Consider the following 115,343-nt stretch of genomic DNA (forward strand, 5'->3'; position numbering starts at 1 on the left):
TTTCTTGAAGAAAGTAAACAAGGTCTGCGATATCCTCTATCCTTACTCCTCGCTTGACTAACCAATCTCTAGCTGTTTTTTCCACAATATCCATTTTTTCATTACTTTTCATCATGATCACCCAATTCTTTTATTTTGCATGGTGTATTCATTCATTGTATGATGCTATGCTCGGATATATGCATGCAAACTTTTAAACAATGATCTTTTACCATTCTTAACGAAATCAAGGATTGATAATCGAATATGTTAAAAAATGATAACCTCCCCTTATCTAATAATTCTCTATAAAATTACAACTTCCCTTCTACAATTAATCATAAACTTCACTAAAAATTATTACGATAGAATAGGGAATGAGATGCTGGGGGGGAATAAGGTGAAAAAAACGATACAAGATGAATATGGTATTAAAGTAACAGAGTTTGAGAATGTTGGACGATATAATTCATTCCGTCTACATCAAACACAATTTATTATTGTACCTGTTTCACACCTTGAAGAAGAGGAATTATTTGAAATCTATCAATTAAGCCAATTCATGATTGAAAAAAGAGAACCGTATGTCGCAAGTATTGTATTAACAAAAAAAAATCATTTGTTTTTTGAAGAAAATCAAGTAAGGTATGTCATATTGAAATGCTCTGCTTATACAGAAGGCCGCTCCGCACAACAAGGAAGAGATTTGGCTCGTTTTCATGCAAAGGCAAGGGTCTATCCTTATCAAGTCACTAAAACTCAGCGTATCGGGCAGTGGAAGGTACTATGGGAGAAACGATTAGATCAATTAGAAATGTTTTGGAGAGGAAAAGTTCAGACACAACCACTTACTCAATTTGAAAAGATGTTCGTGGAATCATTTCCTTATTATCTTGGTTTAGCGGAAAATGCTATTCAGTATTTAGTAGACACAGAACTGGATGAGGAGCCGCATCCAATTGATTCAGGTACCATATGCCATCAAAGGTTCCATTCAACAACATGGAACCCAACCTTAATGATAAAATCACCAATTGATTGGGTGTTTGACCATGCTAGTCGAGATTTGGCAGAATATATGAGACATCTTTATTTTGAAAAGCAGGAACAGTTAAAGCTGGAAGGGTTCCGTTTTCTTGATGAGTATGACCGAACAACCCCTTTATCTCCCTTTTCCTGGAGATTAATTTATAGCCGGCTATTGTTTCCGATTCATTATTTTGAATGTATTGAAGAATATTATTTATCACCTGAAGATCTCAAACCTTCTTATGAAGAAAAATTAAATCAAATCCTCAGAAGTTCCGGACAGTATGAAGCTTTTTTGCGTGCTTATGCGAGCATGTTATCTATGAAGACAAAGAGAATTATGCTTCCGGATATAGAATGGCTAACAACAACCTCATAACCTGTATATAGAGAATCCAGCCGGGGGTTTTTAAGGTTGGATTCTTTTTTATCTTTTGGATGTTTTCTTAAAGATTGTGGCTTTTAATACCCCATTGAAACTTCATAGTGGAATGGAGCGGAAGGCACTCGACTCCTGTGGGAAGTGAGGAAAGGCTGAGACCCCGCAGGCAAAGCCGAGGAGGCTCAGGTTCCTCCCCGCGGAAAGCGAGTGACTGCAGCGCAATGGAACGGATTAATTTTTAAATTTATCTGAGTCAATAACAACAAAGTATCCGAAAACAGCCTATCATTTCTAGAGGCTCTTTTCTAAAAGATTGCTGTTTTAATCTTCTTCACACAAAAACCAACCACCCTTGGTACATCATACAAAGCAACAAAATTTGAAAAAAGTATAAAATCCAACTTCTAACAGCTTATGGTAAAATAGATTATAGTCTTACAATAGTAGAAGAGGTGGAAAAATGACAAGACCATACATTTACATTACAAGAAAATGCTCAGAAGAACAGTTAGCACCACTATACGAAGTTGCCGATGTTGACATGTGGCCGGAAGAGGAAACAGCTTGTCCCCGCGAGATCTTACTTGAGAAGGCTGAAAAGGCAGATGGGTTATTAACAATGCTTTCAGATTCAATTGACAGGGAATTGCTAGACAAGGCAAGCCATTTAAAAGTAATCGCAAATCTAGCTGTAGGATTCGATAATATTGATGTTCCTTATGCGAACTCAAAAGGTATTGTCGTATGTAACACGCCTGATATTTTAACTGACACAACAGCTGATTTAACGTTTGGATTATTGCTTTCAACAGCAAGACGTTTAATGGAAGCTTCTGAATATGTAAAACAAAATCAATGGAAAAGCTGGGGACCACTTTTGTTAGCAGGACATGATGTTCACCATAAAACAATAGGAATTCTCGGAATGGGTAAAATAGGACAGGCTGTTGCAAAGCGCGCTACAGGTTTTGATATGAAGGTTCTTTATCATAATCGCTCAAGAAATGAACAAGCAGAAACATCTTTAGGTGCGGTTTTTACTTCATTTGATGAAATGCTGGCTACTTCAGACTTCATAGTCTGTTTAGCTCCTTTAACAAATGAAACCAGGGAGCTATTTAATAAAGATGCTTTTAAGAAAATGAAAAAGTCAGCCATTTTTATTAACGCAGGTCGTGGTGCTGTAGTAAATGAAGAAGACTTGTATAATGCACTTGTTAATGGAGAGATAGCAGGTGCGGGACTTGACGTCTTTTTGAATGAACCGATTGGTGCTGAACATCCTCTAGTTGGATTACATAATGTTGTGGCACTCCCGCATATCGGAAGTGCAAGCTATGAAACTAGATATTCGATGATGAATCTTTGTGCAATGAATATAGCTGCAGTTTTAAATGGAAATGAACCAAAAACAAAAGTCGTGATTTAAGATAAAAAGGTAAACTTTGGTATTAATTATTTTGATGAAAACGTTTTAATTTAAAAAACTGAAAATTCACCCTTGTAAAACAGTTCTAAGCATCTTATAATGACAAGTATATTATTAGTGTCTTTTATGAGAGTACAGTTGTACTTTATAGATATACAAAAAGGAGTGGGAAGTGTGGAGGCAATTCATGTTGGGCTTTTAGGTCTTGGTACGGTTGGTAGTGGTGTTGTAAAAATTATCGAAGACCATCAGGACAAACTTATGCATCAAGTCGGCTGTCCTGTAAAAGTGAAAAAAGTTGTTGTGAAAAATGTGGAAAAAGCACGTCAAGTTCATATCGATAAGGATATCCTTTCAACAAATGTGGAAGATGTTATCCATAATCCTGATATTGATGTTGTGATTGAAGTAATGGGTGGCGTGGAAGAAACGCGTAAGCATTTAATTGAAGCGTTAAAAGCCAAAAAACATGTTGTGACAGCGAATAAAGATTTAATGGCTGTGTACGGAACAGAATTATTATCGATTGCAACAGAAAATGGCTGTGACTTATTCTATGAAGCAAGTGTTGCAGGCGGTATTCCAATTTTACGAAGTTTAGTAGATGGATTAGCATCTGATCGTATTACAAAAATGATGGGAATTGTGAACGGCACAACAAACTTCATTCTAACAAAAATGTCTAAGTTCGGAAGTGCATATGATGAAGTGCTAAAAGAAGCACAGGATTTAGGCTATGCGGAAGCAGATCCGACATCTGATGTTGAAGGCTTAGATGCAGCAAGAAAAATGGCCATCCTTGCTAGACTTGGATTCTCGATGCATGTTGATCTGGATGATGTAAATGTAAAAGGGATTTCAAGTGTAACAGATGATGATATTAGTTATAGTAAACGACTTGGCTACACAATGAAACTTATCGGTATCGCTGAGCGTGAAAATGGAAAAATCGAAGTATCTGTTGAACCGACATTATTACCTGAAACACACCCGTTAGCATCAGTAAATGATGAGTATAATGCGGTGTATGTATATGGTGAAGCTGTTGGAGAAACAATGTTCTATGGTCCTGGAGCGGGAAGCTTACCAACTGCAACAGCTGTTGTATCCGATTTAGTTGGTGTCATGAAAAATATGAGGTTAGATGTAAATGGAAGAAGTGCAGTAGCCCCTCAATTTGAAAAACAATTAAAAAGTCCAGAGCATATTTACGCTCAACACTTTTTAAGAATTAGTGCAAAAGATCAAGTTGGAGCTTTTGCAAATATTACATCGCTTTTCTCTGAAAGAGGCGTAAGTTTTGAGAAGATCCTGCAGTTGCCGATTAAAAATAGCAATCTTGCAGAAATAGTTATTGTTACACATAAAGCAGCACAAAGTGATTTTGAAGAAATTTTACAACTCCTTAATGATCTAGATGTCGTGGAAGAAGTAAAAAGTACTTATCGTGTAGAAGGGAACGGATTAGTATGATGTGGAAAGGCTTAATTCAAGAATTTGCAGAGTTTTTACCAGTTTCAGACAAAACACCTAAATTAACACTTCAAGAAGGAAATACACCACTTATCCATCTTCCTAAGCTTTCTGAAAAGCTGGGAGTAGAACTTTATGTGAAAACAGAGGGCACAAACCCTACCGGCTCATTTAAGGACCGTGGAATGGTTATGGCGGTTGCGAAAGCAAAAGAAGAAGGCAGTGATACAGTAATCTGTGCCTCTACAGGAAATACATCTGCAGCTGCGGCAGCTTATGCAGCAAGAGCAAATATGAAATGTATCGTGTTAATTCCTGACGGGAAAATTGCCTTCGGTAAATTAGCTCAAGCAGTTATGTATGGAGCAGAAATTTACGCAATCCAAGGAAACTTCGACCATGCTTTAACAATGGTTCGGAATATTAGCAAGAAGTTACCAATTACATTAGTTAACTCTGTTAATCCATATCGTATTGAAGGTCAAAAAACAGCAGCATTTGAAGTATGTGAGCAACTAGGAAGTGCTCCGGATTATTTAGCTATTCCTGTAGGTAATGCAGGGAATATTACAGCCTATTGGAAAGGCTTCAAGGAATATAATGAGAAAAAACAAACAGGCTTACCGAAAATTCACGGTTTCCAGGCAGAAGGCGCAGCAGCGATTGTTCGTGGAGAACCGATTGAGAATCCTGAAACAGTAGCCACTGCGATTCGTATCGGAAACCCTGCAAGCTGGGAAACTGCAGTAAAAGCGAAGGAAGAATCCAATGGCCGAATTGATTCTGTAACAGATGAGGAAATTCTTGAAGCATACCAACTGATTGCCCGTGAAGAAGGTGTATTTGCTGAGCCTGGTTCATGTGCTTCAATCGCAGGTCTTATTAAACACCGCAAATTAGGTCTTATTGCAGAAGGCAGCAAGGTTGTAGCTGTATTAACTGGAAATGGATTAAAAGATCCTAACACAGCAATTGATGTTTCTGAAATTAAGCCAATCGTCCTTCCGAATGACGAAGAAGCATTCTTACAGCACCTAAGTGGAGTGCCGGTACAATGATTGAAGGGGACATGTTGAGAATTATCGTTCCCGGCAGTACAGCTAACTTAGGCCCAGGCTTTGATTCCATTGGTCTAGCTCTTGGAAAGTATTTAACACTTGAGGTGAAAAAAGCAGAGAAATTGGTTTTTTTACCAATGACAGAGCATGTAAAGGATCTTCCAACTAATGAAGACAACTTAATCGCAAAAGTTGCTATTGAGGTTGCAAAGAAATACAACGAGACCCTTCCTGCTTGTGAAGTTAAAGTGTGGAGTGACATTCCAATGGCAAGGGGGATTGGAAGCAGTGCTGCAGCTATTATTGCAGGGATTGAGCTTGCTAATCAGCTTTGTCAGCTGCAAATGAGTGATGAAGACAAACTTCGTATTGCAAGTCTTGAAGAGGGACATCCTGACAATGTTGGAGCGTCGCTATACGGAGGCTTGGTTATCGGTTTACATCAAGCTGAAAAAACAGACTTAGTTTGTGTAAAGGATATTGATGTAGATGCGGTAGTTGTCGTTCCGAAATATGAGGTCTTCACAAGTGACGCAAGAAATGTATTGCCTCAAGAACTATCTTTTAAAAATGCTGTGGAAGCAAGTGCGATTAGCAACATGCTAGTAGCGGGCATTCTTACAAATAACTGGAAGCTTGTCGGAGAGATGATGAGTAAGGATCTATTCCACCAACCATATCGTGGCAAGCTAATTCCGGAAATCCAAGCTGTTCAAGAAAAGATACAACATTTAGGTGCCTATGGTTCAGCGTTAAGCGGTGCAGGTCCAACTGTCATTTGTTTCACAGCAAAAGGAAAAGGAGATGCCCTTGCTGAAACACTTGCAGGAGATTTTGTTAATTGTAATGTCGAGCGTTTGGACATAGACGTTGTTGGTTGTCGAGTTGAGCAGGTGCAGGAGATAAAGAGTTAATATCATTAATTAGAGTTTATTAGGCATGATTCACATCAGTGACATGCCTTTTTTGTTTCAAAAGATATAGTGTATGTCCAAAATTAATGAGTCATTAGAAGATGAGGGACAAAACTAAGTAAAGTGGGAAGGGAAAAGTCCTTCATAAGAAGGATGAAAGACAAAACTGAGTAAGATAGAAGAGGAAAAGTCCTTCATAAGGGAGATGAAAGACAAAACTAAGTAAGTAAGAAGAGGGAAAGTTCTTCATACAGAGGATGAAGAACAAAGCTATGTAAGATAGAAGAGGAAGAGTCCTTCGTAAGGAGGATGAAGAACAAAACTGTGTAAGAAAGTAGAGGGAAAGTCCTTCATACAGAAGATGAAGGACAAAACCTAGTAAGAAAGAAGAGGAAAAGTCCTCATACAAAAATATATCTAACTAAGCAAGTTACTACCGCATAAAACTGCCTCAAAATAATAAAAAACTCGATACACCGCAATGGCATATCGAGCTTTTAAATTAAAATACTTGTTCTACTTCTACAACTCCTGGTACTTCTTCTAATAAAGCACGTTCTATACCAGCTTTTAATGTGATTGTTGAGCTTGGGCAGCTTCCACAAGCACCTAAAAGGCGAAGTTTTACAATACCATCTTCTACATCCACTAGTTCACAATCTCCTCCATCACGAAGTAAGAATGGACGTAATTTATCGAGTACTTCTTGAACCTGTTCAAACATTGCAGTTTCAGTTGTCATTAATATCGACTCCTTTCCTTATTCCATATTATATTTGAAATGGCGTGAAAAATCTAATCGTATGATTCAATTTTTAAAATGCAATTGAGTCCATTTTATCATATTATCTTTGTAAACGTAAGAGGGAAGCACCTGTTTACATTAGTAAGTATACCCAGATGATGAAGATGGAAAGATGATGAGAAATAACATACAATAGAGAAAAAAGACCGGTGGTGTCATAATGAAAAAAGTTGAAATTAGTGTGTACGGTGCACAGGTACTTTGTCCAAGCTGTGTAAATTTGCCCTCAGCAAAGGAAACATATGAATGGCTGGATGCAGCACTGAAACGAAAATTTATAGATCAGCCGTTTTATATTACTTATATTGATATAGAAGAACCTCAAGTTGATGAAGAAAAGCAGGAGTTTGTGCAAAAGATTTTAGATGATGAATATTTTTATCCGCTTGTTGTCATTGAGGGAAAGGTTGTTGGTGAAGGAAGCCCACGGTTGAAGGCTATTTTTGAAGAAATGGAAAGGTACGGGTATGTTAGCCAGGGATAATAAAGAAAAAACACACTCGAGCGAGTGTGTTTTTTAAAGGTAAGAAAGTATAAGAGTTTATAATTAGTTTCAGTGTCTAGCTCCAGCGCCTAGCCCCTCGAGGTCATAAGCCAATTTGGAATTGAAGGCCAAGAACGCCTTCTATTCCAAATCGTCTTATTTGCCCTAGGCTGATCAAGGCGCTTGCGCTTATCTTCTTATCCGTTATGATACTTGTACATCCATAGAACACCGGATTTTAGTATTCTAGGAACTCGACCCATCAGTGGTCTGTCATTAACAAGTCCAAAGCCTTGTTTCTTCCCTAATGATCCTAATACACCCTTTAATTTGAATGGTGGGAAGGATTCCGGAAGTGGCTCGTTATTCCATTTTTTTAGTAACACTTGAACAATTTGTTCCGCTTGTGCTTCAGCTAATTGAGCACTTGGGGCATGTGGTAGACTTGCACAGTCACCTACAACAAATATATCCTCATATTGAGGGATGAAATGCTGTGTCGTTAACTTTACTCTACCTTGATTATCTTTCTCAACATCAAGATCTCTAACAACTTTATTTGGCTGAATACCTGCTGTCCACACTATAGCATCACATTCAAATGGTAGATCATGATTATAAACGATATTTGGTTCAACTTTTGTAATATTGGCCTCACTAATAATTTCAACACCATGTTCAATGAACCAATTTGCAACATAGTTGCTTAATCTCTCTGGAAAGCTGGAAAGAATATTTTTGCTTCGATCAAATAGCTTTATTTTTAAATCTTTTCGACTTTCTCTAAGTTCACTAGCAAGCTCAACACCACTTAATCCAGCCCCGACAATAGCAACTGTAGCATCTGCTTGCAAATTATTTAATTTTTGGTAGGTTTCACGTGATTGGTCAATTGATTGGATGCTATATGTAAATTGGTCAGCACCCGGAACATTATGATATTTATCCTCACAGCCTAAACCGATTATAAGATCATCGTATGAAATAGCACGATCTTCGTCTAGGATGACTTCCTTTTGGATAGGATCAACGTTTGTAATTGTGCCAAAAACAGTATGAAGTCTAGGATGCTCTGGAAATGATACACGAATATGATGATCGGAAATAGTCCCTGCTGCAAGAGCATAATATTCTGTTTTAAGACAGTGATAAGGGTTTTTATCAATAAGAGTAATTTGCACATCGTCAGGTAACTGATTCGGAAGCAGGCGAAGTAAGACTCGCATTCCACCGTACCCACCACCAAGGATAACTAGGTTCTTCATTTTTAATACTCCTTTTTCCCCACTTTTTTAAAAACTCTTTAAAAATAATAATGTTGTATTAAATCTCACATGATAACTAAATAAATAAGAATGAGATAGCCTATATCTTAAATTAAATAGTTTATTTTTACATATGTTTAAAAAAATCCATAAAAAGTATAACGAAATTCGCATTTTATCACAATAAAAATACTGGAAAAACGTTTTCTTTTTTGTTGGAATGAACTATTCTAAGATACAGTACAACACAATTATGAATTATTTAGATAGTGTTTACAATCCTATTTTCTAAAAAAGTTTTAAATTTAAAATGGTTTAATTATGAAATTTGTTATTTTTGATAGGAAGCATAGAGTATAATAAAATTTGACGTATTAGTGGTTATCCTATTAGGATTAATCAATGGAGAGGTGGTATAAATGAAGCCGATTATTGAGTTTTGTATTAGTAATTTAGCTAATGGGGCACAAGCAGCATTAGAGCAGCTGGAAAAGGACCCGAATTTAGATATTATAGAATATGGTTGCTTAAGTTATTGCGGCAAATGTGGTCATTCTTTATATGCGTTAGTAAACGGAGAAATGGTCATAGGGGATACACCAAATGAGTTAGTTGAAAATGTATATACATTTCTTGAGGAAAACCCGATGTTTTAAACAAAAAGCCACAGTTGTGGCTTTTTAACTTGATCTTTTTTCTTCGCGCATTTCACTCCAACGATCCTTCGCCATTTGAACAATTCCTTTTTCAATCGTTTCCTTTTGCTTTTCAATGACTCTTGAAAAATAACGTATTGCTTGTCCTTCTAACCCAACTCGTTTGCTTAAATCACCGATTAAATAAAGAAGCCTGGTCTCTGAAAAAGAAGTATCTGAAAAATCACCAACAGAATAGGATTGAATATATTCATCAAGAGCAAGCCTTAAAAATCGTTGTTCTTCTTGAGGGTTAACTCTTTCGGTTCTATATAACCAAGCAAGACGTAAATAAAGGCCGCCAAGTGCAATATGTTTCTCTTTTTTTATCGTTGCACAGTAGATTGCTAATTTATAAGAGCTAATCGCCATATCTAAAGTTCGTTCTTGTCCATAATCTTTACTATTCCAATTATCACAGATTTTTTGCTGAATGAGGTCCTTTGACATTGGAGGAAAATAATCTGAACATTCTTCTGAAGTTGAAAAGCCACATGTTGGGCAAACCGAAACGTAATAAAGCAAAGGATTTATATTCGTAGAAGTATAGAATGAACAAAAATCAGTATCATGTTGATGTGCGCGTATAAAACGGGACCGCACTTTTTTAGTCAAAAACGTGCTCTCACATATTTTACACTCAACTTCTCGATCGTATAGGTATTCTAGTTCTTTATTCATAGGAATCACTCCTAATAGATTAGTGAACAATTATTTATTATCTGATTATACCAGAATTATGAGAATAATGAACTAGTTATTTGGGTTATATAGGTAAAAAGTCATTTTTGAGTAAAAGCTTCCTATAAAGGAAGCTTTTACCTATCAAACGGGGGATATTTTTATTGTTTTCATTTTTCTAACAAATTATACTAATGTAAATATAGATTTCTGGAGGCGCATGATGAGTTCTTTTCAATTTACAAAAATGCACGGTTTAGGTAATAGCTATATATATGTGAATCTTTTTGAAGAACAGCTTGAGGAAGAGTTATTGCCGGAGATTGCAAGACAAGTATCAAGTGTTTATACAGGTATTGGGTCTGACGGGTTAATTCTCATTTGTCCTTCTGATCAAGCTGAAGTGAAAATGCGTATTTTTAATAATGATGGATCTGAAGGGAAAAATTGTGGTAATGGCTTAAGATGTGTTGCCAAATATGCATTTGAACATAAATTAGTAACGAATGAAACATTCAAAATTGAAACATTATCAGGACTAGTTGAAGCAAAAGTTCATGTTAACAATCGTAATGTTGAATTAGTGACAGTAGATATGGGAGAACCAAGATTATCTAAGGCAGAGCTACCAATGGCAGGTGAGAACCAAGAAAAAACCATTAATGAAAAAATGGAATTCTCAGGTCAGGAATATCATGTAACAGCTGTTTCAATGGGGAATCCACATCTTATTTTTTATGTAGATGATATAGATCAAGCTCCTGTTACGACATTAGGTCCTATTGTTGAAAAAGATGAACGCTTTCCTGAGGGAGTAAATGTGGAATTTGTTGAAGTTGTTTCAAAAAACGAGCTGCACTTTAGAGTATGGGAAAGAGGTTCAGGTGTTACACAAGCTTGTGGTACAGGAGCTTGTGCTGCAGTAGTTTCATCTGTACTTAATGGCCATACAACACACGGAGAAGAAACGACTGTACACCTTGCGGGTGGAGATCTGTTAATCAATTGGACAAAAACGGGCACTGTCTTAATGACCGGTCCGGCAGAGGTTGTATGTAAAGGAACATTTTTTGTACGTTAAGAAAATATAATACCGCATGAGTGAATTATTTGAGTGATGAGAGTTATTAGTTGTATACTATAGATAGATCGTTTCATTAACGAGCAAGGAGGTATAATTTTATGAGCGATATTGTCAAAATTACAGAAGCAGCTGCTTATCAGATAAAAGATATGATGAAAGAGCATGAAGAGGAAAATGCCTATCTTCGTGTAGGAGTTAAAGGAGGTGGCTGTAGCGGCCTCTCTTATGGCATGGGCTTTGAACATGAGATAAGTGATGAAGATCAAGTTCTGGAACAGCATGGGATGACAGTGCTTATCAAAAAAGAAGATGCCCCGATTTTAAACGGTACGATCATTGATTTTAAACAATCTATGATGGGCGGCGGCTTCACCATTGATAATCCAAACGCCATCGCCAGCTGCGGATGTGGTTCATCTTTTAGAACAGCAACAAATACTGGTACACCTGAAGAGTGTTAATAAAGAGAAACGACTACATGATTAAATTCAGTAGTCGTTTTTTTCTTAATTAAAAAGGCTGGTATTGTGTAGAGGTAAAGCTGTAAATTTCCGACAGGACTTCCACGGATTATTGTTATATCATAAACTTTCGCACTTCTTTCACATAACATATCCTTTTTGCAAGTTTAGTTCAAATCTTATCATACTTAAACCGATAATTATTATAAGAATACTCTTGTATTATTATTTTGATAATTGGCGAAATATTATAAATTATAATGTATTTCTAGAAGAAAATACACTACCTTGTTAGAAAAAACTACTTGAAAAAATCTGAGAGTATAGATATTATGGAATATAGGCGTATTTATATATTTATATGTATATCAAAAAGAAGTAAGGCAAAGTATGTTTTGGTAAGTGAATTATTTCACAAAGTTTTATCTCTTAAACAAAATAAAATGTTGTGATTCGGTGGATTATAGTAATAAACAACATTAGGATTTTGACAACAATATTATTGAAAAGGTGGAATATCGGGTGAGAAAGCCAAGAGTCGTTATTTTAGGTGCAGGTTATGGTGGGTTAATTACAATTACACGTTTACAAAAACAAATTAGTGTTGATGAAGCTGAAATTACATTAATTAATAAAAATGATTATCACTATGAAACAACATGGTTACATGAAGCTTCAGCAGGCACGCTTCACCACGACCGCGCACGCTATCAAATTAAAGACATCATTGATAATAACCGTGTAAACTTTGTGAAAGACACAGTTGTTTCCATTGATAAAGAAGCAAAAAAAGTTGTACTGGAAAATGGTGAAGTTGAGTACGATTACTTAGTGATTTCATTAGGTGCACATCCTGAAACTTTTGGTATCCAAGGGTTAAAAGAATATGCATTTGGAATTACAAGCATCGATTCAGCAAGACAATTACGTGAGCATATTGAATTACAATTCGCAACGTACAATATGGAAGCTGAGAAGAAGGATGAGCGTTTAACAATTGTTGTAGGTGGGGCAGGGTTCACGGGAATTGAATTCTTAGGAGAACTTGGAAACAGAATCCCTGAACTATGCAAAGAATATGATATTGACTTCAACAAAGTTCGTATCATCTGTGTAGAAGCAGCTCCAACAGCACTTCCTGGATTTGATCCTGAGCTAGTTGAGTATGCAACAAATCACCTTCAAAAGAAAGGTGTAGAGTTCATGATCGGGACAGCAATTAAAGAATGTATCCCAGAAGGAATCATTGTTGCAAAAGGTGAAGAACTTGAAACAATTAAAGCTGGTACAGTTGTATGGGCTGCAGGTGTACGTGGTAACAGTGTTGTGGAAGAAGCTGGCTTTGAAAACATGCGTGGCCGTGTAAAAGTTGATGGTTTCTTACGTGCTCCAGGACATGATGAAGTATTCATCATTGGTGACTGTTCATTAATTATCAACGAAGAAATTAATCGTCCATATCCACCAACAGCTCAAATTGCGATGCAACAAGGTGAAACATGCGCGAAAAACTTGGCAGTAGCAATTCGTGGTCGTGGAGAAATGGGTACATTCACACCGGATATCAAAGGTTCAGTTGCTTCACTTGGTGAGAATGATGCAGTTGGTGTTGTATTTGGCAAAAAACTTGTTGGAACAAAGGCATCATTTATGAAGAAAATGATCGATAACCGTGCATTATACATGGTTGGTGGACCTTCATTAGTACTTAAAAAAGGAAAATTTAACATCCTTTAATCCTTATAAGGACAAGAGCTGCTGCTCTTGTCTTTTTTTATAAATGAAATTTTTCACACCACATTCATCTATTTATAGTTTAGTAAAGGTGTTACTTCTTTTGGTACCGATTTTAAATCGAAATGGAACTAACTGATTTTCACCTTTAACTATATTAAAAATAACAAAGTTGTGTGGAAAAGATGAAAGTATGAACTTTTATTTATAGAACAGAAAATTCATTTTTATAATATTCTAAAAAATAGGATATTCAAAGCATTTGAAAGGAAACAACTGTTGTATTCGCTTACATAAACTATTTTGTTAGATTATCTCCCTTTATTATTGTCAGAATTATTGGTATATTATATCGACAACTATTAATTATCTAAAGGAGAGACTAAAAATGAGTACAACAACTAAGGTAGAGACGAAGGAATGTCCTTATTGTTCTGGAAAAGGATATTTTCAATTGATCTTAGGTGGCTCAGAAACTTGCAATAGCTGTGAAGGAACAGGGAAGAAGTCATAAAACGTTCACTTAGTTATGATTGACTGTCTATCTTTTGTTCAGTACACTTAAAATGGTGTAATGGAGGTGATAGACATGTTAAGCTTACCTGTTTTACTAATATCGATGCTATTATTTTTAGTTTTATTTTTTGGTATTGGATTTTTATTAAATATGCTTTTACGCATGTCTTGGATTATGGCAATTGTATACCCAATTGTCTGTATTTTTATAATAGATAATGTGAGATTTATAGAATATTTTCAAAAGCCAGGTAACTCATTTTCAGCTTTAGGTAATAAAATTCTGACTTTAGCTTTAGCTGATATACTCATTTTATCTTCTGGATTAATTGGCGCAATTCTTTCAGGAATAATAATTAAAATGTTGCGAAAAAGAGGATACCAAATGTTTTAATATATGTAACAAAAATGCCGATTATCACACAGCTGATAATCGGCATTTTTGTGTCTTCTCTGTGAATTAGAAGGGTTGCTTTCAAACTGGTAAATTATGCTTCATGGTAAAAGTGAATATTCTCTCTGCAAATTGGGAACGAATAGATTTGTGAGAGGAGTGGAATAGGAAATAAATGATCAGTATAAAAAGAGTGTGTAGAAGGCTTTTCATGTCGATATTATTTCTTGGTGCCCTAACGACGACTTTTGAAGTTATTTCCGGAGTAGAAGCTAAGGATGTTGCAAACTGGTATTATGAAGATTATAAGAATGTTGAAGAGCGATCTAAGGGTGAGCACAATGGAGATACATTTCGTGTTTTAGGTCTCACTTTTAAGTCAATGAATAGTGAACCGGCAGTACAAACAAAGATATCTTCTAGTGTTGAGGCGGTAAAACAGGATATAACTTTAGAGGAAGCTATAGACTGGTCAAAATATCCAGTTAAAAAAGTAGTGGCAACAGGATATACAGCTGGTGTAGAATCAACAGGTAAAAACCCTAATCATCCAAGCTATGGAATTACGTATTCAGGAGTCAAAGTAAAACGTGATTTATATTCAACAGTTGCAGCTGACCTAGACATATTTCCTTTAGGGACAATTCTCTTTATTCCTGGATATGGCTATGGAGTCGTAGCCGATAAAGGTGGAGCGATTAAAGGAAATCGGTTAGATCTCTATTATGAAACGGTAAAAGATGTTTATAATAACTGGGGCAAAAAACAACTGGATGTTTATGTGGTTCAAATGGGTGATGGAACGTTAACTGAAGAACAATTAAAGCGATTAAATGAAGAAGAATCCATGCAGGTATTTAGGGAAAAGTATATAAAAAGTAAAACGAAAAGCTAATGGAAATGGGCCATTAGCTTTTTATGTATTTTAGCGAAGAGAAATTACATAACAAAGATGTAGTGTAATAATAGGGCGAGTAAAATCCCTGTTAGACCTCCAAAAAAGACTTCAATAGGTTGGTGACCAAGCAGTTCTTTTAATTTTTTTTGTTTGTCTTGCTCAGCTTTCTTAGGCCATACTTTTGCTTCTTCAACAAATTTGTTGAAATCTAATACGAGCTGATTAAGAACGGTAGCTTGCTCACCGGCATGTCTTCTAACACCCGTTGCATCAAACATGGTTATAATAGCAAAAACAGCTGATATCGCAAAAATAGAGGAATCCAGACCGTGATCAAGTGCTACTCCAGTTGAAAGGGCAGTAACAGCAGCTGAGTGTGAACTCGGCATCCCGCCTGTACTTGTGATTAAGGTCCAATCCAACTTTCTTGAAACAATAAAATAGATCGGAACTTTTACAAATTGTGCAAAGAAAATAGCTGCAAGCGAAGCGAGTAAGGGAAAATTATATAATAGTTCCAATGTTATGCTCCTTTCATTCTGCATTCTTAGGGAGTATTCATCTATTTATACAGATTGATTGGAGTAATACCATATTGATCTAAATCTCTAGAGTCAACCGCATAAAACCTCTCTAAACTGTAAATAGATAAAAAGATTTTCTCCATTATAGCATATTACCGTTCTTCATCTCCTACTCATTATAAAATTTGTTTAGAAAACCTTTCTCATCATTTATTACACCTTATTATACTTTTTTAACTTTGTGCATTAAAATAAAATAGTATACATATATGGAGGTGCAGAAATGATATTTAAAGTACATCATCAATTAGACCAAATTAAAAATCAAGATACACTTGTTATTGGACTATATCAAAAAACAAGCAAATTAACAGGTTTAGCTAGTGAGATCGATGAACAGCTTAATGGTGATCTCTCTCAGTTATTGAAAGAAGGAGATCTGCAAACAAAATATAAATCCATTACTAAGCTACATACCCTTGGAAAACATTCCTTTAAACGTATTTACTTTGTTGGATTAGGAAGAGAAGAGAAACTTTCCTTTGATCAATTAAAGAGAGTGTTTGGAGAGTTATTTCAAACTATTCAAAAGGCCAAACATCAGAGTCTTGCCATTGCGCTTGATACTTTTTCTAATGAAGAAAATGACATAAATGATATTGCCTATGCACTTTCAGAGGCATCTGCTCTCTCTACATATAAAATTTTAGATTATAAGCAAAAATCAAATGAACCTGAAAAAATGATTGAGACTGTTTATGTCTTTTCAGAAAATGGAGAACTGGATGAAATTAAATCCAGTCTTGAGGTTGGATATGCATTTGGAACAGGCACTAATAGTGCAAGAACACTAACAAATATGCCCCCTAATCTGTTAACAGCAACTGAATTAGCCTTGTATTCTGTCGAGCTTGCCAAGAGATACCAATTTGAGTATGAGATTCTTGAAAAGGAAGATATGGAGCGCCTTGGGATGGGGGCCTTACTAGCTGTTAACAAGGGTTCAGAAGAGCCGCCGAAAATGATTGTGGTAAAGTATCAGGGAAAAGAAGAATGGAAAGATGTGATTGGGCTTGTTGGAAAAGGAATTACCTATGATACGGGTGGTTACTCAATTAAGCCGAAGGATGGAATTGTTGGCATGAAAACGGATATGGGTGGTGCAGCAGCAGTTTTAGGAGCCATGGAGATTATCGGTGAGACAAGACCTGAGCAAAATGTTGTTGCCGTTATTCCATCAACAGATAATATGATAAGTGGAGGGGCATTCAAGCCGGATGATGTGATTGTTTCTTTAAGCGGGAAAACAATTGAGGTCTTAAACACGGACGCAGAGGGTCGATTAGCCTTAGCAGATGGTATTACATATGCGAAATTCCACGGAGCAAACTACCTTGTCGATGTAGCCACCTTAACAGGAGGGGTTATCATTGCTTTAGGAACTGAGACGACTGGTGCTATGACAAATAATGAAGAGTTGTTTGAGCAAGTTCTTCAAGCCTCACATGAATGTGATGAGCCTGTTTGGCGATTGCCGATTTCAGAGAGTGATAAAAAAAGAGTGCAAAATAGTCAGATGGCTGATCTCAATAATTCACCTGGCCGGGAAGGACATGCAATCATGGCTGGAACCTTTATTGGTGAATTTGCTGAGAATACACCATGGGTCCATCTTGATATTGCAGGTACAGCAACAACCTCAAAGGAAAGTGAACTTGGTCCATCAGGGGCGACAGGTGTGATGGCCAGAACATTAGCCGCATTTGTTGAGAGGTTTGAGATCGGGAACTAATATCGAAATTTGAAAGACATGTTGGTAGAAAACAAAAGTGACAGGTACATACGTAAAAATATGTTTACCTGTCACTTTTTTAACAGCTGCCTCCCTGATTAATATTTAAATAACATGGCAACTAATTGGTAACCGGCACCAATCGTCCAAAATAAAATAGTATCTCCTCTTTTAACAGTTCCTCTATTTATTGCCTCGTGTAATGCCAGGAAGGGGCTGGATGTCCCTGTATATCCGAAACGATCACCCACATAAACTATTTGATCATCCTGTATGGAAAACTTATCTTTTATCTTTAAAATATTGGCTAAAGAGAATTGTGAAAAGCAATAACAGTTGATATCACTTGCTTGTAAATGATTACGCTCTAAAAGCTTTTGAATCATGTCGAAAGTAGGAGGCAGAGCGATATCTCCATCAAAAGGAAGCCACTTAATATACTTTCCTGCCTCTTTGTTTTGGAGTACATTCGATAAGCCTTTTGCGGGATATAAGATTTTATCCATATTGATTGAATCTGTAAAATAAATAGAATCAATAAAACCTGTTTCTATATCTGTTTTTTCTAATATAACAGCAGCTGCAGCATCACCATAATTTGAGTATGTTATTTCATCTTCTGGATCACTAATGATAGAGTTATAATCTGCCCCTACAATTAATGCGGTTTTAACATGCTTATTTGCAAGCATATATCTAGAAGTATAATCAACAGCAACAGTCATGCCGGCACAATTAGCATTCGAATCTAAAATGATTGTGTGTGCCCCTGCCCCGATTGCATTGTGTAGATAAGTAGCATTTGTAGGAAACGTGTATTCAGGAATTTGTGACGAGAACATGATAATATCAATATCTTTTCCACTCATTTTTGCTTTATTAAGAACTCGTTTGGCTGCTTCTATGGCCATCGTTAAACTATTCTCTTCTGGATTATCAATGATATAACGATTTTTTCTTCCCATATGTTCAAGAAATCTTGTGATATCCTTTTCTCTTTGCTGAAAATGATGAATAAAGTATGTGTTATCAACGACTTTTGTTGGATGATAAATATCAATAGAATGGATTCTTATATGTTGCAAAGTGTATTCCCCCTATTTATTTGTAGAATAAAAAAATCAGGATGAGTGATTCATCCTGACACTTCTTAGCTCTCAATAACTTCGGCGTTTGATAATCCTGTGCTTCTTGCAAGTCTATTTAATTGAAGTTTTAATACAGGATTCTGTTTAATTTTGAATACCACTTTTTTGAAACCGGATTCCTTATACATTTTATACGAATTTTCTAAGCTTGGAATCATTTCTTGTTTAAGAAGATCCATAAAGGTGCAATCAATTTCTAAAGTGAATTCATTAGCGTTAATAACTGAAATCTTATTCTTATAGTCACTAACGAAGTTTTGTACATCTGTTGGTGTAAATGTTCCACCAATATACATCTCCACGTTTTTTGCACCACGATTTACTTTAATTTCATAACTACCTTGTGACATATTGTTTCTCCTCTCTTTTGTAAGCGAGGTTCTAAGGCGGACAACCAAGAAGGGGTTAAAACCGGATTCACGATGTGCAACTTGGCAGTCATAGCAATATGCCTTAGACCCATAGTTTTGCGTCCTTATTTTTCAATAAGTTTGCCCTGTTAGACCAGTATATTTCTCATAAAAAATAGGCCATCTTTAATATCGTCATATTGGAAAAAAATTTAATATAAAAAGATAATGTTTTTTAAGAATTTGAAAGAAAGGGCTTTTATAACAGTAGGAATTTAAAGTCTCTTTAACGTTTAAGAGATTATTTTGAATAATATCTTAGTATACTAATTGACAGAATAAAAACATATATGATAAATTTAATTCCGATGTTTTATTTCTCTACCATATTAGTAAACTAAAGTGTTTTTTGGGGGTATTGAAGGTGAATGCAGTCATTATAGCAGTTATTGCTATGCTAATTTTAAGTTTATTAAGAATAAATGTTGTTTTTGCTCTTGTGATAGGGGCTTTAATAGGTGGATTAACTGGAGGCTTAGGTTTAGCCACAACGATTGAGAGGTTTACAAGTGGGTTAGGTGGAAATGCTACAGTAGCACTAAGCTATGCCTTACTAGGAGCTTTTGCCGTTGCATTAACGAAAACCGGATTACCAGATGCGATGGTATCAAGTGTGATAAAAATAGTTGGTCGTGATGGAGAAGCAAGAAGAAAAACGCTATCAAAGGCACTTATTGTATTTTTAATTCTAATTATGGCGATTTTTTCACAAAACCTAGTACCAGTTCATATCGCATTTATCCCGGTTTTGATACCGCCACTTTTGAAGGTTTTGAATGAGCTTGAGGTAGATCGTAGATTAATTGCATCAGTCCTTACCTTTGGATTAATAACACCTTATATGTTTTTACCTGTAGGATTTGGGGCCATTTTTCATGGAGTTATGCAAATGAATATGGAAGAAAGCGGACTAACTGTGACCTTATCTTCCATTCCAAAAGCGATGGCTATACCTGCTATCGGAATGGTCTGTGGTCTACTTATAGCTGTTTTCTTTTCGTATCGTAAAAAAAGACACTATGAAAATCGTGAAATACCTGGTCAAGAAATGACTCAAGAGTATACGAAAAAAAGTATAACGATAGCCGTTCTAGCTATTATAGTATCACTTTCTGTTCAACTATATCTTTCTCAAAAATTAGAGGTTGAAGGAATGATTTTTGGTGCATTAGCTGGCTTAAGCATTTTATTTCTAGGCGGAGTAGTAAAGCGTAATGAAGCAGATACATTGGTGACAAACGGAATGAAGATGATGGCATTTATCGGATTTGTCATGATTACAGCATCTGGATTTGCAAGTGTATTAAAGGAAACTGGTCATGTTGAAAAGCTTGTAGAAGATGCAGCTGGGTTGATTGGCGGAAATCAGGCAATAGGTGCATTGCTAATGCTAATCGTTGGTCTTCTTATCACAATGGGAATTGGTTCATCCTTTTCGACGATTCCTATTATTACGACGATATTTGTACCGTTATGTCTTCAATTGGGATTCAGCCCTATGGCAACGATTGCGATAGTAGGCACAGCAGCAGCACTTGGTGATGCAGGATCACCTGCTTCTGACAGTACACTTGGTCCAACATCTGGTTTAGCAGCAGATGGAAATCATCATCATATTTGGGATACGTGTGTTCCAACCTTTATTCACTACAATATCCCCCTTATTATCTTTGGGTGGATCGCAGCGATAATTCTATAGAATATCTTAACGAAAAAAAACTTGGCTTTGTTCAAACCAAGTTTTTTTTCAATATATTTAATTTCTCCGTTAATTCCTCGTCATCCCATTCTAGTATTGTGTCTACTAATTCAGGATTTTGTTCCAGTATCTCTCTCTCAAAAGCTTCTCTGTCTTTTATATCTAAAAAATACTTCTTTACAACCAATGTCTTCATGTTCTACACCTCTTTCATATACTCTACTATTTTTATTGCCAAAACTAGTAAACATTATACAGATAAGAGCACAAAATTAAAAAAAATATGAATCTGATTTTTTTCGACAAAGTCTTTTCTTGTTTCTCCTATTTTATCCATTGTATGATTATACTAGACTATCTTCATTTATTAGGATCGGAAATATTTTGTTGATAGAAATAACGATTGACTAAGCTGACAAGCAAAGTTTTTCTATGGAGGTTGTTGCCGTGTCTTGGATAAAAAAATATAAGTGGATGATAGCCAGTATAATAGTTGTTACTGTCTGTTTCGGGTTTCTGGGGTATATTTTCTTTGATATGATGAATTCTAAATCAACTTCAACAGCTGCTCAAAACGTAACAGAAGAAGTTGAAGAAAGTACCAACACGAAAGAAGTTGTATCAGAAGAAGTTGTTATGAATAACAATCCATTCGGAAGTGAACAGGCAACTTTATCTGAAGAAGATATTCTCAACTATATGCACGGAATGAGTCATCAAAAGGTAATTGCAGATGAAAAATGGCTACATTTTGAAATGACGGATGAGCGAATTTTGTTTCTGATCAACTTAATAGAAAATGGTCAATATGACCATGAGGAATTGTTGTTGGACATTTTAACTCGTTGGAAGGCTGGAGATTTCTCTCAAGCTGATGAAGATCACAATGAAATCTGGAGCTTACAAGGAGGAACAATCGGTAAAGCAACAGGTGTCATGTCTGCAGAGCAGGAGCAACAGTACTTGGAAGAGTATGATGAGAGTATTAAATAAATAAAACAAATAATTTCTAAAAACCTGTGTCTTTTATAGGATGTTGTGTCCTGAGTCGAGTAACCAGCAAAAGGAAAATAAGCGGAGATTTTCCGGTTAGATGGAGAATGGAGCTCTTTTCGGGGATAAATAAGGGGAGGTTTTCCGATTATGCAAAGAAAAACCTCCCTTTTTCACATTTTTCGAGTTAATAGGCGGAATCTCTCCGTCTATTTATGCTCTTTTAAATAGTAATTACTAAATAAGCGGAATTTTTCCGTCTATTTTTCAACTTAGGTGTTTACCCTTTCCCACAACCGATAAGTGCAGACCCTCTCGATCAATCAATAAAATTGGATTGCAAATGACAGAAGAATTGACCATCTTTTTTAATTGTACAATACTCATTGCCCACCATAATAATGTTGTCAATTGCTATGCCAAAGTTAAGGGGATTTCGTAGAAATGTTGATAAATAAGGAAAATGACGTATGCCAATTCATACGTCATTTCTAAGTCATATATTTAAGTAAGTACCTTAAAATCGAGAACAAAGGCTTTTAAAATAGCTTATTACTCATACATTACGCCGCAATTCTTTTATTAGCTGCCTTCGTTACAGCAAAATAAATGCGAGGAGCCAGCAATGCACCTAAAATCGTAAAAGCAACATCTTTTACAATAAACCATGCCATAACACCCCAAGCAGCACCGTATGACATTGGAGCATTCATCCATACATTTAATGCAAGCCACATATACGTCGTCCCTACGATATAAATAAGAGTAATGCCTGCAAATGATGCAATCATGAAAACAGGTAGCTTCTTTTCTTTACTAACTTCTAGAATTTTACCAACTGCATAAGCTGCAATAATATAAGAAATAATAAATCCGCCAGTGCTTTGAAATAAAACACTAATCCCACCACTAAACTGTGCAAAAACAGGAGCGCCGGCCATTCCAACTAGTGCATAAATCGTCATTGATAACGCCCCAAGTCTGCTGCCTAATAATAGTCCAGCTAAAATACAGAAAAATGGCTGCATTGATAATGGAACACCTGCCACTTGAAGAAATGGCGCCCAAGACGTAATATTAGCACCAATAGCCATTAGTGCGGCAAACATACCAACTAATGAAATATCGTATGTTGTTAATTTTCTTTTCATCGTATATCCCCCTTTAAAACAAATTCTTAAAGAAAGAATAATATAAACGAGAAAAGATTGTCAACTGTTTTAAAGTTTTAGTTAACATTAACATAAGTGAATATGGAGGAATTGTCATGTATTTTGGAAAGCAGAAAAAACCACACCCTTCCGGAAGGGTTCCGCCAAATCAAAACGTTACAACGGCATTTCCTGTTTTGCATACAGGAAACGTTCCTTACTATGAGGATATTAGTAAATGGAATCTACAAATTTATGGATTGGTCGATCATCCTAAACTTTTTACATTAAAGGAAATAAAAGAGGATTTTCCTCAATCAGAATTAATTAATGATATCCACTGTGTAACGGGTTGGTCTAAATTAGATGTATGTTGGCAAGGGGTTAAAACAGCAGATTTATTAGAGGGTGTTCACGTACAATCTCAAGCAAAGTATGTCATTATACATGCAGAAGAAGGATGGACGACAAATTTATCAATTGATGACTTTATGAGAGAAACAACTCTACTAGCCCATAGCTATAATCATGAACCTTTAACTCCTGAGCATGGTTATCCCCTTCGCGCTGTTATTCCCCATCTCTATTTTTGGAAGAGCGCAAAGTGGATAAGAGGGATTCAGTTTACACAGCATAATCATCCGGGTTTTTGGGAGAGAAATGGCTACCATATGGAGGGAAATCCTTGGCTCGAACAAAGGTATCGTTTTGATTAATTCTAGGGAGATAAAGCTTTGACATTGAGCTAAAAGAAATTCTTCGAAAAAAAGCTATCCAAGGATAACTGTCAAAAAATTCATCCTATACTATTATAGTTTCTATCAATTGTCTTTAATTTACTAGAGATGAGAAACAAGGCTTAATATTTACATAAGAAAGAGAATCATGTGTATAGCCGGCAAGACATGGATGTATAGTAGGATAACTAAGCTGAGATGATGATTATGTCTTGTCTTGCCTCTACATAAGCTTTGCCAAACAGCGAACGGAATATAAGGAGAATTGTTAGTGGAATTTCGACATTGCGGAAAAATTTTTGTCATAATGGTCAAACAATAGGATTACCATGTCCCCGTAATAATAGGGGACATGGTGCTAACCTTTTACGTCAATGCTGTTTCCTAAGTTAGGATGTGGCGCTTCCATAGCTTTTAAAAGCTGTTCGTTGCTTTGCTGTGAAGTTTCCATTACTTTTTTAGCTAATGCGATACTAACGTTTTGACTTAGAGATGCCTGATTTAACCCAATTGATAAGGCTGCAATATCCACGATTTTCACCCCCTCATCATTTGTATCGGTTAAGTAAACAAATGATGAAGGAAATTTTTAAAGAAGTCTAATTAAGCTTGCTCTAACACATTGGCAGTTTGGCCGCATTGTTGAAGAGCAGCTTCAACAGATTGAAGTGAAACTCCGATTTTTTCGCGATTTGTCCCTTTTTCTATAGTTTGCAATGCACTCTGTAATGAAGTCTTAGCTGTTTCTAAAGCAGAAACGGAATCTTGGACAAACCCTCTGGCATTTTTTTGCATTCTCATTCCTCCTTTTTCATACAGTTTAGTTTGTGATTAATGAGACAAAATATGTTTCTTTGACAAATAGAAAAACTTGGCTTTTCGCCAAGCTCTAAAGGTGAAAGCTTATAAAATTATTATGCCTTCTGATAATACAAAAAAGGCAGACGAATCTGCCTTTTGATAATAGTGATACTTAATTCATTAAATGTTCCCTTTTTAAGACTTCAGTAACTGATTTGTATATAAACCCAAGATCATCGGCAACAGCTTTATATGTGATTTCTCCATCCATAACATTAACTCCTGCCTGGAGTGCAGGGCTTTCGCTAATAGCACGATATACACCTGTATTGGCCATTTGTAATGCATAAGGAACTGTAACATTTGTAAGTGCAATCGTTGATGTACGAGGAACAGCTCCAGGCATGTTTGCAACAGCGTAATGCAGAACACCGTGTTTTTCATATGTTGGGTTATCATGTGTTGTGATATGGTCAACTGTTTCTACAATTCCACCTTGATCAATTGCAACATCAACAATAACAGATCCCGGCTTCATTGCTTGGACCATTTCTTCCGTAACGAGAGTTGGCGCTTTTGCTCCGGGAATTAATACTGCACAAATGAGTAAATCAGCTTCAGCGACAGATGTTGCAATATTCATTGGATTTGACATTAATGTTTTAATTTGATTACCGAAAATATCATCCAACTGACGTAAACGGTCTGCACTTAAATCTATAATCGTCACATCAGCACCTAAGCCAATTGCCATTTTTGCTGCATTTGTACCGACCACACCGCCACCGATAATCGTCACTTTACCACGGCTCACACCAGGAACACCAGCTAATAAAATACCTCTTCCACCTTTAGGTTTTTCAAGGAATTGTGCACCAATTTGTGATGCCATCCGTCCGGCAACCTCACTCATTGGAGTAAGCAATGGTAACGTACGATTTACGGAAACTGTTTCATAAGCAATCGCTGTTACACCACTATCTTTTAAAGCTTGGGCTAACTTAGGCTCTGCCGCTAGATGTAAATAGGTGAATAAAATTAATCCTTTTCTAAAGTATGCATATTCAGATGGCAGAGGTTCTTTTACTTTCATTACCATCTCGGATTCAGCCCATACTTTTTCCGCTTTTTCTACAATCTCAGCTCCTGCTTGTTTGTAATCCTCATTCTCAAAACCGCTTCCTAAACCGGCTTGATCTTCAATTAAGACACGATGACCAAATGCTACTAACTGTGTTACTCCACCAGGTGTTAAGGCTATGCGATTTTCATTGTTTTTAATTTCTTTTGGAACTCCGATAATCATAAGAAAACCTTCCTCCTTTAAAGTCAATATTTATATATGATCTCTATTTATTAATACAAGTATAAATAAAAATGAAATAAATATCTTTGTTTAAAAATGAGAAAGGTTTTAACCACGTTTGTGAAAAATCACAAAGACATATGCTCAAGTTTTAAATATAAGTAAATTGTGATCTTTTGATTCATGTTTCTGAGATTTAATTCACCAATTTCTGAAATTCTTTTAAGTCGATAGTTTAATGTATTAATATGAATGTTAAGTGCTTTAGAAGCTTCGTGCACATGGCTGTCATGATCGAGAAACACTTCAAGAGTTTGAACAAGATTTGTGCTATGCCGCCGATCATATTCTTTTAATTTTGTCAGTGAGTAATGTTGATGACCGGATTCTTTAAGCTGTAGTGATAAGATATCTAAATATTGATAAAAACCCAGTTCAGAAAAACTTGTTAATTCAGTTGTTTCTTTGGGGAACCGCTTCTTAAGTGAATGTACGGCCACAGCTTCGTTATAGCTTCTTTCAATGTAAACTGGTGAAGAAAATATTCCTCCTATCCCTGCTGTTACATTTTTCAGTTGATATCTTTCTACAAGCTGGCGAATTGTTGAATATGTAAAGTGTTTAATTTCCGTTAGAGGTGCAGAACTCTTTGCTGATAATAAGATGATGAGCTCGTCATAATCAAATGTGTATAAAAGGATCGTTACCTGTTGGGTAGTTTGAAGCAGATAAGAAAGCTTCTTCTCTGTTTCATCATTTATTTCCTGAGGAAACTTATAGATGACGACTGAAAATGGAGAAGGAACATGTAAATTAAGCTCATGGAAACCTTGTGTAATCTCATGCTCTGTTGAGACATGTCCAGTGAGCAGCTTCCAAAAAAATTCTTGATTTCGTTCTTCTTTTTTCGTTTTTCGAACTTGTAGTTTCAGCAATTTGTTTTTTACTGCTCTAGCCGCTTTTTTCAAAAGTAGAAGATCTGTTTGTTGGAGCTGCTTTTCAATTTCTAAAGCCCATATAAAACCTAACACCTCTTCATTTTTCCAAATTGATATGGCAATGCGATTGCCTAAGCCAACTTCATCAATATTACTTACACGAATGGGCTCATCAGTATTAAGAAGTTTTGGGATTGTTCCATCTTTCCACAAACTGTTAATAACCTTTTCCGGAACTCTTCTTCCTATTATAGTAGAGATTCGTGCAGGATCTGTTCTGTCATCATGGGTACTGTATGCTAGTAATCTATGGTTTACATCCTCTATCGTAATTGGACATTGAAGTACTTCACTAATCTTTTCTGCTACATCTTCAAGGTGTTCAAAATGATAGTTAAAAGGGTCTTTTGAAAATCCAGTCATGTTATCCCTACTTTAATTCGCAATTTATATATGTATATGTTGATTTTAGCTTAGTATTATGGTTACTGTTTGTCAAAGCAAATATGAAGAATGGTCTTCTTGCTTTTCTGGACAGGCTGTGCTAAAAAAGAGAAGGAATTGGAAGAACGAACCAAAAGAAAGTGAGTTGTTAAGATGAATTATTATATTGTAACAGGTGCATCTCGAGGTTTAGGTGAAGCAATTGTAAATGAAATAGATGATCAAAATAGTGCCATTATATGTTTATCCAGGACTGTAAGCTCTACTCTTAAAAAAATAGCTGCTGAAAAACAAGCACCTTTATCATTTATTGAATGTGATTTATCAGATATCCAGCAGTTGCCTATCGTTTTAAACCAGTTATTTTCACAGATAAATATAAATCATGCACAAAAGATTACATTAATTAATAATGCAGGTACCGTTAATCCAATTAAAGAAGCAGGTAGTGCAAAGCATGAGGAATTAGTTTTACATGTTCATCTAAATTTCCTGACTCCAATATTATTGAGTGAGGCATTCATCGAAAAAACAAAAGGGACCTCTGCAAGTCTTGTCATTGTTAATATTACATCAGGAGCAGCGAATCGACCTGTACCAGGCTGGAGTGCATATTGCAGCACCAAGGCCGGATTAAATATGTATACAAAAACAGTGGGTGTTGAACAAGAAGAAAAACAAACAAAAATTACATCAATTGCGTTTTCACCGGGTATTATGGATACATATATGCAGGGTACAATTAGAAATGCAACGAAGGATGAATTCTCATCTATTGAACAATTCAAGGAGTATCATGAAAAAGGAATGCTCCGCTCACCAAGCTTTGTCGCAAAAAAATTAATCAACCTTTTATCTTCTTCATTAGAAAATGGAAGAATATACGATATAAAGGAACTTATATAGGTACAAAGTAATGTTTGTTTTTGTGACAAAAGGGTTATTTTTGTAGTATAATGGTAATTTAGAAAGAATGTTTACCCCATAAAATGTCAACTGTTGTATATTATCAATAGATACAAATTTGGTAAAGTATATCACTTATGGGATAAGTTTGAAGGACAGAGGTGGCTGAAAATTAGAAAAAGAAAAAATAAAAAGAATGCCGTTATTATCTCTGTCACTATTTTCATTATTTTGGTTTTCTCAGTATCTAATCTATATGCTACATTTTTAAATACAAAGAAAACAATTGAGCTAACAATTGGTCATCAAGCGATGTCAAATACAAAACAGGCTTTAGAATTTTTGGATAATTCCAGTTTAGTAAAATTATCGGAAAATCCAACTACTCTTAATAAAGAACTCGAGCTGCAACTTAATAGAATAAAAAAATCCTTTGGGGCTGAAAATGTTTATATTGTGAAACCAGATTCCAATGAAGAACTTATTGTTCGGGCATCTAGCACACGTAAAATGAAGATGTCAGAGGCCTGCTGTGAGCTTTCTAAAGAATTTGAACACCATTTTAGCAAGGATAAAACCTCATACTTAAAAATAAAAGATGATTCTAACCAAAATACAATCATGGCTACTGTCCCTATATTAAATAGTGATGGTGAATATAGTGGATCACTTGTGATGGAGTCAAAAGCTGAAGCAGTTGAGGAATTGACAAAGGATGTTATGCAAAAAAGTTTTCCTTCATTCATTATGAGTGGTGTGTTAGTTCTGTTGTCATTTAGTATATTTATAGCTTTTCAAATATGGTACAGAAAAAATGTGTATTCACAGGTCGGGGAAGCAGAGGAGACTTACCAAGTTGAGTTTCAGTCAATGCTTCATACAATGAGATCGATTCGCCATGATTTCCTAAATCATATTCAAGTCATTCAAGGGTTAATGAAGATCGGTCGTGAGGATAGAGCTTTTGAATATGTAAATTCATTAACAACTGAAGTAGAAACAATGGAACTTCCGGTTGTTGTTAAAAATCCGGCACTTTTCATTTTGCTTCAATCCAAGTGGGCAAGAGCACAAAATGAGAAGGTTGACATGCATCTACATATTGATGATCATTCGTTTAAACATATATATACAATTGATTTAATTAAAATTTTTTCTAATTTAATTGATAATGCCTTTGATGCTACCCTTTTAGGACCAGAATCTGAGAGATTCATAAATATAGAGGCTCGAGTTACCCAGAATAAATATATCTTTTTAGTAGAGAATATAGGACCAAGCATTGCAAAGGAAAATCTTCACAAAATTTTTCTGGCAGGTTTTTCAACCAAAACAGAAAAGCGGGGAGTTCCACGTGGAGATGGACTGAGTATTGTGAAACAAGTAGTGCTTAAGTATGGTGGCACAATCAATGTGAAATCCAACAAATCTACAACAATGTTTGAAGTACACATACCATATAAACCTTAATTTGAAAGAAACTACGATGTGGTTTCTTTTTTATTTTGCTTTGGGTATAGAACAGTAATTCATCAACAACAAGTTTAAACAACCTTTTTTCAAAGAAAATGTTACAAATTTTATTTTTATACATATAAATAATAAAAGCTCACTTTATTAAGGTCGATCATTGGTAGAAAAATTAACGTTTTTCTTGAAGAAAGTTTATATATATGTTAGATTATTCTGAATATCAAGCGTAAAGTGTTACGTGTAAACAGTAAGATTGGCCAACATGAAAAAATAGGAGGGTTACCATGCGACGAGTCAGCTTAATCGATGTTTTTACACATCCTATTGCACAAAAATATTTAAATCGTTCTGGAGTTTCACATGCAATTGCAGTTGCCCAATATGCTGTTCAGCTCGCTAATAAGCATGATGTAAATCCTGACCTTGCCGCTAAGGCGGGTTTACTTCATGATATTGGGCATTATGAGTGGTACACCAATGGGGAATGGGATTATGATGCATATGTTAAAAATGATATTCATGCAATTAAGGGAGCTGAACGTGCTCATAAGCTCTTAATCAGGCTAGGAGAGGATCGGAAATATGCTAAAGAAATTGCTCTTGCAATTCTCTTGCATACTGATTCCTATTTGCCGGAAAATTCTATGAAGAAAAACACATTACAACAAATTGTCAGGCAGGCAGATGAAATGGATGAAGAACCATTTGGTAAACATCATTACCGCAAAATGAAGGTTGAAGATGCTATTAAACAAATTGAACGATTAGATTATACAATCGAGCAGCTTATCTCTGAATATCGACAATCTGTATAGACATTAAAATGAAACAGACCTGCTAATGGTCTGTTTTTTCGCTAAAAAGCTTTTCAAACTTGAGTACTAGAATGTTTGACTGAAAGATTGCCAGAAGATAAGATGGATATAACAAAACAAGAAAAGAATGGAATTTAATGTAGATTCATATTGTAAAGGCAACAGAAAATTGAAACGATTTATATTTTCGTACGTATAAATTTATATACATTAGTATATCTTTTGGTTAATGTTTGGTTTTCATGCCTATAATGTTGACGAAAGGTAGAAATAAACTGGAGGAAAAATTGTGTTAAAATCAAAGGTTCATTTTTGGACATTACAAATTTTATTATTGCTTTTAATCGTTTTTGTGGGTACAAAAGTCTCTTTCTTATTTGAGCCAATCATTGTGTTTACTTCGACTTTATTCTTTCCAATATTAATTGCCGGGATTTTATTTTTTATTTTTAACCCCCTTGTTAGACTGCTTGAACGAAACCGAGTACCAAGAACACTGGCTATATTAATTCCTTATATCGTGTTTGTTGGAGTTATAACTGGTATCATATCATTCATTGGACCTATTGTTTCACAGCAGGTGTCAGATTTAATTAATAACTTTCCTACATATGCAAGAGAAATCTCTGATTTTATTTTAAGTATGTCTCAAACCCATTGGTTTACTTGGCTGATGGAGCAGCAGTATGTGCCTCTAAATCAAATTGAACAGACATTAACCGGTTATGCAACAAGCTTACCGGAAAATATTACAGCTAGCTTTTCAAAACTATTGGGTGTTGTAACTAATATCACGTTAACCATTGTTACCGTTCCTTTTATTCTTTTTTACATGCTGAAGGATGGTCATAAATTTCCTGGAGAAGCAGTAAAACTATTTCCAAGTACTTATCGCGGAGAGGGACTTAAAATTTTAAAAGACTTGTACGAAACACTTGCAACGTATATACAAGGACAGCTGATTGTGTCTCTAGTAGTAGGGCTTGGTTGTTTTATCGGTTATATGATCATTGGTTTAGATTATGCCTTAGTTCTTGGTATTGTAGTGGCTGTTACTAATATTATTCCATATTTAGGTCCGTTTATTGGTGCAACACCGGCGGTTGTCATTGCACTGCTTGATTCACCGACAAAAGCGTTGCTTGCAGCTTTGGTTGTAACTGTGGTGCAACAGCTTGATGGGAATCTTTTATCTCCTCTCATTATTGGAAAACGACTTAACACTCATCCATTAACAATTATTTTATTATTAATTGGAGCAGGAAGTTTTGGTGGAGTTATCGGAATGATTTTAGCGGTACCTACCTATGCAGTGTTAAAGGCTGTTACGTTAAATGTGGTTCGCTTGATTAAATTAAGAGCAAAATCAAAGGAAGATATCATTAGCAGTAGTAATATAAACGGCTAGGCAAGAACCCTTCTTTTATCAAATACATATGATAATGTGATGAATTCATTCTTCATTTAGATAAGGGGAGAAAGATGATGCCTGCTTTTGTTGGTCCCATTGAGTTAATTAGTATCAGTAATTCTGCTGTATTTAAAGTTGGAGATACTTTTAGTTTATCTCCTAAAGCCACGAATAAGACCTCTCTCGGCTCAGGTACAGCTAATACAGGTGATTTCACGGATACACAAAATGTTTTTAATATAACTAATTTCCAAGATAGTGATGTAATAGATCAAAACAACATATTTAATTTTTAAGTGATATAAGAACTGATTATCTAGAGTGAGGTTACTAGGTATTCAGTTCTTTTTGTTGCATGTCACTAACATGACGATAGCTGAAATTCGTTTGAACATCGATTATAATATTTTCATGAGTATGAGAAAGGATGAATTGATGTGAAAATTAGAAAAGCAAATGTGAAAAATGAAAAACATGATATCACAAATGTATATATTTACGAAAATAAAAAAGAGGAATACAGCTTAATTGCCATTCCTGAAATCGAATGGTCTACAACAATTTCGTATGAAGAAAAAAGGGATGAGCTGTATCATCGCTTAATCACTTCATTAACAAAGAATGTAGAACAGGAAACAGCAGATGAACTGGCCAGAAAGGTACAACAATGGGTAAGTGAAATGTAATATTAAAGTGAACTAGAGAAAGGAGACTTGTTTTAAGTTTTTCCAGTTTGTAGACAAATTAAAAGTCGCTAGCCCTTCAGACTGATTGCTAACGCTTGCTTTCGAGGCACGAAGCCTTGTGAGGAGCGGAGTTACCGTGTTTGGTAATGAGCACCACAGCAAGGTGAGTAACGAAGAAAGCGAGCGTTTGTCAACAGTCTGAGGAGACTTGTTTTAAGTCTCTTTTTCTAGATCTAAAAAATTCTCTACCTCACGAATATATTCTTCCCGGGGATATCCATTATAAAGTGCTGACGATAATCTAATAGGATCTCCAAAAAAGTAACGTTCATATTGAGTTTGTCGTGAGCCAAAGCTGCTCATTGTCAAATCCCAGGCAAGCCTGAATAACATAGATTTTGTCTTCGCATCACAAGCAGCTCCTTGACAAAAATGATTGATGTCTGTGGAAATGTCTGATGCAAAATCCTCTTCAGATGGAATAGCTACCAATCCGCCTGCCCCTATTAATTGGATTATTTCTACCATACGCGGATATAGCTTAGGATATAAATTAGAAGCAACATATAAAGTATGACTATTTGGAACCATTGTTCCCCATTCATCAATTTTTGCCTCGAGCTCTGACCGATCCAGTAATGCCTTCATTGTTTCTAATCCAATGATCATCTCACTAATTTTTGCTTGGATATGTTGATATTCATTAATATTTAATGTTATAACCATTTTTTGCGCTAAACCAAGGAGAAATTCAGTTTTTGCGATTTGTCTAAGTATAACTTGATGAAGAGTAAGAGGGGTGAAACTACTTCTTGAAAAAAGTTTTTGTGCCAAGTCCTGTCGATGATAAAAAAAGACACGATTCCATGGAACCAATACATGATCGAAAACAATCATTGTATCCATTTCATGGAAACGAGAAGAGAGGGGGTGGTTAAAGGTTGATTCATCATGAGTATAAGAATCACGACAAATAAATTTTACTCCCTCAGTATCTGTTGGAATGCTAAAGCAAAAGGCATATTCATCACTTTGTCCAGTTGGTAAAACTAAAATCTCGTCTGTCATCCCGCCTTGTGTAGCCAACATTCTTGCTCCCTTTATAATCAAACCATCTGCATTCTTTTTAATCACCTTGGCAGCGATGGGATAAGCAGTATATTCTTCATAGCTTGCTGATCGATTGATCTGAGGGTTAATAAAGCTGTGGGTAAAGGAAAGATCATTTTCCCGGGCTAATTCATACATTTTCAGTAAATTTTTGGTGAACTCTTCATCTTGCTCTTTAAGTAATGAGGCAGAAGCAGCGAAGGTCATCAAAACAGTATTTAGGTAATCCGGAGTTCTCCCCATCAATCCAGCTGTTTTCTTTGCCCAAGTCTTTATCATAATTCTTCTGGCCTCAAGCTCGTCTTTTGTCTTTGGTTGTAAGAAAGATAATCCAACATTTTGTGATGTAGTAGGTGAGGGGTATGTCATTTTTGAAATGAGCTCAGGAGAAAGCTGCATATCATAAAGGGAAGCTTTTGTTAGCATAGCCCCTTTATAAGCAGGGTGCTGAGAAAGTTTTCCTCTTATCCTTTCACCTTTTATCCACACATTTGGACTGAGCTGATCCATCCGTTTAAGATACTGATTCCCATCAATAGCAGGCATTGATTTTCACTCCTTATATCATATGTACCTACTATATGCCAAACGTTTTGATGGGGTGAGCATAGAAGCTTGAAAAAACAATGTTGAAAATTGATGAAGAGATAATAAAGGAATTGAATGGGCTATAGGTGAATAATGTTAGTAATAATCATAACGAATTAAATGTAAGCGTTTTCCTAATGTTTATATAGAAACATTGTGGAGAAAATATAGTTAATGACTTTTTTCAAGGATGTGAGAGGTATGCATGAAGAAAACTTCTTTAAGGGTATGCTTTGGGCTACACTCCTCAGTATTCCATTATGGTTATCTTTTTTTGGATGGATGAAATTGACATTAACACTACTTCGTTTTTTATAAAACTTACTGAATCCTAAAGATCTAACTTTTTTATACTATCAGAAAGTATTTAAATTTTATGGAGGATAGTATAAGAAAAACTAAGACTTTCGCCATTAGGACTTGGCGAGAAGCCAAGTTTTTCTAATAGTGATAGGATAATAGTTGTGCTCATATGAAAATATTCTTAAATAAATACTTCATTATATGATGATCTATAGTAAAATAAAGTTAATTAGAAATTATTGGTTTTTGTATCGGGGGATCAATGATGGAAGTTTTTGTCGCAAGACAACCAATTTTCAACTTGAAAGAGGAAGTTATCGCATACGAACTTCTATATAGAGGAAGTAATGAAAATGCCTTTCCGGATATTGATGGTGATCAAGCAACAACAGAAGTGATCATTAATAGCTTTATGAATATTGGTTTGCAGGATCTATCAGAAGGAAAACAATGTTTTGTAAACTTCACTGAAAGTTTATTAAAATCAAAAGTACCGACTTTTTTTAATCCCAGTTCAATTGTTGTGGAAATTTTAGAAAACGTTGAAATAGATGAAGAATTGATTTTTACGTGTAAAGAATTAAAAGAATTAGGTTACACAATAGCATTGGACGATTTTTTAGTACAAGAGCATTCACACTATTTTCCGAAGTTACTGCAGTTTATTGATATTATTAAAGTGGATTTTCTTCAAACAACGAAACAAATACAAAGAGAATTGGTAAGGAAATATCGTCCACACAATATTAAGCTTCTAGCTGAAAAGGTCGAAACTAGAGAAGAATTTTTGTTTGCGAAACATGCTGGCTATACTTATTTTCAAGGTTATTTTTTTAGTCGCCCAAATATAATTTCCAGTCATGATATACCAGTATATTTAAAAACGTATTATCATATATTAGCCGAGCTTTCAAAAACAGAGCCTGATATAGATATGATCGCATCTTCCATCGAACATGACATCTCGATGTCTTATAAGCTGCTAAAATTAATTAATTCTCCGGCATTTCGTCCTGTAAATAAAATTCAGTCAATAAAGCAAGCTATTGTTTTATTAGGTCTAAATGAATTAAAGAAATGGATTTATGTGTTATCACTTAAGTCTATTAAAGATAGCGATGATCATGATATGCAAGAGGTTATTAAATTGTCACTGGTGCGTGGGAAGTTATGTGAACAAATTGCACATTATCTTGGGTACGCACATTCGGCTCCTTATATGTTAACAGGTATGTTTTCTTTAATTGATACATTGATGCATAGGAGTATTTCAGAGGTTTTAGAAGATTTGCCGCTATCAGATGAAATTCAGGATGCCCTGCTGGGAAGGGAAAATAATTTACATAAGGTATTGGTATGGTCGATCCTAATCGAAAAAACGAAATGGGAAATAGAAGATATACCGATTTCAAAGGAAGTAATCAATCAATTTTATGTTCAAGCGATCGAATGGGCTTCAAATTTAATGAAAGTAAGAGCTGGTTAATCAATCTAACCAGCTCTTATTTATTTTTTGTATTCACTGTAATAAAAAGAAGGAATAAGACCCCTTTTGTAGAATTGTAGAGATAGAAATGACAAAATATGAAAGTCCTCAACAATTTGATACTAATTAAGGAGGTCTTGAACACTCAATGGGTAGGCAGCCAACATTTTTTGTATTGGACGATAAGATGGTTGCGGTGTTTTCGGTGGAAAAAGACAATTGTACAGTAACAATGGAATGCTTGTTTTCGAAGACAGGCATAGAAGATTACACCTTAGAGTATCAAGGACCTATTGAAAAAAAGTCTGAATTGATGAATTTAGCAATTGAAGAGGCGCAAAATATTTTCGAAAAAAACATACTAACTGTTTAATAATAGGCTGTAGACCTGTGTTTATAAAGGCATAGGTCTTTTTTGTATGATCAAAAAGAAAAATCGTACAATCTACCCCCTCATAATAAATGAAAGGTGCCGTATATTATATTGGTCAGTTGAAAATGACATAAAACAGGTGAAAAGAACAATAAAGTTTGTGTCGAAAATGTATAATTTGGACTATTGCGTTTGCTTTGCGGTATCACGCATTGTGTCATACGGATTATTTTCGGTGCGAATGGATCGTTTTTGAATTAGAATAAACGTATAAACACGATAAGCTGGCTTGGTACTATTACCAATCTATGAGGAGTGTGAAACAGTGAATCAGAAGAAAATAGATGAAATGACTGAGTTGTTACTTCGAATTGAAAAAGAGCTGAAAGAATCGAAACAGTCACTGGAATTATTAAATAAAAGTATTGACAAATATGATAAATATGCATTTTTGAATGTATCTTAAAAAACTTGGCTTATAGCCAAGTTTTTTTATATTGACATATTTTGGTCATTGGGGTAAAAATGTAATAGATATAGGTATAAAAGATTCTTTTTCTATTAAAAATACCAGGTATATAGTAATATAGCATATGGAGGTGATTTTAATAGAAGCCAAGTCTTTAGTTGTGAAGCAACATATGATTCACACAATTACCTCATGTGTGACAAATACCGATCTAAGGAATCTGTTACTTACCTTTATTAACAATAAAGAAGATCTTCCATTTGCAGATTTAACGATGATTCACCATCAATCGTTTAATGGAAAAGATGAGGAAATGCCTAAATTAGCAGCAGCGGTAGAACTTCTAATTTTGTCTTTTGATATGCTTGATGACCTAGAAGATTTAGATAATGAGGACGAGCCATGGATGAAAATTGAGCATCCAATAGCTCTTAATGCCGCAACAACTCTATATACATTGAGCAAGCTGGCTATTTTATCACTTCAATCTTCAAAAAAGCTTCAAATACTAGAAGCATTTCTCAAATTTTCTGTTCAAGCAATGGAAGGACAACATGTAGATCTAAAAAACGATACTTTAACTGAAGAAGAATGTTTAGAAGCTATGAAAAATAAGTCAGGTTCATTAATTGCCCTAGCCTCAGTTAGTGGAATGCTACTTGCAGGCGTAAACACTCCATCTGTAGAAAGATATTCATATCAATTAGGTATTGCAGCACAAATTGATAATGATTTTAGAGATCTGTTTAACCCACACAAAAACGATGTATCTACTCAAAAGAAAACATTGGCATATCTATATCTTCAAAAAAAATACAATCAACACGCCATAGACATTTTAGAAGGCTTTCATAGTGGCAGACCAATAAATGAATACTTTGACAGTGCATTAAACCTGAAACAAAAGTTGATAGATGCCGGAGTCGCCCAATACTTAAACGTTATGAAACAAATTGCGGTCAACAAAGCAACTCGGCTGATTCGTCAATTACCAATTGAACAGCATCAATGTGAGCACTTAAATGCTCATTTGATTATAAAATTAAATCCAAAAAACAAGGAGAGATAACTATGCAAGAAATCGTAAACTTTCTAATTGAAAACCCGGATGTGTTAGAAAAAGTAGTCAATGGAGAAGCTAGTTTATTAGGTGTAGATTTAGATGATGTTTTAGGATTGATTGAAGGGATTAAGGAAGCAGGGAAATTATTTAGTACGTACTGGTTATAAAGCTAATGAAGGGTGTTTGTAATGCATAGTAACTTCAACAAAACATTTATATTCTTTGTTGTCCTTAGCATAGTCTTTTCTATATATATAATAACATTGAATATTAACCATCCCTATGTTGGAGCAAATGTAATAATAAATGAAAATGAAGAGATCATTGTAACAAATCTAGAACCTAATTCTTGGGCTGAAAAAAGAGGAATCCATATAGGAGATGTAGTTGTTGAGGTTAACGGAGATAATCCTTTAAAGCACAAACCTATAGTTGATTACCATGTACTTGAAAAAGTAGACTCATTTTCGCTTAGTAGAGATGGCGTTATTAAAGAGTATACAGTTTTAAATGAAACAATTTTTAGCACGCAAAGTTTGCTTATAATAATTATACCTTTTACTGTTTTAACCCTGTGTTTATTTTGCAGCTTTTATATTTATAAATCAAATAAAAGGGCAAACCTTAAATCTGCAAACTTATTAAATATGTTTTTGTTAATTATTGCAGTGGCTTATCTTAGTGCAACAGGGTCGTCAAAGGGTGACATTATTTGTAGATATGTAAACTTGTGTTTATTTTTATTGGTACCTGTGACTTACCTGCATTTCTTATATCAATATTTTATTGAACTGGGGAAAAAATTATTTAGCCATAACTATATAAAATTTGGTTATATAATTGTAACAATTAACTTATTACTTGAAGTGGTTAAGGATATAATTGGGTACAGTAGTCAAACTAATAAAATCATAAATTTAATTTCCTTCTTCATAATGCTAGTTATGACTTTTGTACTAAAATTTGTTGGTTTGAAAAAAATAAAATATTCGGAGCAGGCCTATATAGTGAAAGTGTTAATCGTGACAAATGTATTAGCATTTTCACCATTTTTACTTTTTTATGTATTACCATTTGTAATATTTCAAGATTATGTTTTCCCGCCAACGTTTCTAGCAGCATTTTTATTACTTATACCGTTTTCGCTCGTATATCAATTTTTAGCCACTAAAATATATGATATTGAATTCTTACTTGGACGAATTAGATATTATTCATTATTGGCGGTTATTCCAACCTTTGTAATTGTAGGAATCATGCTTAGCTTAAAAGAAAATGACCCTAATTTTTACCAAATAAAGCTTTCTATTGCTATCTTTTTTACTATGATTTCAGTATTCTACATCAAAGAAATCTTCGACTTCCGTTTTAGGCTCAAACGATTTTCTGAAAAGTATAATTATCAGGATAGTATTTTTAAATATACTGAAAGTATCCGAAAGGCGAGTAATTTAGATCAGGTTATATCTGAGCTGAAACAAGTGATTGTTGATGTGTTACTTGTTAGTAAAGCCTATTTTATTGAAGTGGACAAGCAAAGGAATATCAGATCAATAGATCCACAGGCTAAGGAAGCAGATTATGGGTCATATGTTTCTGAAATTAAAGAGGTATCTAATGAAGTAGGTAAGATACGAGAAGTGGATAAAGGGTTTATTATAAATATTGGTGTAACAGATAATCGCAGTTATGTATTAGTTTGTTTATCTATATTGAATACACCGATTCTTACACGTGATGAAATATCATGGTTAAAGACGTTATCATTTTATACGAATGTTTCATTGGAAAACTTCTTAAAAATCGATGAATTGATGCAACATTTACAAAAGGTTGAAACAGAAGGAGAAAATCCAGGCTGGTTAACAAAGCTTTTATTTTCAATCGAAGAAAAACAGCGTTCCAACTTAGCGAAGGATCTTCACGACTCTGTTTTACAAGACTTAGTCTCATTAAAAAGGCAATGTGAATTAGTCCTTGCAGAAGCTAAAGATGAAGGTTTAAAAAGTCAGTTGCAAAATATGAATAGCAGTATGACACAAATTATTAAAACAACAAGAGAAACCTGTCAGGAGTTACGTCCTCAGCTACTTTATGACTTAGGTCTTGTAAAAGCGCTGAATAAATTGGTAGCACAGTACCAAGAAATCGTAAACTTTGATATTCGTTTAAATACAGGGAACTTCTCAAAAACTTTAGATATTGATGCACAATTGAATATTTATCGAATTGTTCAAGAGTTACTCACTAATGCACACAAGCATTCACAGGCAACCAATGTTCTTATTATTTTAGTTTGTATAAAAGACAAAATTGTCTTTCACTATGAAGATAATGGAGTGGGCTTTGCAATGAGTGATTTGGAGGACAAAGCAGAGAGTATGGGGCTTTCTGGTATTAGCGAGCGTGTAAAAGCTCTTAAGGGTACGTTTTCTGTTGAAACTTCTCAGGGCAATGGGCTAAAATTAGATATTGAAATATAGGACTTGGTTAATTTATTGCCAAGTCCTTTTAAAGATTAAAGGTATACCGTCATAAGGCAATTTGAAATCGAAGGGGAAACGTACCTTCCATTTCAAATTGCCTTAATGAAGAAAATATCATTTTGGGAAAGGAGTTCTTATGATACACATATTAGTTGTGGATGATCACCCGGCGGTTAGAGAAGGGACCAAAGCAATTTTGGAGGCTGAGGAAGGAGTAAAAGTGGATTGCTTGAATCCGCCATACACTGAGGAAGCGTTTAAAAAGCTGGATTTTTCACCGTTTGATGTCATTTTAATGGATTTGAATTTAGGTGAAGGAAATGGAATGGAGCTTTCTAAAACAATAATAGAAATGAAACAAACATGTAAAGTCATTCTTTACACAGGATATGATGTTGAGGATTATTATGAAGAGGCACTTCGGCTTGGAATTCATGGTGCAATCAGTAAAACAGAATCAAAGGAAAAGCTGCTTACATATATTCGGCTTGCCATAGAAGGTGATATTGTCGTACCATATGACTATTTTCAAAAGTTGTTATTACAAAATCAAGTTCAAGCGGAGCACTCTGAAGCAATAGAGGATGTATTTAATGATAGAGAGAAAGCGATTCTGCAAGAAGTCGAAAAAGGCCTAACAAATCAAGAAATTGCTGATCAGCTCCATTTAAGTAAAAGATCAATTGAATACAGTTTAACATCTATTTTTAATAAATTGGATGTAAGTACTCGGACAGAAGCTGTTTTAATAGCAAAGTCCAATGGGATTATCGATTAATTTTACTTATTAATTTTTACAAAATCTAAACATAGTCTCAATATTGTCATGATGTTTATCCTTTATGATGTTAATTATACCTTTCGGAATTAGGAGGTTATAATGGACATTATGACTGTGTTGCCGACATTACTTTTACTATGTGGATATTTTACTCTTGTGGTATATGTACTAAGGAAATAATGGAATGTGGGGTATCTGAATTCTATGGAGTTTACTATGAAAAATACATTAATGGAAGCACTTGGAATTGAAATGATTTCAGTGTCAGATCATGAAGTAGTTGCAACGATGCCTGTTGATCATCGTACACATCAACCATTTGGCTTGTTACATGGTGGGGCTTCCGTAGCCTTAGCTGAAACAGTGGCAAGTATTGGTGCTTTTCATTTAATAGATCAGGAAAAAGAAGTTTGTGTAGGTCTCGAAATAAATGCTAATCATATTCGTGCGAAGAAATCAGGTATTGTAACGGCTTATGCCAAACCTGCTCATCGCGGCAAAACAACAATGGTGTGGGAAGTGAAGATCGTTGATGAGGAGAACGAATTGATCTGTCTTTCAAGATGTACGATGGCTATTTTAAAGAAGAATATATAATTTATTTTATTAACAAAAAAAGTAGACGAGCTCAGGGCTCATCTACTTTTTTGTTTTGATCGAACTTTGGCTAAATCATCTTGAACACTTTTATTCCACAGTGGGACTCCTGTATTGTAGGCTGCTCTACTAATTAAATGGCCTGCTACAGGTGCAGTAATGAATACGAATATAATGCCTAACAATACTCTTGAATTCGCAATGTGGTCAATGAGCAGATAATGCAAGAATAATCCTAGCAGAATACTGATAACACCTAGTGTCGCACTTTTAGAAGCTGCGTGATTACGTGTGTATACATCAGGTAGTCTAATAACACCAATCGCTGCTATTAGACTTAATATTGCTCCTTGGAGAACGAGGTAGCCTACAATGAATTTACTGATTTCGATCATTTTCAATGATCTCTCCTTTCTCCAAGTATTTAGAAAAGGCAACGGTTCCGATAAATGCCAGAATTCCTAATAAAAGGATAACTTCAACAAACGCATTAGTGTTAAGAACTATAGAGATAATAGCCGTAATTCCGATTAAGTTAATTCCGATTGCATCTAAAGCAATGACGCGATCCGGAGTTGAAGGACCTTTCACTAATCGATAAACATATAGAAGTGTTGAGATCGCCACGATGATAAGTGAAATAGTCAGGATCATCTTAAACATATTAACGGCTCACCTCCTTAATCGCTTCTTCGAATGTATTTTTAATATCAAGCTTTGCTTGCTCAACATCGTCGATATCCATTGCATGAATATATAACGTCTTATTATCCTCAGAAACTTCAAGTACGAGTGTTCCGGGAGTTAGTGTGATTAAGTTGGATAATATTGTGATTTCCCAATCCTTTTCGAGATCTGTCTCTAAAGCAAAAATACCAGGGCGTGGTTCAAGCTTTGGAGAGAGAATAACTTTTAACACAGAAATGTTGGACTTAATAAGCTCGATAAGAAAGATGCCAAGAAGTCTTATGATTGCTACTATATTTAGGAAATAGAAGCGGTGATCAAAGAATCGTCTTAAGGCAAAGATAATGATAAACCCGAAAAAATATCCTTTACAAAATGCTAATGAAGAATAATCATTTGATAGAAACATCCAAATGAACGCTAGAAAAACGTTAAGTAAAATTTGAAATGCCATATGCACTACTCCTTCAATACGGCTTGAATATAGATTGATGGATCAAGTAGAGTATCGGCAGCCTGTGAAATATAAGGTGATAAAAATTCTACACCGAAACCATACGCAATAGATAATGCTAATAAAATAGCAATTGGGAATATTAGCCCTTTTATTGATGTTTCTGTAATGGCTTCTTTATTTGGCTCTCCCCAGAAACCATGGATGAAAATCTTCATCACAGAATAAAGAACCAATAGGCTTGAAAGTAAAACAACAAATGCAATTGTATATTCCCCTGCTTCGAACCCGCCTTGAACTATTTTTAGCTTTCCTACAAATCCACTTAGTGGAGGTATTCCAGCCAGAGCCAAAGCAGCGATGAAGAACATCCAACCTAAAAGCGGATGGCTTGCAATCAGCCCGCTAATTTTTCGTAAGTTACTCGTACCTGTAACAGCGATAACCGCTCCGACAAGAAAGAATAAGGCTCCTTTAATAATCATATCATGAACAAGGTAGTAAACAGATCCTTCAATGGCATTTTGCGTGTTTGCTGCTATACCAAAAAGGATGACACCTACGGCAGTAATGATATTGTAGATCACGATTTTCTTAATATCCCAATAAGCGATCGCGCCAATTACTCCGAAAATGATTGTTAGTGCAGCTAACCATCCAAGAATTTCATGAGTAAAGGATGGTTCGTGATAAAAAATAAGTGTAAAAACACGTGTGATCGAATAGACACCGACCTTAGTTAATAATGCGCCAAAAAGTGCCGTTACGACAGCAGGTGGTGCTTGATATGAGCCAGGTAACCAGAAGTATAACGGGAAAATTGCACCCTTTAGCCCGAAAATAACTAAGAAAAGAATGGCTAGTACCGTTAATAATCCGGATTGACCCATCTCAGCAATTCTTACGCTTAAATCAGCCATATTTAACGTTCCTGTTAAGGCATAAAGATAAGCAACTGCAATAACGAAAAGGGCAGATGAGATGACATTCACAAGAATATATTTTATTGATTCCCTAAGTTGATTCTTTGAACTTCCTAACACGATTAACAAATAGGATGACATTAGCATCACTTCAAAGAAAACAAACAGATTAAAAATATCTCCTGTTAAGAATGCTCCCGTAACACCTAATAAGAGAAACTGTACTCCCGGGTAGAAGTAAAATTTTTCTCTTTCAACAGTAGTTGAAGAAAAAGCAAACAATAGGGAAGTAAAACCGATAATCGCTGTTGTTAACACTAAAAGACTAGCGTACATATCAGCAACAAGAACAATCCCGTATGGTGGTACCCAGTTTCCTATCTCTAATGTTTGAATTCCATTTGTATGCACGGTTTGAACGATTATAACCGAAACGATTACACTAGCTAAGGAGGCAATTGCACTTAGCCATTTTTGGACCGTAATGTTTTTATTAAAAAAGATCAAGATAATTCCCATCAGTAGTGGGATGACAATAGGTAAAATAATTAAGTTATTCATATTGATCAGTTCCCCTTAGTTGATCCATATCATCTGTTCCTAATTCTTGGTATGAACGGTATGCAAGAACAAGGAAAAATGATGTTACTCCAAAGCTAATAACGATTGCAGTTAAAATCAGTGCTTGTGGAAGTGGATCAACATAGACTTCTGCATGTTCTCCGAGTAGCGGTGCAGCACCCTTTTTAAGACCACCCATTGTTAAGATGAGCAAATGGGCTCCATGACTAAGTAACCCTGTACCGATAATAATTCGTAATAAACTTTTAGATAACATTAAATAAACAGCAGCAGAAAACAAAATACCTACAACAATTGACATTAATACTTCCATTATTCCGTCTCTCCAATCGTTTGAATAATGGTCATGGTTACACCAATAACAACAAGATACACACCTAGATCAAATAAAACAGCAGTGGCTAAAGCTGTCTCACCAAGAAACGGTAAGTCTACATAGCTGAATGTATGAGTCAGAAAAGGTACCTTAAAGAAGAATGATCCTATCCCGGTTAAAACTGCAAAGAGCAGCCCAACAGCAATAAGTTTTATATAGTCAACCTGAATGATATTCACCACAGTTTTAATATCAAATGCAAGCAGTAAAAGAACTAGAGCACCTGCTGTCATTAATCCTCCAATAAAGCCTCCACCTGGTGTATAGTGTCCAGAAAAGAAGAGATGCAATGAGTAGAGAATGATAATAAACACAACAACCTTTGTAGCAGTTTGAAAGATGATATCATTTGTTTTCACATTTTTCTTCACCCTTCTTCCCCCTTTCTGACTTTTAAGCGAATCATGCCAAAGATTCCTAGTGCAGCAATTCCTAATACCGTTATTTCAAATAATGTATCAAACCCTCTAAAATCTACAAGAATGACGTTTACCATGTTTTTTCCGCCTGCAAGCTTGTAACTATTCTCAACAAAATAAGTTGAGATAGTTTCTGTTACACGCTGACTGTTTGCTGATAATGCAATAAGTGTAACAATCGCTCCAACTCCTAATGAAATGATGAGATTAGTAAGTTTAAAGTGTAATTTCTTTTCTTTTTTCTTAAACTCTGGCAGATGATAAAAGCAGAGTAGGAATAAAGCAACAGAAACTGTTTCAACACAAAGTTGTGTAAGTGCAAGATCAGGTGCTCTAAATAACACGAAGAACAAGGATAGCGAATATCCGACAGATCCTAATGCAATGATCGCTGTAAGACGTGACTTAGAGAATAAAACAGTTATCGTACCAAGTACCATGACAATGGCAAGAACAGCTTCGTATATTCCGACTGGCGCTGTATGGGCTAATGAAAATGAAAAACCGCCGGTAAGAATAAGAGATGTTCCTAATATAAGAATAAAGAATGTAAAGATATAAGCTAAATAGTCACGAATAAATCCTGTCATATAAAATCTGGTAAGACGGTAAGAGGATTTATCGAGCTGAACTAATGCTGCATCATAGCCTTTGTTAAGGGTAAGCTTTTTTGGGAAAAGTCCATATACTGATCTCCATTTAGTTAGCGACAAGTAGCCTATGACACCTAAAGCAATGACCCCGATTGTCATAAATAGCTCTACCGTAAACCCATGCCAAGGATAAATGTGAACATGGAAATGGCCTTCATCTCCTAATAAGGCTGGAATAACCGAAGCCATTGCAGGTTCGATAATGGTATAAGCTAAGATATTCGGGAAGAAGAAGAAAATAAGAACAAGTGAAGCCAAAATGATTGGTGAAATTAACATACCAATTGGGGCTTCATGCGGTTTCTTCTCAAGCTTTTCAGGTTGATATTTTCCAGTAAAGGTTTTAAACACTAATACCATGCTGTAAATAAAGGTAAAGATACTTCCAACCCAAGCTAAAATCGGGAAGAGAAGTCCAATTGTTTCGATATTAAAGACATCCATTTCAAGTACTCGTATCATACTTGTGAAGAACATTTCTTTACTCAAGAAACCATTGAAAGGAGGTAAGCCTGCCATTGAAAAGGCTCCAATAATTGAAATGGTGAAAGTAATTGGCATAAGACTCATTAGTCCACCAAGCTTTCGTATATCACGTGTGCCTGTTTCATGGTCAATAATACCGACAACCATAAATAAACTTCCTTTAAAAGTTGCATGATTAATTAAATGGAAGATCGCGGCAAGTGTTGCAACCGTATAGTAGCTATTATCGATTGAATCCAATACGAGAGCGGCTGATCCAATCCCAAACATTGACATGATCATTCCTAATTGGCTGACAGTTGAAAAAGCTAATATACCCTTTAGATCTGTTTGTTTTACTGCATTAAAAGATCCCCAGAACATTGTGAAAATTCCGAAGGTTGAAACGATCCAAAACCATTCCGGTGTACCGGCAAATATAGGACTAAATCGTGCAACTAAATAAATTCCCGCTTTAACCATTGTTGCAGAGTGAAGGTATGCACTGACAGGTGTTGGTGCCTCCATCGCATCTGGTAACCAAATATAAAAAGGAAATTGAGCAGATTTTGTGAATGCGCCGAAAAGCACAAGAATAAGCGCAGGAACAAATAATGGATGATCTGTTATTTGTGGTACCTGACTAATAATTTCTCGAATGCTAAAGGTATTTGTCATGATATAAAGCATGATGAAACTACCAAGCATGAGAAGTCCACCGAAAATGGTGATGAGCATTGACTTTTGTGCTCCGTAACGGGATTTTTCTCTTTTGTACCAATACCCAATTAATAAGAAGGATGAAAGAGATGTAAACTCCCAGAATGTGTAAAGGACAATTAAGTTATCAGATAAGACAACTCCCAGCATAGCTCCCATGAACATTAACAAATACGTATAGAAGGTGTTTAATTGTTCCTTTTCCTTTGATAGATAGTAAATAGAATAGAGAACAACTAACACACCAATGCCTGAAATTAATAAGGCAAATAAAAGTCCAAGACCATCTATGTATGCTGTAAAGTTAATTCCGAGAGAAGGGATCCATTCCATGGTTTGAAGAATCGTATGTCCGTGCATTGTATCTTCAATAAACTGTATAAAGTAAATGAAGAGTATCGTTGGTAATAGTAGCACGAACCAGCCTGTATGTATTCGACGAAAAAATTTATACAGGAACGGAATCAATATGGCGAGCAAAAAAGGCGATAAGATGGCCAGGTGTAATAACGTCATTTTTTTACCTCCTTATAGTATTAGTTATTTCATCTGGTTAATCAGTTAGAGAAAGAATAATTTGTGTATCTTACCATCACTGATTTATTATGTTCCAGAATGTGGACAACTATGAAATGATATCAAATATAGCTCATTTCAAGTTCATATGAACATAAAAATGATAACAAATTTCTGCTGACTTGTATATTATAAAAGTCCAAAGAGCATCCTAACATTGAGGTGATTCCATGCACAAAACAAAAATTTTTGTCGCAGGATGCTTATTCTCATCCCTGTTCAGTGGTGCTTGGTACGTAAATGAAAAAGTAAAAAGAGAATATGTCGAAACAGTTTCATTTGACGATTCCGCAATTCGGTTAACGAATACAGAAACACCAATTGAAGTGCTAACAGAAGAAGCGAATGTCTTTGAAAAGTTTCGACCACGCGAATATGTTCGGGTGGTTATTCGTTAACAGGATGTGGAAATTTGAACATCCTGTTTCCTTTTGTTGACAAGATAGGGAAGAAGTCCTGTATAGTCTTGTCAAATTCATATCTCTACTTCATAATTAAGGAAGGTCATTAACTTTAATATAGTAAGGAATTTAATTATGAAAAATACATACTTTACAAGCTATTTTCCTCTTATAACAATTTTGCTTTTTAGTACTTCTTTATCAATTGCAACAGTTATGATTGTCATAGATTATTTACAAACATTCGGTATTTATGATGGGATGTTGGAGTTTTTTTCAAGTAATGGAATAAAGCTTGCTTTATTTATTCTTTTTGCACTTTTGTTTTTTATGGTTTTTTCGGCATTAAAACTTATTGCAAATACTGTCACAGAGCTTTCCCTTTTGTTTTTCTCGAAAGATGTTGCAGGTGAAAACTTAACGAAAATTAGAGGGGGATCTGCAATTTATTTAATTGGTGGATCTTTATCTCTAATTGTTGTACAGTATCCGATATTTATCATTGTGCTCTTTCTTATTTCAACTCTCGGATATTTTGTTTATATTGTTTATAAGATTAGTCAAACCTTAACTTCTTTTTCTTTAATAGGATTAGTATTATTTCATGTTCTGTTTTGGTTTATTTTTATATTAGGGACGTTGTATATTTGTTTTAGGCTTTATAATAGTATTATGGCTAGTTTACCTGTATAAAAATGATGGCCCTGACATTTGTCAGGGCCATTTTTTATACGATAAGCTGTTTCAAACTTTGTTGCTTGTAAATTAATATTTAGGTGGTTGTTTTTTACATAGTAATTTTAAGAACAAAAATAACAATAAAGAGCCTATTGTAAAAATCTATTTCTTACTTCTTTACTAGGTATCATACATTGATTTTTTTGACCAAACCATTTATAGCGATTTTTAGCCACAAAGTCATATAAAGTATCACGAACTGGTCTAGGTGTAAGTCTTAACATTACAGCAAAAATCTTCCACTCTCCACCTAAGTGTCGGCATATTTCCATAACTGCCGTTGATTTTGTAAAATACCGATCACCATGTATGAAAACCAAACTGTTCAAATCTGTTGTTGAAAGCTGGTGTTCACGCAATAGTTCCTGTCCTTTATTTGACTGTAGGGCGGCGAATTTTATGATTCCATTTTTATCGTGTCGGATGATGAATTGGACGGATTGGTCACAAAATTGACAAACCCCATCAAAAAGCAAAATAGGTGTTTTTTGGTTATCGATCAAGCATAAAACCTCCTTTTGGAAAGAGCTATTTCATCATCTCTTTCCATATAAGTTGTTGAGGTGCTTTTGTATAAGAACTTTCTATGTTTGCTGGTTGATCCTTTCCAACCCAAACAGCTCCTGTATAGGTATCTGTTAGCCCGGCAAACCAGAGGTCATAATAATTGTTAGAAGTACCTGTTTTTCCACCAATATAATCACTTGAGAAATTTGCCTTTTGTCCGGTTCCTCTTTTTACAACTGAGGTGAGTAGTGAAAGCATTTGTGTATTAGTGGATTCCTTCCATACACGAGTAGGCTCATCATTCCATTCATAAAGAGTTTGACCATTTAAATCTGTCACTTTTGTGATCGCATGGTTTTGATAATATAGCCCGTTATTGCCGAATGTTGTGTAAGCATTTGTTAATTCTAGTGGTGATACTCCTATGTGTACTCCACCGATTGCCGCTGGAAGCTTATGATCCTTTTCAAAGATGTTCTTAAACTGAAAAGGTTCCAAGTAACTAAACCCTTTTTCAATGCCTATTTGGTCGAGCATCCGGACAGCTGCCGTATTATAGGAATATTTTAGAGCGGTCTCTAATGTAACCATTCCATAATTTCTTCCGCTGTAATTTTCCGGACACCAATCTTTTTCACAAAATTCACCTGCATCAATTCTTGAGTGAGCTGATGCACCTGTTATGTCAATGTAAGGAGCATAATCAAGCAGAGGTTTAATAGCTGAGCCAGGTTGTCTATATGCTTGAAAAGCTCTATTAAATGCATATTTCTCATAATCTTTTCCACCTGATAAAGCGACAATTTGGTGTGTTTTGTGATTAATGACTGCTGCTGAACCCTGTATATCATTTGATGGAATATACTTTTCTATTGCACGTACTAATGTATTCTGTCGCTCAGATTCCAATCCGGTATGAATAATTACACCATTGCTTAGCACTTTATTTACTCTTTCATTTAGTTGTTTTTCAAGTGATTCTTTATTTTTTGTTGTTTCTAGCTGTTTAGAAATGCCTTCCTTTTCTGCGATTAGTTGCTTTAACTCGTAATGCACATAAGTTACATAATCAGCATTTGTATCAATACGGGATTTTATCGAAAGGGTTATAGAATCATTTATGGCATTCCTTAACTCATCATTTGAAATTGCACCATTTTCATAAAGAAGCTGAAGCAATCTTTCTTGACGTTCTTTTGTTGCCTTAAAGTTTTTTACTGGGTCGTACATTGTTGGATTATTTGGTATCGCACTAATAAAAACCAGTTCAGCTAGGCTTAATTCTTGAATTTGTTTATTAAAATAATAAGTCGAAGCAGTTCCGATTCCATATGTTCCATTTCCGAAATAGATGACATTTAAGTAGGCTTCTAAGATTTGTTCTTTACTGAAGTTTTTTTCCAATTGATAAGAATATAAAAGCTCACTTAGTTTTCTGTTATAAGATTGTTCATGTGACAAAAAAACATTCCGTGCTAATTGCTGGGTAATAGTACTCCCACCTTGCTCAACCGATTGGGACTGGGCGTTAATTAATACTGCGCGAAGCATACCTGCTGCATCAAATCCGATATGCTCATAAAAACGATTGTCCTCTGATTCGATATATAATGTTTTGACAATCTCAGGAATATCCTCGAATGAAAGGTACGTTCGATTTTGCTGAGCATTGATAACCTCTGATATAAGACGACCTTCATGATCGAAGATATAACTGTTTTCAACTAGTTGGACAGAATCAATAGGGATCTTTTCATCTAATACAGTTCCTAATCCTTTAACAGCTTGAGATTCTTTTCCTGCTACAATTCCACAAAGGAGAAAAATGGGAATCATTAAAATGATAAGGATCCAGCCAAATAAACTCCGCATACATTCACATTCTTTCTTTAATAGTAGGCCAGGTTTATCTAAGCCTCTTTTTTAGGTCATTAGTTCTATTGTACATGATTATTGTAAAATTAAGCGATTCGAAAATAAATGTTCTGAAAAAATTATTCCTAACGAACCTGATCAATGAATATATTTTAATTATCTACCACTGTTGGAAGTCTCACTTTATAAAAATAGTCAAGGGATATTTCATTATTTTTCGGAAAATTGAAGTTCTTTCTCGTGCTTCGGTGATATAATGAAACTAACAAACTATTTCTTAAGTAAAGGAGGAGTGAAACAGATTGGAGGGACAAGAGCAATTATTATTTATTGATTTTGAGTTTACAATGCCGGAAGGGAAATCAAACCCAAAGGGATTTTACCCTGAAATTATTGAAGTGGGTATTGTGTCAGTTATAAATCATAAGATTGAAGAGAAATTCTCCTCATATGTAAAGCCAAAACAATTCCCCATTTTAAGTGAACGCTGTAAAACCTTTCTACAAATTTCACAGGAAAAAATAGATCAGGGTATGACGTTTACAGAACTGTTAAGTATCTTATCTAATTATAATCAAAAAGCTCCTACAACAGTTATTACATGGGGAAATATGGATATGAAAGTATTAAGACATAATTGTGAAATAAGTAAGATAGAATTTCCGTTTACCGGAAAATTTAGAGATCTATCAATGGAATATAAAAAATTCTTCGGAGATCGTAATCAAACAGGTTTATGGAAGGCTGTTGAAGAATACGGAAAGAAAGCTACCGGAAAACATCATCGTGCATTGGATGATGCACTGACTACTTATAATTTATTTAAGTTAGTTGAAGATGATAAAAGATATTTACAAAAACCGACTCCACCTACAATTGGAGACCGAATCGACTTATCAGAGGTTTTAAATAAATATGCAACATAATTTAATAATCAATAAAAACAAACAAAGAAAAAAGGCTCAATAACAATATTGTAGAAGATGTGTAGGAATATTGTTATTGAGTAAAACCTGCTCGCTTAATTAGGAAAATAATCTTTTTCCAACACATGTAATCTGTTAAGTGATTGTATAGCCCACTCTGTGTTCATTTCTTCTAATTCCTGTTTCATTGTATTCACAGCATTCTCTAGTGACTGACGATAATTTGGAATATCTCCTTCAAAATATCTCACCATCTGCTTCGGTACATTTGTTTGTTCATTAAAAGCTAAAGCTCTTCGTTCATGAAACATTTGAACATCTGCTTGTTTCGGGTTATGTAAATCTCCTTGTTGAGGGTGCTTAATCACTGCTTTTACTTGGACTAAGTAATGCATTGGTCGAACGTCAGTAATAACACCGATATATTTTCCAGTTTTATAAATCCCTGTTACAACCTCTCCAATTTTCTTATCATCCATTTCGCTTACCCCTTTACATTTTGATAGAACATCTCTTTATCTATACTACCATGTATTTTGTTAAGCAGGTATTTTCATGTAATTGTGAAAGTTTTGTTTTATATGCTTTTGCAACCTAGTGAAATGAAAAAAATCTTGCTATAGTAGGACAAAGAGAGGGCGTGAATGAAATTGGAAAACCTATACCCTATATTTGGATTATTTTTATATTTCCCTGAGGATAAAACAGAATATATTCCAGCAGCTATTACTATGGTCATCTTTACTATTGCAGCATTTTTTGCTTTCCGTCTTATCTTAAAAGTATCAAAAAAAGAGGAAAATAAATTGGATAAATTGATGAAGGAAAGCAAGCATTCTAAAGACAAGTGAATAGTTTTTTGCAATCGCTCACAGTTTTGTTTTTACAAGTAAGTTAGTACAAAGTTTTGTGTCCAGCCCTATCGCTTTTCTTATCCAATGTGTATAAGAACGAACGATGAAGTGAAAAATACCCTTTAGCCAATACTTTTTGTTGGAGGGTATCATGAAGTATATAACAATGTTATCAATGGTGTTTCTTTTTATTTTATCCGGTTGTATGGAAAAAGAAATAACGAAAATGGATGTTGAAATGTTTAATGCAAGTGGAGACTCCTTAGGAACAATAAAAGTTTCGGAGCAGCCTGAAGGAGTTGAACTGGATGTGATGCTGGAAGGATTGCCAGATGGAGAGCTTGGCATACACCTGCATGAAAAGGGAACATGTGAAGCTCCTGATTTTAAATCAGCTGGAAATCATTTTAATCCTGATGAAAAACAGCACGGCTTGCTACATCCGGAAGGTGCTCACGCAGGAGATTTGCCTAATATCATTTCTGAAAATGGGAAAGCTGAAGCAACATTAATGGCTCCTCAATTAACATTAAAGGCTGACAAGAAAAACTCCTTGCTTCGTCAAGAGGGTACATCTATTGTTATCACTGATGGAAAAGACGATGGAATGACACAGCCGGCAGGTAATTCCGGACAGCGAATTGCTTGTGGAGAAATTACTGAAAAAGAGGCAGATCGAAGTGATAAGAAGGAAGTAAAGCCTGAGGAAGAAGAGAAGAAATAGTAAAAAAAAGGATGACTACCTCATCCTTTTTTGTTTATAAACTAAGTATTATGTATACTCCAAAAATGAAAAATTCTACCCTAAATTTTGATGTGCTTCATATGAATGAGCAGTACTTTTATGAATAAAGAAAGGTAATCGAATTATAGCAACTGTCCCTTTGTTTAGTTCACTTGAATATTTAACAGATCCGCCGTGACTATTGATGATGCTGTACGTAACAGTTAACCCAAGACCTGTTCCATTTTCTTTCAGTGAATAATAAGGCTCGCCTAATCGTTCAATTTGTTCTTTCGTCATTCCAACGCCATTATCAGATATCTTAATATAGATGTATTCTTCCTTTACTTCTGCTTTAATTGTTACAATTCCGTTTATACCTGGTACGGCTTCAATAGAATTTTTAATAATATTAATAAAAACTTGCTTTAATCTAGAGCGATCACCAAATACAAACAAGTTCTTTTCAATCTCACAATTGAATCTCACAGTTTTAAAATTAGCATATGATGTCATTAACATGGTAACTTCATTTAGAGTTTTTGTTAAATTAACCTTTTCCTTTTGTATCTGTTGTTGACCAGCTATCCCAAGATAATCTGTGATAATGGATTGTGCTCGGTCTAATTCGGCCAGAACAAGATTCATGTATTCTTTTCTTTGACTATCTGTACTTTCAGGTGAATTACCGATTAACTGGACGAAGCCTCGAACAACAGTCAATGGATTTCTGACTTCATGTGCTACACTTGCGGCAAGTTCACTCACTATAGACAGCTTTTCAGCTTTCACTAACTCTAATCGCAGAACTGCTGTAGATCTCATATATTCTGTTAGATAAATTAATAAGGTTAGCAATAGGGTTAAAATGACTATAGAAATACTGATAAGTATAATTGGATTTAATTTAATGGCCTCATCGTCTAAAACGCTTACAATTATAAATGAAACGATAGAATAACACAGAATCGTAACTCCATATAGTAGTGAAAATATGAATTTTTTCCTTAAAGTGTATGTAAGCCAATTATTTCGTATTGATAAGGAAATAACACTATAGACCACAATACTAATAAACAGATAAAACAGACTGTATTCATATGGGTACACAAAATAAGCTAAAGTTGATAAAAGAGTTAGAAAGCCTGGAATATAGCCACCATATGCAATGGCAATAAACAATGGAATTGTATGCAGATTAAAATATACACCATCAATAATTTCAATTGGAGTAATGATACAAAGAATGGCTGAAATCATACAACCAATTGTGATTAAAGGAATATTCGTTTTCAATGCATTAAGATGATTTCTACTTAACCAAAATAGATGAAAGATAAAAATTGGTAAAATGACAAATGTTGTTTGAAGGATAATATCTTTTACGAGTTCCATTATTAGTCACCTTTAGTTTTAGTTAGTAAACATATTTTTTGTCTAATTATACCATTATTATAGGGGGATTTGTTTAAAATTTAAAAAATTAACTATTATAGAAAAAACTCTTTAGATTTAACTAATGATCCAACATAAATCTAAAGAGTTTTTGTTTTTATTTAAATTTAAGCTTTTAAAGCTGTGACTAACCTTTCCAACCCTGTCATAAGAGTCTCTTTAGGACATGCAATATTCATTCTTAAAAAGCCTTCACCATTTTCTCCAAACTTTGATCCTACATGTAAAGCAAGTTTACCTTTTTTGAGAAGAAGGTCTTGCAGCTCTCTATCCGTTTTCTTTAAACTCCTGGCATCAAGCCATACAAGGTATGTTGCTTCAGGCCTCATAACTTTAATGTCTGGTAAATGCTCTTTCAAATAGTTCTCAATGATAACAACATTTTCCTCAAGATAGGGAAGTAGCTCATCAAGCCATTTTTCTCCGTAAGAGTAGGCTGCTTCCATTGCATCTGCACCTAATGTATTAATACTTAAAAGGCCGAAAATTTGCTGAACATTATGATACTTGCGTCTAAGGGAATCATTTGGGATAAGCACCATAGAAGCTTGCAGGCCTGCTAGATTAAATGTTTTACTTGGTGCGATACATGTAATTGTTTGTTTAGCTATATCCTCACGAATAGATGCGATCGGTGTGTACCTACTTCCAAATAATAATAGATCTGAATGAATGTCATCCGAGATAATGATGACATTATGCTTAACACAGAGATCACCTAGTTTAGTCAATTCTTCACGTGACCAAACTCTCCCTCCTGGATTATGAGGGTTACAAAGGATAAACAACTTTGTTTTATCGTCAGAAAGCTTATTTTCCAGGTCAGCAAAATCAATTTCGTAGCGGAAGTCTTCATTAAGGATTAGATTATTGTATAATACTTCTCTTTCATGCTTTTGAGCTATTTCAAAGAATGGATAATAAACAGGCGGTTGAACGACAATTTTATCGTCACCAGCTGTAAATGCATGAATAGCTAAACTAATAGCCGTCACAATTCCAGGAGTATATGTAATGTTTTTAGGGTTTATCTCCCAATTATGTCGTTTTTTTACCCAGCTCTGAACAGCTTTCTCCATTTTTGTTCCAGGCATTGTATAACCAAATATACCGTGATCAGCACGAGTGTGTAATACCTCTATCACTTCATCAGGTACTGAAAAATCCATATCAGCGACCCACATTGGTAAGACATCTTCTACACCGAAAATTTTCTTTGTATAATCCCACTTAACAGAATCTGTTTGTTTTCGATCAATAACCTTATCAAATCGACTCATCTTCTTCACACCCTATCTTTTAATGTGGTAGTTTCTAATGTATATTCTTATCATAAGTGTGTTACAATGTCAGTGCAAAAAATATGATTAACAAAGGTGAAAACATTGGAAGCACAACAAACTAATTTAAAAATAATGGATGTATTATTACAATGGGATCCTTTAGGATATGGTGCAGGTCATTATGAAACAGAGGTAGTCGATGTATTGCAAGCTGTTCACCTTTTGGAGGATGACAGAAAGCTTGCGAGAAAAATACAGGCTATTTTTGAATTCTCATTTGAAGAAATTATTCCACTTTCCGAATGTGAAATAATGGCAGGGAAACTTTTGCTTATAAAAAACAACTCAAGCTGTGAGCTTTAATAGGAGAATGATCATGTAGGAAGCCCTTATGTGTGCAACATAGGGCTTCTTTTTTTAAGTTGCTTGATAGAGGAATGTTGCAATTTTTTCAGAAACATGATCAGGTCTTTCTTCAGGTACAAGATGTCCTGTTTGTTTAAAAGAGAAAAAAGTTGAATTCGGTAAATCCATCTTTAATCTTTCTCCAATATGGACAGGAACTACTTTGTCTTCATTACCCCAAAGAAGTAAGCTTGGTTGTTCAATTTGCTTTAATTCTTCTGAGGAGAGATCTCCTTCATGATCACGTATCATCCGATTTAAGGCTCGGAAAATTTTATCATCGAGGAAGGGCTCCATATACCCATCCATCATTTCCTGGTCAATGAGAGTTCGATCATGAACAACATTGTATAAATTTTTTAAAACACCTTGCCTTGCTAACCAATGCTTTATACCTATATAAAAGTAAGGGAAATATGAACCGATCTTTAAACTCGGATGAACACCTTTCATATAGCCGGAGCTGCACAATAAGACAACTTTCTCAAATAAATCCGGTCTCTGTTTGGCAGCATTTAATGAAACTTGTCCACCCATTGAATGTCCTACAAGGTATGCTTTCTTAATATTTAACCCCTCTACTAATTGTATGACAATTTTCGCCATATTTGTGTACGAATGAACAAACTTTGTTGATTTCTCTGTTTTTCCAAATGGAGGAAGATCAATTGTGACAAGAGTGAAATCTTCCTTTAAAATTGGAATAATCTTACGATAACAAAAGCTCGAGGAGAGAAATCCGTGAATTAATACAATAGTTGGGTTATGGGGGTTGCGTTTGTATACCTCATAGTGAACGTTTATGCCAAAAAGATTCATCGTACTGCAATAATAATCCATAAGCATTCACTCCATTTTTCCTATAAATTAATGTCGATTGTATGGTAAAATATGAGTTTGATTTAACATGTGTTTTTTATAGGTTCTACGGAAAAATTAAAAACACACATGTAAAAATCTACCCTTTTTTCTTTTTATGAAACATATGAAAAACAAGTAATATGGTGGTATAATTGTCTGAAGATTTGAAAAGTAGGAGTGGTATTAATGAAGTTTAGTGAAAAAGAAGTGGAGCTGTTAGAGTTATTACAAGACGACTGCCGCTTAACCGGAGAACAAATCGCTAAAATGATTGATCTATCTGTAGATGAAACGAAAGAAATGATAAAAAAGCTTGAAGAGCAGCGAATTATCGTTGACTATACAGCACAAATAAACTGGGGAAAAGTTGAAGGTCATGAAGGTGTTAAGGCAATGATCGATGTAAAAGTTCAACCGAAGCGCGGTGTTGGCTTTGACGATATTGCGAAGCGCATTTACCGCTTTAATGAAGTAAAATCAGTTTATCTCATGTCTGGAGCATATGATCTCTCCGTCATCATTGAGGGCAAGTCAATGTCTGCGATTGCACAGTTTGTGTCTGAAAAGCTTTCTACTTTAGATTCAGTGTTATCAACAACAACTCATTTTATCTTAAAGAAATATAAACATGATGGTACTATATTTGAACAAGATGATGAGGATAAAAGAATCGTGGTATCTCCATGATTGAACCGTCTAATTATCTCTCAAGTACAGTCAAAAACTTAAAACCATCGGGAATTCGAAAGTTTTTTGACTTAGCTTCAAGCATGGAAGGTGTTATCTCTTTAGGTGTAGGTGAGCCAGATTTTGTTACCCCATGGAATGTGAGGGAAGCAAGTATTTTATCACTTGAGCAAGGACATACATCTTATACAGCCAATGCCGGATTGCTTGAATTAAGAAAAGAGATTAGTCATTACGTAAAGGAAAAAACGGGTATCACATACAGTGCAAAAGAAGAAGTTCTTGTAACTGTCGGTGCAAGCCAAGCACTTGATATTGCGTTAAGAGCGATTGTAAATCCCGGCGATGAAGTAATTGTCATCGAACCTAGCTTTGTTGCGTACTCGTCTTTAGTATCATTAGCAGGAGGAGTTCCTGTTTCTGTCCAAACAAGCGGGGAATTGGAATTTAAGTTACAACCCTCTGATTTAGAAAAAGCGATTACAGATAAAACAAAAGCGATTATTTTATGTTCTCCAAGTAACCCAACCGGAACTGTTCTCAATAAAGAGGACCTTGAAAAAATAGCTGGTATCATTGAAAAACATGATTTACTAGTTATTTCAGATGAAATATATGCTGAGCTGACCTATGATGAGACGTACACAAGCTTTGTTTCTGTTAAGGGAATGGCTGAAAGAACAATTCTTGTCTCAGGCTTCTCAAAAGGGTTTGCAATGACAGGTTGGCGTTTAGGATATGTTGCCGCACACCAGGAGTTTTTGGGTGCTATGTTAAAAATCCATCAATATGCAATGATGTGTGCTCCAACGATGGCTCAATACGCTGCTATTGAAGCGATTAAAAATGGAAAAGAAGATGTTATGCACATGAAAAAAAGCTACAGACAACGTAGAAACTTGTTTGTTAATGCTTTAAATGAAATGGGGCTTTCCTGTCATGTGCCTGGCGGTGCTTTTTATGCATTTCCTTCTATTCAGAAAACAAATCTTTCTTCAGAGGATTTTGCAGAGCAACTGTTAATGGAAGAAAAGGTAGCAGTTGTTCCTGGAAGTGTATTTGGTGAAAGTGGTGAGGGATATATTCGTTGTTCCTATGCATCTTCACTAGAACAACTTCAAGAGGCATTAAGAAGAATGCAGCGATTTGTAGAAAAAAAATGCTGACCATTTATTTAGGTCAGCGTAAATAGAGAAAAAAAGGGGGGGAATACTAGAAAGCCTTATGGGTATAGTATTCCCCTCTTTTTATATGTATTAAACATATTTTTTTGTTTTTTTTCCTCATTTATCTATCTCTCTATACAATCTCATTCCAATCCTGCAACAAAAACCTACAAATATTCGTTTAATGAGTGAAAGAGGAGGGCAGTGACCGCTATGAATGAAGAGGATTTAATTTTAAAAGCTAAACAAGGCAATATGACAGCATTCCAGCAGCTTGTAGAAATACATTATCCCATCGTTGAGAAATTTGCCTACCAATTAGGAAATAGACATGATGAGATTGAAGATATCACCCAGGAAGTATTTATCCGTGTATATCGTTTTCTTGATCAATTTACGAAAGCTAAATTTTCTACTTGGCTATATAAAATCACTTTAAATGTTACAAGAGATTTTGCACGTAAACGACAGTCTAACCTTCGAAAGGTATTTAAAATACAACAGGACTTTAGAAATGATGACTATCCTGAAACAGAAGCAGAAGTAATTCGAAATGAAGAAGACCGTATGCTGCATTTAGCCATTCAAAAACTGGATGAAAAATATCGAATTCCAATCGTGTTATTTTATTTTCATGAAAAAAAATATGAAGAAATTGCTGAAATCATGTCCATTTCGTTATCTACAGTTAAAACGAGAATACTTAGAGGAAAAACAATGCTAAAGAAAGTGTTAGAAGAGTTTAAACAGAAAGAAGGTGACATACATGGATGATAAATTATTTGAAGAACGAATGAAGCAACTAAAAAACTCCTACGACCATATGTCAACAATTTCTTCTGTTGAAAAAATAGTCGGTGAAGTGAAAAAAGCAGAAAAGCCGTATAAACGTAAAGTTAAGCTAACATTACCATATGTCGCTTCGTTTGTTGGAATTTTGTTCATAGCAGGCATATTAGCTACTCAGCTTTTAACTCAACCTGAAAATACAACTGTAGATAAACCATCACAAAACACGCCTGAAAACCGTCCTGTAACAGCGGATGAAGTTGATGCAACGATAAATGAAATAAGAGGTTATTATGAAAGAAAAGTGGATGAGCTTGAAAACAAGCTTGGATTTCCTGATGTGGAACAATATGCTTTTGTACAGGAAGCCAAAGAAGCTGTTCGAAAATTTGAAGGACGAACATCGTATAAATCTCAAACTGAACTGAAAAATTACTCAAATAATGTAAAGCAAATCATTGATTTACGAGTATCTCTACCTAACGAAGAATTTGAGTTAATCCGTACAATGTCAGAAGACAAACAAGTTAGTGACGAGGAAATCATCAAATATATTGAAAAATTGGAATATCTGAAAGAAAGATACACTGATAAATGGGAAAACCTTCATCAAATGCATCAAGGGCAAGTAACCAATATATCAGGATATGTGGATAAGTTAAATTCACCTGACTTTAACATGGGCTCCGAAGAATATATTGACTTAGTTGAAGAGATGAAACGTTTAGGATATCTCTTTATTAACGGTGGAGAAGGTACAATTTATTTTAAGATTAACTATACAAAAATTTCAGAAGCATTTAATGGCCGAATGTCAAAAGAATTAGTGCTTTATCTTGATATCAAGCAAGGAACTAAAATAGCATCTGATGCAGAATTGACTGTTACGAGAAAAGAACTTGAGGAAAAAATCATTCTTTTAGAAGGAATCATCTTAAAAAGTCCAACTTTTGAGGATCTAAACGACTTAAAGCTATTGTACCAACAATGGGTCGAGTATTATTTAATCGGGCTGGATAATTCTCCAGTTAAAGATAATCAAGGATATATGAAAGAAGATATTTTAAACGAGTTTAATACCTTTATTTCAGAATATCCAAACAGCGAGACTTCTATAATTGTACAAAGCTTTATGAGTAAATTAAAGGACCAAGATAATCAATGGACACCTCAATTAAAACAAGAAGCAGAAGCTCTTATCCCATTGAGCTTAAAAGTTGTTCCAAATGGATTACGTGTGAATTTATTACCATTGACAGACCAGATGATGGAAACGTATGAGGCTTACAAAGAATCTGAAAATAATCAGCTGTTAGAGGGTCCTTTTGCTGGCAATAATACAATCGATTTGGTGGTTGCAAGAATGTATATGTATGCTCTTGTAAAAGAGGATTATGAGATGGCATATGCCTTAACATACAAAGGTCCAGATGCTGATGTCCCAACACTTGAGCAATTCACATCAGAAATTAGGGAAGCAGAACTGAATATTCAAAAGTTATCAAATGAAGTGAAAATGGTTGATACAACCTATACACAAACTGGAGAAAGAGTTGAGCACACTTATATTAAACAAAATGGAGAAACAGTTCAGCTCAAGCTAAGACTTGAAGATGGTTATCCAAAAGTAGAATATCGTTCACTATTTTAAAGCAACGGGTTCATCGTTGCTTTTTTTAGGGTATACTACAATATGAGAGCAGTTCAAAATCTTTTGTCAAAAGCATCAAGCTGTGATATAATTTTTAATTGCGTATATTGGGACATATAAATATAAGAAAAATAGGAGTGTTAAATATGACAACTAAGTATGAAATAGGTAGTGTGCATACAGGAAAAGTAACAGGAATTCAACCATACGGAGCATTCGTTGCACTTGACGAAGAAACACAAGGATTAGTACACATTTCTGAAATTACTCATGGTTTTGTAAAGGATGTAAACGAGCACTTAAATATCAATGATGAAGTGCAAGTAAAAGTTCTTTCTATCGATGAGAAATCAGGAAAAATCAGCTTATCAATTCGTGCAACTCAAGAAGCACCAGTTGAAGAGAAAAAAGAAGCTCCTAAAAAACCAAAAAAACGTCAAGCGACTGTTAAGGCTGAAACAGAAACTCCTCAAGGCTTCAACACATTAAAGGATAAATTAGAAGAGTGGATCGAGCAATCTAAACGTGAAGAAGTAAAAAAATAAAAATGAACGGTAAAAAGGATGAACAATAATTTGTGCATCCTTTTTTTGTACTTTTTAAAGTGGAAAAACTTGGCTTATTGCCAAGTTCTAATGGCGAAAATCTTCCATAAAATTTATATACTTTCTGATAAGAAAAAAAGGCTAACCCAACGTTAGCCTCTTTGTATCGTTTATCTTGCTTCTGGACGAGGTTCTCTTGACACTTCTGCAGAAGGCTTAAATAGTAGCCCAAGGTTGATTAATCCGGCAATACCGACTAATCCGTAGATGATTCGTGATAATGCCGATGATTGTCCACCAAAGATAGCGGCTACTAAATCGAATTGAAAGAATCCGATTAGCCCCCAGTTAATGGCTCCAATAATTGTAAGTACAAGTGCTATACGTTGAATTGCGCTCATTGTGCAACCTCCTTATTTGTGAACTACACTATTAGGTTGTGAAGAATACGATTTTCTATTCAAAATTTTTCTTTTACAAAAGCAGATTTCTTTACAAGAAATTGTGAAAATTACATAATCTAAACTGTGGAGGCGATAATGGATGGAAAACTTTACATATTATAATCCGACAAAACTTATTTTTGGTAAGGGACAAGTCGAGCAATTAAAAGCAGAGATACCTCAATATGGAAAAAATGTTCTCCTGGTTTACGGAGGAGGAAGCATCAAGCGTAACGGTTTATATGACCAAGTCGTTGAGATCTTAAAAAAATCAAATCTTAACCTATTTGAATTAGCCGGGGTTGAACCGAATCCGAGATTGTCAACGGTTCATCGCGGAGTGGAGATTTGTAAAAAGGAAAATGTAGATTTTATTTTAGCTGTAGGCGGCGGAAGTGTTATTGACTGTTCAAAAGCGATTGCTGTTGGAGCAAAATACGAAGGTGATGCTTGGGATATTGTGACAAAGAAACATATTCCAACAGAAGCTTTACCATTTGGAACTGTTTTAACATTGGCTGCAACCGGTTCAGAAATGAATTCAGGCTCTGTTATTACAAATTGGGAAACAAAAGAAAAATACGGCTGGGGAAGTCCGCTAACTTTTCCTAAGTTTTCAATCTTAGACCCTGTAAATACATTTACGGTTCCAAAGAATCATACGGTATATGGAATTGTTGATATGATGTCACATATTTTTGAACAGTATTTTCATCATACGAAAAATACCCCATTACAAGACCGTTTCTGTGAATCAACACTTAAAACAGTTATCGAAGCAGCACCTAAATTAATTGAGGATTTAGAGAATTATGAGCTACGTGAGACCATTCTTTATTCAGGAACAATTGCTTTGAATGGACAGTTGCAAATGGGATATCGTGGTGATTGGGCAAGTCATAATATTGAGCATGCGGTATCTGCTGTGTATGATATTCCACATGCTGGAGGTCTGGCAATTCTTTTTCCAAACTGGATGAAGCATAATCTTGACGTTAATGTTTCTCGCTTTGTTCAGCTGGCAGTAAACGTGTTTGACGTTGACCCAACAGGTAAAGACGACCGAACTGTTGCTTTGGAGGGAATTGATCGACTGCGTGAATTCTGGAGTAGCATCGGTGCTCCAAGCCGATTACAGGATTATGACATTACCGATGAAAATATTGATCTCATGGCAGATAAAGCCATGATCAACGGTGAATTCGGAAACTTTAAACAGCTTAACAAGGAAGATGTTGTTGCTATTTTAACTGCTTCTCTATAAAAGTAGAAAACACGGAGGTTCTCCGTGTTTTCTACTTTTAGAAGGCTGCTTATTATAAAATCCTTTGTAAGAAAACTGTACCGTTTGATTCGAGCTCCTGGAGCTCGAATCAACCATTCACTGGGACTTATATTAAAAAATCTAATTATTTGAAAACAGTTTATGTATAAAAGAACTAAGAAATAAGAAAAGAAAAAATAAAAGTTATTGATAACGTTTACAATAAAGATCTTTGCTTGATTTAACCTATCAGTTTAGATAAAGTGATAATAAGCTATAATATAATGATGATTAATGGAGGAAAAACTGTTATGACGCATGTACGTTTTGACTACTCGAATGCCTTACCATTTTTTAACGAACATGAAATTACATACTTACGTGACTTTGTAAAAGTTGCACACCATTCTATTCATGAACAAACTGGCGCTGGAAGTGATTTCTTAGGCTGGGTGGATCTGCCGAAAAACTATGATAAAGAAGAATTTGCACGTATTCAAAAAAGTGCAGAAAAAATCAAAAATGATTCTGATGTTCTTCTTGTCATTGGAATTGGCGGTTCATACCTGGGAGCTCGTGCAGCTATTGAAATGCTGAATCATTCTTTCTACAATTCTTTAGCGAAAGAACAAAGACAAGCTCCACAAGTCATTTTTGTTGGAAATAACATTAGCTCTACATATATGAATGATGTTCTTGATTTACTTGAAGGAAAAGACTTCTCCATTAATGTTATTTCTAAATCTGGTACAACAACAGAGCCTGCTTTAGCATTCCGTATCTTCAGAAAACTACTTGAAGAGAAATACGGCAAAGCGGAAGCAAAACAACGTATCTATGCAACAACTGACAAAGCTCGTGGCGCATTAAAAACACTTGCTACTGAAGAAGGATACGAATCGTTTATCATTCCTGATGATGTAGGCGGTCGTTATTCTGTCTTAACAGCTGTTGGTTTGTTACCGATTGCTGTAACAGGCGTTGATATTGAGGCAATGATGAAAGGTGCTGCAGCTGCTAGTGACGACTTTGGTAAGTCCGAGCTTGAGGAAAACCCTGCATACCAATACGCAGTTGTTCGTAATGTTCTTTATAATAAAGGGAAAACAATTGAAATGCTTATTAACTATGAGCCAGGACTTCAATACTTTGCTGAATGGTGGAAGCAACTATTTGGTGAAAGTGAAGGGAAAGACCAAAAAGGAATTTATCCTTCTTCTGCAAACTTCTCAACAGATCTTCATTCATTAGGTCAATATGTACAAGAAGGACGTCGTGACATTTTTGAAACTGTTATCAATGTTGAAACATCTCGTCATGAGCTAACTGTAGAAGCAGAAGAAAGTGATTTGGACGGATTAAATTACCTTGCTGGTAAATCTGTAGATTTCGTTAACAAAAAGGCATTCCAAGGTACAATGTTAGCTCACACTGATGGAGGAGTACCAAACTTAGTTGTTTCTATTCCTCAAATGGATGAGTACACATTTGGTTACTTAGTGTATTTCTTCGAAAAAGCATGTGCAATGAGCGGTTACTTATTAGGAGTAAATCCATTTGACCAACCAGGTGTTGAAGCATACAAAGTAAATATGTTTGCATTACTTGGAAAACCCGGCTTTGAAGAGAAAAAAGCTGAGCTTGAAAAACGCTTAGAAAAATAAATTTCAAATTAAAAAGGTCGACTAATTGTCGGCCTTTTTAATTTGAAATTAGCTATAGCATGATTTTTCACAAATGGGCAAATCTAAAGAAAAAGGAGGGTTTGCCATGATTGAAGTTCGTTCAAGATTAGAAGGACAAACATTTCAATTATATGACTTAGAACAAACACTTAAGCCTTTAGGATATGATATTGGTGGAAACTGGGATTATGACCACGGTTCCTTTGATTATAAAATGGATTCAGAAGTTGGCTATCAATTTTTGAGAATTCCTTTTACATCAGTAGATGGTCAGCTTGACTCAAGAAATACAACAGTCAAGCTTGGAACACCTTTTCTTTTATCACATAAATATCAGATAGGTTTAGATGACCATGTCCATATTGGGAATTTTAGTGCTTCCTTTGATCAATTTCAGGAGCCGGTTGATAAGGATGCAACCTTCCCGGAAGAATATATTGATTTGGGGAAGGCGCTAGTGAAGGAGCTTGAGGCTGCATTATTAGATTAGTGAGTAAAGACAATTAGAAAATCATGCTGTTGAATTGTATAGGAGAGGGGTGGATTTACTTTTGCCTCATCTCCTCTTTTTATACCAATTAAGATCGATTCGTTTTCCAGCAGTTCATAACTGGCTTCTCTAAATGATTTACCAATGAATCTAGAATCAACTGGAATGATTTTGAATGAATTTCCTGTAGCTGGATTAAACTCCGAGTAAAATGATGACAAACCGCTTTTGGCAAGGTAACTACTCATCATTAAATGACTTGTTAGTTTATAGGTTTTAATGATTTCATCTGCTCCTGCTCTTGTTGCATTATTATTTTGTTGCTCTGTTAAAATTTCAACTACACAATATAGTTTAGGGTTAATCCCTTTTAATGCTAATAGGACGAGAATAGAATTCATATCTGCATCTTGTTCGTTTTTGTGTTGGTCAGCAGTAATAATCGCTGCATCTGCGTCAAGGACTTTTGCTTTTAATAAAGTTTCGTCATGGATCGGATTTCCTTTAATAAAATGTACGTTCTCGATTAAAGGTGATTCTTTTAATGACGAATCTATAAGGACGATTTGTTTAAAGGGTTTAACTGCTTGAAGAGAGTCAACCATTTCTTTGGCTTTTTCATTCCAACCTATTAAGACAATATGATTTTTTCCTGTAAACCTAACTCTCCCTTCTAAATAGGAATGTTGCTTTTTAATAGCCGCGGTTGATACACTAGCAAAATAAGCAGTAACAAAACTTGCTCCGGCTAATATCATTAGCATAGCTACACCTCTGCCAACATAGGTTTGAGGGACATAATCTCCAAATCCTACAGTAGAAACAGTGACAACAGCCCACCAAACTCCATCAAAAATTGTGGGGAATTCCTTGGGCTCCACAAGTGAAATGATTTCCCCAAATACCAGAACAATAAGGAGAACGATAATGGTAATCCGGTAATGAATGGGCCAGCGAAGCCATTGAACAATTGTTCTATTTGTTCTAGCCATTATGATTCTCCCTTCTTATTAGGTAAAAATGATAAAACCTCTTTAACAATAGTATTGATTTTTGCTGTTACTTCCTCTCTGCCATAAACCTTAATAGCTTTCTCTATCGTCTCGACGGTCTCTTCTGAAAATTCTATTAATGCCCTATCTTCTTCGGAGTCATTATAAAACCCGATAAATGTATCTAAGCCTTCGTTCATTTTATCTATTGCTTCACTTAAAAGTTTCTTTTCTTCATCGGTCACTTTCAAGTAGTATCACATCCTTCGTAAGACGATCATAATCATTTATTAGTTTTAGTATGTACACCATGCAGACGTAGCTTGCGTATTTATGGAAATTAAATTTCTATGGTAGAAAAAATGCTTTTGCTCACACTATAACTAGGGATTACAACTTATAAGGAGGGTATATACAATGTTTTTTCATCCACTGGATTTTTTAATTATTATTGCTTTCGGACTTTCATTATGGGCTCAATTTAGGGTGAAAGGAAATTTTGAAAAATATGCAAAAGTATACTCATCTTCAGGATTAACAGGTGCTGAGATAGCGAGAAAAATACTAGATCGGAATGGGTTAGTTGATGTACCGGTTGAGCATATAAGAGGGGCGTTAACAGATCATTATGATCCTATGCGAAAAACAGTTAGGTTATCGGATTCAGTATACGGCAGTCAATCAATTGCTGCTGTCTCAGTTGCAGCACATGAAGTTGGCCATGCCATTCAGCATAGTGAGGCATACGGAGCACTTGTTCTACGTCATAAAATGTTTCCTATTGTAAATTTCACATCAGGTATCGCTCCATTTTTATTGTTCGGGGGATTTTTATTAGGGAGTTTCAATTTAATTGGTTTAGGTATCATCTTTTTTTCAGCTGTTGTTGCTTTTCAGCTTGTCACCCTTCCAGTAGAATATAATGCAAGTTCAAGAGCGAAGCATATTATGATTTCTGAGGGGCTGATGACAAATGAAGAGGAACGGGGCGTTAGTAAAGTTTTAAATGCTGCTGCTCTAACATATGTTGCTGCTGCACTTTTATCCTTGCTTCAGCTATTTAAGTTTATTGCGATATTCTCTCAAGGAAATCGAGAATAAAACTATAAATAGTTCGAAAGTCGAAAATTGTCAAAAAATAAAGTTTATTCTAGGCAATTAAAGCTATATATGATACATTCTCATATAGAAATAGTAAATTTTAGAAAAATATTGTTACTAAAATGGGAGAGACCAATGAATAAATATTTTCAGTTATTGGTGAAAAATGTAAAGAAACAGCTTGAAACATGGCTAAATGAAAAGGAAGTTATTCAACATAAGGAAGTATATAGATTTTTACATTCAATTGCAGGAACAGCATCAACAATAGGATTTACAGTTGCCGGTGATATGGCAAGGAAACTAATGGGTCAACTAAATTTGGATGAAGAAAGGGAGTGGAAAAAAGAGGACTTACAATCTTTTTTACTACCTCTTATTTCTATCATTTACTATGAGGAATATTCAAATATCGATGAAATTATTGAAAGAAAAAGTGAATATGAAGATAAAAAGCTAATTTTACTAATTGATGATGATACAGCTCTTTTAATGTATTTAAAGGAAAAGTTGGAAGAAAACGATTGGATTGTTATAGCTGTTGCTGACCCTGATCGAGCGATCAACTCTTATTATGATTTAAATCCTAGTTGTGTCATTATTGATATTCATATGAAAGACAAGAATGGGTTGGATGTGTTGTTACAACTTAAAGAAAAAATGAAACAGCAATTTATTCCAACAATCATGATAAGCAATGATCAATCAAAAGAGTTAAGAATCAAAAGCTATAAGCTAGGTACAGATGATTTTATTCATAAACCAATAGACATAGAAGAATTTGTTGTCCGTATAAACCGTCAATTAGAAAGAAAGCAGGCAATTGATAATGTCATGTTAATTGACGAACTAACACGAGTATATAATCGCAAGTTTTTACCACAAACCTATGACCGCTTTGTAAGTAGTTTGAATAGAAGACGACAACCATTTTGTATGGCTCTATTAGATTTGGATCACTTTAAAAATGTAAATGACACGTATGGTCACATCGTAGGAGACGAGGTATTGGCAACATTTGCTGATACGGTAAGAAAAGGGTTGCGTATTAATGACATTATTATCCGATATGGCGGGGAGGAATTCATTATTCTGCTTCCTGAAACAAAAACTAGGGAAGCTAAGCTTGTACTTGAAAGAATTTTAAAGGAATTTTCCAACATTCCCTTTGAGGCAAATGATGAGGAGTTTTATTGTTCATTTTCTTCAGGTATACATGAAGTACAATCAAATGAAACTGATTTAAAAAAGAATATTGAAATTGCAGATGCTGCCCTTTATGAAGCTAAGCAGGCTGGAAGAAATCAAATTAAGGTGGCAGCAGTTCATAATCTGGAGATTAAAAAGAAACCAATTCATGTTGGAATAGTGGATGATGATCCAATTATTCGAACAATGTTGGAGGATTTAATTAGCAAAAGTAAAATTATGGACGATTTTACTGTTGATATTCAGACGTTTAAAGATGGTATGGAATTTATTGAAGCAGATTGGCATTTGAAAAATAATGAACAATTTTTAATTATTTTAGATGGTATGATGCCTAGAATGGATGGATTAGAGGTATTGCAAAAGCTTAGGGCCCTTCCATATCAAGAGAGATTTACTGTAATGATGTTAACGTCACGAAAAAGCGAACATGACATCACGAGAGCATTAAAATTAGGAGCAGATGATTATATTACAAAACCATTTAAGCTGTTGGAGCTCGAAACACGGTTAGGCCATTTAATTAAGAGGATGAAATAATATGATTGAATTGAGTCTCGTTTTTCTCCTTATTTTTTTTCTTGGAATGTTTTTTCTTTTAGTTAGTCTTTTTCTGTACATGATGATTGTAAAGAGAATTCGAAATGAAACGAGAAAAAAAATTGAAGGATATAAAGAAACATATCGATTAGATATGTTTCATTTTTTACAATCAGGTAATGAAGGCTCTTTAAAACCAGATGGAAGTCAGGAAAAGTTTATTGCCCTTATAGAACTTCTTAATGAGTATGCGGATGTATTGGATAGTGAAGATATTAAGCAAAGAATAAGTAACTTTGCCAAAAGATATTTAACAAATTATATTGTTGATCAGATAAAGAAAAAACGGTGGAGCTTACGGATGAATGCTCTTTATTCAATTGAAGACTTTTACATGGATCACCTAGTAGATCTTTTACACGATATTTATAATAAAAAGCACATTTCTGTCACTGAAAAAATTCAAATGCTAAGGTTGTTTGCAAAATTTAATGATAACAAAACAGTTGAATATATAAAGAATGTGGATTCATCTATTTCTGACTTTGATTTATTAACAATCCTATCTCTTTTCGAGGAGGATTCTTTTAACGAATTAGTCAAAGACTTTGACACATTTTCTAAACAGATGCAATATATGATCATTGAAACAATTGGGAAGAAACAATACTTGCATCACCACAATCTCCTAGAGAAATTGCTTCAAAGTGATGATGAAGAAATGAGAATACGAACCTTAAAAGCTTATGCTTATACAGGTGCACCAATGAATGAAACAACGTTAAGAGCTTTCTTTTCATCATCTAATTGGCAGGTACGAATGATGGCTGCAAAGGTAGCTGGGGCAAGAAGATTAAGTGTTTTTGAACATCAACTTATTACTTTATTATCAGATCATGAGTACGTTGTCAGGGCAGAAGCAGCTAAAGCAATTCTGCAGTTTAAAGGTGGAATAAACATGCTAAAGAAAGTCATAGAGGAAACAACAGATAGATTTGCCAGGGATATGGCACAGGAATGGATTAGCAAAGAGAGCGGTGATGATCATTAATTGGTCTGATTTCTTAGTTGTCGGTAGCTGGGTTATATTGATATATATGTTTGTAATTATTGCTGTTTATGGTGGTATGTTAATCATTTCTCTTTTTCATATCCGAAAAACATATGAACTAGACGAGTTTGAGCCATATGAGGAATTGTTACAATCGGAATTTACAAAGCCGGTATCTATTCTTGTTCCTGCTTACAATGAATCCGCCGGAATTTATGGGAGTATACGGTCATTGATCAGTATTGAATATCCAGAATATGAAATTATTATTATAAATGATGGATCAAAGGATGATACACTGGAAAAACTTATTGACCGTTTTAACATGATAAAAATTAATCGTGTCATACGAAAGCAATTGGAAACAAAAGAAGTAAAGGGAATTTATCAATCCACTATCTATCCTAATTTAATTGTCATTGACAAAGAAAATGGAGGAAAGGCGGATGCTTTAAATGCAGGAATTAATTTATCACGATATCCATATTTTTGCTCACTTGATGGAGATTCAATTATTGAGCGCAATGCATTCCTTAAAGTATTAAAACCAATTATAGAATCTGATGATGAGGTGATTGCCTCTGGGGGCAGTGTGAGAATTGCCAATGGATGTGATATCCAAAACGGTGAACTCGTTAATGTGGAACTTTCGAGAAAACCACTTGTTATTATGCAGATTATCGAGTATTTGCGGGCGTTTTTAACAGGAAGGGTTGGTTTGAGTGAAAACAACTTACTTCTAATTGTATCAGGTGCCTTTGGTGTTTTTTCAAAGAAATGGGTGGTTGAAGCAGGCGGCTATGCTCACACTGTTGGTGAGGATATGGAATTAGTTGTTCGTCTTCATCGATTAATTAAAGAAAAAAAGGCAAATAAAAAAATTATCTATGTACCGGATCCGGTTTGCTGGACCGAAGCACCTGAGTCTATTAAATATTTACGCCGTCAACGAAAAAGATGGCATAAAGGTTTGTTTGATAGCCTTTGGAAACATCGAAAACTTATGTTTAATCCTAAGTATGGATCAATTGGATTATTTTCGATGCCGTATTTCTTTTTTGTTGAATTTTTAGGACCGTTAATAGAGTTGATTGGGTATATCATTCTAATTATCTCTATTTTTACCGGAAGTATTTTTTTTGAATTCGCCATTATCTTTTTCCTTCTTTCACTTATTTATGGATCTATATATTCCATGGCGTCTGTTTTATTAGAGGAGTGGAGTATGGAAAGATATCCTAAGGTAAAACACTTTGTCATCCTTTTTCTTGTTTCCATGACAGAAACACTCTGGTATCGTCCTCTTACAGTTATATGGAGGGTAGAGGGAATGATAGAGATGGTAACAGGGAAAAAAGGTTGGGGAGAAATGGTGAGAAAAGGTGTGTCAAATGACTAAGAAAAATGTATTTCTTTCAGTTGGATTTCTACTACTGCTTATGATTTTCTCAGCTCCTTTTTGGACATGGCAATTAAAAGCAAGTAAAGATCTTAACGTACTTATTGTCGACAAAACAGTTCCGGATCAATCTTACCGTGAGCATAAAGGATTGATCTGGATACTAAACCATTTAAAGCTTAAAAAAGAGGGAACTACCTATAATCAAGAGGATGATTATGTAGGCTTTGTTCCAACTGACAATCCGCCGGAGTTTCAAACACGGGACCTTCCGGAAGATTTATCTTCTTATGATATTTTATATTTAGCCGATGGATACGGCGTATACAAAGATGAATATATGGGCGGTAACCAGGAGGGGAATCGGTCAGAGCTACTTTATGGAGGTATAACACAAGGGGAAGTTCAAGCACTAAATGCTTCATTAATAGAAAATAACCAAACATTAATTGCAGAGTTTAATACATTTGGCTCTCCAACTGAGACAAATGTAAGGGGAGACTTTTATCATTTATTGAATTTAGATTGGACTGGCTGGATGGGAAGGTATTTCCATGATTTAACTAATAGTGAAGTGCCTGTCTGGGTAAAGCAAAATTACGAAGCACAATATAAAGAGCCTTTTGAATTTAAAGGAAACGGATTTGTTTTTGTTAATGAGAAAGATCAAGTTGTCGTGTTAACAGACAAAGATATGTCGGAAAATCATGCATTATTTCAGTTAACAGACAATGGGCAAAACCAATTCGATTTAACAAAGCCTGTTCAATATAATTATTGGTTTGATATTGTGGAGGCACGGAATGAAGAAGAGGTACAAGCAACATTTGAATTATCATTAACAGATAGCGGCAAACAAAAATTAGAAGATCATGGAATTCCAATTCAATTTCCTGCTGTCATTCATCATCAAGATCAATCATATGACACCTACTACTTTGCAGGTGATTTTGTTGATCAGGAAAAAGTTCCAACTATTTTTCAAATGAATGGATTGTCGTGGTGGCAAAAATTATTTTCGTTTGAAAGAGAAGGGAGAACAGATACTTTCTTTTGGAAAGCTTATGTTCCAATGATGACTGAAATATTAACTAAAGAGAAGGTTTATGGCACTAATCAGAAAGCTATTGTTGAGCCTGAAATCCTTAACAAGGAAGGTATAAAACTGACTGGTGCTGCAAGTGACGAGTATCTTCAAGTTTATAAAAATGGGAAATGGGAAGATATGCTGATAAAAGGCGTTAATATGGGGATCGCGAAACCAGGAACTTTCCCCGGAGAAACCGGGATTACCAAGGAAGAGTATGCAAGATGGTTTGATCAAATAAGTGAAATGAACGCAAATGCACTTCGTGTTTACACAATTCATCCACCTGCATTTTATCAAGCTTTGTTTGAACATAATATCAGCACGAAGAATCCAATCTATTTATTCCATGGAGTATGGGTAAATGAGGATGTCTTTTTTGATGAGGATAAGAAAAAAACAGCTTATGACCCTGAAGTAATGGATGATTTTAAAGCAGAGATACAACGGACAATTGATATTATTCATGGAAATGCTTTTATTGAAGAAAGGGCTGGACATGCAAGTGGGAAATATGTTCATGATTTGTCTCCATATTTATTAGGTTGGGTTATTGGGGTTGAGTGGGATCCTAAAGCTGTTGTAAGAACAAATGAGAAATACCCGGACAAAACGAGCTTTGATGGACAATATTTTACAACTTCAAATTCGTCACCTTTTGAAGTGTGGCTTGCTGAGATGATGGATTTTACAGCAAAATATGAAGCAGACACATACAACTGGCAGCATCCGATGAGTTTTACGAACTGGGTAACTACAGACCTATTAGAGCATCCTGCTGAACCAAGTGAAGAAGAAGATATGGTATCAATAAATCCAAATCTAATTAAAGCGAAGGAAACATTCTACCCGGGAGTGTTTGCATCTTATCATATTTATCCGTATTACCCTGATTTCTTAAACTACGAGGAAAAGTACGTAAACTATGTTGATCATCGGGGAGAAAAGAATAACTATGCAGGCTATCTAAATGATATGAAAGAACATCATGATATGCCCGTACTAGTTGCTGAATATGGGATTCCGGCATCTAGAGGTTTAACACATGAAAACGTCCATGGTTATGACCAAGGTCACCATTCGGAACAAGAGCAAGGCCAATATTTAGTTAGTTTATATGAAGACATAGTTAAAGAAAAGATGGCTGGCGGTCTCGTTTTTGCATGGCAGGATGAATGGTTCAAACGGACATGGAACACGATGGATTATGATAATCCTAACCGCAGACCATACTGGGATAATATCCAAACAAATGAGCAGCATTTTGGTTTGCTGAGCTTTGATCCGGATACGGAAGAAAAGCAGTTGCTTATAGATGGAGAAACCTCCGATTGGGAGAATAGAAATGAGCAGCCAATTGTAGAGGGGAAAGAACAAGACATCATTAAAGATATTTTTATGTCCAGTGATGAACGAGGCTTGTTTATCCGTATTGATTATGATGAAAAACAATGGAATCCTAAGAATTTTAATACGTCGCTCCTGTTAGACACAATAAAAGGTCAAGGACAGTCGACTATTCCAAGCGTCGATAGTGTGAAGGAAGATGGAATCGATTTTGTCGTAGAGCTTAATGGTGAAGAAACATCAAGGGTTTTAATTGATAGTTATTATGACACGTTTTACTATCACTATGGACATCTTCTTGAGATGATTCCAATGAAAAATTATGCGAACAAAAAAAATAATGGGGTATATCATCCTATTCGCTTAACACTTAATAAAGAATTGACGATAAATAATGAAGAGGGACAACTAAAAGTACCTTTTTCTGATTATGAAACAGGTAAATTAACATATGGTAATGGCAATCCTGAGATGGAAAATTCCTCTTCTCTTGCGGATTTCTATATAAAAGATGGAACACTTGAACTCCGCTTGCCTTGGTTACTGTTGAATGTAAAGGACCCTAGTCAGAAAGAAATTATAGGTGATTTATGGTCAGGGAAATCTCTAGAAGATAATTCAGAAACAATTGATTCTGTTTTTGCCAAAATTGTGGTTTCAAGCAAAAATAAAGAATCTGTACAGCAAATACCTTCTTCTAAAGGAGAATGGATTAAGTATTCGTGGGATAAGTGGGAAGAACCAACCTACCATGAACGGTTGAAAAAATCCTATGATTACTTGCAAGAGGCGTTTGGAAGGATAATGAAAGATTAATAAAAGAAAAGAAATCTCAGACTTGATATAAGCTTATTCGGGTCTGGGATTTTTAACAGAGGAGAGACTTAAGATGCAAAGGATATTACTTGCAGAGGATGAAGAAGTATTACGAATGCTTGTTGTAGATACACTTGAAGATGAAGGGTACATCATTGATGAAGCTTGTGATGGGGAAGAGGCTTATGATCTCATCAAACAAAATGACTATGATCTTATTCTTCTTGACTATATGATGCCTGTATACACGGGATTGGAATTAATTGAAATGATACGTAAAGATCAAATTCAAACAAAAATTATGATGCTCAGTGCAAAAAGTCAAGCATCTGATCAACAAAATGTATTGGAAGCTGGTGCTGATTTCTTTATGTCAAAACCTTTCAGCCCCATTCAGCTTGTTGAAAGAATTGAGGAGATTTTAGGTGAAGCTGAATAAATACTTAAAAACCAGTTTAGCAAGACAATTTAGTTTGTTGACCATTTCGATCATTCTAGCGTTTAGTTTTTTGCTGACAGGGTTATTGATTTATCAAAACAATATAACAAATGATTTTGAACAGACCAATGACCGACTGGAAAAGAAAGATGCGATTACCTCAGAGTTAGACTATTCATTCAATTTAGCTATCTCTGAAATGAGAGCATATTATGCCTTTGATGGTGGAGTATCTTACTTTAATAGTGTTATAAAACAAAAGGAAAACGTTAAGAAAAAGATTGATGAATTAGAGGGCGTGGTCGATAGCGAAGATGATGTATTATTTATTCAGCAGATTCAAGGCTTCTATAGTTATTATTTTGAAGATACGATGCCAAAATCAAAAGAATTTTACGATAATGGTCAAACGAGTGAAGTTATAAATATAGCGGTTGGTCAAAATGCATCGGAAATTATAAGGTCATATCAAGGAAATATAAAAGAGTACACCGGGAATCTGGATAAACAACTATCCACATTACATGATACTTATAGCAAAAATATATTCATCAGTCAGGTTGTATTTGGTAGTCTCCTCTTCCTATTAATATGTGCAATGGCTATTTTCACTAGAAAAATGCTTGTTAGTATCGGGAAGCCACTAAAAAAACTAGCACTTGCCGCCGGTGAAATTGCAGAGGGTAATCCAATTCTTTTTAATGACTCTACAAAACGTGAAGATGAACTTGGCCTCCTTTCCATTGCCTTCGAAAAGATGACAAAAAGTATTCAAGACAAAGAACAGGATTTAAGCGCACAAAATGAGGAATTGTTTGCTCAGCAGGATGAGTTACAAGCACAGCAAAATGAGCTTGAAGAAGCTTTAAAGACGACCCAGAAACGAGAACTTGACCTTAAACGACGTAATGATTTAGTCAATGGACTAGCAAACACACTTGATAAACAGAAAGTATTAAAAAGTATTGTAGAAACAATGTGTGAAGTAATTGGTGCTGATAAGGGATTAATTGTCCTATTAAGCCGTGGCCTGCCACATTCAAGCTTTGGAGTCTCAGAGGAGGGTGTAAGGCAATTTATCAATCACTTAGATTCCGGCTTAATGATTAGACTTGAGGAGAGAAAAGTGCCTTTTATCATTAAGCGTAAATGTGAAACTGAAGAGCAAGGTTTTCATACTCAAACATCCTACTGCTTTGATATTTATATGCCTGTTCTGTCCTCATCTGGATTAATGGAAGCTGTTATGGTGTATACAAGGTTAGATCAAGCGTTTACTGACGAGGAATTAGTCGAATTCAATGGCTTAAGTAAACAAATTGCCATCTCTTTAGATAAGATCCGAATCTTTGAATTATCTGAAGGGGAACGTCAATTGACCCAGGATATTTTAGATACGATTAATGAAGGTATTCAGTTAATTGATTCGAATGGTATTGTTTTGCAGGTTAACACAAAGATGTGTGACATTATTGAATCTCAAAGAGAAACAATGCTCCAAAACTCATATAAAAATTGGTTGGAAACATTATTGAAGAATGCCGATAATCGCCAGGAACTAAAAGCGTTTTTTGACCGAATTGTGCTTGAAGGAAAAACAGATCGTAAGTCATTTGTTTTTCATCAACAAAGTCCAACTATTAAAGTCATTCAAGTGTACTGTGAGCCACTTACACGTGACGGGGAAAAATTCGGAACGGTCGTAGTTTATCGTGATATTACAAAGGAATATGAAGTTGATGTCATGAAATCTGAGTTTGTAAGTACGGTGAGCCATGAATTGCGAACACCTCTAGCAAGTGTTCTAGGTTTTACTGAGTTAATGTTGAACAGAGAATTAAAACCTGAAAGACAAAAGAAATATCTAACAACAATTTACCAAGAAGCAAAACGACTAACTGTACTTATCAATGATTTTTTAGATGTTCAACGAATGGAAGCGGGAAAACAAACCTATGATAAAAAGTTCGATGATATTGTTCCGCTTATTTCTACTATCGTTGAAACACATCAAGTGAATTATCCGAGTCATTCAATTCAATATCATGTCCAAACCTCTAATACAATGGTTTTAGGTGATAAGGATAAAATCAGCCAGGTTTTTACAAACTTAATAAGTAATGCAATTAAGTATTCTCCAAATGGTGGAAATATTGTCATTACAGTATTTGAAGAAGATACGAAATTAAAAGTATCGATAAAAGATGAAGGCCTCGGAATACCGGAAGAAGCAATTGATAAATTATTCACCAAATTTTATCGAGTTGATAATTCTGATCGAAGAAGAATTGGTGGCACAGGCCTAGGTTTGGCAATCGTTAAAGAAATCATGAAGGCACATGATGGAGATGTACTTATTCAATCAGAACTTAAAAAAGGTAGTATCTTTACAGTGAGTTTCCCGTTAGTTATCGGAATAGGAGATCATGCAAAAGATAAACATGCAGTAACGTCACCGAAAGGAAAGGTGAATGTCATTATTGTCGAAGATGATAATAGCCTTGCAAATTTACTAAAAACAGAGCTGGAAGAAAGTAACTTTCATGTTAAAACTTTTAGTAATGGTGAAACTGCTTTGGAAGCAATAAAAGTAGAGAGACCGGATGCGATTGTTCTTGATATTATGTTGGAAGAAAAAGGACTGGATGGCTGGGATATTATTAAACAGTTAAAAAATATTGACGAATTAAAATCGATCCCAATTTTCATTTCTTCTGCATTGGATGAAAAGGAGAAGGGGTTAGCTTTAGGTGCAAATGAGTATTTGATCAAACCGTATCAGCCGAGTAAACTGTCAAAACTCATTCTTCAAACATTATTGAAAAAGGATTGGAGCGGTCAAATATTGATTCCTAGTGAAGAAAATAGTGAAGACCAGCGATAGATTCCTAACATGTTACTCCATAATGAATCTGTTTAAACTCCGTCTTTTAATGGTATATACTAGGAATAGATATCAAAGAGAGGTGTGGTTTAAATGATAGAGAAGTATACAATTGAGACTCATCAACGAGATGAAATGAAAGAAATAACACATATTGTCCAAGCTTTTGTCAATGAAAAGCAAATTCAAGATGGTCAGGTCCTCGTATATTGTCCACACACGACTGCTGGAATTACAATTAATGAAAATGCAGATCCGGATGTAAAAACGGATATGTTAAGAAGATTTGATGAAATGTATCCATGGAAAGTTGCGAAGGATCTCCATGCGGAAGGAAATACAGCCGCTCATATGAAGGCAAGCACGGTTGGAGCTTCCCAAACGATTATTGTTTCAGATGGGGAACTTTTACTGGGAACATGGCAAGGTGTCTATTTTTGTGAATTTGATGGACCGAGGCAACGGAATTTTCACCTCAAAGGTTGGTAGAAAACAAAAAATAGCATATTAAAAAAAGCATCGGATTTTACCGATGCTTTTTTTAAATATAATAATATTGAAATCCAATTTTCCCAACAATTGTCCTTGTATCAATAAATTGAGGAACCCGATTTCTGGAAAGTGAAAAACGGTAGAGATACAGATGGTCTAGTCTGGTTACCTGTGAAAGCAGAAAAGCGGATTCTGTCGGATATGGCTTGCGGCGCTTATTTAAAGATTCTATGATTCCATCAGCAGTCTTTATTCCAATACCATGTCCGAAGTATAAATCGTTTCCTAGATCTATCACATTTTCACCTTGCCAATGTGGAGTTTGCGGATTGAATTGCGGGTTATCGAAATATAAACAGTCCCCTGGAATATAATCATTTCCCCGCCGGGTAAAAAATGGCAAATCATTATCAGATTGCCAGTCACGTAGATATAAACCTTGATATATACGATTGAATTGAGCCACATCAATTGAGTCTAGTACAGCTTTATAAAAAATAATGACAATACTTGTTGCACATTCAAATCCGTATTCTCTACCATTTTGAAAAATATCTGAAATGGCAACGGAAGGGTCTACCCCTGGTCTTAATTTAAACCCGCCTTGTTCTGTTAACTGCCAAAACTGTTCATTACACCTCGCTCCCTCAAAGGTTGTGAACTTAGCTTTACTAGCTAATAATTGACGAGCGGCTTGGATGGTGGCATAACGCAGGTGTAGGGTGAATTCAAAATGCTGAATATCTAAAAAAGAATAATTCTCTTGATAGCGATTCATTTTGTCAATCATTTCATTTTTTTCTGGCTCAAAATCGGAGGATTTTAAAGTGTTTGCATCCACCACACGGTTACCTATAACAATCATGATGTCCCTCCTAAGGAAATTGTCATATTATATTGTATGGTGGTGCAATCGAAGATAGAAATAAAATACTGAATTCATACTTTAATACGTTTTTCTAAAATTACATAGGATTGTAGTTGGTATTTTTAGGAATTTCTGTTTCTCTAAAGTTGTCAGCAAGAATTTTCAAATTGCTTTGCAGCTCTTTTCCTGTCATCGGGAGACCATGTCCTGTTATAGTTGCTTCGGGTTGAAGAGCTTCTATTTTTTTAACTGATTGTTCTGCAGCTTCCCAATCTTGAGTAAAGTATGCCGGTGGACCATGCATTTCCTGTTTTTGTGTGATCACATCGTATAGAGATTCTTGCTCCACTGTTGTTATGGCATCTCCTGCGATTAAGAATTGATCACTGTCTCTAAATAAGGAAATATGTCCAGGTGTATGACCAGGAGTGTGAAGATAACGCCAATTTGGTAAACATGGAACACTGCCATCACCATTTAATAATTGTAAATGAGAGCCTATATCTATACTGTGTCTTGGAAATAACGGAGACATCTTTGCGACAAGTCCTTCTGCTTTAGGGTTTGGTGGTGGATAGTCACTTTTTCCATTTAAGTATGGTTGTTCCAAAGGGTGAGCATACACAGGAACATCCCATTTGTTGATTAATTCCTGCAATGCACCAACATGATCGAAATGGCCGTGAGTTAGTACGATCCCCAAAGGCTTGCAGTTTTCTCCAAATCTCTTTATAGCCTCTCCTATGATGACTTCTTCCGCCCCTGGCATACCTGCGTCAATTAATACAAATTCATTTGACTCCTTCGGGTTACCAAGAAAAACGACATTAACAATTTGAACAGAAAAGCAATAAACATCTGGCGCAACCTCTAAACCCATTCCACTTGTAATCGAAGTAAGGGGCATTTTATCCACATTATAACCTCCAGATTCTTATAATAATGTTAGTATTTCTTAAAATCCTCAGAGTATGACTTTGTTAAGGTATGGGATATTGGTTTTCTCCTATCTTATCTTGAACTATAATTAAGAAAAGAAAAATAAATTAAACAGGGAGACATTTAACATGTACATTGTGCATTCAACATTTCACGTCCCAGAAGAGAAAACGGAAGAAGTTATTACTATTTATCGAACAAGGTCAAAGTTAGTTGATGAATATAAAGGCTTTAAATCATTTCAGCTCTTGCAAAACGAAATAAAGCCAGGTGAGTTAACCGTTCAAATAATATGGGAAACAAAGCAGGACTATGTAAACTGGGTAACAAGTGATGCGTATAAAAAGGTACATGAGCTGGAGAAGAATTATCCGGATCAAGAATTGGCTGCTATTAAGCCGATTGTACAAAGGTTTAAAGTGGTGGCCGAATGAAAAAAGAAATCGTAGAAGAGATTATTGACGAAGTTGTTGAAGGAATTTATGTGTCTTTTCCCAGTTTAGCTGAAAAATACGGGGAGATTGGCAGAAAAAAATGTGTTGAGGACAATCATCATCATTTTAAGCATTTGGACACAGCCTTTTCACTAAATGAAGAAAAGATTTTTACTGACTATGCGCTTTGGCTTAATAATGTGTTAACATCACGGGGAATGAAAGAAGACCATTTAATTGATAATTTTGATCGGATAAGACAGGCATTACATACACATCAATCAGATGAGGCCGTGAAATATAAGCAATATTTACAATCTGCAATTGCAACACTTGAAAATGTGAAAGTAGAGAAGGGGGTGTAATCTCCTTCTTTTTTTCTGTAGAATTTTTTAGTTCTATTTGAATAAGATTATTTATTGACAAGTAGGTGGAGGCGTTTTATAGTTAAACACGTTAATAGTTAAATTGTTTAATTATTTTTTGGAGGCATGTTCCTAATGAACGATCAGTTGATACAAGATTTAATCAATAGGTATGTAGATGTAAGTTTCGCTGTGACCAAAAAAGCAGAGAATCTTATTAAAGAGAGCATTGGTGACACGATTACGAATGACCAGCATTATACACTTCGGTATATACATAAAGCTGGGACGTGTACTTCTACAGAGCTTTCTGAAGTTTTTGACGTAAAGAAAAGTGCAATTACGGCTATTATTAATCGTCTTACAGAAAAAGAATTGATTAAGAGAACACGTGATGAAAAGGATCGTCGTGTCATTTATCTAACCTTATCTGATAAGGGAAAAGACTTGTTTGAAAAAACAGAGGAAAAAATCCATAAGCTTGTGGAGTCCATTATCACGAGCTTTGATGAAAGGGAAATTGTTTCTTTTATTGAAACGTATGAAAAATTAAATACGCAATTAGATACGCTGAAAGATTGCAAAATGGAGGATTAACTGTGAGTACAATAATCAAAGGAAAATGGTTTGTTATTATTGGATGGATTGCAGTTGTTGTTGGTCTGTTTTTAGCAGCTCCTAACATGGGGAATCTTGTTAGTGAAAAGGGACAAATTAGTGTTCCTGACGGTTATTCATCATCTTTAGCTGACGAAATTTTAAATGAAGTGCAAAAGCAGGATAGCGTTGGTGATGAAATAACAGCGGCCCTTGTCTTTCATAATGAAAATAAACTAACAAATGATGAAATAAAAGAGGCAGAGAAAGCCATTGGTCTTTTAGAGGAAAACAAAGAATTAGATGTTGCTAGTATTCTCACTCATTTCAATGAAGAAGCATTAAAAGAACAGCTCGTGTCTGATGATGGCAAAACAATATTAGCTTCTGTTAGTATTAATCGAAATGAACGTGAAGGCAAGGAAATTTCAGATTTATTGTATGAGACAATTGAAGATGTGAAGGTTGATCACTATTACACAAGCGGATGGATGATTGACGAGGATGTCATGACAAGTTCACAAGAAGGTTTAAAGAAAACAGAGGGAATTACAGTTGTTTTTATTCTTGGTGTTTTATTATTAGTATTTAGATCTGTGATTGCACCGATTATTCCTTTAATTACGGTTGGTCTTACGTACTTAGCTTCACAATCAATTGTGGCTATCCTTGTGGATATTGTAAACTTTCCAATCTCAAACTTTACGCAAATTTTCTTAGTAGCTGTCTTGTTCGGAATTGGTACCGATTATTGTATATTACTACTAAGTCGCTTTAAAGAAGAACTCTCACATCGAGAGAGCACTGTAGAGGCCATTATTGAAACCTATCGTAATGCCGGGAGAACTGTGTTTTTTAGCGGTTTAGCCGTTATGATTGGTTTTGCAGCAATAGGTTTCTCACAATTTAAACTCTACCAATCTGCATCAGCTGTTGCAGTTGGGGTAGCTATCTTAATTATTGCATTGTTTACGGTTGTACCATTTTTTATGGCTGTATTAGGAAATAAAATATTCTGGCCTTCAAAAGGTACAATGGAGCATAAAGACAGTAAATTCTGGGAAATTGTCGGTAAGTTCTCGTTAGCAAGACCACTTATTGCATTATTAGTGGTAGCAGCTGTATGTGCGCCGTTCTTGATTACGTATGATGGAGAACTTTCTTATAATTCATTAGAAGAAATTGGCTCTGATGTGAACTCTATTAAAGCATTTAACGCAATTGCAGACAGCTTCGGTCCTGGTGAATCCATGCCAACACAGGTTGTGTTGAAAAATGATGAGGAAATGAATTCAACAGAATACATTGCTCTGGCAGAGATGATAAGCAATGAATTAGAAAAGGTTGATCTTGTCGATACCGTTCGTTCTGTTACAAGACCAACTGGTGAAAAAATAGAAGATTTCTATGTTTCAAAACAAGCAGAAACACTTGAAGAGGGTCTTGGAGAAGGAAACGAGGGAATCGGTAAAATTAGCGATGGACTCGCTGAAGCTGAAAGTGAGCTGTCAAGCTCATCACCACAGTTGAAAGAAGCAACAAATGGTATCAATGAGTTGATCACAGGAACAACGAAAATTAATTCCGGGATGACGGAAATTCAAACAAACCTAGCGAAAATTGAGGAAGGTATTCGTCAAGGATCTGCTGGATCAACTGAAATAAAAAAGGGCTTGGAAGAAGCAAAGGCAGGAGCTGAGGAGCTTCAAGCCGGAAGCGATCAATTGTTAGCCGGGTATAAGGAAGTTGAGAGTAACTTAAACACCATTTATGAGAATTATGGAGAAGTTGGAAAGGGTATTTCAGGTCTATCAGCTGCTTTATCTTCAATACAAGGGAAATTTGGAGATCTTGAAGCGAATGCAGCCTATCCTAATCTAGCAAATGATCCAAATTATTTAGCGATAAAAGGTACTGTTCTTGAAGCAAATAAACAATTACCTGTATTAGCAGGTACGATTGATCAACTAAACAATGGACTGAATGACCTTACGGATGGAGTGAATCTAGCAAACACAAACTTTGCCAAATTAGTTGAAGGGCAAAAAGAACTTTCCTCAGGGTTATCCCAACTAATTAAGGGAATAGAACAACAGCAAGCCGGTTTAAATCAGCTGGCTGATGGTCAAGGACAAATTGTGGATAATATTCCACAGCTAACAAATGGTCTTGCTGGTGTAACTAATGGTCAGCAACAGCTTTTAGACGGGTTCGGAGACCTTGATGGGCAAATGAACCAGCTAACGGACGGGCTAAGTCAAAGTGTTGATGGATTAAACCAAGTTTCAGACGGTTTAGGATCAGCTCAAGAGTATTTAGCAGATTTATCAAAATCAGATGATTCAGCAGGGTTTTATCTACCAGATGACGTTTTAGAAAGTGAAGACTTTGAGGAATCATTAAATACGTATATGTCTAATGATCGCAATGTGATGACATTTGATGTAATCTTCACAAGTAATCCTTATTCAAATGAAGCAATTAATCAAATGGATGAAGTGAATGCAGCAATTGAAAGAGCAACAAAAGATACAAAGCTGGAAAATGCCAAGGTTGCAATCGGTGGGATCACAAGTACAAATGCTGATCTAAATACGATGTCAAATAATGATTACTCACGTACAGTTGTGTTAATGTTAATTGGAATCTCTATTATTCTCGTATTCTTATTCCGTTCGATTATCATGCCGATTTATATAATAGGATCATTGATACTAACGTATTATACGGCAATGGGAATAAATGAAGTCATTTTTGTGAATATTCTCGGGTACACAGGGATTAGTTGGGCAGTTCCTTTCTTTGCATTCGTCATCCTTGTTGCGCTCGGAGTTGATTACAGTATCTTCTTAATGGACCGATTTAATGAATACAAAGATTTATCTGTAGGGCAAGCGATGTTAATGGCAATGAAGAAGATGGGAACAGTCATCATATCAGCTGTTATTATCCTGGGTGGTACTTTCGCAGCGATGATTCCATCTGGAATGCTTTCACTAATTCAAATTGCGGCCATTATCTTAACCGGTTTGTTCTTGTATGCTTTAATTGTGCTGCCATTATTCATTCCAGTTATGGTGAAAACATTTGGAGCAGCAAACTGGTGGCCTTTTAAACGGGCATGATGACACACCATTTTTTCGGCCTTGTTCTATGAAAAATATGTAGGATATTATCGAACTTTTGTGTATAAAAGGTTGTCCTAGTTCCTTGATTTAAACAATATTAAGTGTTAGAATTGAATTAATTATTTTTGTTCGGATAAGATTGAGAGATGGAAGTAGCTTTAAAAAGTGTTTTCCTCTTGATGAATCGTTGTCTAGCAAGAATAGTAATACAATGTGGACGTTAGATTCCACACAGGAGGAAAAACAATGCTACAAGGTAAAGTAAAATGGTTTAATTCAGAAAAAGGTTTCGGTTTCATCGAAGTTGAAGGTCAAGACGATGTATTCGTACACTTCTCTGCTATCCAAGGTGATGGTTTCAAAACTTTAGAAGAAGGCCAAACAGTTACTTTTGAAGTAGAGCAAGGTGCTCGTGGACCACAAGCTGCTAACGTTCAAAAATAAGCCTAACGCTGCACAAGCAGCTCTATAAAAGACTCCTTTCAGGAGTCTTTTTTTGTGTGCGACGGGCAGTCGTACCTTGTGCAGATATCTGCACTGAATGAGCTGTTAAAGGTTGGAGTAAGTTATTTCGATAACAACTGCTCCCGAATCCTGGAAGACTCATTTTCTCGAAGGTGAAAGTCCTTCCACTAGGGTGCTGATACAACTAGTGAAGACTAATCTATGGCATGGTCGTGAGGCTTTGTCTGATGGAGATGCGGTAAATCGAGAGAACCGCAGTCGGATGTGCAGACCCAAATGCAATAAGTGTGAAGCACGGCGGCAGGATAAGTTGGCGACCATCCGCAAATAATGGGAAGTCTACAATAATTGTAATGGCAGGTCAGAGAAATCAGCCGATCTGTCGTAGCTTATTCGGTGATGGTGCTGGGTATGTACAGAAGGAAAGTACGATAACCCCGTGAGATCTCTATCTCACCATAAGGGCAAGGCTTTATAAGGATAATCCGAAATGAGCCTTGTGGATAGAGAAGTCAGACGTTCTCATAGTACGGAAGTAGGTGATTGACTAAACAATCATCGAACGGAAGGGGAATGACCTTGTGGCTCTACACAACTAAAAGTGTGTAATGTCAACAGTAAACGATACTTCGGTATAAACGAACTGAAAGTACACATTGAAAGGTGTCGAATAAGAATGAATCAGATTTTGAAATTAAAATGGCATAGTGTCTATGGGCAAATTCTCTTTGATCGAAAGATCAAAACAGCTTGGGAGAATGTAAAAGTGAATAAGGGTGCAGGAGGAATAGATGAAGAAACGCTTGAAAGTTATGAGAAGAATCTAGAGGAGAACCTTGAAAATCTACTCATGAAACTAAGAGCGAAAGATTACGTACCCTCACCAGTGCGACGTGTTTATATTCCAAAAAAGAATGGGAAGAAACGCCCACTAGGTATCCCAACCATTGAAGATCGTATTGTTCAACAAGCATTACGTAATGTACTAGAACCTAAGTTTGAAAAGGACATTTTCCATAAATGGTCTTGTGGCTATCGTCCCAATGTGGGGGCGAAGCGTGTACTACAATTGATTATGTGGAATATCGAAAATGGCTACAACTATATTTATGATTGTGACATTAAAGGATTCTTTGACAATATTCCCCACAAGAAGCTATTGAAAGTGTTAAACAAGTACATTGCGGATGGAACCGTCCTTGATATGATTTGGAAATGGCTAAAAGCAGGATATATGGAAGAAGGTAAATACCATCAGGTAGATACTGGAACACCGCAAGGTGGAGTGATCTCGCCTTTACTCGCCAATATCTATTTAAATGAATTGGATTGGACTCTTGACCAATATGGGATAAAGTTCGTCCGCTACGCGGACGATTTCTTACTCTTTGCCAAGAGCAAGGAGGAAATAAAGAAGGCTGAAGAAGTGACAAAGGAAGTATTAAAAGAACTTGGGTTAGAAATCTCTGTGGAGAAGACTAAAATCGTTGATTTTAATAATGATGACTTTGACTTCCTGGGCTTTACTTTTGAGCATTGGAGAAAACGTAAGAAAGATGGGAAACCGTATTACATTACGAAACCTAAAGAGGAAACATGGAGTGACTTTCGCATTAAAATTAAACAACGAACAAGAAAGACTTTAACCTTAAGTAAAGAAAAGTGGCTTGAGAGAGTGAACTCTGTGATTCGAGGGAAAGTTAATTTCTATTTAACGATTTGGAAAGCAGTAGAAGAATTCAAAGAACATGGGCATAAACTAAACTGTTATTTCAATGTTTTTAAGAATGAACTACTCGCAATGGATTCTTACGTTCGAAGAAGGTTGAGAGTGGCCATGATTCATGACCACCCAAGCCAACGCAAGGGGTATGCCATGAATACGAAGTGGAACATAGAATATTTCACTAAGATTGGACTAGTACCTGCGTTTCAGTTGTATTTTGGAAAGCAATTTGGTCATACATTGGATGACTACATTCAATACATGAAAGAAAAGCAAAAGAAGAAACAACAAAAGCAAATTCAAAGAGCAAAGGAACGCGGGGAGGAATATTACACTCCTGAACGCGTTCGTAAAATGAACTATGCCAAGCGACTAGCAACATACTGATTAATTCAAACACATTGGTAAGCCGTATGTCTTAATAGGACACGTACGGTTTGATGAGGGGGTAGCCTTGAAAGAGGTTACCCTACTCTATTGCTTTATGAACGTAGGTCTTTTACAATTTCCCATAATTCGCACATATTTATCCCATACTTCTTCTTTATAGTAGAAAGCAGTCAGAGAAGTATATCAAAATATAGATTGAGGAGAATTAGATGATTGAAAAAATATTTGCAAGTAAAAAAACATTAGCCATTTTAGCCGTCCTAATAGTAGCAGCTATTGCTGTTTTTATCTTTTTATCAACCAAAAGCGAGGTTATCGCCAAGGTTGGAAGTGAATCACTGACAAAGGACGATTTATATACATTTTTTGTGGAACAAAATGGAGAAGCGGCATTAGATACGCTTATGACAAAAAATTTAATTAATCAAGAAGTAGAAAAAGAAAACATCAAAGTCACAGATAAAGAAATAGATGCTGAACTGCAGGAGTTGATCGACTCTTATGGCGGAGAAGAAACGTTTGAACAACAGTTAGCGGCAAGTGGGCTGACACAGGATGATATTAAAGAAGACATTGAAGTTAACCTGAAAATTGAAAAACTCATTGAGCCGCAAATTGACATTACAGAAGAAGAAATGCAAACATATTTTGATGAAAACAAAGATTCTTTTGCACAAGCAAAGCAGGTTAAGGCTAGTCACATCTTAGTTGAAGATGAAGATACTGCAAAAGAAGTAAAAGACAAGCTTGATAAAGGTGAGGATTTTGCTGAGTTAGCCAAAGAATATTCAACAGATACAGCATCAGCTGAATCAGGAGGAGATTTAGGTTTCTTCGGTGAAGGAGCAATGGTGGCAGAATTCGAGGAGGAGGCCTTCTCACTGAAAGTTGATGAAATAAGTGATCCTGTGAAAACGGAGCATGGCTATCATATTATTAAGGTAACAGAAATTCAGGAAGCTGCCGAAGCAAATTTTGAAAAGAGCAAAGAAGAAATTAGAGGAATTTTACTAGATGAGAAAATGGCAACAGAATATCCTACTTGGTTAGAGGAAAAACAAAAAGAGTATGACGTTAAGAACTATTTATCTGAAGATTAAAAAGAGCCCGGGTGGCTCTTTTTCTCTATATAAAGAGAAATGTACAAAATAAGATAGGGAGAATGATATAATATCATTAGAAATCTGAATTTTCTTATTTTGTTAATAGAGGGGAGAATGTTCATGAGTAACAGTACCGTAGAAAAAGGCTATTTTGGTGAGTTTGGTGGTAGTTTTGTTCCGGAGGATTTGAAAAATGTTTTAGCCATCCTAGACGAAAACTTTGAAAAATATAAAAAGGACCCTGAGTTTATCCAAGAATTTCAATACTATATGAAAGAATATATTGGGAGAGAAAATCCACTAACATATGCTGAAAATCTAACAAAGCAAGTAGGTGGAGCAAAAATTTATTTGAAACGTGAAGATTTAAACCATACAGGAGCACATAAAATTAACAATGCGATCGGACAAATTTTATTGGCGAAGCGGATGGGGGCAACGAGAATTATTGCCGAAACAGGTGCCGGACAGCATGGTGTTGCAACAGCCACCGCTTGTGCTATTGTCGGCGGAATGGATTGCACAATTTATATGGGGAAATTAGATACAGAAAGACAAGCATTAAATGTTTTTCGAATGGAGCTTTTAGGTGCAAAGGTAGTTTCAGTAGATAAGGGGCAAGGAAGATTAAAAGATGCGGTAGACGAAGCGCTTAATGATTTAGTTAAAAACTATGAAAATACCTTTTATCTTTTAGGTTCTGCTGTTGGTCCACATCCTTTTCCGACTATGGTTAAGCATTTTCAGTCTATCATTAGTGAAGAATCGAAAAAGCAAATAGTAGAAAAGGAAGGAAAGCTTCCAGCAGCAGTCATTGCATGTGCAGGTGGAGGAAGTAATGCAATCGGAGCATTTGCTCACTATATTGATGAGCAAGAAGTTCGATTAATTGGAGTGGAACCTGCTGAAGCTCCAACATTAACAGAAGGAACACCCGCTGTTATTCACGGTTTTAAATGCTTAACATTGCTTGACGAAAATGGTGAACCTAAACCTACCTATTCAATAGCTGCAGGACTGGATTACCCGGGAATTGGCCCTGAACATAGTTATTTGAAAACATCAAACAGAGCTGAGTATGTAACAGTTACAGGACAGGAAGCATTAGAGGCATTTCAAGTTTTATCAAAGGTAGAAGGTATTATTCCAGCACTTGAAAGCTCGCATGCCGTAGCTTATGCGATGAAGCTGGCAGGACAATTGGCAAAAGAAGACTCAATTATTGTCAATCTTTCAGGGCGTGGAGATAAAGATGTTGAACAAGTTTATAAGATGTTGCAGAATTAAAAATATAAGTGAAAAAGGATTCGAATCAATCGAATCCTTTTTCACTTATCCCCAATGTGTACCCCACTTTTTCATTTCTTTTATCATAGGATGAAGCGAATGCCCTTTTTCAGTTAATGTATATTCCACTGTAACCGGTACTGTTGCAAATGTTTCTCTAGTTAAAACCTGATGACTTTCTAAGTGACGAAGTGTATCTGTTAATGCCTTTGGGCTAATATTCGGAATGGCCCGCTGTAATTCACCAAAGCGTTTTGTGCCATCAAAAAGCTGTTTAATAACAAGAAAAGACCATTTTCCACCAATTATATTCAGTGCTTTTTCAATCGAACATTCGATATGTAAATCAGTAACTTTCTCCATAGTATCCCCCTTGTAGTTACTATAAAAAGTATAGTAGATTACTTACTTTTGATTATATCAATAAAATTTCAGTACTTGTATAAAATTTTCGAAGAATTTATAATTTACAAATGTAAACGATTTCTTTTTGCGGATATCATTTTAAAGGGGATGGGAGTCAAATGAAATATAGACGTTTAGGAAGATCAGGGCTTAAGGTTAGTGAGGTTAGCTTGGGAAGCTGGCTTACATATGGGGCTTCAACTGAAAATGATAAAGCAATCAAAACAATTGAAACGGCGTATGACTTGGGAATTAACTCTTTTGATACAGCTAATGTTTATGCAAAAGGAGAATCTGAAAAAGTAGTTGGTAAGGCTTTAAGCCAATATCGTCGAGATTCATACGTGTTAGCCACAAAGGTGTTTTGGCCAATGGGAGACGGACCAAATGATCGGGGATTATCAAGAAAGCATGTTTATGAGCAACTGCATGCCAGTTTAAAAAGATTAAATACCGATTATGTGGATATTTATTACTGTCACCGTTATGATCCTGAAACACCTGTAGATGAAACCTTAAGAACAATTGATGATTTAGTACGCCAAGGAAAAATTTTATATGCTGGTGTGAGTGAATGGACGGCACAACAAATTCAAGAAGCAATTGGAACTGCCGATAAATATTTATTGGATCGCATCGTCGTTAACCAACCTAATTATAGTATGTTACAACGGTATATTGAGGATGACGTTCTGCCGGTTAGTGAGCAACATGGGATTAGTCAAATTGTATTCTCTCCACTAGCTCAAGGTTTATTAACTGGGAAATATAGTGTTAGCAATCGAGCTCCAGAAGGAAGTCGTGCAACAGATCCGAAATCGAATATGCATATGAATAAACTTTTAACAGACGAGAACTTAACAAAGGTAGAAAAACTAAACGGGATTGCTAGTGAATTAGATATTAGTTTGTCACAATTAGCAATTGCATGGATTCTTCGTTTGCCGGGAATTGCGAGTACCCTGGTCGGAGCAACCAAGCCTGAACAAATCATAGAAAATGCGAAAGGATCTGAAGTAACATTATCACAGGATGTTCTTTCACAAATTGAAGAAATTTTAAAATAAGGGTGTGGATGAATGAAAAAAGTCGTTGTAACTGGTGGAAGTGGACTACTAGGATCATCTGTTATACAGGAATTTCTTGATAATGGATATGAAGTAGTCAATGCAGATAGAAAATATCCAACAAACCCTATATGTAAAACAATCTTGGTAGATTTGCAAAATTTAGGGGAAGTGTATGGAGTATTAGCTGGAGCTGATGCTGTTGTTCATTTAGCAGCAATTCCGGTTGCATACTCACATCCTAATGAAGTTACGTTTAAAAATAATGTGATGTCTACTTATAATGTTTTAGAAGCAGCCGGAACATTGGGAATTAAAAAAGCGGTAATTGCCTCAAGTGAGTCTTCATATGGCTTGGTGTTTCCATTAAAGGAGCTATCACCTCAATATGTGCCGCTTGATGAGGAACATCCACAATTACCAGAGGATAGCTACGGGTTATCCAAAATTGTTAACGAACAAACAGCAGATATGATTCATCGTAGAACAGGGCTTCAAGTTATTTCAATGAGACTTGGAAATATTATTGCCCCAAATATGTATAATAACTTTCCAAGTTTTATTCACGATCCTGAACAACGAAAAGTGATCATGTGGAGTTATATTGATACACGGGATGCTGCGGTCGCTTTCCGACTTGCTGTTGAAACAGATGGGCTGGGCTCAGTAGCTCTTAATATTGCAGCAGATGAAACGAGCGTTGATATCGAGAGTCATCAGTTAATGGAAACTGTTTATCCTCATGCAGAAATTAGAAGACCATTGCATGGTTATGAAACATTGTTTTCAAATGAAAAAGCTAAGAAACTATTAAATTGGCAGCCAAAGCATAGATGGCGGGACTATGTGAAGGTTGAGAAATAATGATAAGTTGGCCTAGCTTAATGCTAGGCTTTTTAGTGTTGTGCACGAAATATTTCGATCGATAGATTTGGAGTTAAAGTTGAAAGATTCCAAATCAAAGTTAAAAAATTTCACTTCATTATTGAGAGATTCTGGCTTTTTAACATGCTGTTCACTAGTACAAAGAAAAATAAAATTTGCTATCCTCTTTCGTTGTATATTAAACTGTGTAGAGACAATTTGTAGTGAGATCCAAAACACTACATGAAGAGAGGAATCGATGAATGTTACACGAATTTTCAATAAATGTACCTTTTAGCGAGATAAATGAAATAACTGATTTGCTAAATGCAGCAGGCATTTACAATCTATACTATGAATCACCGATTGAAATCATTAAGGTGCAAAATGGCTATGGATATGAAGAAAAAGAAGATCAGCATATTGAACTGAAAATTTATGCAAGTGATCAGGAAGTAGATCATCTACCTGAAGCATACTACCCGCTATTAACAGAAACTCTTTCTATTTCGAGAGATGACATTAGCTATAAAACATACGATGAAACAAATTGGGAGCAATCCTATGAATTTGAGGACATTGATTTAGGAAATGGATGGGTGATAAAGTATCCCGGCTCTGAAAAGGAATACAACGACAAGAATGTGCTGAAATTTGATCCACTGGCAGCATTCGGTACAGGCTTACATGAAACAACACAAGGCTGCTTGAGAATGGTACTAAACGAAGATCTTACAGGGAAAACAGTGCTGGATCTAGGGACAGGCTCTGGCATGCTTGCGATTGCAGCTTCATTAAAAGGAGCGGAGAAAGTTGTTGCAGTTGATTATGAAGAGGTTTCACGTGAACTATATCATAATGCTGAACTAAATAACTTAACAAATGACCTTCAAGTTGTACAAGCAGATTTAATTACTGGTGAATACGAGATAGATGAAACATATGATTTAATCTTAATTAATATCGGAGCCAATGAGACAATGAGCATTATTGAAAGGCATGATCTGCTTAAAAATAGTGATAACTTCTTTATCTCAGGTCTAGTGGAATGGCATCTTGATGAGTTAATAAGTGTTTTCGCTAAAGGTGGTTTCTCAATTAATGAAAAATCACAAACAAATGAATGGGTGTCGATTCATTTTAGAAGAGATTAATTTGCATAATAATAATAGAGAAAAGAGATTGGCTTAGGCCAATCTCTTTTGCTATTTACTTTAGCCCTTACTAGATACATAGCCCTTACTAGATACATAGCCCTTTTAAAGAAACATATTCTATTTAGAGCAGGAAAATAAAAATAAAATAAGAAATAATTAAACATACCAATCTGGAGGTAATTTGATGAGCCAAAGTCTATGTCACATGTTAAATATTGATTATCCAGTCATCCAAGCTGGTATGGCAGGTGGAGCGACAACTGTTGATCTTGTTGTAAGTGTTTCGGAAGCAGGAGCTTTGGGAACTTTAGGAGCCGCTTATATGAAGCCGGAAGAAATAAGAGCAGCAATTAAAAAGATAAAAGCAAAAACGACAAGACCATTTGCAGTCAATTTATTTTGTACATCGATGGTGGATGATTTTTCAAACTTGCAACAAGTAGAGACGGTGTTGGATGTATTTCGGGAGGATCTAAAGATTGGAAATAAGGTAGAGCAATACCAAACTGGAGATTATTTTGAAGAACAATTTCAAGTCTTATTAGATGAAGAGGTACCGATTATTAGCACAGCTTTTGGACTCATTCCAAAGGATAAAGTAGCGATTTTGAAAAAAAGAGACGTAAAAATTATTTCAATGGTGACAACTGTCCGCGAAGCATTACTTGCAGAAGAACATGGTGCAGATATTATCGTAGCTCAAGGAAGTGATGCAGGCGGACATCGCAGTACCTTTGATATGAAAGAACAACCAAATGGGGCTAATATCGGAACCTTTTCTCTCATCCCGCAAGTGGTTGATCATGTGAATGTACCTGTTATTGCAGCAGGAGGAATCATGGATGGGAGGGGAATGTTAGCAGCTATGGCACTTGGAGCACAAGGCATACAAATGGGTACACAATTTTTAACGAGTAAGGAATCAGGTATTCATTCTGCTTATAAAGCTGCATTATATGCCAGCACTGAAGAAAGTACAGTCTTAACAAAGAGCTTTTCCGGACGTCCGGCCAGAGGAATAAAGAACCATTTTGTAGAATCATTTGAAGAATCAGGGGTCTCTCCTTTACCATTTCCAAGTCAAAATACGATAACCTCCTCGATACGTAAAGCAGCTGCTGAACAGAGCAACCCAGACTATATGTCATTATGGTCCGGACAGGCTACCAGGCTGCTGAAAGAGAATAAGTCTGCAAAAGATATAATAGAAGAGGTAATGGAAGAATATCATCAAGCATTGAAAATGGTAAAAACAAATAATTTTTAAAAAATAATTAGAATATACTGTTCAATCTACAATTTTTTCATAAAACCTAGTTAAATAAACCATAGTAATTATGATATGATAGAGTATATTTCAATGTGTAAAGGAGTTAATTATGGAAAAAGTACTTGTTTTTGGTCACAAAAATCCTGATACAGATACAATCTGTTCTGCGATTGCATATGCTGAATTAAAAAATAAAATTGGACAAAATGCTGAACCTGTGCGTTTAGGTGAAGTAAGTGGAGAAACTCAATATGCACTTGATTTCTTCAAAAAGGATGCTCCACGTTTAGTAGAGAAAGTAGCAGGAGAAGCAAGCGGAGTTATTTTAGTTGACCATAATGAGCGTCAACAAAGTGCTGACGATATCGATGAAGTTCGTGTTCTTGAAGTTATCGACCATCACCGAATTGCAAATTTTGAAACAAGTGATCCTTTGTATTACCGTGCTGAACCAGTTGGTTGTACAGCAACAATTTTAAACAAGCTTTACAAAGAACATGGTGTAGAAATTGAAAAAGAAACAGCAGGATTAATGCTTTCAGCGATTATTTCTGACTCTTTATTATTCAAATCACCAACATGCACTCAAGAAGACATTGATGCAGCAAAAGAATTAGCAGAAATCGCTGGTGTTGATGCAAATGCTTATGGCTTAGACATGTTAAAAGCTGGTGCTGATTTAAGTGATAAATCAGTTGAGCAATTAATCTCATTAGATGCAAAAGAATTCCAAATGGGTTCAAGCAAAGTTGAAATTGCTCAAGTAAATGCTGTTGATACGAACGATGTTCTTGTACATAAAACAGACATTGAAGCAGCACTTAACAATGTTGTGTCAGAAAAAGGTTTAGACCTGTTCTTATTTGTTGTAACAGACATTTTAACAAACGATTCTGTTGCTGTTGCAATTGGTCAACAAGCAGCAAAAGTAGAGCAAGCATTCAATGTAACGTTAGACAACAATCAAGCAACACTAAAAGGTGTTGTTTCACGTAAAAAACAAATTGTTCCTGTTTTAACAGAAGCATTCAGTAAGTAGTGAAGGCAGAGCCACATTTCAAGTAACTTGGAATGTGGCTTTTTATCGAGAAAAACCTTAGGAGAATCACATGACAACCCCATGCTACGAGAAAAATTATCAAACTAATAAAGAGTTAAGAAAAAGCTTCAATGATTTAGCTGATTTAACATTTGGAATCAATTTTGAAAAATGGTATGAAAAGGGCTATTGGACAGAACGTTATGAGCCACACTCCTACATCATTGATGGAAAAGTGATAGCAAATGTATCGGTAAATAAGTTAGACCTTATTGTTCACAATAGCAGAAAAAAAGCAATTCAAATTGGAACTGTTATGACTCATCCGGACTATCGAAACAAAGGTCTTTCAAAAAAATTAATGAACAAAGTTTTGAAAGAATACGAGAATCATATTGATGTCTTTTACTTATATGCGAATGATTCTGTCTTAGATTATTATCCTAAGTTTGGCTTTCAAAAGGTAAACGAGCATATCTTTTCTATGCCTTTTCAGGGCAAAAGCCAACAGCAATCATTGAAATACCTAAATGGTCATGATGACAATGATCTTGCTTTTATTTATGATTTTGCAAAGAAAAGACAACCGAACTCTACTCTTTTCTCAACGAGTAACACCAATGAGTTACTTATGTTTTATAGCATATATGTATATCCCGAATCTATCGTTTACATAGAAGAAGAGGGTGTGATCGTTTTTTATCAAATTGATGGAGATACACTGTATTTAGCAGATGTAGTTAGTCACACAAAGTTTAACCTAAACTCCATTCTATCCAGGCTTGCAGATGAAAAGGTAGAAAAGGTGATTTTTGGTTATAATGAAAACTCATTGTCTTCAATAGAGACAACTCCATTGAAAAGCAGGGAAACCCTATTTTTAAAAATGAAAAATGAGATTGATATTCCAAAAGTATTTAAACATCCTGACTTATCACAGGCTTGAGGACATAGAGTGGATGCGATTATTATTGGAGCTTGTGTATCATGTAAATGAGTGATAAGGACAAAAGAGAAGAGAACGAAATACGAAATGCTCTTCATATTTAGGATGAAGGACAAAAGAGAAGAGAACGAAATACGAAATGCCCTTCATATTAAGGATGAAGGACAAAAGAGAAGAGAACGAAATACGAAATGTCCTTCATATCTAGGATGAAGGACAAAACAGAAGAGAACGAAATACGAAATGTCCTTCATATCTAGGATGAAGGACAAAACAGAAGAGAACGAAATACGAAATGTCCTTCATATTAAGGATGAAGGACAAAAGAGAAGAGAACGAAATACGAAATGTCCTTCATATTAAGGATAAAGGACAAAAGAGAAGAGAACGAAATACGAAATGTCCTTCATATTAAGGATGAAGGACAAAAGAGAAGAGAACGAAATACGAAATGTCCTTCATATCGAGGATGAAGGACAAAAGAGAAGAGAACGAAATACGAAATGCTCTTCATATCTAGGATGAAGGACAATATAGTAGAGAACAAAAATAGAAACGTCCTTCATACATTATGAAGGACGCATTTATTCATAACTAGAGTTTATACTTCTCTTTCAGTGATTCCGGGGCCATTCTAATCATCCAATCTATTACAAATGTTGCAACCACCACATCATCGATAATTCCTAAAAACGAAATAAAATCAGGAATTAGGTCAAATGGGAAGAAAGCATAGGTGAGGATGAGTAAAACTCCCAATATTTTTTTGTAAGATTCAACTTGGTTTGAGAAGAAAAACTCCTTTAAAAAAGGAATAAATCTCCAAAAGGTAATGATGAATTTTAGTCTCTTAAATCGTTTTATCAATGTTGTTCACCCCTCTATGGTTTGAGCGATAGGCTTTGGATACTAGTAACAAGACTTTGTTGAAATCTTGGGGGATTTAACACCTCTAAAGTAAGTGAGGTAACAAGCTTACTTTCGAAAACTGTTAACAGCACGATCCCGAAAAATAAAGATCGGATATGCTTATGTGTCAATGCAAATCATTTCTCCTTTTTTGTAAAAATATAAGAAGAAATTGATTCTACATCTTTCATCGTCCTTTCATATAAAAATCATTGAATTATATAACCTGAATAATATCTTGGTCTTTACTTTCTACACCTTCATTGAAGGTAAGTCTGGTTTTAAAACGATATGAAATATTTTCAGTTGAAGTTGGAATATCTTCCGGCAATTTAAAGGTGAATGATATTTTACTATCTTCTTCAGGGTTGATAAGCTTGGATGACAAGATCGTAGCTGTATCAATGACCTTCTCTATCTTCCTGTCTCTATCAATTAAAACAAGGTCACTATCAATTCTCTTTAATTGTTGTTCAATCGTTCCGCCTTTAAGATGAAAAAAGCCGCTAATCAATTCACCGCGCTTATATGTGTCTTTTGGTAGGATAAGATCGATCACTGCTGAACCAACACCTAAAAGGGACATATATTTCCTAAGTAACATTATTTATCTCCTCCAATGTATTCGCTTTGTTTAACATATTTTTGTTCAAGGCGTTTTTCAATTTTATCTAGTAGATCTTTATCTTTAAGAAACTCTTCTTTATTTTTCTTAATTAATTCTTCCATGGATAGTTTTTTTACCATAATAGTTATCTCCTTTTTATCGTTAACTTTAAGGGGTGTGCAAGGCGCGGACTGGACACCTAAATTAAGTGGAGACTTTTGTACTTTTCCCGCCATGTAACAAGAAAAAACCTTTACCGACACGGTAAAGGTTTAGAGAAAAACATAAAAGACCTTTACCGAATAGTAAAGGTCTTGCTAACAACGTTAAGGTTGCCAACGAAGCCGAGAGTTAATTACTCTGTAATGACGACTTTGTTGTAAAAGCTACTCCCCTTTAGGAGAACGACGTATTTGATTAAGATAATCATATAGTATTTATCAGTTATCGTCAATATGTTTTTATGTTAAAGATTTGTTAAGATATTAAGATCATCTGACTTTAATTGTTTGTAATGCTTCAATCATTTTTGGTGTAATGCCTTCGGATTCTTCTTTGTTTAAATAATGAATGGTGATACGGACCCAAACTCCATCTACTTTTTTCATCACAATATTCACTTGGGTTTTACTTGAAGTTCCTTGTAGGAAGAATTCAGCATTTCGATAGAATGGATGTGAACTTGTTTTTGTTGGATGTTCTGTTATTGTATAACCTTTCAAGTATGCTCTTGAATTTTCTTTTATTTCATTTATATTAGCATTTGCATCTAACACTTCAATTCTTGAGAAATAGTTACCGTTGTTGTCATAACTTAAAATAAACCGTCTTGGCTCTTCGGCAGCAAACGTAAGTCCTTTTTTCGGAGAAATGGTGATCATGATTTCATTTGCATCATAACTCGCAGGAATATGGGAAGATGTCCCAGCTTGAGCAACATTCAGAATTTGCCCAACTCTAATCAAATCTGAGGTTAAATAGTTTATCGTTTTTAGTTCTTCTACAGTTAAACCGTACCTGTTTGCAATATTGTATAAGGTGTCACCTTTTTTTACTGTAACTGTAGTAGGAATGATGAGCGTATCTCCTACATAAATTGTATTTGTTGAAAGTTTGTTTATAAATTTCAACTGTGACACAGTGGTTTTATACTTTTTTGCAAAACTGTAAAGTGTATCACCTTTCTTGACGGTAACTGTAGTAGGAATGTTTAATGTATTACCAGGATAAATGAGTGAGGAAGAGAGGTTGTTAAGTTGCTTTAATTGTGAAACGGTTAAATCGTTTTTATCAGCAATACGATAGAGTGTATCACCCTTTTTAATCGTATATTGTGTCGAGGCTTCTGCGCTGGAAATACCGAAAATTCCAGTTAATCCCAAGGTTAATGCTGCTAATTGAATAATCCCTTTTGATTTCTTCATGTCGTTCCCCCAATTATATAAATTATGCATACGGATGAGAAGAAGAGTGAGGTTAAATTTCGAGTTGTTTTGAAGATGCCGTACTTACTACATTAGACGAAATGACTGAACGTATCGTTTCAACAAAATTAGCCTATTTTTAGGGATTCCTTTACATGCTGAAATTTGGAGTTTTTTGATGAATAGTTTTGAGTCTTTTCATGAGACTTTTGGGTTCTAGCCGTTTATAATAAAGCATATAATCATTTTTACTAATAGATAATTGAAAAAAACCTTTGTTGAAACACTTTAAATTCGTTTCACACAAACCTATTTTAATAGAAAGGTGTGTCATAGAATGGAAGCTAATATAAAAAATCCAATTACTGTTGACTCAACAATTTCATTAAAGGGAATTGTTAAAGCAATCTTTGATAATACCGTTCATATCCAAATTGGCGGGAAGATTATTACAATGCCAATCACAGATTTTAACCTATTAAAAGGGGAAACCAATAGTCAATCAAACTAAATGATTTCTTTATATAAAAACGCAGCGTATGGACTAATACCATTTACGCTGCGTTTTTCTGTATCCTGCAAATTGCTTAAGCTCTAATTTAATAGATAATAATTAGATATATTCTATTAAATCATCGTATTATTTAAACCAGCCTTTTTCCTTCGACTGAGTAATAGCCTCTATTCTATTTTTTACATCAAGCTTTTCTAGAATTGTTGAAATATAATTACGTACAGTCCCCGTTTTAATGCTAAGTTGATCAGCAATTTCCTTTGTGTTCATTCCTTCTGCGACTAAGCCAAGGACTTCTTTTTCGCGTTCTGTAAGAGGATTTTCTTCACTATATAAATCATCCATTAATTCAGGAGCATAGATTCGTTTTCCATCTATGATGTTTCGGATTGAATTTGCTAATTCCTCGCTTGGGCTATCTTTTAAAAGATAGCCTTTAACTCCTGCTTTTAGGGCACGTTGAAAATAACCAGAGCGGGAGAATGTGGTGAGGATAATGACTTTGCAGTTTTTATCTTTTAAATGTTCAGCAGCCTCCAGACCTGTCATACCGGGCATTTCAATGTCCATAATACAAATATCTGGCTGAAACTCATCGACAAGTGCGAGTGCTTCTTTTCCGTTACTAGCTTTTCCAACGACTTCCATATCTTCCTCTAAATTAAGTAATGAACCTAAGGCGCCTAATAGCATTTGTTGATCTTCAGCAATGATTATTCGAATCATACATATCCTCCTATTCAGTTTGTTTCACAACATGTGGAACGGTTATGATTAGCGCTGTACCATTTTCTGTGAATATATGAAGATGACCATTAACAAATTCAAGGCGTTCTTTCATCCCCGCTAGTCCGTTTCCTTTAGTAAAATCAGTGGATGCATTGCCAATTCCATCATCACTTATTTTCAACTTAATTTCAGTTTGCGTTTGTTCTAATGAAACAAAGCATTTAGTTGCTTTACTATGTCTTACAACATTTGTAACAGCTTCCTTTAAGCACATGCTTAATATGTTCTCTGTTAATAACGGGACATTCGTTACTGACATATTCTCATCACTTACTAATTTAATTTGAGCAGCTTCTAAAATTTGTTTAACATGTGTCATTTCTTCTTTTAATCGTATCCCACGCATTTGTGAGACCATGTTTCTAACTTCATTCAATGCTGTACGAGCAGTTTGTTGAATGTCCTTCATTTCATATTTTGCTTGTTCAGGATCTTTGTGAATAATCCTTCTGGCTAAATCACTTTTGAGTCCGATCATCGACAGTTTTTGTCCTAATGTATCATGTAGATCACGAGCAATTCTTTGTCGCTCCTCTAAAATGACTAATTCAGAAATTCGTTTGTTGGCATCCTCTAATTTTTCTTGCAGTTTGTCACGTACTTTTCGATTATAAATACTAAAGGGTAAGAAGATAACACTAAGACAGCTAATGATAACAAAGGGTAATTGTTTTAATAATAATTCCTCATGTAAAACAATACTAAAGTTAATCGCCACTGCTGTTGCAACTAAATGAATAATATATAGTGTCAAAAAGGAAACCCGAGCTTTTATACTTCCGATAAAATATGCAATATAAAAGGAAAAGTAAAAATAATTAAACAAATACGTAGAAGTAAAGGAAATGCCAATAAGAATGATTGCCAGAACATAAACTCTCCAGCTTTTAGCGAGAAAGGCATACCGAAACGTGATGAAAAACATAATCGTTAGCAAAATACCAGCAATTATTTCAGCTGTAGAAGATGATTGGAAAATAAAATAAAATGGTAAAATACTTAAAAAAGTCCATATATATGGGGAGATTCCATTGCTTTTTTGAATGATTCGTTTCATTTATTGAACCTACTTTTTAAAGATTAATTTTAATAGTATTTTATCATATACATTAATTTAATGCGTTAAGAGGATGACTGGTTAGATCATCAATATCCGATAAGAAAATAGGATATATGATGATCTAAGAGTCATCCTCTTTTGGTTAATTATTTTGGTAACTTCTTATTGCATTAAAGCCTACAAAGCGTTTGTTATGAGCATCCCATAACTTGAACTTTAAGGATTGTAAGCTGGTAGCCAAGGTGATCGTTGGTACATTTTGCAAGGGCTCGGTATTATTATGGGCTTCCTCCAACTTATAATTTGGAACTCTGGGACTTAAATGATGGACATGGTGATATCCAATATTGCCTGAAAGCCATTGTAAAAGTTTTGGAAGTTTATAGTACGAGCTACCTTCAACAGCAGCTAATACGTATTCCCATTCTGCACTTTCTTCATAATAAGAATCTTCAAATGTGTGTTGTACATAAAAGAGCCATATACCGAGTGAACCTGAAACCATAAAGATTGGTACTTGTACTAAAAGAAACGGTACTGTACCTAGTGCCCAACATAGAAAAACGATTATAGCTGCTGCTGCAACATTTGTTAAATACGTATTCAGACGTTCTTTTTTTCTAGCACCTTTTTTATTAAAACGATTTTTAATTAAGAACTGATAAATCGGCCCAAGACCAAACATCACAAATGGATTACGATAGAGTCGATAACCTATTTTACGCCATGTAGAGGCAGCTAAATACTCATCAATCGTTAACACCCAAATATCGCCGGTCCCACGTTTGTCAAGGTTACCGCTTGTTGCATGATGAATGGAGTGATCATGTTGCCACTGACTATATGGAAATAATGTTAAAATACCAGTAATCGTTCCCAGCACTTTATTCGCGGTTCGATTTTTAAAGAACGAGTAATGACAACAGTCATGGAAAATAATAAAAATCCGTACAAGGAATCCTCCTGCGATGACAGTAAACGCAAAGGTAAGGAAATAAGATATACTTAAACTTTGATACGCTAAAATCCAAAGGATAAAAAACGGTCCAAGTGTTGTAATAAGTTGCCAGATGCTAGCTTTTGTATTTGATTTTTCATAGGGAGCAACTTGCTTCCTTAAGTTTCTTTGCAATTCTTTACTCATCTTTTTAATTCCCTTCATGATTTGTAACTTAATTATATAGTGAAGATATAAAATAATGTAGACATAGGTGTCATAGAGAGAGTATGACAAGTGTCATATACCTCATTACATCAGCAATATATATTTTAGGTTTCTGTTCTATATTATATTCGTCTTTGACTATTCAAAAAAGAAAATGAAAGGTGTATATTACTAGGTAATAGAATGTTAGCTTTCAGGAGGAACTATGTTTTATTCGCTTAGGAATAGACTACTTTTAATTTTTACATTATTGTTAACGGTTCCATTCTTACTTTTATCCATTATCATTCCTTCATGGTTTACCTCGATTATTGAACAACAAACGAAGGATTCAACCATTGAAATGATGGATCAATATTCTTTGTACATTGATTCCATTACAAATCAGGCGGAAGATCTCGGCAAACAAGTTCTGGTGAGTCAGGAAACACAAGATTGGCTAAAGGTTGAAAAGGAGGATGAGACAACAACTAGTTCACAAAAATTATTGATTAAAAACCAACTTAAAATGCAGTTATCATCCATGATGATAAACAATTCAAATAATATGTCCATTTCTATTTTTCTTAACGATGGGACCGGGACTTGGGGCAATAACCCTTCCCTTCAGGAAACCGAATGGTACAAAGACTTTTTAGTAAATGACCAAAGGTGGATGAATACTCATATTGACTCCTTCCAACTTTATCAGGAAATGCGGGAAAGAAACTTGAATAGCTATCTCATCCCTTTGTTTGATATGAATATGCTGGAGCTATCCGGGATTATAAAGGTAAGCTTTCCATCTTCTTTACTAGAAACGGCATTAAGTAAAATTAAGCTCGGTGAAAATGGCCGAGTATACTTATTGGATGGAGAAGGAGTTAATGTTTTACCTGGAGATGTGCACACTCCAAAGGATGTCCTAAACAAAAGTCTTAAAAATGTCAAAAACGGTTTAGAAAAGGGATTAGTAGAAGTGAACCATCATGATGAGGAATACCTTGTTTTCTTTCAAAAGCAAAAAGTCGGTGATTGGATTTTAATAAGTGAAATAACAAAGTCAGAGTTATTTGCAAAAATTGATCAACTGCAAAAGAACTTGCTCATAACAAGTGCCCTTATATTTATGTTGACCATTCTTACCTCTTATTTATTGTCTTCTAATATTGTAAGTCCATTAGGGAAGTTAACTAAAGCTATGAAATTTGTAGAACGTGGAGATTTCAGTGGGGCAAAGCAGGTAATGCCTTCAATAAAATCTCATCATCATGAAATAGGTTATGTGATAAAAGTATTTGATCATACGATTGAACAATTAAATCATTTAATCCAAACGGAGTATGAAGCAAACATTCGGAGAAAGGATGCTGAATACAAAGCTTTATTGTTACAAATAAATCCTCACTTCTTAAATAATACACTTGAAGTCATCGGCGGACTAGCTCTTCAAGGTAAAAAGAAAGAAGTCATGAATGTTAGTATTTATTTAGGTCGTATGATGAGATACTCATTAAACACTCGAACAGATGTGGTGAAATTAGGTGAGGAAATTTCCTATATTCGAAGCTTTATAGAAATACTAAAATTAAGATATGAAGGTGCACTAACGTGTGAATTTGATGAGGACGAGAATACGAAATCTATCTCCATTATTAAATTTATCATACAGCCTCTAGTTGAAAATGCAGTCAAGTATAGTTTTATTCACCATACAGAAGCGGAAATTAACATAAAAACAATGCTGCAAAATGGTCAATTATTTATCGTCGTAGAAGATAGAGGAATTGGAATGTCAGAAGAAGAAATAGCGAACATATGCCATTCTGTGGAAATTGATGGAAAGGATTCTGCTTTAGATAGTGATGGTCAAAGTATCGGTCTTAGAAATGTGCTAGGGAGATTAAGTTTATATTATGGTTCTGACTTTTCTTTTTCAATAGAGTCTGCAGTTGGTCTTGGAACAAAAATTACCTTAGGGATAAAAGTAACTGAGGGGGCTATACATGATGAAGGTAGTGATTACTGATGATGAAATACAAATTCGCAAAGGGCTGAGAATGAAAGTTGATTGGGAAAAAGAAGGCTTTCAGATTGTAGGAGAAGCTTCTAATGGTAAAGAAACTCTTGATCTTTTGAATTCAACCGATGTGGATATTGTGATCACAGACGTGAGAATGCCGATCATGGATGGGATTGAATTTGCTAAACGAGCAAATCGCGATTATCCACATGTAAAAGTTATTGTTTTATCAGGTTACTCAGATTTTGAATACGTAAGATCCTCACTTGTCGAAGGTGTTAAGGATTATTTATTAAAGCCTGTCGCACCGGATGAATTGATTCAAGCGCTAAACAGAATTCGGAGTGAGGTTGAGCAAGAAAAGAGAAAAAAGCTTGAAACAGAGAAAATGAATAAGTTAGTTCATACTCAGTTAGAAGAAATGAAACAACAATATATTCTTCATTTAGCTAAAGAAGAATTGATCGAGATAAATGTTACACTAGATCGACTACAACAATTACAGTTAAATGAGTTTACTAGTAAAGATGTAACTGTTCAGTTTTTCACAATCGAAATGAGAACAAAAGATACTCAAGCTTTAAAAGAACTATGGATCCCGTTTATGATGCTATGCAAGGAGATTGCGGGGGAATATGAAAACACTTATTGTTTTTATGATGCGAATTATAAAAATATGCTTCACTTTATCCATAGAGTTGATCGTGATAAAGGTGAACAAATAACTTTAATCGTCGATAAGGTTCAGAAGTATGTAAAGATGTATTTAAAGATGGAGACAGTTGTGGGAATTGGAAAGATTGTAACAGGATTAAAAGAATTTAAATCAGGCTATATATCTGCTTTGTTGTCTTGGAGTCAGAGCAAACTTGGATCACATTCCCAAATAATAGACGGTACAATCAATCAAGAACTGTATGAGTTTTCACCTGATGTTGAAAAAAGGTTGGTAAACTCGATAGAAAATGTTAGTATACAAGATTTCAAACATAATATGAAAGGAATCTTAGGTGAGACAAACAATCAATCAATGATGTCATTTTCATTTGCAGCAAGCAGGGTACTGTTTTTATTAAGCTCTTTAGCTACTAAATATAATCTAGATACAACTGTACGTCATCATCTAATATGGAACTGTCAACAAAGTATATGGCAACTAAATACACAACAAACTGTGATTGATCAGCTGATAAAGCTGGCAGGACACATTATTAAAAAAATTCAAGAAGCAAGATATTCTTCAAACGGATCAGAGATAGTAGCAAATGTGCGCGAGTTTTTAAAAAAGCATTATGCCAGCGAAATTTCATTAACGTCGTTATCAGAGCAATTTCATATAAATAGTGCATATTTATCAGAGTTATTTAAATACCATGTTGGACAAAACTTCAGTGACTATTTAATCCAATTAAGAATTGAGAAAGCAAAAGAATTTTTAATAGACAGACAGTTGAAAATTATCGACGTAGCTTATTTAGTTGGTTTCTCTAATTCAGGTTATTTTAGTACAGTTTTCAAGAAACATGTGGGAAAAACACCTGCTGAATTTCGTAAAGAGGTCACTAAATAATTGCTTAGGAAGGAAATGCTATGAAAAAAAGAGTTGTCATTATTGGTTTTATTTTTTTCATAATAGCGATTGCCGGATACCTGTTTTCTCTTTTTCTTGCTTACAATAAAGACCAGAATATCATTCATGAGGAGAGTGAAGATATCATTCAACTTCAGTTTTGGAGAAATTATGGCACGAAATTAGAGAATGATGCTTATAAGAATCTAATTACATCATTTGAGAAGAAACATCCGCATATTAGAATTAATATGGTTTCAGTCCCGTATGGAGATTATGAATTAAGGTTACGAACTGAAATTGCTGCAGGCAGTCCTCCTGATATTATGTCAATAGATAGTCCAAACCTGGCCCTTTATGCGCATTCTGGTTCGTTATTATCGATAGATCAATGGATGAAATCTGAAGGTAATATTGATGATTTTCCACCTTCAACCCTTGAAGGTTTAAAGTATAACGGAGAAATTTATTTATCTCCAGTAGTAGAGTCCGGAGTCGCTTTGTTTTATAATATCCATTTGTTCAAGCAAGCGGGCATTCCAATACCTTCACAAGACCCGAATAAACCTTTGACATGGACAAAGGTACTGGAAATTGCTAAGGAACTCAATGATCCAACTAAAGAGATCTTTGGAATAGATCCTGCCCAAGGATTTAGCGACGGAGAATCTCCAGCCTATTTTAAGCTCCCGCTATTATGGCAATTTGGTTCAGATGTGTTAGATCTGGAGGCAAATACAGCAGAGGGATATTTAAATTCTGATCAGGCTTTAGAGGCATTACAATTTTATCAAGATCTTTATCATAAACATAAAGTGGCTGCTGTAGAACTGCCTCCCGATCCTTTTGTCTCAGGACATCTTGCTATGTCTGTAATGGGCTCTTGGACTTTAGCTGATTTTGAAAAGAATTTTCCGGAATTTAAGTTAGGAGAAGACTTTGGAGTTGCTCCATTACCTAAAGAAACGTATCAAGTTACACCAAATGGAGGGTGGGCTCTAGGAATTTCAACAAAATCCGAGCACCCTCAGGAAGCTTGGGAATTTATTAAATATGTAACTAGTTTTGAAGGCTCAGTGAAATATGTAGAAATGACAGGGGACTTGCCTGCAAGATACTCGGTAGCAGATGAATTTTCAGAACTCAATAATTATCCGAAAAACATTTTTGTTCATCAAACCCAAAATTATTCTGAAAATCGGCCGGTTACTCCAGTGTACCCTGTCATTAGTGATGCTATAAAGGATCTATTTGAAGATGTTGGTATAGGTGGAAAGGACGTTGAAACATCTGCAAATGAGGCAGTTAAGAAAATAAATAAGAGTTTACAAGATATAAAAAGTAGAGAGTGAGGCTGTCCAATAGGCAGCTTCTTTTTTTTGGTGAATTAATGGAATATAAAAATTTTGTTCATTTTAACATCCAAAAATTTTATATATCAGGATCCAAAGATATTAAAATAATCATCATTTATCATTTGATATAGTTGAAAACACAAAGATAAGAAAAAAGAATGACGGAAGAAAACAGTTGAAGGGATTTGTATTAATAAGTTTGAAATCGCTTACCTAACCTGTTTTACAACTAATTAAAGTCATTTTATTTCTAAAGGGGGTTAATAGATTGCAAGATTTAACAAATGTGAAGAGTGATGCCCAACTACCAGTTCAAGCTGTGAAAAACACAAAACTTAAAAGCAATATTGAGTATATCAAAAAAAATTATTTTCTTTACTTACTTATTGCTCCCGCTGTTATTCTTACGATTATTTTTAAGTATGTTCCAATGTATGGGGCCATCATTGCCTTTAAAGATTTTAGTACGGTTAAAGGAATTTTAGGAAGTGAGTGGGTAGGATTTAAGCATTTTGAGGATTTTCTAACCTCTCCAAACTTTGAAGTTATTTTTATGAGTACCCTTAAGCTTAGCTTGTACGGGTTACTACTCGGTTTTCCAGTTCCGATTATATTAGCCTTGATGTTGAATCAGGTTAGGAGAAACGCAATTAAGAAAAATGTTCAGCTGATCTTATATGCACCAAATTTTATTTCTGTCGTTGTTATTGTCGGAATGCTGTTTATCTTTTTATCACCGACAGGTCCAATCAACAACATCATTTCATTTATAACAGGAAAACCAGTTATGTTCATGTCAGAGCCGGAATACTTCAGATCCATTTATATTTTATCGGGCATTTGGCAAGCAGCAGGTTGGTCAGCCATCGTTTATGTAGCAGCATTAGCAAATGTAGATCCAGAGCTTCATAATGCTGCAACAATTGATGGAGCAAATATTTTACAACGGATCATTCATATTGATTTGCCTACATTGAAACCGTTAATGGCAATTATCTTCATTCTAGGTGCGGGAGGAATTATGGCGATTGGTTTTGAAAAGGCTTACCTCATGCAAACGTCAATGAATATACCTACATCTGAAATTCTCCCAACCTATGTTTATAAAGTAGGTTTACAAGCGGGAGATTATGCGTATTCAACTGCTGTTGGACTCTTTAATTCTGTTATTAATGTCATATTGCTCGTTGTCGTCAATTTTGTTGTGAAAAAGTTAAATGAAGGTGAAGGACTATATTAAGTTGAAAGGAGGATTTTACAATGATTAAACACACACGTATAGATCGAATGATTTTATCTTTAAATAGCATTTTCTTAAGTTTAGCGGTTCTCGTTGTTTTAGTTCCCTTGGTTTACGTCGTTATTGCCTCATTTATGGACCCTACAGTTTTACTGAACAAAGGTTTATCTTTTAATATCTCTGATTGGAGTCTTGAGGGATACAAGCGGATATTATCAGATGAAGCAATGGTGAGAGGGTTTTTAAATGCCGTTCTATATTCTGTTGGATTTTCAATTATTACAGTTGTTGTCTCTGTATTTGCGGCTTTTCCATTATCCATTAAAGGTTTTGTAGGGAAAAATGTCTTTATGACTCTCTTTCTTATCACGATGTTTTTTAGTGGAGGATTGATTCCAACTTATTTAGTTGTCAAAGATTTAGGAATGTTAAATACGATTTGGGCAATATTGCTTCCCGGAGCTGTGAATGTGTGGAATATTATCCTGGCAAGAACCTATTTCAAGGGAATTCCACATGAATTACATGAAGCAGCCAAGGTTGATGGAGCATCGGATTTACTTATCTTTTTCAAAATAGTATTACCGCTTTCCAAACCTATCATCTTTGTTTTGGCACTATATGCTTTTGTTGGCCAGTGGAACTCATATTTTGATGCAATGATTTATCTTGAAGATCCAAACCTGCATCCACTTCAGCTTGTTTTACGATCAATCCTAATTCAAAACCAGGCTGAACCTGGAATGATAAGCGATCAGCTTGCTATGGCTGAATTGGCAAAAGTTTCTGAGATGATTAAGTACTCAGCTATCGTTATTTCAAGTCTGCCGTTAATTGTGATGTATCCATTTTTCCAAAAGTATTTTGAAAAGGGTGTTATGGTTGGTTCATTAAAATAATGAATCAATTAGCTATAGATAATAAATCTACTATTTTGGGGGTTAGTTTATGAAACATGTAAAGAAAATGGTCTATTCTACTGCTGTTGCGATGTTGCTGCTATCCGGCTGCAGCAGTAAAAATGTCTCTTCTTCAGAGGACTATGAGCTTTCTGATATCTCTTTTCCATTAAAAGAAGAGGTTACACTTAAATTTTTGACGCAAAGTTCTCCATTAGCACCAAAGGATCCAAATGAAAAATTAATTTATCAAAGATTAGAAGAAAAAACAGGCGTCAATATTGAATGGAAGAACTACACGAATGATGTGTTTGTAGAAAAAAGAAACTTAGCAATAGCAAGTGGTGATCTTCCTGACGCAATTATGGATGCTGGTTATGGGGATTATGATTTATTAAAACTAGCAAAAGATGAGGCCATCATTCCTGTTGAAGATTTGATTGATCAATACATGCCAAATCTTCAAAAAGTTCTAGAGGCTGCTCCTGAATATAGAGCGATGATGACGGCTCCAGATGGACATATTTATTCTTTTCCATGGATTGAAGAACTAGGTACAGGGAAAGAGAATATTCATTCTGTAGATGATTTTCCATGGATTAATGTCGAGTGGTTAGATAAATTAGGACTGGAAATGCCAACAACTACAGAGGAATTAAAAGAAGTGCTTAAAGCCTTTAAAACACAGGATCCAAATGGAAATGGTGAAGCGGACGAAATTCCGATGTCATTTATTATTAATCATGGGGGAGAAGATCCAGCTTTCTTATTCGGTTCCTTTGGACTTGGGGATAACTGGGATCATACAGTTGTAAGCAATGAAGGTGAAGTATTATTTACCGCAGCTGATGAGGGCTACAAAGAAGCCATCTCCTATTTTAGTGAATTATATAAAGAAGGATTAATAGATGTAGAAGCATTTGAGCATGATTGGAATACCTATTTAGCAAAAGGAAAAGATGAACGTTATGGCATGTATTTCACTTGGGATAAAGCAAATATTACAGGCATGAATGAGAAATATGAGTTAATGTCTCCATTAGCAGGTCCTGATGGTCATGTAAATGTGGCAAGAACAAATGGTATGGGCTTTGACCGCGGAAGAATGGTCATTACAAGTGCAAATAAAAACCTGGAACTTACAGCAAAGTGGATTGATCAATTATACGACCCACATCAATCTGTCCAAAACAACTGGGGGACGTATGGTGATGAATCTCAACAAAATATTTTTGAATTTGATGAAGCAGCTGGTATGTTGAAGCATCTGCCGTTAGATGGAGCTGCACCTGTTGAAGTACGCCAAAAAACAAGCATTAACGGACCTTTGGCGATTTTAGATGAATACTATGGCCAAGTTACAACAAAACCAGATGATGCAGCATGGAGACTGGACTTAATGAAAGAAGTCATGGTCCCATATATGAAAGCAGAAAACACGTATCCAAAAGTGTTTTTCTCACTAGAAGAGTTGGATAAACTTTCAGAAATTGAAACAGACCTATTTGCTTATGTTAATAGAAAAAGAGCGGAATGGATGACGAATGGAAAAGTAGAAGAAGAGTGGAATGAATATTTAGCAGAGCTTGATCGTTTAGGTCTACAAGAGTGGTTGGAAATTAAACAAACGGGATATGATCGAAATCAATCTTAAAAGTAAAAGAGGCTAACAACTAGCCTCTTTTATGGATGGGGATCGAAATCTGCCGCTTGAAAGAATATCTGTGAAAGTTGATAGATTCCTCTTCCAATCGTAACAATTCTCATAAAAAGGAGCTGTAAAAACAATGACTCAAAAATTAACTGAAAAGTATCGCCCGCAATTTCACTTTTCACCGGAAGAAAAATGGATGAATGACCCGAACGGTATGGTGTTTTTTGAAGGCGAGTATCATCTTTTTTATCAATATCATCCATCAGATAAAATTTGGGGGCCAATGCACTGGGGGCATGCGGTGAGTAAGGATTTAATTCATTGGGAGCATTTGCCGGTTGCCCTGCATCCTGATGAGCACGGCACCATTTTTTCGGGAAGTGCCGTTGTTGACTGGAATAATACAACAGGTTTTTTTGACGATGAGCCAGGTTTAGTAGCGATCTTTACGCACCATGATACGTATCCGGAAACTGGAAAAGTTCGTCAAAGACAAAGTATAGCTTATAGTTATGACAAGGGAAGAACGTGGGAAAAATATGAGGGAAATCCAGTGTTATCAGATCCTTCAATGACCGATTACCGTGATCCTAAAGTGTTTTGGCATGAGCCTACAAGTAAATGGATCATGATTCTTGCAACAGGACAATCAGTTACTTTGTATACATCTCAAAATCTAATAGATTGGGAATTTGCTAGTCAATTTGGTGATCATGATGGCTCACATGCAGGGTTCTGGGAATGCCCTGATCTCTTTCCATTACCTGTTGACCAAGATCCCGGCAATCAGAAGTGGGTCATGATTGTAAGTATAGGTGATACTGGGGAATTTAGTGAAGGTTCAAGAACTCAATATTTTATCGGGGATTTTGATGGGACCATCTTTAAAAATGATAACGATGCAAAAACCGTGTTATGGCTTGATTATGGCAGAGATAATTACGCAGGTGTTAGTTGGTCAGATATCCCTGAGTCAGATGGAAGAAGAATTTATCTCGGTTGGATGAGCAATTGGAGATATGCCAATCTTGTTCCAACGAACGATTGGCGGGGGGCGATGACACTACCGAGAGAATTAAACTTGGTTTCGACTCAAAATGGAGTTCGATTGATTCAAAAACCTGTAACAGAAGTAAACAGTTTAAGAGAAAAATGTTTCAATCATGATGAAGAGGTAATAGTCAACACCCACCCGTTATCCATTACTCTCGATGATGCTTTACAGGAAATTAATTTAGAAGTTGAACATATAGATTCCTCCGTTTTGAATTGTGTCATTATACATTCAAATACAGAGGAAACGCTGATTCGATATGACGCTGAAAAGGAAGAATTTACTGTTGATCGCACAAACTCAGGTGAACATAGCTTCTCATCTTCTTTTCAAGCGATACAACATGCACCTTTATCAATGGTTAATAACCGGATAAAACTGCAAGTCTTCCTTGATACATCATCAATTGAAGTATTTGCAAATGATGGAATCGCAGCAGTTACTAGTTTGATTTTTCCAACTGAAGGAAGTAAAAAACTAGAATTATCATCACAGCGTGGAAGTGTAAAAATCCACTCTCTGCAATTAACAAAGCTTACTTCCATTTGGTCTGAGTAAGTTAAGGAGAATAAGTAAGGAGGTTGAACACAATAGGGCATTCAGTTATTTGTATAGGTGAATTATTGGTTGATTTTTTCTGTAAAGACGTGAACATTGATTTAATAGAAGGACAAAATTTTGAAAAACAAGCCGGAGGAGCCCCTGCCAATGTATGCGCGACTATTGCATCTTTGGGGGGAGATGCTATGTTTTGCGGAAAGGTTGGAACTGATCCGTTTGGGTATTTCTTGAAAAAAACACTTGATAACGTGAATGTTGATACATCCATGCTTTTATTTGATAGAGAGCATACTACCACCCTGGCGTTTGTATCATTACAGGGTAATGGTGAACGTGACTTCGTCTTTAACCGGGGAGCAGATGCGTACCTCCATGAGAAAGAAATAGACAAAACGGCATTTAACCAAGCAGCCATTATTCATTTTGGATCTGCGACTGCACTATTGGACGATCCCTTTCGCAGCACCTATATAAACATGATGAAACGAGGAAAAAAAGAGAGAAAGTTTATTTCGTTTGATCCTAATTATAGAAATGATTTATGGAAAGAACGTACCCCGCAATTTATCGAATTCACTAAAGAAGCGATCACTTTAGCAGATTTTGTGAAGGTAAGTGAAGAGGAAATAAGGATTATCACGAAAAAACATGATGTAACAGCAGGAATAGATGACCTTCACCAATTAGGAGCATCCATTATATCCGTTACATTAGGAAAGACCGGAACTCTTGTATCGAATGGAACCAGAAAAGAGCTT

At 35.3% G+C, this 115,343-nt stretch carries 116 protein-coding genes and 1 riboswitch (2 of these 117 cut by a window edge); of the genes, 76 read left to right on the top strand and 40 right to left on the bottom strand.

What is annotated here, in order from left to right; all coding sequences use genetic code 11:
* A protein-coding gene (locus HWV59_RS24150) for a phosphatidylglycerophosphatase A family protein (protein WP_175640572.1) crosses the window boundary here: on the bottom strand, positions 1 to 112 show its 5' portion. 389 nt of this gene lie to the left of the window's left edge; only the first 112 of its 501 coding nucleotides appear in the window; the start codon lies at positions 110 to 112; its stop codon lies beyond the left edge, outside the window.
* A gap of 267 nt (positions 113 to 379) precedes the next feature.
* Here HWV59_RS24150 and yutH point away from each other — a divergent pair, with 267 nt between their 5' ends.
* The 5 genes from yutH to thrB all read left to right on the top strand — a co-directional run bounded on the left by yutH (position 380) and on the right by thrB (position 6,264).
* The gene (yutH, locus tag HWV59_RS24155) at positions 380 to 1,387 is read left to right on the top strand and encodes a spore coat putative kinase YutH (protein ID WP_235991889.1); all 1,008 of its coding nucleotides are present in this window, start codon (positions 380 to 382) and stop codon (positions 1,385 to 1,387) included.
* A gap of 463 nt (positions 1,388 to 1,850) precedes the next feature.
* Positions 1,851 to 2,819, top strand: a complete 969-nt coding sequence (locus HWV59_RS24160; RefSeq protein ID WP_175640574.1) for a 2-hydroxyacid dehydrogenase — start codon at positions 1,851 to 1,853, stop codon at positions 2,817 to 2,819.
* A 174-nt stretch (positions 2,820 to 2,993) separates the two neighbouring features.
* Positions 2,994 to 4,292, top strand: a complete 1,299-nt coding sequence (locus tag HWV59_RS24165) for a homoserine dehydrogenase (RefSeq protein WP_102228616.1) — start codon at positions 2,994 to 2,996, stop codon at positions 4,290 to 4,292.
* Positions 4,292 to 5,350, top strand: coding sequence for a threonine synthase (gene thrC, locus HWV59_RS24170; protein ID WP_102228832.1), 1,059 nt, complete (start codon positions 4,292 to 4,294; stop codon positions 5,348 to 5,350). The genes HWV59_RS24165 and thrC overlap by 1 nt, the downstream gene beginning before the upstream one ends.
* Entirely contained in the window at positions 5,347 to 6,264 is a 918-nt protein-coding gene (gene thrB, locus HWV59_RS24175) for a homoserine kinase (protein ID WP_102228617.1), read from the top strand. The genes thrC and thrB overlap by 4 nt, the downstream gene beginning before the upstream one ends.
* 502 nt (positions 6,265 to 6,766) lie before the next feature.
* Here the strand turns inward: thrB and HWV59_RS24180 are convergent.
* Positions 6,767 to 7,006: a NifU family protein gene (locus tag HWV59_RS24180; protein ID WP_026559029.1), complete on the bottom strand. Its 240-nt coding sequence runs from the start codon at positions 7,004 to 7,006 to the stop codon at positions 6,767 to 6,769.
* 223 nt (positions 7,007 to 7,229) lie between these two features.
* On the opposite strand from HWV59_RS24180, the gene HWV59_RS24185 reads away from it, so the two are divergent.
* Complete coding sequence (locus HWV59_RS24185) at positions 7,230 to 7,553, top strand: YuzD family protein (protein WP_407941657.1); 324 nt, start codon at positions 7,230 to 7,232, stop codon at positions 7,551 to 7,553.
* A gap of 197 nt (positions 7,554 to 7,750) precedes the next feature.
* Here HWV59_RS24185 and HWV59_RS24190 read toward each other — a convergent pair whose 3' ends face one another.
* Entirely contained in the window at positions 7,751 to 8,818 is a 1,068-nt protein-coding gene (locus tag HWV59_RS24190) for an NAD(P)/FAD-dependent oxidoreductase (protein WP_175640575.1), read from the bottom strand.
* A 419-nt stretch (positions 8,819 to 9,237) separates the two neighbouring features.
* On the opposite strand from HWV59_RS24190, the gene HWV59_RS24195 reads away from it, so the two are divergent.
* Positions 9,238 to 9,474 (top strand): YuzB family protein, encoded by a 237-nt coding sequence (locus HWV59_RS24195; protein ID WP_175640576.1) that lies wholly within the window; start codon positions 9,238 to 9,240, stop codon positions 9,472 to 9,474.
* A 24-nt stretch (positions 9,475 to 9,498) separates the two neighbouring features.
* Here HWV59_RS24195 and HWV59_RS24200 read toward each other — a convergent pair whose 3' ends face one another.
* Positions 9,499 to 10,194, bottom strand: coding sequence for a DUF2225 domain-containing protein (locus HWV59_RS24200; RefSeq protein ID WP_175640577.1), 696 nt, complete (start codon positions 10,192 to 10,194; stop codon positions 9,499 to 9,501).
* A gap of 223 nt (positions 10,195 to 10,417) precedes the next feature.
* On the opposite strand from HWV59_RS24200, the gene dapF reads away from it, so the two are divergent.
* The 6 genes from dapF to HWV59_RS24230 all read left to right on the top strand — a co-directional run bounded on the left by dapF (position 10,418) and on the right by HWV59_RS24230 (position 15,278).
* The gene (dapF, locus tag HWV59_RS24205) at positions 10,418 to 11,275 is read left to right on the top strand and encodes a diaminopimelate epimerase (protein ID WP_175640578.1); all 858 of its coding nucleotides are present in this window, start codon (positions 10,418 to 10,420) and stop codon (positions 11,273 to 11,275) included.
* Positions 11,276 to 11,376: 101 nt separating this feature from the next.
* Entirely contained in the window at positions 11,377 to 11,739 is a 363-nt protein-coding gene (locus tag HWV59_RS24210; RefSeq protein WP_175640579.1) for a HesB/IscA family protein, read from the top strand.
* 522 nt (positions 11,740 to 12,261) lie between these two features.
* Positions 12,262 to 13,476 (top strand): NAD(P)/FAD-dependent oxidoreductase, encoded by a 1,215-nt coding sequence (locus tag HWV59_RS24215; RefSeq protein WP_102228624.1) that lies wholly within the window; start codon positions 12,262 to 12,264, stop codon positions 13,474 to 13,476.
* Between the two features lie 385 nt (positions 13,477 to 13,861).
* The gene (locus HWV59_RS24220; protein WP_175640580.1) at positions 13,862 to 13,987 is read left to right on the top strand and encodes a YuiA family protein; all 126 of its coding nucleotides are present in this window, start codon (positions 13,862 to 13,864) and stop codon (positions 13,985 to 13,987) included.
* A gap of 75 nt (positions 13,988 to 14,062) precedes the next feature.
* Positions 14,063 to 14,383: a YuiB family protein gene (locus tag HWV59_RS24225; RefSeq protein ID WP_175640581.1), complete on the top strand. Its 321-nt coding sequence runs from the start codon at positions 14,063 to 14,065 to the stop codon at positions 14,381 to 14,383.
* 175 nt (positions 14,384 to 14,558) lie between these two features.
* Positions 14,559 to 15,278, top strand: a complete 720-nt coding sequence (locus tag HWV59_RS24230; RefSeq protein WP_175640582.1) for a 3D domain-containing protein — start codon at positions 14,559 to 14,561, stop codon at positions 15,276 to 15,278.
* Positions 15,279 to 15,322: 44 nt separating this feature from the next.
* Here HWV59_RS24230 and HWV59_RS24235 read toward each other — a convergent pair whose 3' ends face one another.
* Positions 15,323 to 15,802 (bottom strand): divergent PAP2 family protein, encoded by a 480-nt coding sequence (locus HWV59_RS24235; RefSeq protein ID WP_102228627.1) that lies wholly within the window; start codon positions 15,800 to 15,802, stop codon positions 15,323 to 15,325.
* Between the two features lie 289 nt (positions 15,803 to 16,091).
* On the opposite strand from HWV59_RS24235, the gene HWV59_RS24240 reads away from it, so the two are divergent.
* Positions 16,092 to 17,597, top strand: a complete 1,506-nt coding sequence (locus tag HWV59_RS24240) for a leucyl aminopeptidase (RefSeq protein WP_175640751.1) — start codon at positions 16,092 to 16,094, stop codon at positions 17,595 to 17,597.
* A gap of 98 nt (positions 17,598 to 17,695) precedes the next feature.
* Here HWV59_RS24240 and HWV59_RS24245 read toward each other — a convergent pair whose 3' ends face one another.
* On the bottom strand, positions 17,696 to 18,682 hold the full coding sequence (locus HWV59_RS24245; protein WP_175640583.1) for a ketoacyl-ACP synthase III: 987 nt from the start codon (positions 18,680 to 18,682) through the stop codon (positions 17,696 to 17,698).
* 65 nt (positions 18,683 to 18,747) lie between these two features.
* Positions 18,748 to 19,095: a hypothetical protein gene (locus tag HWV59_RS24250; RefSeq protein WP_102228630.1), complete on the bottom strand. Its 348-nt coding sequence runs from the start codon at positions 19,093 to 19,095 to the stop codon at positions 18,748 to 18,750.
* A gap of 72 nt (positions 19,096 to 19,167) precedes the next feature.
* Positions 19,168 to 19,251, bottom strand: a riboswitch (cyclic di-GMP riboswitch).
* Positions 19,252 to 19,519: 268 nt separating this feature from the next.
* Here HWV59_RS24250 and HWV59_RS24255 point away from each other — a divergent pair.
* The gene (locus HWV59_RS24255) at positions 19,520 to 20,854 is read left to right on the top strand and encodes a Na+/H+ antiporter family protein (protein WP_102228631.1); all 1,335 of its coding nucleotides are present in this window, start codon (positions 19,520 to 19,522) and stop codon (positions 20,852 to 20,854) included.
* A gap of 31 nt (positions 20,855 to 20,885) precedes the next feature.
* Here HWV59_RS24255 and HWV59_RS24260 read toward each other — a convergent pair whose 3' ends face one another.
* A complete protein-coding gene (locus tag HWV59_RS24260) occupies positions 20,886 to 21,050 on the bottom strand; it encodes a hypothetical protein (protein ID WP_175640584.1) in 165 nt (54 codons plus the stop codon).
* A gap of 251 nt (positions 21,051 to 21,301) precedes the next feature.
* Here HWV59_RS24260 and HWV59_RS24265 point away from each other — a divergent pair, with 251 nt between their 5' ends.
* Complete coding sequence (locus tag HWV59_RS24265; protein WP_102228632.1) at positions 21,302 to 21,847, top strand: DUF6241 domain-containing protein; 546 nt, start codon at positions 21,302 to 21,304, stop codon at positions 21,845 to 21,847.
* A 563-nt stretch (positions 21,848 to 22,410) separates the two neighbouring features.
* On the opposite strand, the gene HWV59_RS24270 is transcribed toward HWV59_RS24265, so the two are convergent.
* Complete coding sequence (locus HWV59_RS24270; RefSeq protein ID WP_102228633.1) at positions 22,411 to 22,998, bottom strand: biotin transporter BioY; 588 nt, start codon at positions 22,996 to 22,998, stop codon at positions 22,411 to 22,413.
* A 116-nt stretch (positions 22,999 to 23,114) separates the two neighbouring features.
* Here HWV59_RS24270 and HWV59_RS24275 point away from each other — a divergent pair, with 116 nt between their 5' ends.
* Positions 23,115 to 23,714 (top strand): sulfite oxidase-like oxidoreductase, encoded by a 600-nt coding sequence (locus HWV59_RS24275; RefSeq protein ID WP_175640585.1) that lies wholly within the window; start codon positions 23,115 to 23,117, stop codon positions 23,712 to 23,714.
* A 379-nt stretch (positions 23,715 to 24,093) separates the two neighbouring features.
* On the opposite strand, the gene HWV59_RS24280 is transcribed toward HWV59_RS24275, so the two are convergent.
* From HWV59_RS24280 to HWV59_RS24295, 4 genes are all read right to left on the bottom strand, one after another.
* Positions 24,094 to 24,267, bottom strand: a complete 174-nt coding sequence (locus HWV59_RS24280) for a YjfB family protein (protein WP_102228635.1) — start codon at positions 24,265 to 24,267, stop codon at positions 24,094 to 24,096.
* Between the two features lie 71 nt (positions 24,268 to 24,338).
* Entirely contained in the window at positions 24,339 to 24,530 is a 192-nt protein-coding gene (locus tag HWV59_RS24285) for a hypothetical protein (protein ID WP_175640586.1), read from the bottom strand.
* Positions 24,531 to 24,708: 178 nt separating this feature from the next.
* Positions 24,709 to 25,842 (bottom strand): alanine dehydrogenase, encoded by a 1,134-nt coding sequence (gene ald / locus HWV59_RS24290; RefSeq protein ID WP_102228637.1) that lies wholly within the window; start codon positions 25,840 to 25,842, stop codon positions 24,709 to 24,711.
* Positions 25,843 to 25,970: 128 nt separating this feature from the next.
* Positions 25,971 to 27,203 (bottom strand): PucR family transcriptional regulator, encoded by a 1,233-nt coding sequence (locus HWV59_RS24295; protein WP_102228638.1) that lies wholly within the window; start codon positions 27,201 to 27,203, stop codon positions 25,971 to 25,973.
* Between the two features lie 174 nt (positions 27,204 to 27,377).
* On the opposite strand from HWV59_RS24295, the gene HWV59_RS24300 reads away from it, so the two are divergent.
* The 6 genes from HWV59_RS24300 (at position 27,378) to HWV59_RS24325 (ending at position 32,515) form a co-directional block, all read left to right on the top strand.
* Positions 27,378 to 28,130 carry a (S)-benzoin forming benzil reductase gene (locus tag HWV59_RS24300; RefSeq protein ID WP_175640587.1) on the top strand — a complete coding sequence of 251 codons (753 nt, stop codon included), beginning with the start codon at positions 27,378 to 27,380 and terminating at the stop codon, positions 28,128 to 28,130.
* Between the two features lie 93 nt (positions 28,131 to 28,223).
* On the top strand, positions 28,224 to 29,600 hold the full coding sequence (locus tag HWV59_RS24305; protein WP_175640588.1) for a sensor histidine kinase: 1,377 nt from the start codon (positions 28,224 to 28,226) through the stop codon (positions 29,598 to 29,600).
* 287 nt (positions 29,601 to 29,887) lie between these two features.
* Positions 29,888 to 30,418: an HD domain-containing protein gene (locus HWV59_RS24310; protein ID WP_102228641.1), complete on the top strand. Its 531-nt coding sequence runs from the start codon at positions 29,888 to 29,890 to the stop codon at positions 30,416 to 30,418.
* Positions 30,419 to 30,707: 289 nt separating this feature from the next.
* Positions 30,708 to 31,826, top strand: a complete 1,119-nt coding sequence (locus HWV59_RS24315; RefSeq protein WP_175640589.1) for an AI-2E family transporter — start codon at positions 30,708 to 30,710, stop codon at positions 31,824 to 31,826.
* Positions 31,827 to 31,903: 77 nt separating this feature from the next.
* A complete protein-coding gene (locus HWV59_RS24320; RefSeq protein WP_175640590.1) occupies positions 31,904 to 32,125 on the top strand; it encodes a spore germination protein in 222 nt (73 codons plus the stop codon).
* 141 nt (positions 32,126 to 32,266) lie between these two features.
* Complete coding sequence (locus HWV59_RS24325) at positions 32,267 to 32,515, top strand: YueH family protein (protein ID WP_175640591.1); 249 nt, start codon at positions 32,267 to 32,269, stop codon at positions 32,513 to 32,515.
* Positions 32,516 to 32,728: 213 nt separating this feature from the next.
* Here HWV59_RS24325 and hpaB read toward each other — a convergent pair whose 3' ends face one another.
* Entirely contained in the window at positions 32,729 to 34,171 is a 1,443-nt protein-coding gene (hpaB, locus tag HWV59_RS24330) for a 4-hydroxyphenylacetate 3-monooxygenase, oxygenase component (RefSeq protein WP_102228645.1), read from the bottom strand.
* A gap of 610 nt (positions 34,172 to 34,781) precedes the next feature.
* Here hpaB and HWV59_RS24335 point away from each other — a divergent pair.
* From HWV59_RS24335 to HWV59_RS24370, 8 genes are all read left to right on the top strand, one after another.
* Positions 34,782 to 36,002: an EAL and HDOD domain-containing protein gene (locus HWV59_RS24335; protein WP_175640592.1), complete on the top strand. Its 1,221-nt coding sequence runs from the start codon at positions 34,782 to 34,784 to the stop codon at positions 36,000 to 36,002.
* A gap of 148 nt (positions 36,003 to 36,150) precedes the next feature.
* The gene (locus tag HWV59_RS24340) at positions 36,151 to 36,375 is read left to right on the top strand and encodes a hypothetical protein (RefSeq protein ID WP_102228647.1); all 225 of its coding nucleotides are present in this window, start codon (positions 36,151 to 36,153) and stop codon (positions 36,373 to 36,375) included.
* Positions 36,376 to 36,700: 325 nt separating this feature from the next.
* Positions 36,701 to 36,841, top strand: a complete 141-nt coding sequence (locus HWV59_RS24345) for a DegQ family regulator (protein WP_026558999.1) — start codon at positions 36,701 to 36,703, stop codon at positions 36,839 to 36,841.
* Between the two features lie 127 nt (positions 36,842 to 36,968).
* Positions 36,969 to 37,913 (top strand): polyprenyl synthetase family protein, encoded by a 945-nt coding sequence (locus HWV59_RS24350; protein WP_175640593.1) that lies wholly within the window; start codon positions 36,969 to 36,971, stop codon positions 37,911 to 37,913.
* A 2-nt stretch (positions 37,914 to 37,915) separates the two neighbouring features.
* On the top strand, positions 37,916 to 38,074 hold the full coding sequence (comX, locus tag HWV59_RS24355; protein WP_102228649.1) for a competence pheromone ComX: 159 nt from the start codon (positions 37,916 to 37,918) through the stop codon (positions 38,072 to 38,074).
* A 21-nt stretch (positions 38,075 to 38,095) separates the two neighbouring features.
* Positions 38,096 to 40,390 carry a histidine kinase gene (locus tag HWV59_RS24360; RefSeq protein ID WP_102228650.1) on the top strand — a complete coding sequence of 765 codons (2,295 nt, stop codon included), beginning with the start codon at positions 38,096 to 38,098 and terminating at the stop codon, positions 40,388 to 40,390.
* 139 nt (positions 40,391 to 40,529) lie between these two features.
* Positions 40,530 to 41,171, top strand: a complete 642-nt coding sequence (locus HWV59_RS24365) for a response regulator transcription factor (protein WP_102228651.1) — start codon at positions 40,530 to 40,532, stop codon at positions 41,169 to 41,171.
* Positions 41,172 to 41,390: 219 nt separating this feature from the next.
* Positions 41,391 to 41,771 (top strand): hotdog fold thioesterase, encoded by a 381-nt coding sequence (locus tag HWV59_RS24370; RefSeq protein WP_102228652.1) that lies wholly within the window; start codon positions 41,391 to 41,393, stop codon positions 41,769 to 41,771.
* A gap of 38 nt (positions 41,772 to 41,809) precedes the next feature.
* Here the strand turns inward: HWV59_RS24370 and mnhG are convergent, their stop codons facing one another.
* Genes mnhG through HWV59_RS24405 form a run of 7 tightly spaced genes read right to left on the bottom strand, consistent with a single transcriptional unit; the run spans position 41,810 to position 47,566 of the window.
* Positions 41,810 to 42,166 (bottom strand): monovalent cation/H(+) antiporter subunit G, encoded by a 357-nt coding sequence (gene mnhG / locus HWV59_RS24375; RefSeq protein ID WP_102228653.1) that lies wholly within the window; start codon positions 42,164 to 42,166, stop codon positions 41,810 to 41,812.
* Positions 42,150 to 42,434 carry a Na(+)/H(+) antiporter subunit F1 gene (locus HWV59_RS24380; RefSeq protein WP_102228654.1) on the bottom strand — a complete coding sequence of 95 codons (285 nt, stop codon included), beginning with the start codon at positions 42,432 to 42,434 and terminating at the stop codon, positions 42,150 to 42,152. Before HWV59_RS24380 ends, mnhG begins: the two co-directional genes overlap by 17 nt.
* Before the next feature lies 1 nt (position 42,435).
* Positions 42,436 to 42,912, bottom strand: coding sequence for a Na+/H+ antiporter subunit E (locus HWV59_RS24385; RefSeq protein WP_102228655.1), 477 nt, complete (start codon positions 42,910 to 42,912; stop codon positions 42,436 to 42,438).
* 5 nt (positions 42,913 to 42,917) lie between these two features.
* Complete coding sequence (locus tag HWV59_RS24390) at positions 42,918 to 44,396, bottom strand: Na+/H+ antiporter subunit D (protein WP_175640594.1); 1,479 nt, start codon at positions 44,394 to 44,396, stop codon at positions 42,918 to 42,920.
* Positions 44,389 to 44,730, bottom strand: coding sequence for a Na(+)/H(+) antiporter subunit C (locus HWV59_RS24395; RefSeq protein WP_102228657.1), 342 nt, complete (start codon positions 44,728 to 44,730; stop codon positions 44,389 to 44,391). The genes HWV59_RS24390 and HWV59_RS24395 overlap by 8 nt, the downstream gene beginning before the upstream one ends.
* Positions 44,730 to 45,152, bottom strand: a complete 423-nt coding sequence (locus HWV59_RS24400) for a Na(+)/H(+) antiporter subunit B (protein WP_102228833.1) — start codon at positions 45,150 to 45,152, stop codon at positions 44,730 to 44,732. Before HWV59_RS24400 ends, HWV59_RS24395 begins: the two co-directional genes overlap by 1 nt.
* An 8-nt stretch (positions 45,153 to 45,160) precedes the next feature.
* On the bottom strand, positions 45,161 to 47,566 hold the full coding sequence (locus tag HWV59_RS24405) for a Na+/H+ antiporter subunit A (RefSeq protein WP_175640595.1): 2,406 nt from the start codon (positions 47,564 to 47,566) through the stop codon (positions 45,161 to 45,163).
* A 230-nt stretch (positions 47,567 to 47,796) separates the two neighbouring features.
* Between HWV59_RS24405 and HWV59_RS24410 the strand changes: the two genes are divergently transcribed.
* Positions 47,797 to 48,024: a hypothetical protein gene (locus HWV59_RS24410; RefSeq protein ID WP_102228659.1), complete on the top strand. Its 228-nt coding sequence runs from the start codon at positions 47,797 to 47,799 to the stop codon at positions 48,022 to 48,024.
* A gap of 138 nt (positions 48,025 to 48,162) precedes the next feature.
* On the top strand, positions 48,163 to 48,720 hold the full coding sequence (locus HWV59_RS24415; RefSeq protein WP_102228660.1) for a DUF5366 family protein: 558 nt from the start codon (positions 48,163 to 48,165) through the stop codon (positions 48,718 to 48,720).
* Positions 48,721 to 48,854: 134 nt separating this feature from the next.
* Here HWV59_RS24415 and HWV59_RS24420 read toward each other — a convergent pair whose 3' ends face one another.
* Together HWV59_RS24420 and HWV59_RS24425 are read right to left on the bottom strand one after the other, a co-directional pair.
* Positions 48,855 to 49,265, bottom strand: a complete 411-nt coding sequence (locus HWV59_RS24420; protein ID WP_102228834.1) for a thiol-disulfide oxidoreductase DCC family protein — start codon at positions 49,263 to 49,265, stop codon at positions 48,855 to 48,857.
* A 28-nt stretch (positions 49,266 to 49,293) separates the two neighbouring features.
* Entirely contained in the window at positions 49,294 to 51,144 is a 1,851-nt protein-coding gene (locus HWV59_RS24425) for a transglycosylase domain-containing protein (protein WP_175640596.1), read from the bottom strand.
* A gap of 350 nt (positions 51,145 to 51,494) precedes the next feature.
* Here HWV59_RS24425 and kapD point away from each other — a divergent pair, with 350 nt between their 5' ends.
* The gene (kapD, locus tag HWV59_RS24430; RefSeq protein WP_235991906.1) at positions 51,495 to 52,073 is read left to right on the top strand and encodes a 3'-5' exonuclease KapD; all 579 of its coding nucleotides are present in this window, start codon (positions 51,495 to 51,497) and stop codon (positions 52,071 to 52,073) included.
* Positions 52,074 to 52,168: 95 nt separating this feature from the next.
* On the opposite strand, the gene HWV59_RS24435 is transcribed toward kapD, so the two are convergent.
* On the bottom strand, positions 52,169 to 52,552 hold the full coding sequence (locus tag HWV59_RS24435; RefSeq protein WP_102228663.1) for a kinase-associated lipoprotein B: 384 nt from the start codon (positions 52,550 to 52,552) through the stop codon (positions 52,169 to 52,171).
* A gap of 165 nt (positions 52,553 to 52,717) precedes the next feature.
* Between HWV59_RS24435 and HWV59_RS24440 the strand changes: the two genes are divergently transcribed.
* Entirely contained in the window at positions 52,718 to 52,924 is a 207-nt protein-coding gene (locus tag HWV59_RS24440; protein ID WP_102228664.1) for a hypothetical protein, read from the top strand.
* 154 nt (positions 52,925 to 53,078) lie between these two features.
* Positions 53,079 to 53,651 (top strand): superoxide dismutase family protein, encoded by a 573-nt coding sequence (locus tag HWV59_RS24445; RefSeq protein WP_102228665.1) that lies wholly within the window; start codon positions 53,079 to 53,081, stop codon positions 53,649 to 53,651.
* A 75-nt stretch (positions 53,652 to 53,726) separates the two neighbouring features.
* Here the strand turns inward: HWV59_RS24445 and HWV59_RS24450 are convergent, their stop codons facing one another.
* Together HWV59_RS24450 and HWV59_RS24455 are read right to left on the bottom strand one after the other, a co-directional pair.
* Complete coding sequence (locus tag HWV59_RS24450) at positions 53,727 to 55,046, bottom strand: ATP-binding protein (RefSeq protein WP_102228666.1); 1,320 nt, start codon at positions 55,044 to 55,046, stop codon at positions 53,727 to 53,729.
* 167 nt (positions 55,047 to 55,213) lie between these two features.
* Complete coding sequence (locus HWV59_RS24455) at positions 55,214 to 56,386, bottom strand: MalY/PatB family protein (RefSeq protein WP_175640597.1); 1,173 nt, start codon at positions 56,384 to 56,386, stop codon at positions 55,214 to 55,216.
* Between the two features lie 96 nt (positions 56,387 to 56,482).
* Here HWV59_RS24455 and HWV59_RS24460 point away from each other — a divergent pair, with 96 nt between their 5' ends.
* Complete coding sequence (locus tag HWV59_RS24460; RefSeq protein WP_321197460.1) at positions 56,483 to 56,752, top strand: DUF1871 family protein; 270 nt, start codon at positions 56,483 to 56,485, stop codon at positions 56,750 to 56,752.
* A 54-nt stretch (positions 56,753 to 56,806) separates the two neighbouring features.
* On the opposite strand, the gene HWV59_RS24465 is transcribed toward HWV59_RS24460, so the two are convergent.
* Positions 56,807 to 57,634, bottom strand: coding sequence for an alpha/beta fold hydrolase (locus HWV59_RS24465; RefSeq protein WP_102228669.1), 828 nt, complete (start codon positions 57,632 to 57,634; stop codon positions 56,807 to 56,809).
* 207 nt (positions 57,635 to 57,841) lie between these two features.
* On the opposite strand from HWV59_RS24465, the gene HWV59_RS24470 reads away from it, so the two are divergent.
* From HWV59_RS24470 to yugI, 5 genes are all read left to right on the top strand, one after another.
* Positions 57,842 to 58,342, top strand: a complete 501-nt coding sequence (locus tag HWV59_RS24470) for an Lrp/AsnC family transcriptional regulator (protein ID WP_102228670.1) — start codon at positions 57,842 to 57,844, stop codon at positions 58,340 to 58,342.
* Positions 58,339 to 59,508 (top strand): aminotransferase, encoded by a 1,170-nt coding sequence (locus tag HWV59_RS24475; protein ID WP_175640599.1) that lies wholly within the window; start codon positions 58,339 to 58,341, stop codon positions 59,506 to 59,508. Before HWV59_RS24470 ends, HWV59_RS24475 begins: the two co-directional genes overlap by 4 nt.
* 213 nt (positions 59,509 to 59,721) lie before the next feature.
* Positions 59,722 to 60,282, top strand: a complete 561-nt coding sequence (locus HWV59_RS24480) for an RNA polymerase sigma factor (RefSeq protein WP_102228672.1) — start codon at positions 59,722 to 59,724, stop codon at positions 60,280 to 60,282.
* Positions 60,275 to 61,948 carry a hypothetical protein gene (locus HWV59_RS24485; RefSeq protein WP_175640600.1) on the top strand — a complete coding sequence of 558 codons (1,674 nt, stop codon included), beginning with the start codon at positions 60,275 to 60,277 and terminating at the stop codon, positions 61,946 to 61,948. The genes HWV59_RS24480 and HWV59_RS24485 overlap by 8 nt, the downstream gene beginning before the upstream one ends.
* A 146-nt stretch (positions 61,949 to 62,094) precedes the next feature.
* The gene (gene yugI / locus HWV59_RS24490) at positions 62,095 to 62,493 is read left to right on the top strand and encodes a S1 domain-containing post-transcriptional regulator GSP13 (protein WP_102228674.1); all 399 of its coding nucleotides are present in this window, start codon (positions 62,095 to 62,097) and stop codon (positions 62,491 to 62,493) included.
* A gap of 170 nt (positions 62,494 to 62,663) precedes the next feature.
* Here the strand turns inward: yugI and HWV59_RS24495 are convergent, their stop codons facing one another.
* Positions 62,664 to 62,894 carry a DUF378 domain-containing protein gene (locus HWV59_RS24495; protein ID WP_102228675.1) on the bottom strand — a complete coding sequence of 77 codons (231 nt, stop codon included), beginning with the start codon at positions 62,892 to 62,894 and terminating at the stop codon, positions 62,664 to 62,666.
* Between the two features lie 142 nt (positions 62,895 to 63,036).
* Here HWV59_RS24495 and HWV59_RS24500 point away from each other — a divergent pair, with 142 nt between their 5' ends.
* The 3 genes from HWV59_RS24500 to HWV59_RS24510 all read left to right on the top strand — a co-directional run bounded on the left by HWV59_RS24500 (position 63,037) and on the right by HWV59_RS24510 (position 66,375).
* Positions 63,037 to 64,200 (top strand): iron-containing alcohol dehydrogenase, encoded by a 1,164-nt coding sequence (locus tag HWV59_RS24500; protein ID WP_175640601.1) that lies wholly within the window; start codon positions 63,037 to 63,039, stop codon positions 64,198 to 64,200.
* Between the two features lie 311 nt (positions 64,201 to 64,511).
* Entirely contained in the window at positions 64,512 to 65,864 is a 1,353-nt protein-coding gene (locus HWV59_RS24505; RefSeq protein WP_102228677.1) for a glucose-6-phosphate isomerase, read from the top strand.
* Positions 65,865 to 65,970: 106 nt separating this feature from the next.
* Entirely contained in the window at positions 65,971 to 66,375 is a 405-nt protein-coding gene (locus HWV59_RS24510; protein ID WP_102228678.1) for a YugN-like family protein, read from the top strand.
* Here HWV59_RS24510 and HWV59_RS24515 read toward each other — a convergent pair.
* A complete protein-coding gene (locus HWV59_RS24515) occupies positions 66,372 to 67,367 on the bottom strand; it encodes a potassium channel family protein (protein WP_175640602.1) in 996 nt (331 codons plus the stop codon). The genes HWV59_RS24510 and HWV59_RS24515 overlap by 4 nt on opposite strands.
* Positions 67,367 to 67,618: a hypothetical protein gene (locus HWV59_RS24520; protein ID WP_102228680.1), complete on the bottom strand. Its 252-nt coding sequence runs from the start codon at positions 67,616 to 67,618 to the stop codon at positions 67,367 to 67,369. Before HWV59_RS24520 ends, HWV59_RS24515 begins: the two co-directional genes overlap by 1 nt.
* Positions 67,619 to 67,784: 166 nt before the next feature.
* On the opposite strand from HWV59_RS24520, the gene HWV59_RS24525 reads away from it, so the two are divergent.
* From HWV59_RS24525 to HWV59_RS24560, 8 genes are all read left to right on the top strand, one after another.
* A complete protein-coding gene (locus HWV59_RS24525) occupies positions 67,785 to 68,468 on the top strand; it encodes a zinc metallopeptidase (RefSeq protein ID WP_102228681.1) in 684 nt (227 codons plus the stop codon).
* A gap of 135 nt (positions 68,469 to 68,603) precedes the next feature.
* Entirely contained in the window at positions 68,604 to 70,217 is a 1,614-nt protein-coding gene (locus HWV59_RS24530; protein ID WP_102228682.1) for a GGDEF domain-containing response regulator, read from the top strand.
* A gap of 1 nt (position 70,218) precedes the next feature.
* Positions 70,219 to 71,268 (top strand): HEAT repeat domain-containing protein, encoded by a 1,050-nt coding sequence (locus HWV59_RS24535; RefSeq protein WP_175640603.1) that lies wholly within the window; start codon positions 70,219 to 70,221, stop codon positions 71,266 to 71,268.
* Positions 71,258 to 72,667, top strand: a complete 1,410-nt coding sequence (locus HWV59_RS24540; protein ID WP_175640604.1) for a glycosyltransferase family 2 protein — start codon at positions 71,258 to 71,260, stop codon at positions 72,665 to 72,667. Before HWV59_RS24535 ends, HWV59_RS24540 begins: the two co-directional genes overlap by 11 nt.
* Positions 72,660 to 75,917, top strand: a complete 3,258-nt coding sequence (locus HWV59_RS24545; protein ID WP_175640605.1) for a hypothetical protein — start codon at positions 72,660 to 72,662, stop codon at positions 75,915 to 75,917. The genes HWV59_RS24540 and HWV59_RS24545 overlap by 8 nt, the downstream gene beginning before the upstream one ends.
* A gap of 73 nt (positions 75,918 to 75,990) precedes the next feature.
* A complete protein-coding gene (locus tag HWV59_RS24550) occupies positions 75,991 to 76,356 on the top strand; it encodes a response regulator transcription factor (RefSeq protein ID WP_175640606.1) in 366 nt (121 codons plus the stop codon).
* A complete protein-coding gene (locus tag HWV59_RS24555; protein ID WP_235991890.1) occupies positions 76,343 to 79,240 on the top strand; it encodes an ATP-binding protein in 2,898 nt (965 codons plus the stop codon). Before HWV59_RS24550 ends, HWV59_RS24555 begins: the two co-directional genes overlap by 14 nt.
* Positions 79,241 to 79,333: 93 nt before the next feature.
* The gene (locus HWV59_RS24560) at positions 79,334 to 79,729 is read left to right on the top strand and encodes a secondary thiamine-phosphate synthase enzyme YjbQ (protein ID WP_175640607.1); all 396 of its coding nucleotides are present in this window, start codon (positions 79,334 to 79,336) and stop codon (positions 79,727 to 79,729) included.
* Positions 79,730 to 79,781: 52 nt separating this feature from the next.
* Here HWV59_RS24560 and HWV59_RS24565 read toward each other — a convergent pair whose 3' ends face one another.
* Together HWV59_RS24565 and HWV59_RS24570 are read right to left on the bottom strand one after the other, a co-directional pair.
* On the bottom strand, positions 79,782 to 80,597 hold the full coding sequence (locus HWV59_RS24565) for a protein-glutamine gamma-glutamyltransferase (protein ID WP_102228688.1): 816 nt from the start codon (positions 80,595 to 80,597) through the stop codon (positions 79,782 to 79,784).
* A 100-nt stretch (positions 80,598 to 80,697) separates the two neighbouring features.
* Positions 80,698 to 81,507: an MBL fold metallo-hydrolase gene (locus HWV59_RS24570; RefSeq protein WP_102228836.1), complete on the bottom strand. Its 810-nt coding sequence runs from the start codon at positions 81,505 to 81,507 to the stop codon at positions 80,698 to 80,700.
* A gap of 160 nt (positions 81,508 to 81,667) precedes the next feature.
* Between HWV59_RS24570 and HWV59_RS24575 the strand changes: the two genes are divergently transcribed.
* From HWV59_RS24575 to trpB, 8 genes are all read left to right on the top strand, one after another.
* Complete coding sequence (locus HWV59_RS24575; RefSeq protein WP_102228689.1) at positions 81,668 to 81,973, top strand: antibiotic biosynthesis monooxygenase family protein; 306 nt, start codon at positions 81,668 to 81,670, stop codon at positions 81,971 to 81,973.
* Complete coding sequence (locus HWV59_RS24580; RefSeq protein ID WP_102228690.1) at positions 81,970 to 82,338, top strand: globin family protein; 369 nt, start codon at positions 81,970 to 81,972, stop codon at positions 82,336 to 82,338. Before HWV59_RS24575 ends, HWV59_RS24580 begins: the two co-directional genes overlap by 4 nt.
* A 135-nt stretch (positions 82,339 to 82,473) precedes the next feature.
* Positions 82,474 to 82,935, top strand: coding sequence for a MarR family winged helix-turn-helix transcriptional regulator (locus HWV59_RS24585; RefSeq protein ID WP_102228691.1), 462 nt, complete (start codon positions 82,474 to 82,476; stop codon positions 82,933 to 82,935).
* A gap of 2 nt (positions 82,936 to 82,937) precedes the next feature.
* Positions 82,938 to 86,060, top strand: a complete 3,123-nt coding sequence (locus HWV59_RS24590; RefSeq protein ID WP_175640608.1) for an MMPL family transporter — start codon at positions 82,938 to 82,940, stop codon at positions 86,058 to 86,060.
* 249 nt (positions 86,061 to 86,309) lie between these two features.
* Positions 86,310 to 86,507 (top strand): cold-shock protein, encoded by a 198-nt coding sequence (locus HWV59_RS24595; RefSeq protein WP_026558957.1) that lies wholly within the window; start codon positions 86,310 to 86,312, stop codon positions 86,505 to 86,507.
* 697 nt (positions 86,508 to 87,204) lie between these two features.
* On the top strand, positions 87,205 to 88,641 hold the full coding sequence (gene ltrA / locus HWV59_RS24600) for a group II intron reverse transcriptase/maturase (protein WP_175640609.1): 1,437 nt from the start codon (positions 87,205 to 87,207) through the stop codon (positions 88,639 to 88,641).
* A gap of 212 nt (positions 88,642 to 88,853) precedes the next feature.
* Complete coding sequence (locus HWV59_RS24605; RefSeq protein ID WP_235991891.1) at positions 88,854 to 89,744, top strand: peptidylprolyl isomerase; 891 nt, start codon at positions 88,854 to 88,856, stop codon at positions 89,742 to 89,744.
* 123 nt (positions 89,745 to 89,867) lie between these two features.
* Entirely contained in the window at positions 89,868 to 91,034 is a 1,167-nt protein-coding gene (gene trpB, locus HWV59_RS24610) for a tryptophan synthase subunit beta (RefSeq protein WP_407941658.1), read from the top strand.
* Positions 91,035 to 91,079: 45 nt separating this feature from the next.
* Here the strand turns inward: trpB and HWV59_RS24615 are convergent, their stop codons facing one another.
* Entirely contained in the window at positions 91,080 to 91,397 is a 318-nt protein-coding gene (locus tag HWV59_RS24615; RefSeq protein ID WP_102228694.1) for a winged helix-turn-helix transcriptional regulator, read from the bottom strand.
* A gap of 161 nt (positions 91,398 to 91,558) precedes the next feature.
* On the opposite strand from HWV59_RS24615, the gene HWV59_RS24620 reads away from it, so the two are divergent.
* From HWV59_RS24620 to HWV59_RS24645, 6 genes are all read left to right on the top strand, one after another.
* The gene (locus tag HWV59_RS24620) at positions 91,559 to 92,506 is read left to right on the top strand and encodes an aldo/keto reductase family protein (protein ID WP_175640611.1); all 948 of its coding nucleotides are present in this window, start codon (positions 91,559 to 91,561) and stop codon (positions 92,504 to 92,506) included.
* 12 nt (positions 92,507 to 92,518) lie between these two features.
* The gene (locus HWV59_RS24625) at positions 92,519 to 93,370 is read left to right on the top strand and encodes an NAD-dependent epimerase/dehydratase family protein (RefSeq protein ID WP_175640612.1); all 852 of its coding nucleotides are present in this window, start codon (positions 92,519 to 92,521) and stop codon (positions 93,368 to 93,370) included.
* Positions 93,371 to 93,633: 263 nt separating this feature from the next.
* The gene (locus HWV59_RS24630) at positions 93,634 to 94,524 is read left to right on the top strand and encodes a 50S ribosomal protein L11 methyltransferase (RefSeq protein WP_175640613.1); all 891 of its coding nucleotides are present in this window, start codon (positions 93,634 to 93,636) and stop codon (positions 94,522 to 94,524) included.
* A gap of 187 nt (positions 94,525 to 94,711) precedes the next feature.
* Positions 94,712 to 95,794: an NAD(P)H-dependent flavin oxidoreductase gene (locus HWV59_RS24635; RefSeq protein WP_175640614.1), complete on the top strand. Its 1,083-nt coding sequence runs from the start codon at positions 94,712 to 94,714 to the stop codon at positions 95,792 to 95,794.
* Between the two features lie 112 nt (positions 95,795 to 95,906).
* Positions 95,907 to 96,836, top strand: coding sequence for a manganese-dependent inorganic pyrophosphatase (locus HWV59_RS24640; RefSeq protein WP_175640615.1), 930 nt, complete (start codon positions 95,907 to 95,909; stop codon positions 96,834 to 96,836).
* Between the two features lie 70 nt (positions 96,837 to 96,906).
* The gene (locus HWV59_RS24645) at positions 96,907 to 97,782 is read left to right on the top strand and encodes a GNAT family N-acetyltransferase (RefSeq protein WP_175640616.1); all 876 of its coding nucleotides are present in this window, start codon (positions 96,907 to 96,909) and stop codon (positions 97,780 to 97,782) included.
* Between the two features lie 594 nt (positions 97,783 to 98,376).
* Here HWV59_RS24645 and HWV59_RS24650 read toward each other — a convergent pair.
* The 4 genes from HWV59_RS24650 to HWV59_RS24665 all read right to left on the bottom strand — a co-directional run bounded on the left by HWV59_RS24650 (position 98,377) and on the right by HWV59_RS24665 (position 100,722).
* Positions 98,377 to 98,649 (bottom strand): YkvA family protein, encoded by a 273-nt coding sequence (locus HWV59_RS24650; protein ID WP_328824383.1) that lies wholly within the window; start codon positions 98,647 to 98,649, stop codon positions 98,377 to 98,379.
* Positions 98,650 to 98,908: 259 nt separating this feature from the next.
* Positions 98,909 to 99,295: a sporulation protein gene (locus HWV59_RS24655; RefSeq protein ID WP_102228701.1), complete on the bottom strand. Its 387-nt coding sequence runs from the start codon at positions 99,293 to 99,295 to the stop codon at positions 98,909 to 98,911.
* On the bottom strand, positions 99,295 to 99,438 hold the full coding sequence (locus tag HWV59_RS24660; protein ID WP_102228702.1) for an FbpB family small basic protein: 144 nt from the start codon (positions 99,436 to 99,438) through the stop codon (positions 99,295 to 99,297). The genes HWV59_RS24655 and HWV59_RS24660 overlap by 1 nt, the downstream gene beginning before the upstream one ends.
* A 351-nt stretch (positions 99,439 to 99,789) precedes the next feature.
* Positions 99,790 to 100,722, bottom strand: coding sequence for a LysM peptidoglycan-binding domain-containing protein (locus HWV59_RS24665; RefSeq protein WP_175640617.1), 933 nt, complete (start codon positions 100,720 to 100,722; stop codon positions 99,790 to 99,792).
* 337 nt (positions 100,723 to 101,059) lie between these two features.
* Between HWV59_RS24665 and HWV59_RS24670 the strand changes: the two genes are divergently transcribed.
* A complete protein-coding gene (locus HWV59_RS24670) occupies positions 101,060 to 101,233 on the top strand; it encodes a hypothetical protein (RefSeq protein ID WP_175640618.1) in 174 nt (57 codons plus the stop codon).
* 129 nt (positions 101,234 to 101,362) lie between these two features.
* On the opposite strand, the gene HWV59_RS24675 is transcribed toward HWV59_RS24670, so the two are convergent.
* The 3 genes from HWV59_RS24675 to HWV59_RS24685 form a co-directional block, all read right to left on the bottom strand.
* Entirely contained in the window at positions 101,363 to 101,962 is a 600-nt protein-coding gene (locus tag HWV59_RS24675; RefSeq protein ID WP_102228704.1) for a response regulator transcription factor, read from the bottom strand.
* A 10-nt stretch (positions 101,963 to 101,972) separates the two neighbouring features.
* Positions 101,973 to 103,082 carry a sensor histidine kinase gene (locus HWV59_RS24680; RefSeq protein ID WP_102228705.1) on the bottom strand — a complete coding sequence of 370 codons (1,110 nt, stop codon included), beginning with the start codon at positions 103,080 to 103,082 and terminating at the stop codon, positions 101,973 to 101,975.
* Between the two features lie 145 nt (positions 103,083 to 103,227).
* On the bottom strand, positions 103,228 to 104,229 hold the full coding sequence (locus HWV59_RS24685) for a fatty acid desaturase (RefSeq protein ID WP_102228706.1): 1,002 nt from the start codon (positions 104,227 to 104,229) through the stop codon (positions 103,228 to 103,230).
* 226 nt (positions 104,230 to 104,455) lie between these two features.
* Between HWV59_RS24685 and HWV59_RS24690 the strand changes: the two genes are divergently transcribed.
* The 8 genes from HWV59_RS24690 to HWV59_RS24725 all read left to right on the top strand — a co-directional run.
* Complete coding sequence (locus HWV59_RS24690; protein WP_102228707.1) at positions 104,456 to 106,258, top strand: sensor histidine kinase; 1,803 nt, start codon at positions 104,456 to 104,458, stop codon at positions 106,256 to 106,258.
* The gene (locus tag HWV59_RS24695) at positions 106,239 to 107,822 is read left to right on the top strand and encodes a response regulator transcription factor (protein WP_102228839.1); all 1,584 of its coding nucleotides are present in this window, start codon (positions 106,239 to 106,241) and stop codon (positions 107,820 to 107,822) included. The genes HWV59_RS24690 and HWV59_RS24695 overlap by 20 nt, the downstream gene beginning before the upstream one ends.
* A gap of 20 nt (positions 107,823 to 107,842) precedes the next feature.
* A complete protein-coding gene (locus HWV59_RS24700; RefSeq protein WP_102228708.1) occupies positions 107,843 to 109,174 on the top strand; it encodes an ABC transporter substrate-binding protein in 1,332 nt (443 codons plus the stop codon).
* 289 nt (positions 109,175 to 109,463) lie between these two features.
* Positions 109,464 to 110,417, top strand: coding sequence for an ABC transporter permease (locus tag HWV59_RS24705; RefSeq protein ID WP_102228840.1), 954 nt, complete (start codon positions 109,464 to 109,466; stop codon positions 110,415 to 110,417).
* Between the two features lie 20 nt (positions 110,418 to 110,437).
* A complete protein-coding gene (locus HWV59_RS24710; RefSeq protein ID WP_102228709.1) occupies positions 110,438 to 111,316 on the top strand; it encodes a carbohydrate ABC transporter permease in 879 nt (292 codons plus the stop codon).
* A 49-nt stretch (positions 111,317 to 111,365) separates the two neighbouring features.
* A complete protein-coding gene (locus HWV59_RS24715) occupies positions 111,366 to 112,970 on the top strand; it encodes an ABC transporter substrate-binding protein (protein ID WP_175640619.1) in 1,605 nt (534 codons plus the stop codon).
* Positions 112,971 to 113,103: 133 nt separating this feature from the next.
* Positions 113,104 to 114,582 carry a glycoside hydrolase family 32 protein gene (locus HWV59_RS24720; protein WP_175640620.1) on the top strand — a complete coding sequence of 493 codons (1,479 nt, stop codon included), beginning with the start codon at positions 113,104 to 113,106 and terminating at the stop codon, positions 114,580 to 114,582.
* Between the two features lie 23 nt (positions 114,583 to 114,605).
* Positions 114,606 to 115,343: the 5' portion of a carbohydrate kinase family protein gene (locus tag HWV59_RS24725; protein ID WP_175640621.1), read on the top strand. It continues 240 nt past the right edge of the window; only the first 738 of its 978 coding nucleotides appear in the window; the start codon lies at positions 114,606 to 114,608; its stop codon lies beyond the right edge, outside the window.

Origin of the sequence: Metabacillus schmidteae (assembly GCF_903166545.1) — a bacterium.
Taxonomy (GTDB): domain Bacteria; phylum Bacillota; class Bacilli; order Bacillales; family Bacillaceae; genus Metabacillus; species Metabacillus schmidteae.

What these genes read in the sequence shown, in the direction of transcription:
- HWV59_RS24160 (WP_175640574.1), top strand. Translation starts at nt 1,851, where the DNA reads ATGACAAGACCATACATTTACATTACAAGAAAATGCTCAGAAGAACAG.
- thrC (WP_102228832.1), top strand. Translation starts at nt 4,292, where the DNA reads ATGTGGAAAGGCTTAATTCAAGAATTTGCAGAGTTTTTACCAGTTTCA.
- thrB (WP_102228617.1), top strand. Translation starts at nt 5,347, where the DNA reads ATGATTGAAGGGGACATGTTGAGAATTATCGTTCCCGGCAGTACAGCT.
- HWV59_RS24180 (WP_026559029.1), bottom strand. Translation starts at nt 7,006, where the DNA reads ATGACAACTGAAACTGCAATGTTTGAACAGGTTCAAGAAGTACTCGAT.
- HWV59_RS24185 (WP_407941657.1), top strand. Translation starts at nt 7,230, where the DNA reads ATGAAAAAAGTTGAAATTAGTGTGTACGGTGCACAGGTACTTTGTCCA.
- HWV59_RS24190 (WP_175640575.1), bottom strand. Translation starts at nt 8,818, where the DNA reads ATGAAGAACCTAGTTATCCTTGGTGGTGGGTACGGTGGAATGCGAGTC.
- HWV59_RS24195 (WP_175640576.1), top strand. Translation starts at nt 9,238, where the DNA reads ATGAAGCCGATTATTGAGTTTTGTATTAGTAATTTAGCTAATGGGGCA.
- HWV59_RS24200 (WP_175640577.1), bottom strand. Translation starts at nt 10,194, where the DNA reads ATGAATAAAGAACTAGAATACCTATACGATCGAGAAGTTGAGTGTAAA.
- dapF (WP_175640578.1), top strand. Translation starts at nt 10,418, where the DNA reads ATGAGTTCTTTTCAATTTACAAAAATGCACGGTTTAGGTAATAGCTAT.
- HWV59_RS24210 (WP_175640579.1), top strand. Translation starts at nt 11,377, where the DNA reads ATGAGCGATATTGTCAAAATTACAGAAGCAGCTGCTTATCAGATAAAA.
- HWV59_RS24220 (WP_175640580.1), top strand. Translation starts at nt 13,862, where the DNA reads ATGAGTACAACAACTAAGGTAGAGACGAAGGAATGTCCTTATTGTTCT.
- HWV59_RS24225 (WP_175640581.1), top strand. Translation starts at nt 14,063, where the DNA reads ATGTTAAGCTTACCTGTTTTACTAATATCGATGCTATTATTTTTAGTT.
- HWV59_RS24230 (WP_175640582.1), top strand. Translation starts at nt 14,559, where the DNA reads ATGATCAGTATAAAAAGAGTGTGTAGAAGGCTTTTCATGTCGATATTA.
- HWV59_RS24250 (WP_102228630.1), bottom strand. Translation starts at nt 19,095, where the DNA reads ATGTCACAAGGTAGTTATGAAATTAAAGTAAATCGTGGTGCAAAAAAC.
- HWV59_RS24260 (WP_175640584.1), bottom strand. Translation starts at nt 21,050, where the DNA reads ATGAAGACATTGGTTGTAAAGAAGTATTTTTTAGATATAAAAGACAGA.
- HWV59_RS24270 (WP_102228633.1), bottom strand. Translation starts at nt 22,998, where the DNA reads ATGAAAAGAAAATTAACAACATACGATATTTCATTAGTTGGTATGTTT.
- HWV59_RS24275 (WP_175640585.1), top strand. Translation starts at nt 23,115, where the DNA reads ATGTATTTTGGAAAGCAGAAAAAACCACACCCTTCCGGAAGGGTTCCG.
- HWV59_RS24285 (WP_175640586.1), bottom strand. Translation starts at nt 24,530, where the DNA reads ATGCAAAAAAATGCCAGAGGGTTTGTCCAAGATTCCGTTTCTGCTTTA.
- ald (WP_102228637.1), bottom strand. Translation starts at nt 25,842, where the DNA reads ATGATTATCGGAGTTCCAAAAGAAATTAAAAACAATGAAAATCGCATA.
- HWV59_RS24295 (WP_102228638.1), bottom strand. Translation starts at nt 27,203, where the DNA reads ATGACTGGATTTTCAAAAGACCCTTTTAACTATCATTTTGAACACCTT.
- HWV59_RS24300 (WP_175640587.1), top strand. Translation starts at nt 27,378, where the DNA reads ATGAATTATTATATTGTAACAGGTGCATCTCGAGGTTTAGGTGAAGCA.
- HWV59_RS24310 (WP_102228641.1), top strand. Translation starts at nt 29,888, where the DNA reads ATGCGACGAGTCAGCTTAATCGATGTTTTTACACATCCTATTGCACAA.
- HWV59_RS24320 (WP_175640590.1), top strand. Translation starts at nt 31,904, where the DNA reads ATGCCTGCTTTTGTTGGTCCCATTGAGTTAATTAGTATCAGTAATTCT.
- hpaB (WP_102228645.1), bottom strand. Translation starts at nt 34,171, where the DNA reads ATGCCTGCTATTGATGGGAATCAGTATCTTAAACGGATGGATCAGCTC.
- HWV59_RS24335 (WP_175640592.1), top strand. Translation starts at nt 34,782, where the DNA reads ATGGAAGTTTTTGTCGCAAGACAACCAATTTTCAACTTGAAAGAGGAA.
- HWV59_RS24340 (WP_102228647.1), top strand. Translation starts at nt 36,151, where the DNA reads ATGGGTAGGCAGCCAACATTTTTTGTATTGGACGATAAGATGGTTGCG.
- HWV59_RS24350 (WP_175640593.1), top strand. Translation starts at nt 36,969, where the DNA reads ATGGAGGTGATTTTAATAGAAGCCAAGTCTTTAGTTGTGAAGCAACAT.
- comX (WP_102228649.1), top strand. Translation starts at nt 37,916, where the DNA reads ATGCAAGAAATCGTAAACTTTCTAATTGAAAACCCGGATGTGTTAGAA.
- HWV59_RS24360 (WP_102228650.1), top strand. Translation starts at nt 38,096, where the DNA reads ATGCATAGTAACTTCAACAAAACATTTATATTCTTTGTTGTCCTTAGC.
- HWV59_RS24365 (WP_102228651.1), top strand. Translation starts at nt 40,530, where the DNA reads ATGATACACATATTAGTTGTGGATGATCACCCGGCGGTTAGAGAAGGG.
- HWV59_RS24370 (WP_102228652.1), top strand. Translation starts at nt 41,391, where the DNA reads ATGAAAAATACATTAATGGAAGCACTTGGAATTGAAATGATTTCAGTG.
- mnhG (WP_102228653.1), bottom strand. Translation starts at nt 42,166, where the DNA reads ATGATCGAAATCAGTAAATTCATTGTAGGCTACCTCGTTCTCCAAGGA.
- HWV59_RS24380 (WP_102228654.1), bottom strand. Translation starts at nt 42,434, where the DNA reads ATGTTTAAGATGATCCTGACTATTTCACTTATCATCGTGGCGATCTCA.
- HWV59_RS24385 (WP_102228655.1), bottom strand. Translation starts at nt 42,912, where the DNA reads ATGGCATTTCAAATTTTACTTAACGTTTTTCTAGCGTTCATTTGGATG.
- HWV59_RS24390 (WP_175640594.1), bottom strand. Translation starts at nt 44,396, where the DNA reads ATGAATAACTTAATTATTTTACCTATTGTCATCCCACTACTGATGGGA.
- HWV59_RS24395 (WP_102228657.1), bottom strand. Translation starts at nt 44,730, where the DNA reads ATGGAAGTATTAATGTCAATTGTTGTAGGTATTTTGTTTTCTGCTGCT.
- HWV59_RS24405 (WP_175640595.1), bottom strand. Translation starts at nt 47,566, where the DNA reads ATGACGTTATTACACCTGGCCATCTTATCGCCTTTTTTGCTCGCCATA.
- HWV59_RS24410 (WP_102228659.1), top strand. Translation starts at nt 47,797, where the DNA reads ATGCACAAAACAAAAATTTTTGTCGCAGGATGCTTATTCTCATCCCTG.
- HWV59_RS24415 (WP_102228660.1), top strand. Translation starts at nt 48,163, where the DNA reads ATGAAAAATACATACTTTACAAGCTATTTTCCTCTTATAACAATTTTG.
- HWV59_RS24425 (WP_175640596.1), bottom strand. Translation starts at nt 51,144, where the DNA reads ATGCGGAGTTTATTTGGCTGGATCCTTATCATTTTAATGATTCCCATT.
- kapD (WP_235991906.1), top strand. Translation starts at nt 51,495, where the DNA reads ATGCCGGAAGGGAAATCAAACCCAAAGGGATTTTACCCTGAAATTATT.
- HWV59_RS24435 (WP_102228663.1), bottom strand. Translation starts at nt 52,552, where the DNA reads ATGGATGATAAGAAAATTGGAGAGGTTGTAACAGGGATTTATAAAACT.
- HWV59_RS24440 (WP_102228664.1), top strand. Translation starts at nt 52,718, where the DNA reads ATGAAATTGGAAAACCTATACCCTATATTTGGATTATTTTTATATTTC.
- HWV59_RS24445 (WP_102228665.1), top strand. Translation starts at nt 53,079, where the DNA reads ATGAAGTATATAACAATGTTATCAATGGTGTTTCTTTTTATTTTATCC.
- HWV59_RS24450 (WP_102228666.1), bottom strand. Translation starts at nt 55,046, where the DNA reads ATGGAACTCGTAAAAGATATTATCCTTCAAACAACATTTGTCATTTTA.
- HWV59_RS24455 (WP_175640597.1), bottom strand. Translation starts at nt 56,386, where the DNA reads ATGAGTCGATTTGATAAGGTTATTGATCGAAAACAAACAGATTCTGTT.
- HWV59_RS24465 (WP_102228669.1), bottom strand. Translation starts at nt 57,634, where the DNA reads ATGGATTATTATTGCAGTACGATGAATCTTTTTGGCATAAACGTTCAC.
- HWV59_RS24470 (WP_102228670.1), top strand. Translation starts at nt 57,842, where the DNA reads ATGAAGTTTAGTGAAAAAGAAGTGGAGCTGTTAGAGTTATTACAAGAC.
- HWV59_RS24475 (WP_175640599.1), top strand. Translation starts at nt 58,339, where the DNA reads ATGATTGAACCGTCTAATTATCTCTCAAGTACAGTCAAAAACTTAAAA.
- HWV59_RS24480 (WP_102228672.1), top strand. Translation starts at nt 59,722, where the DNA reads ATGAATGAAGAGGATTTAATTTTAAAAGCTAAACAAGGCAATATGACA.
- HWV59_RS24485 (WP_175640600.1), top strand. Translation starts at nt 60,275, where the DNA reads ATGGATGATAAATTATTTGAAGAACGAATGAAGCAACTAAAAAACTCC.
- yugI (WP_102228674.1), top strand. Translation starts at nt 62,095, where the DNA reads ATGACAACTAAGTATGAAATAGGTAGTGTGCATACAGGAAAAGTAACA.
- HWV59_RS24495 (WP_102228675.1), bottom strand. Translation starts at nt 62,894, where the DNA reads ATGAGCGCAATTCAACGTATAGCACTTGTACTTACAATTATTGGAGCC.
- HWV59_RS24500 (WP_175640601.1), top strand. Translation starts at nt 63,037, where the DNA reads ATGGAAAACTTTACATATTATAATCCGACAAAACTTATTTTTGGTAAG.
- HWV59_RS24505 (WP_102228677.1), top strand. Translation starts at nt 64,512, where the DNA reads ATGACGCATGTACGTTTTGACTACTCGAATGCCTTACCATTTTTTAAC.
- HWV59_RS24510 (WP_102228678.1), top strand. Translation starts at nt 65,971, where the DNA reads ATGATTGAAGTTCGTTCAAGATTAGAAGGACAAACATTTCAATTATAT.
- HWV59_RS24515 (WP_175640602.1), bottom strand. Translation starts at nt 67,367, where the DNA reads ATGGCTAGAACAAATAGAACAATTGTTCAATGGCTTCGCTGGCCCATT.
- HWV59_RS24525 (WP_102228681.1), top strand. Translation starts at nt 67,785, where the DNA reads ATGTTTTTTCATCCACTGGATTTTTTAATTATTATTGCTTTCGGACTT.
- HWV59_RS24530 (WP_102228682.1), top strand. Translation starts at nt 68,604, where the DNA reads ATGAATAAATATTTTCAGTTATTGGTGAAAAATGTAAAGAAACAGCTT.
- HWV59_RS24535 (WP_175640603.1), top strand. Translation starts at nt 70,219, where the DNA reads ATGATTGAATTGAGTCTCGTTTTTCTCCTTATTTTTTTTCTTGGAATG.
- HWV59_RS24540 (WP_175640604.1), top strand. Translation starts at nt 71,258, where the DNA reads ATGATCATTAATTGGTCTGATTTCTTAGTTGTCGGTAGCTGGGTTATA.
- HWV59_RS24545 (WP_175640605.1), top strand. Translation starts at nt 72,660, where the DNA reads ATGACTAAGAAAAATGTATTTCTTTCAGTTGGATTTCTACTACTGCTT.
- HWV59_RS24550 (WP_175640606.1), top strand. Translation starts at nt 75,991, where the DNA reads ATGCAAAGGATATTACTTGCAGAGGATGAAGAAGTATTACGAATGCTT.
- HWV59_RS24560 (WP_175640607.1), top strand. Translation starts at nt 79,334, where the DNA reads ATGATAGAGAAGTATACAATTGAGACTCATCAACGAGATGAAATGAAA.
- HWV59_RS24565 (WP_102228688.1), bottom strand. Translation starts at nt 80,597, where the DNA reads ATGATTGTTATAGGTAACCGTGTGGTGGATGCAAACACTTTAAAATCC.
- HWV59_RS24570 (WP_102228836.1), bottom strand. Translation starts at nt 81,507, where the DNA reads ATGCCCCTTACTTCGATTACAAGTGGAATGGGTTTAGAGGTTGCGCCA.
- HWV59_RS24575 (WP_102228689.1), top strand. Translation starts at nt 81,668, where the DNA reads ATGTACATTGTGCATTCAACATTTCACGTCCCAGAAGAGAAAACGGAA.
- HWV59_RS24580 (WP_102228690.1), top strand. Translation starts at nt 81,970, where the DNA reads ATGAAAAAAGAAATCGTAGAAGAGATTATTGACGAAGTTGTTGAAGGA.
- HWV59_RS24585 (WP_102228691.1), top strand. Translation starts at nt 82,474, where the DNA reads ATGAACGATCAGTTGATACAAGATTTAATCAATAGGTATGTAGATGTA.
- HWV59_RS24595 (WP_026558957.1), top strand. Translation starts at nt 86,310, where the DNA reads ATGCTACAAGGTAAAGTAAAATGGTTTAATTCAGAAAAAGGTTTCGGT.
- ltrA (WP_175640609.1), top strand. Translation starts at nt 87,205, where the DNA reads ATGAATCAGATTTTGAAATTAAAATGGCATAGTGTCTATGGGCAAATT.
- HWV59_RS24605 (WP_235991891.1), top strand. Translation starts at nt 88,854, where the DNA reads ATGATTGAAAAAATATTTGCAAGTAAAAAAACATTAGCCATTTTAGCC.
- trpB (WP_407941658.1), top strand. Translation starts at nt 89,868, where the DNA reads ATGAGTAACAGTACCGTAGAAAAAGGCTATTTTGGTGAGTTTGGTGGT.
- HWV59_RS24615 (WP_102228694.1), bottom strand. Translation starts at nt 91,397, where the DNA reads ATGGAGAAAGTTACTGATTTACATATCGAATGTTCGATTGAAAAAGCA.
- HWV59_RS24620 (WP_175640611.1), top strand. Translation starts at nt 91,559, where the DNA reads ATGAAATATAGACGTTTAGGAAGATCAGGGCTTAAGGTTAGTGAGGTT.
- HWV59_RS24625 (WP_175640612.1), top strand. Translation starts at nt 92,519, where the DNA reads ATGAAAAAAGTCGTTGTAACTGGTGGAAGTGGACTACTAGGATCATCT.
- HWV59_RS24630 (WP_175640613.1), top strand. Translation starts at nt 93,634, where the DNA reads ATGTTACACGAATTTTCAATAAATGTACCTTTTAGCGAGATAAATGAA.
- HWV59_RS24635 (WP_175640614.1), top strand. Translation starts at nt 94,712, where the DNA reads ATGAGCCAAAGTCTATGTCACATGTTAAATATTGATTATCCAGTCATC.
- HWV59_RS24640 (WP_175640615.1), top strand. Translation starts at nt 95,907, where the DNA reads ATGGAAAAAGTACTTGTTTTTGGTCACAAAAATCCTGATACAGATACA.
- HWV59_RS24645 (WP_175640616.1), top strand. Translation starts at nt 96,907, where the DNA reads ATGACAACCCCATGCTACGAGAAAAATTATCAAACTAATAAAGAGTTA.
- HWV59_RS24655 (WP_102228701.1), bottom strand. Translation starts at nt 99,295, where the DNA reads ATGTTACTTAGGAAATATATGTCCCTTTTAGGTGTTGGTTCAGCAGTG.
- HWV59_RS24660 (WP_102228702.1), bottom strand. Translation starts at nt 99,438, where the DNA reads ATGGTAAAAAAACTATCCATGGAAGAATTAATTAAGAAAAATAAAGAA.
- HWV59_RS24665 (WP_175640617.1), bottom strand. Translation starts at nt 100,722, where the DNA reads ATGAAGAAATCAAAAGGGATTATTCAATTAGCAGCATTAACCTTGGGA.
- HWV59_RS24670 (WP_175640618.1), top strand. Translation starts at nt 101,060, where the DNA reads ATGGAAGCTAATATAAAAAATCCAATTACTGTTGACTCAACAATTTCA.
- HWV59_RS24675 (WP_102228704.1), bottom strand. Translation starts at nt 101,962, where the DNA reads ATGATTCGAATAATCATTGCTGAAGATCAACAAATGCTATTAGGCGCC.
- HWV59_RS24680 (WP_102228705.1), bottom strand. Translation starts at nt 103,082, where the DNA reads ATGAAACGAATCATTCAAAAAAGCAATGGAATCTCCCCATATATATGG.
- HWV59_RS24685 (WP_102228706.1), bottom strand. Translation starts at nt 104,229, where the DNA reads ATGAGTAAAGAATTGCAAAGAAACTTAAGGAAGCAAGTTGCTCCCTAT.
- HWV59_RS24690 (WP_102228707.1), top strand. Translation starts at nt 104,456, where the DNA reads ATGTTTTATTCGCTTAGGAATAGACTACTTTTAATTTTTACATTATTG.
- HWV59_RS24695 (WP_102228839.1), top strand. Translation starts at nt 106,239, where the DNA reads ATGAAGGTAGTGATTACTGATGATGAAATACAAATTCGCAAAGGGCTG.
- HWV59_RS24700 (WP_102228708.1), top strand. Translation starts at nt 107,843, where the DNA reads ATGAAAAAAAGAGTTGTCATTATTGGTTTTATTTTTTTCATAATAGCG.
- HWV59_RS24710 (WP_102228709.1), top strand. Translation starts at nt 110,438, where the DNA reads ATGATTAAACACACACGTATAGATCGAATGATTTTATCTTTAAATAGC.
- HWV59_RS24715 (WP_175640619.1), top strand. Translation starts at nt 111,366, where the DNA reads ATGAAACATGTAAAGAAAATGGTCTATTCTACTGCTGTTGCGATGTTG.
- HWV59_RS24720 (WP_175640620.1), top strand. Translation starts at nt 113,104, where the DNA reads ATGACTCAAAAATTAACTGAAAAGTATCGCCCGCAATTTCACTTTTCA.